Genomic DNA, 115,343 nt, shown 5'->3' with positions numbered 1-115,343 from the left:
TCACACTAGCAGTCCAAAGCCTAAGAAATCACTATTCTCCCTGCATCTATCTCCCTGCTTTGTCGCAGAAAAATCCCGGTTTCGGGACACCTTACACTGCGCCCCGACCCCGGGAAGCTTATGGAGATAGTCAGAATACGCATCACACGTGCTTTACACCCACTACGCACGCTTTGAATTACCACACACCTCAGATAATACACGCCCATAACGCAAAAAGCCCGTACATGTGATGCACGGGCACGCTTTTAAGCTTAAAGAAAAAATCCATCCCCACTGTAGAAGCCTGGAGGATGGATTTCGTGGCTCCGACCGGCGTCGATCCGGTGACCTTACGATTTTCAGTCGCACGCTCTACCAACTGAGCTACAGAGCCTTGCGTATGTACATCAGATACGCAATAACCGCGAGATGAAAACATCTACGCGGTCAAAGCGACCCCGACGGGACTTGAACCCGCGACCTCCGCCGTGACAGGGCGGCGCGCTAACCAACTGCGCTACGGGGCCTAGTCAGTAAACTGACAGGCGACAGATTCTAAAGAATCTGTACGTACCCCCAACGGGATTTGAACCCGTGCTACCGCCGTGAAAGGGCGGCGTCCTAGGCCGCTAGACGATGGGGGCCTAGTTAGATTGACTGGCTTTCAGCCGGTCGCTCGAACCTCAACTAGTCTACGACAGAAAAAAAGACGATGCAAACCCAAAATGGGGTTTCGTGCCCATTTTTCGACCTCAAAAACCTCAATAGAGGCACAGGATACACGTATATATACAGGTCAGGACATAATAGAGCCTTCTCAAAGTTTTTTAAAATTTTTTCCTGGCGGTCCCCTCCGGGCCCCGAGAACCCTATAAACAAGGCACCTTTCCGCTATAAGGCCCTAGATTCATATGGGCTAGAGAGGCGAAACTACAGCACTACATAATGGAGTACCATCTTCCCCAGGTGGGGACACTGCGTAACTCACGTAGCCGAGCGGGTGGATATTCCACGCCACCGAGCCTACATGCTCTGTATCGCCGAGTAAGTGATTCATCGGCAGCTCATATGGACACCGTTCTATACGGAAGAAGATACATTGCCAGAGGGTCACCCCCGAGTGCATTGTGTGCCGTCAGGGCGGTTTTAGGATATTTTATGACGGATATCACGCGAGCTGTGCCACATTTTGCGAAAAAGTTTTATAACAATTTGATAAACCTCAAGCGATTGACAAGGGGCTATAAAATTGCCCCCTCGAAAGGCGTCAAATCCGCTTGATTCCGGGGTAAAACCTGCCATAGAGTAGTAGATGTAGGCACTGACCTGCAGGATTCCTTCGGGAGTCCGTGAGTATGAATACCGCACAAATATCACCGAAAATGCGATTTTCAGGTCGCTTCCCCGCCGCACATATCCAACCATTGCGGGGAACGAAGGTAGTGGCGCCGGATGCTCTAACGCAATAGAGCACCTTCCGCACAGATCCGGCACCACGACGATCGGGCTCTATGAGTGAGAGGGTCCGGTGAGCACCTGAAGGATCAGAGAAATTTCCGGCACGCAGGCTCTATCAAGGCCTGTACGGCTCAAACGCCCGCCCCACCAACCAGGGAGCGGGCGTTTATTGCATGTACAGTACACTTCATCGTACATAGACCGTGCCCTTAGAGCTTCTTCAGAGACACTATATATAGGTATGGGTTGGGGGTGGTTGGTATATACCAACCACCCCCAACCCATAGGAGTCTAGAGCAGACTACTCACCGCGGGAGAATACGAACCATCTCGTCGCGATCAACCACCTTCACGCGGGCGCGAGGCTCACCTGCTGCATCCAGAGCAGCAGCACCCAGGGACTTCTCGTGCTCGTCCAGACGATGCCAAACAATTATGACAAATTGTTACAACAATAAATTGACGTACATCACTCTCAAGGGTTACCGTAGTGAATAAATGCAGAATAACCAATTCTTCGACAGGACACCAAAGAGAAATGAAAGATCTACGAAAGATTTTAGTATCAATCCTTATCATAACAGCTTTATTAAATTCAAATACCATAACACTAGATAAATACGACTCTCCTATATATACCGCAATCCAGCGCGGTGAGAATCCTCAAAATATAGGCAAAGAACTATTTATCGCCATTCACTCAGGTGTAGGATCAGAAAAATATGGACTACCACCTCTCCTTAGTAGACATCCATTATCCAGCGAAGAATCTAAAAGCTGGTATACAATCGTTCAAATATTAGATGAATATGGGTATAATTTTCAAAAATTTTTAAGCGATATAACATCTGGAGACCCATATATAGTAGAGTCTACCCTAATAGAAGGTACAAATCTTATTACAGACAAGGACAGCAAATATATTCATTCTGAACCAACGGCCTGTGGGCCTACATTCTGCATTGGTCTTCTCGTTGTAGTGGCTGTTGCTGCTGTCGTATCTACGTTAGCCGCTGGATATAATTACGCTGCCGGAGTTAATGTTGTCGTCAAAGCTCTTGTTTGGACAATTGGAGATAATTATACAACAAATACATTAAAAGAAGATAATATACGTATCATTACGGAATCATTAAGGTATATAAATGAATAAGATTATTTGTAAATTTTCAAGATTTCTATCTATTGCCATGTTTTTTATGATAATATTATCACTCATACCACGCTTAAGTGGATCAATTCCATCAAATTATTTTGATAATAATACTCAAGAAAACATAAATACCATATATCCTCAGGGCTGGTCTTTCTTCACTAAAGACGTAAGAGAAGAAATACCTTATATTTATAAAATAGATGAAGATAGGCTGATTAAACTTTTTCCTGATGCATTTACATTTGAAAATTCCTTTGGAGTTTCGCGATTGCATCGAACTGGAAATCTTGATCTCGCAATTCTGATGAAAAAAATCGATGAGGCAAAAATACAAGGGGAGCCCTGCACTATAAATCATATAGTCGCTTGTTCCTCTAATATTCCAGAATCAAACATTCTAAAATTATCCATCCAGCATGATTCTAACTTATGCGGATACATAATTATTGAGAGACGAACACCTCTCCCTTATGCATATAGGGAATTTAAGGATGACATATTAAGAACAAAAATTTGGAAACTAGAAGTAAGATGCTGAAATCAATAGAAAACAGGGCTTTATTCCTCTGGAGCAATAAATTTTTAATACCCCTAGCTAAATTATTTATTTTTGGATCGGTATTTTTAACTTTAGTTTTTAATGATACTAATACCCTATTCCATGCTCGTATTGATATAAGCGGTCAGCCCCCGCAATGCTATGGAATAAAAAATGCATCAATTTTCTGTAATATTAATCTAGAAATAGCTCGAATTATTTCAATATTTATATTGCTTTGGGCGGTTTCTGGACTGTTCCCTAGATATTCATGTATCCCTACCGCATATATAACGTGGAGTCTGTCAACGTCAATATCCGTTCTCGAGGGAGGAGACCAAGTTGCTTCCAACTTAAGTATACTATTAGTCCCATTATCTATTGCAGACAGAAGAAAGAATATATGGATAGAAGAAGCTAAAATAAATAAAATTGATAAAAATATTGCAAGCATAACATTTATAAATATTTCATTACAAGCTATCATTATATATTTTGATGCATCTATGAGTAAGATTAAACGTCCAGAATGGGCGGACGGTAGTGCAATGTACTACTGGACAAGGGATACAACGTTAGGACAAGGTGGGAGTATTGATATATTATTAAAATATATAACATATTTTCCACTAGGTACCGTAATGCTAACTTGGGGAACAATTCTATTAGAACTCCTTCTCGTCGTGGCTACGGTTGCATCTCAAAAATTTAGGCATTTTATAGCATACGTTGGGATAATTTTTCATTTATGTATACTAGCCTACTTTGGACTATTTACGTTCTCTCTAATTATGATAGGCCTAATCATAACATACCTATTATATGATAAAAGATTTGGAAAATTTCATGCAAAACGGTCACACATTTGATATAGGATGTATCCTTGTGTTCTTTGGGACGCTCTGGGTATTTACAGCCTTCTACACAACGCGTAAAGGGGCAGGTAATTTCTCATTTCTAGGTATAACAACCGTTGAAACAACCAGATCTCCCGGAGCGTGGATGGCTGCCCATTGTGCGGTTAAAAAATATTTCCTAGGTGTTGGGCTATTTATGTTTATCGCAGGATTCTTTCTACTATTTATATCATTCATATACAGAGATGATATTTATTTAGTGATAGGATGGATTCTATTCATATTGAACTTTCCCTTTATGTATTTTATATATCGCAAAGCGATCAAAAATGTTCGGAAATATATAGCTGAGTCCTGAAATATATAGGTATGGGTTGGGGGTGGTTGGTATATACCAACCACCCCCAACCCATAGGAGTCTAGAGCAGACTACTCACCGCAGGAGATACGAACCATCTCGTCGCGATCAACCACCTTCACGCGAGCGCGAGGCTCACCTGCTGCATCCAGGGCAGCAGCACCCAGGGACTTCTCGTGCTCGTCCAGACGATGCCAGCCTTCCCAGGTGGTGTAACGAATACCCTTCGAGTCCAGGTAGGCGCTAAAGCTCTGCGCGTCCGGCTCGGGGGCGGTGTACAGGTTCTCACGATCGCTCAGCAGGTGAGTGATGGTCTCCAGAGCGTCAGACTTGGTGGAGCCAATCAGACCCACCGGGCCGCGCTTAATCCAACCGGTAGCGTACAGGCCGGGAACAGCATTGCCGTCCTCGTCCACCACGCGACCCTCAACATTGGTAATAACGCCCTTCTTGGGGTCGAAACCAATCTCGGGCAGCTCGGAACCGAAGTAGCCAATAGCACGGTAGATAGCCTGCATGGGGTAATCGATGTACTCACCGGTACCCTTAATGCCGCCCTTGCCGTCCAGCTCATTGCGCTCCACGCGCAGACCGGTTACAGCGCCGTCTTCGCCCAGGATCTCCACGGGAGACTGCATAAAGTGCAGGTGCAAGCGGCGGGAAGCATGCTCAGTGCGTTCCTTCTGCTCTTCCAGCCACTTGTTCAGGGTCTTCATCATGACCTTGACCTGGTTGTCATTAGCCATTGCCTCTTCAGAGGCAGCGTCGAAGACGAAGTCCTCTTCGTAGAGCACAATGTCCACATCGCGGGAGTGCGCCAGTTCGCGCAGCTCCAGGGGGGTGAACTTCATCTGTGCCGGGCCGCGGCGGCCGAAGACGTGCACGTCGGTGACGGGGGAAACCTTCAGACCCTCGTAGACATTCTCGGGGATTTCGGTCACCAGCAGATCTTCTGCGTGCTTGGAGAGCACTCGTGCGACGTCCAGCGCCACGTTACCATTACCCAGCACAGCGATCTGCTCAGCCTTCAGCGGCCAGGTGCGCGGGTAGTCGGGGTGACCGTCGTACCAGGAGACGAAGTCGGAGGCGCCGTAGGAGCCGTCCAGGTCAATGCCGGGGATGGGCAGCTTAGCGTCTTCAATCGCGCCGGTTGCGAAAATAACGGCGTCGTAGTGCTCGCGCAGATCCGCCAGGGACAGGTCCTTGCCGTATTCAACATTGCCGAAGAAGCGGATATCGCCGCGGTCGAGCACCTTGTGCAGGGCGGTAATAATGCCCTTAATACGCGGGTGGTCGGGAGCAACGCCGTAGCGAATCAGGCCGAAGGGTGCCGGGTAGCGATCGAAAATGTCGATAGCGACGGGTACGGCGCCGGTGCGGACCTCTTCGGACTTGGTCAGCAGGTCAGCGGCGTAGATACCTGCGGGGCCCGAGCCGATAACGGCTACGCGCAGGGGACGGGGAGCTTCAGTCACCTATGTTCCTTGATCTCTAGTGCGGGTTGTCCCGCGAAAACGAAAGGTCTATCGGTGCTATTCTACCGGAGTTAGGGCATGTTAACCTGGCGTGGAGGCGTAATTCTGGGCAAATACACGGCTAGAAGCCAACTATTCGACTCTATATACAGCAGCGCCCCGGTGTTTTGCACCGGGGCACTGCTGTATACGTTTTAGAGGCTAGGGTGGCTTAGGCGTCCAGAGCCTGGAATTCAATCACCAGCTGCTCACGCTCACCAAAGCGTACCAGGTGGCGGTCGAGCACATCGGCAACACCGGCTGCCTTGTCAGCATCCTCGGCGCGCACCTCCATCACCAGGGCGCCCTCTCCCACCAGCAGGTCACCATAACCGCGGAATACGCCCTCGCGATTAAAGACCAGGCGGGTGCCGTTATCCAGCTCAACAACGCCGAGCTTGCGACCCATATGAGAGACCAGCTGCTTAATATAGCGTTCGGGACGCTCGGTGGCGACCACGGCGCGCTGGCGCACGGGCAGGGACTCTGCTGCGGGGTAGAGGGAAAGATCCAGGACGGGCGCCTGGTCTGCGTTATGTTCGTTCTGAGACATAGGTATTCGTCTTTCGTGAAGATTGCGGGCGTGGTGGCTCCTAAGAGTAAGTGTACACCACAATAGGCATGTTTTACAGGTACCTGTAGAAAATATTTCATGTCTGACTAACGCGCTCTACATCACAGCCAGCTACCCAGGCTTGAGACGCACCCTCACACTCCCATAAAATAGCCAAGTAACAAAAGCGTCGCAGGCACCGGCCCGTGACGCTTTCTGCACATTACGGGCACACACCCGCATTCACAAACACGAAAGAGTATTTACACTCATGTCTACCCCCACGCAGGACGCCACCAGCAGCCTGGATAAATACTTCCACATCACCAAGCGTGGATCCTCCGTAGCCAACGAAATCCGAGGCGGCATCGCCACCTTCTTCGCCATGAGCTACATTGTGGTCCTCAACCCCCTGATCATTGGCCTGGCACCCGATAGCAGCGGCTCCATCCTGGGCGTACCCCAGGTTGCAGCAGTCACCGCACTGGTCGCAGGTATTATGACCATCATCATGGGCGTCTGGGCCAAGCAGCCCTTCGCCATGGCAGCCGGCCTGGGCGTGAACGCCCTGCTGACCACCACCATTATCAGCACCCCCAACCTGACCTGGCCCGAAATCATGGGTCTGGTCTTCTGGGCTGGTATTCTGATGACCCTGCTGGTGCTCACCGGTTTCCGTACCGCAGTGTTTAACGCTGTTCCCGAATCCCTCAAGACCGCAATCGTGGTGGGTATCGGCTTCTTCATTGCCTTCATCGGCCTGGTCAACGCGGGTATTATCCGCCGCGTACCCGACATTGCAGGCACCACCGTACCCGTGAAGTTCGGCGTGAACGGCCACCTGCTGGGCTGGCCCACCCTGGTCTTCCTCTTCGGTCTGCTGCTGACCATCACCCTGTGGGTGCGCAATGTTCGCGGCGCGATCCTCTACTCCGTACTGGCATCCACCGCACTGGCAATCTTCCTCGAGTCCGCTCTGAAGATCGGCCCCTCCGTCTACACCAACGATGCAGGCGAAAAGGTCGCTAACCCCGTGGGTTGGTCCCTGAACGTGCCCGCATTCGGCTCTAACACCAGCGCCGCGCCGGATATGTCCCTGGTGGGCAAGATGGATCTCTTCGGCGGTTTCACCTCCATTGGTGGCCTGGCTGCAACCCTGCTGATCTTCACCATTCTGGTTTCTGCATTCTTCGACGCAATGGGCACCTCCGTGGGTCTGGCAACCGAGGCGGGCACCATTAAGGACGGCCAGATCGAGAACGTTGACCGCGTGCTGCTGGTTGACGCCCTGGGTTCCGTGGTCGGTGGCGGCAGCTCCTCCTCCTCTTCCCAGATCTTCGTGGAGTCCGCAACCGGTATTGGTGCGGGCGCTCGCACCGGTCTGGCAAATGTTGTCACCGGTGTGCTCTTCCTGCTGGCTATCTTCCTCTCCCCGCTGGTCACCGTGGTTCCCTTCGAGGCTGTGGCTCCGGCTATGGTCTTCGTGGGCTTCCTGATGATGCGCCAGGCTGTGAACATTGAGTGGGATGACTGGGCACTGGGTATTGCTTCCTTCCTGACCATTATCTTCATGCCCCTGGCATACTCCATTGCAGATGGTATTGGCGCAGGCTTCGTGTCCTACGTCTTCATCCGCCTGGTTCAGGGTCGTGCGAAGGAAGTTCACTGGCTGATGTACGTGGTTTCCGCGGCATTCCTGGTCTTCTTCGGTATGGGTCTGATTGACGGTTGGGCACACGCCTAAAGTTAGCGGCTCTATAGCGATATAGAAGGGAGGGGTTCTCACCGATATCGGTGAGAAGCCCTCCCTTTGTTTTATCTCGGGGCTATATCCCGCGTTTATCTTTTCCTCCACGATACGAACAACACGGGCAGAAAAAGATATGTCAGCCCGTACAATAGTGAGGGCTTTGCAAATGCGCGGAGCACAGATTGCGTTTATACACACAGACGAACACACAAGGGCGGGAAACCAATGGTTTCCCGCCCTTTTTCACCCGCTCTAAGCCCTCTGGGCATAGCACTGTATGCAGCAGCTCTTTAGCGGTGTATACCGTCTACGTAATACCACACACCACCGCGGTAGCTAAAGCTTGAACGCTCATGCATGGAGCCTTTAACCCTCTGCTCTTCATCAATACCCGGAATGGAGCGATAATAGGCAATAAATTCAACCGTGCCCGTGCTGCTACCCAACGCCGGGGGTGCATCCACAATATCCAGACGGTACCAGCGTAAATCCTCATCCAGTTCAAAGCCCTGTGCCTCGGGGCGGGTCTCGGGTGCCCAGGTTGCCAGAAGATACTCGGGGTTATTGAGGGCGAAAGCGCTAAAACGCGAGCGCATGAGAGCCTCCGGGGTGGGGGCGCTCAGCGTGCCCTCGGAAGCAAAGCCCGCGTGGTATATGCCGCAGCATTCGCCGTAGGTACGTCCGCTCAGGCAGGGGCAGCGGGAGGATAGATCATAGCTAGTAGTCACGCTGTCATTATATCGGGCAGAGGATTACAAAGGGTGTGGCTTGATATAGAGCGGGGTGTCGACAGATAGCAGCGCATAGACAATACCGCCCACCCCGCGATGTACGGGGTGGGCGGTATTGCAGTGAATAGCAGAGTAGAAATATGTAATTACAAGATTCTCGAGCTGCTTTTGAAGCCCCTATGCGTCTTAGCGCTGAGCCTGGATTTCCTGAGCCTTCTCGTAGGTCAGCTCATTAGCAACCAGCTTCGGAGCCTCGGAGGCGCTACGCACGCCACTGGAGGTGGTCAGCTTGGTCTGGAACTTCAGGGAGAGCATATCGTTCGAGCCGGTCAGCACGCTCAGCTTCTTATCCCCGTTCAGATCCGCCGAGACGGGCTTGGTGTCGATCACGCCATTGCCGTTGAAGTCAATGGCTTCGTGGGCGGGCTGATTCTTGTACGTCAGGCCGTACGCCTGCGGACCGAAGCCCTTGGTTTCATCCAGAGCGTTTTCGTCCAGGTTCTGGAAGGTGTAGTAGGAGTAGGTGAAGCGGCGGGTACCGTCAGCCATGGGCAGGCCGTAGAGCTGGTACTCGTAGTTCATAATGCTGAAGTAGTTCGGCTTGCAGTTCAGGCTATCGCCGCCGCCGTGGCCCAGACCCAGGTTGTGACCCAGTTCGTGGATGAAGGTGCCCACGCGGACATCGCCATTGGCGGTGGGCCACTTGGTCTTGCCCACGGTCACAATGAAGCCCTTACCGTTGCTCCAGCCCAGGCCGGAAGAAGAGGTGCTGCCGTAGTAGTCGCCCCAGATCATGTAGTGGAAGATGTTATCGCGCTTGGAATCGAAGTTGGCGTTCTTGAATTCCTGCCAGACCTTCATATTGTCGTCCAGAGCCTTGTGCTCAATCTGGTTGCCGCCGCCCAGGTTGTACTTGGCGCTTGCGCTGCCGGCGTCCAGGTGAATGTGAATACCGGAGGAGCCGTCGGGGTTGCGCAGGGGCATGGAGTTGAAGGAGTCGACAATGCGGTCCAGTTCGGCGTCGCTTGCCAGCTCACCGGGCATGTAGTCCATTTCCACAAAGACGTCCTTGTGGTAGGGGCTTGCACCCATGGCGCGCAGGTCCAGGTCGATAATGCCGTCGCCATCGGCGTCGTAACCGTTGATTTCAACGGAATTGGGAATGCCGTCCCCGTCGTAGTCGTTCAGGTTGAAGGCGTTGGCGGTCGGTGCTACCGCGAGCGAGCCGAGAATGACGGATGCGCTCAGCAGGGCAGCACGAGTACGGGTAAACCAAGTCATCTTGGTTTCCTTTCGTGAGAATCCATTAAATTGTGTGAGTGTTTGAGTGATGTGAGTGAATACGTTCACGTATTCTGTGAGTGCTGCCCAAGAAATACTGGGGCGTGTGAGTGAGAATACCCCAATTTCTCCCGGTCAGATAAATACCTGAACGCTTTCCATACTACATGAGTTTTCAACCTTAACCTATAGCTAGAAGTGTTATTCTCAGGGTAAATTTACCGGATGAAGTATATATAAACCTCTAGGCGTTGTTTAGAGTTTCTTCACTTCTAAACTATGATGCACACCATAGATATTCACCGACATAAAAGGTAATAATCCTCTAATTTTGAAGATATTACGGCGTACTTCGTGGAACAACTCTAAGCTTTGAACTAAACTTGAAGGTATTCACACAGTGTGATACTTCTTCATGAAGCCCAATGGAATAAGGAGAATCCATATGACTCCCCCAACCAAGTCCGGTATTTCTCGTCGCCGGGTGCTCACCGGGGCAGCATGGTCTGCTCCGGTCGTGGTGGCAAGTGCCGCTGTACCCGCATACGCAGCATCGCGTGAATTGGTCGTTGAATACAACACCTTCAGCCAGGCATTTGACCTGCACCCCGACCAGCCCTTCTCCACCAAGTTTGGTGCAGATAGCGTGACCGTCCCCCTGGAGAATAGCTTCGGCTCCTCCGACAACCCCAAGAGCAATGGCGGAGGTACCTACACCCCCGGCGGCTCCCTGGGTGATAACACCTTCGGCGGCGTCGGCTTCTGGCTGTCCGCTCCCCTGGCCCCCGACGGAACCTACACGGGCACCTCCACCCTGAAGGCTGGCTCGACCTTCTACGTCAGCTACACCATCGTTTTCGCTAAGGAAAGCCAAGTACGCGCACCCGAAACCTGGGGCACCACCGGTGAGGGCGGCATTATCCCGGCTTTCGAAACCCACCCGGGTATGAGCGTCACCGCTAACCCCGCTGTGAAGGCATTCAATGGCGCGGCGTACTCCTACACCTTCCTGAAGCCCACCATTAACACCACCACCTGGGATGGCGATATTAAGATCACCCTGCTGGAGGATTTGAGCGTAAGCTCCACCAACGGCAAGGCAGCCTACAACCAGCTGGTCTTTAGCCAGATTCCGGTTCTGTACTCGACCACCAGCTCCACCTACTCGCTCACCGTTGAGGTTCGCGCAGGTGACACCCCGATCGAGGTAACCCCAGCAAGCGGTTCCGCATACTCGGCAACCAGCACCAACGCTCTGGATCAGGTAGCACTGGCAGCTATTAAGCGCTAATCTCGCGCTGAAAAATCGCACGAGCGTAAATCATTGGGCGGTCAGATACTCTATGCAGTATCTGACCGCCCAATGAGTTATATACTAAGCTCTCTTATTCAGCCGCAGCATCCGAGGCGCTACCGGGGGTATTTTCGGGTGCGCGTCCCTGAGACCAGGCGCCGGTATCCACGGGAGGCGCAAAGAACAGGCACGCCACAACGCCCACTACGGACAGAGCCAGAGGCAGAATCAGCGAATCGCTCATTGCCGCGGAGAAAGGCGCATGGAGGAACTCCGGCAGCACGCCGCTCATACCGCCCTCATGACCCACGGCGGAGGTATCGGCGCTAGCAGCAGCGGCACGCGCGGGAGCGGGCAGAGCCGCAATAGCCTTTGCCACCTGATCGGTGATTGCACTGCTCATAACGGTTGCAATCGCAGCGGAGCACAGCACCGAGGCAATCTGACGGGTCTCGTTGTACACGCCCGAACCCGCACCGGTCACGCGAGGCGCTAGGTTACGGGTGGTATTAACAGCCAGCGGACCCCAAATCAGCGCATTACCCACACCCAGCACGGCAAAGGGCAGCAAGAGCATCACAATGGAGCTCTCGGGCACCATCAGCACACGCAGCCAGGCGTAACCAATGACCAGGCAGAGGAAACCACCGGCAGCGTACCACTTGGGGTCGTGCTTAGCCATCATCTTGCCCACCGCCGGCGAGAGAGCACCGGAAATAACCGCCAGAGGAATAGTCATCAGCGCTGCCTGGGTCGGGGTCATACCGCGCACCTGCTGGAAGTAAATGGTAATGGGGAACGCCATGGTAATCACGGCACCGCCCATTGCAGCAATGGCAATATTACCCACCGAGAAGTTACGATCCTTGAACAGGCTCAGGGGAATCAGCGGCTCGTTCTTATTTATTGCCTGCCAGAGGATAAAGAGGGCGAAGATAATCGCGCCGGTAATAATCAGACCCCACACGCTTACCGAAATACCGGTACCCCAGAGCGAGTCGGTAATGGTGCCCCAGGAGTAGGTCGAGCCCTCCTGAATACCGAAGACCAGCAGGAATAGGCCGGTTGCCGAGAGCGCCACGCCCAGCCAGTCAAAGCTGTGCTGCTTATGGGAGAAGGTCGGCACGAAACGCCATGACAAGAATAGACCCACAACACCCACGGGGATATTAATAAAGAAGATCCACGCCCAGCCGGGGCCATCCACCAGCACACCGCCTAGAATCGGGCCGATCAGGGAGGCAATACCCGCAACGGCGCCCCATACGCTCATTGCTACGCCGCGCTGATTCGGCGGGAACATGAGGGTAATAATGGACATGGTCTGCGGGGTCATCAGGGATGCGCCCAGACCCTGCATTACGCGGGCAGCGATGAGCATTTCAACATTCGGGGACAGACCGCACCACAGGGAGGCGAGGGTAAAGACCGCCATGCCCAGCATGTACATATTCTTCTGACCGAAACGATCACCCAGGCGGCCGGAAATCAGTAGGGGTACCGCGTATGCCAGCAGGTAGGCGCTGGTCACCCAAATAACTGCCGAGAGTGATGCGGAGAGCTGCTCCTGCATATTGGGCAGCGCCACGGTCACCACGGTGGTATCGATCATGATCATAAAGAAGCCGATAACCAGCGACCACATGGCGGGCCAGGGTTTATCCAGGCGAGGGTCTCGCGTGGATTCGGGGGTTGAAGACATGGGGTTCCTTCTTTCCGGGCAGTCTCTGCACGTATGGGTGCACTAGTGCGCGAAGTTTTCGCACAAGCATTTAATCATACGCCTATAGAGCCATAGAGAATACCTAATCTGCATGTCTATTTGAACACCCCATAGTGTGCTCTAGTCCTCAGAGCGAAACTCCTCGCGTGCCCGGCAGTAGCGGGCATACACTAGGACTATAGAGTTTCCCGAGAAATTTAAGGACAACACCATGAATATTACGATTATTGGCGGTCACGGCAAGGTCGCACTGCTGGCCACTCCCCTGCTGATTGAAGCCGGTCACAGCGTGCACTCCATTATCCGCAAAGAAAGCCAGAGCGAAGATATTCGCGCTCTGGGTGGCGCACCGGTGGTTGCCGATATTGAATCCATGAGCGTGGAAGAGATTGCCACCCTGCTTAAGGAGCTGAATACCCAGGTGCTGGTATGGTCTGCGGGTGCTGCGGGTCAGGGCGGTCCCGAGCGTACCTACGCGGTGGATCGCGACGCCGCCATTCGCTCCATGGATGCCGCCGCCGCAGCAGGTATTGAGCGCTATATTATGGTCTCTTATCTGGGCGCAGACCCGAATCACGGCATTGACCCCGATAATGGCTTCTACACCTACGCCGAGGCGAAGGCAGCCGCCGATGAACATCTGCGCGCATCCTCCCTGCGCTACACCATTCTGGGTCCGGGTGCCCTGGTAGATGGCGAAGCCGGGGGTATTGACCTGGATCTGCAGCTTGCAGTGGGTGGACTGGATGAGCTTGTCTCCCGCACCGTTGCCCGGGCAACCGTTGCCGCAGTGCTGGCAGCTGTTATTGACGATGAGAGCACCGTACACAAGGCTCTGCCCTTTATTGACGGCTCCACTCCGATTGCCCAGGCTGTGGCGAGCGCACCGGCTCAGAACCGCCTGCGCCCCTAATTCATTCGATTCGAGCTTGGGTCTCGGCGTTTTACTTCCTGTGGGACCCGCTAAAACAGCCGTTTTAGGGATAGCTAGATAGAGGCCTCGAGTGCTACGGGAAGGTATTAACCTTCCTGTAGTACTTGAGGCCTTTTCTGCCCAGAATTAGCTCATAGAGGCGTAATATATTGCGTTTATCCACAGGAGCCGGTACCTTAGATAGGGATAATTTCCGACTAGATTCGAAAATAATGGGGCATGCACACCCCGATGTAAGGACTTTTTCATATGGCAGATTTGACTCGTCGCTCTATCCTGGCAGCTAGCCCCGTGGCTCTGCTGGGTGTTATGGCAAGCGCAGAAGCGTTTGGCGAGATTCCGGCTGCCGTTGACGTTACCGACGCCTCCAATTCCGCTGTTGCAGCAGCAAACCCGGAGGGTCCGGCACTGCAGGATAGCCCCCACATCGTCAACGACCTGCCGAAGGCAGAGACTACTGTCGCTGCTCAGGAGGTAGCTCCCGCTGCTAGCTCCCAGACTCCGGTTGCTTCTAACGCACCGGCAACCAACAACGCTAAGGCGAACGCAATGATCGCTAAGGCTCGTCAGCTCATTGGTCAGCCCCTGTGGTGCAACCAGCTGGTATCCCAGGCTCTGTACGCAGCCGGTATTTCTTTTGACGGCTTCCCCGTTCAGTTCAAGTCTCTGGGTACCATTATTGATCGTAAGGATGCACAGCCCGGCGACCTGATTATTTGGGATCGTAACGGTTTCTACTGGCCCGCTGGTAGTGCGTACTCCGGCCCGCAGCAGCATATTGCTCTGTACATTGGCAATGGCCGCGCTATTCACGGCGGTTTCATGGAGAATGGCGGTGTTACCGTGAAGGAATACAGCGCCGATCTGAGCACTCCGGGTGCTTCCTCCCCGATTTACCTGCGCGTTAAGTTCTAAGACTTAGCCACTGAGCCGGGTGTGAGCTGCATGCTTGCACCCGGCTTTTTGTATGTGCTGGCACCGACCGGATAACCCCTTGCATAATCTACAGGTACCTGTTAGACTTTTATGAGTATTTTCCGCACCCTTATACTCTCCGTATCACTTCCGGGTGCATATCTCTAGACTTCACAGACTCTCTTAGCCCAAGGACAACTATGACTGAAAACCCCCAGGCATCTGCCGTAGCGACAGATAACGCGCCCGAGAACCAAACCCAAGACCCCCAGAATATTTACCTGCTCAAAGATGCCCCCATTGTTACCGCACTCATGAAGCTCGGCATCCCCATGGCGGCAGGCCTAGCCATTACCAGCATCTACAATGCCGTAAACTCCTACTTCGTGGGTCACTACGGCAGCGTGGAAGAGCTGGCGGCAACCGGCTACGGCGTGCCCATCTTCGGTGTGATTATGGCGATTGCGGGCGTCTTTGGCCTGGGCTCCTCCACTCTCGCCTCCCGACTGCTCGGTGACGGCAAGAATGAATCCATCCCCAAGGTCACCTCCTTTGCTCTGTACTCCGGCCTGATACTCGGCGTGCTGGCAGCCGGTGCCGGTATTCTGGCGGCGGACCCCATTACCCACATTATGGGTGCCACCGACGCCTCCTTTGAGCCCACCAAAACCTTTGTAATCCTCATGTTCCTGGGAGCCCCGGTAGCCATTGGCATGTTCACCCTGGAGCAGCTGGTACGCAGTGAAGGCTTCGCAACCCAGTCCATGAACGGTATTATTATCGGCACCGTGGTCAACTGCATCGCCGACGTCGTGCTGATTGCGTGGCTGGGCTGGGGTATCGCCGGCGCCGGTTGGGCAATGCTATTCGCTAATGCCGCATCCTTTATATACTTCCTACAGTTCTTGATCCGTAAGAGCCCGAACTTCTCGGCAAAGCTGAGCGATTTCACCCTCTCCAAGGCGATTATGATTCCCGTATTCGCTATTGGTGCCGCAGAGCTTTTCCAGAGCCTGAACCTGATTCTCTCCTCCCTGCTGCTCAATAACCTCGCGGCGGGCTATGGTGACGATGCGGTGGCTGCCTTCGGTCTGGCAATGCGCCTGAATATGATTCCCGAAATGCTGTGCATGGGTCTGTGCATGGGCGGTATTCCGCTCTACGCCTACTCCTACGGCGCCCGCAATATGGCACGCGTTAAGTCTGCCCTGAAGACCGCGACCATTATGTCCGTGGTGACCTCCGCCGTGGTGAGCCTGCCCGTGCTGCTTTTCCGCATTCCTCTGCTGGAACTCATGGGTGACCACCGCCTGGTGGCAACCGGTGAGAAGGTGCTGATTGCGCTCATGCTGGCTGCAGTCTTTAACGCAGTGAGCATTGTGTTTGTGGCGTGGTTCCAGGCTTCCGGTCAGGGTCTGCCCGCAACCCTGCTGACCGTGGGCATTATGCTCCTCTTCTTCCCCGCCGTGTGGTTTGGCAACCAGCTCTTTGGTTTTGAGGGTTTGGTGTGGGCGTTCCCGCTCACCCAGGTCTTTGCTTGCCTGCTCGGTGGCGTGCTCTTTATGATGACCGGTGGCGCGAAGGTTGCCCCCGAGGGTGCTAATGACGCTATTGCCGCTGATACCGTGCACTAGTCCCTAGCGCTCGCATCTGCCCCGTCTCTACACTCTAGAGGCGGGGTTTTGTGCACCGCCGGGTAGCTGTGTGTGCGCCGCGCGGGGCTCTTCCAAGCTTTCTTTCAGCTGGAGAGATTATGATAGAGATGCTAAACCCTGTTCAGTACCCTTCTGAACGGGTACACGTCACACTCAGACCGGAAAGGAGAGCCCGTGGCGACCGAACACAACGACGCCAGTGCAATCCTTGAAGCCAGCGGCATGGCAACCTCCAGCCGCAATATCTACTATTTGCGCGACGCCCCCGTTATGCGTGCAATCCTAGCCCTGGGGCTTCCCATGGCTGCCGGTCTTGCCATCACCAGCCTGTATAACGTGGTGAATTCCTATTTTGTGGGTCATTACGGCTCGGTTGCTGACCTTGCCGCGCTCATTATGGGCTACCCGGTGATTGGTACTATTACCGCTATTGCCGGTCTTTTTGGCGTGGGCGGCTCCACTCTACTGGCGCGTATGCTCGGATCGGGCGATACGTCCCGGGCGAAGGCTCTGAGTTCCTTTGTCTGCTACGCTTCCCTGGGCGCGGGGGTGCTCCTGGCAGTGCTTGGCTGTTTAGCCCTGGATCCCCTGCTGCATATGCTGGGCGCTTCTGTCGAGGCTGCGCACGCGGGTGCCCCGTCGGGCTCTACGGAGGTGTATGCAGCCACCAGTGGCTTTGTGCTGGCTCTGCTGCTGGGCGCGCCCCTCTGGTTGCTCATGTTCACCCTGGAGCAGCTGGTGCGCGGCGAGGGCTACGCCAAGCAGTCCATGTACGGGCTCATCTGGGGCGTGCTTGCCAATCTACTTGCCGACTATGTGCTGATTGTGCAGCTGCGCATGGGCGCCACCGGTAGCGCCTGGGCTATTGCGTGCGCGAATGTAGCGGCGATTATCTACTACCTGATTTTTTTGGGTAAGCACAGCCCCTATTTCTCAATCAAGCTCAGTGATTTTTCCTGCGCGGCTCAGATTGTGCGTCCGGTGCTCAGTGTGGGCGCCTCACAGCTGGCGCAGAGCATGTTTATTGTCTTCTCTACCCTGCTGCTGAATCATCTTTCGATTAAATACGGTCAGGCAGCCACGGCATCTTTCGGTGTTTCTATTCGTCTGATTATGGTTCCCCAAACCCTGTGTATGGGTATTGCCATGGGCGCCATTCCGCTCTTTGCCTATAGCTGGGGTGCCGGGAATCGTGCGCGCCTGCGCGCCTGCCTGCGCAGCGCCGTGATTTTTATTTGCGTTGCCGCCTGCGGCTTTATGGTGCCTGCTCTGGTGCTCAGCGACTGGGCTCTCTACCTTGCCGGAGGCAGTGCCCTAGCGGGGACCGCCGATATTGTCTTCACCGCCCTGGTGTGCTCCACGGTGGGTTACGGTCTGGTGGTGCTGTGGATTTCCTATTTCCAGGCATGCGCCAAAAGCCTGGCAGCTCTAGGTGCCACGGCGGCACTGGGTGTGTGCTTTGTGCTCTGCGTGCTTGCCGGGGATGCGCTCTTTGGCTTTGAGGGTCTGGCTCTGTCCTTCCCGGTGGCGCTCAGTTCCGCAGCGGCTATTGGTACTCTGCTTTTTGTGATCAGCGGCGGCACGCGTATTCCTGATACTGACGGCGTTGTGCCGGTTGAGGATGATCAGAAAGCAGATCATACATCATAGATTGCCAGATATATAGCCGAGAAATAATAGTGCCCTGTTGCCCGGAAAACCGGGGAACAGGGCACTATACCTCATAGCCTATATGCACGTGAAAGTTACTTCCACCAGCTATCGGCGGGGGTTACCGGCAGGGCGCGCTTATGGCGGCTGCGCAGATAAATAGCCTCCAGCTTATCGGCTACCGCGGGGTCAATCTCCTTACCCTCCAGGTAGTCATCAATCTGGGTGTAGCTAATGCCCAGCTCGTCCTCATCCTTACGACCCGGGGTGCCATCCAGCAGATCGGCGGTGGGTACCTTAGCCCACAGACGCTCAGAAGCACCCAGAATCTGCAGCAGCAGCTGGTTCTGGCGCTTATTCAAACCCGCCAGGGGCAGCACATCCGCACCGCCATCGCCAAACTTGGTAAAGAAACCGGTAATGGATTCCGCGGCGTGGTCAGTACCCACCACCAGCATGCGGTAGTCGCCACCAATAGCGTACTGGGCAATCATGCGAGCGCGCGCCTTCACATTGCCCTTATTGAAATCGGTCATGCTCTCGCCCAGCGCGCGAGTGTACTCTTCGTCAAAACCCTGAACGGCGTCGGCAATATTGAAGGTGACGGCACGGTCGGGTTGGATAAAGTCCAGTGCCTGCTGAGCGTCTGCTTCATCTGCCTGTACCTTATAGGGCAGGCGCACGGCAATAAATCGGGCATCGTATCCCGTTTCGCGCAGCTGCTCAACCGCCAGCTGGCACAGGCGGCCGGCAAGGGTGGAATCAATACCGCCGCTAATGCCCAGCACCAGGCCGCGGGTGCCGGTGGCGCGGATATAGTCGGCGAGGAACGCCACGCGGGAGGAGATCTCCTGCTGTGCCTGCTCGCCGGTCATGGAGGGCTTAACGCCCATTTCTTGGACAATCTGTGCCTGTAATTCACGCATGGTTTAAGTGTACGCTCTTATGCTCCTTCGGATGCCTATAGCTGTGTATTGCCCCTGAATATGGGAAATAGCCTCTAAAAAGTCAGGACTCCTTTCTAGAATTAAGACAACAACCGATGATCAGAAAGAAATGATTATGTCCTCCTATGGTTTCGATCCGGAAGCAGAAAAGAACCCTTCCGCTCAGTCGACCCCCGCACCCCAGCAGGCGCAGCCTCAGCAGCCACTTCCTCCTCAACCCGAGCAGAGCGCAGGTTTCCAGCCCGCCCCTCCGCAGGGCGGCAACCAGAACCAGCAGTACCCGGGTCCCTACTATAACCAGCAGGGTTACCAGAGCCAGCCGAATCAGCAGGCCTATGCCTCCGAATCATCCATGACCGCTATCCCCGGTTACGCACCCGAGGCAAGCGATGCACGCACTATTGCGATGCTCGGTGCCCTCTCTCCTATGCTGAGCCTTATTGCCACGATTATTATGTTCTTGGTGTACAAGGACAAGCCCGGGTATCAGCGTGCGCACACCGCCCTGGCGCGCATGCTGAACTTTAGCATTACCCTGACTTTCTGGGGTCTGGGTATTGGCGCCGTAAATATTCTGGGCGCACTTCTCGTTGGAGTAAGCCAGGGCTCCGGAGCGGGTGCTGGTATCGGCATTATCCTCATGGCTATTTCCGGTCTGGGCTTGCTTGCTATGGGCATTATGAGTCTAGTGTGTACCATTATCTCCGCGGTGAAGTTCAACTCGGGTGCGAACTACTACTTCCCCCTCAAACCCGTGAAGTTCGTGCCTGAAAGCCCCATCCCCTTTGCGGATATGACCCGTCTGAATGCTCCCGGCGCGGGCCAAGCGCAGCCGACTCAGCAGGCTTAGCTCTTTAGCCTCTACATATAAGAGCGCAGAAACGCGGCGGTTCCCATTGATTCTTCAATGGGAACCGCCGCTTTGACGTATCACCGGTTCTCTAGGGCGAATCTAGAGACTACCTAGAATCTAGGAGATACGATCCGGGAAGGTGTAGCGGTAAATGAATGCCGCCATAGCATCACGGTGAATAGCCTCAGTCGGGTGGAAGGAACCATCCGGGAAGCCGGTGGTAATCTTCCGGGACGCCAGCCACGAGATTTCCTTGTAGAACATGGCATCCTTGGGCACATCGCTAAACTGCGGGGCACCTGCCGCATCAAAGGCCGGGGAACCTGCCATGCGGTAGAAGAACGCCGCCATAGCGTCACGGTTCACCGAATCCTGCGGGCGGAAAGTACCGTCCGGGTAACCGGTGGTAATGCCCTGCGCCTTCATCCACTCAATCTCCTTGTAGAAGGGGTGGCTGGTGGGCACATCGCTAAAGGACGGGGTGCTCGGAGCCGTGAACTGCGGGGAACCAGCCATGCGGTAGAAGAACGCCGCCATCGCGCCGCGCTCCACATTCTGCAGGGGGCGGAAGGTACCGTCAGCGTAACCGGTGGTGATATGGCGATCAGCAAGCCACGAGATTTCCTTATAGAACATGTCGTTCTCAGACACGTCGGTAAAGCGCGGGGTGACCTTGGCATCCGGTGCCTTGACCGCCTGGGTCAGCACCTGAGCCTGCTCACCGCTCTTATTGTGCATGTGCAGCAGCAGAGCCTTCGCGTCGGCATCTACGGAGCTGCGGCGTACCGTCAGTTCGCCCGGTGCGTCAGAGAAGAAACCGGGGGCTGCGCTCTCGGTGCCGGTGAACCAGATACGCGGAGCGAACGGCTTGTACACAATACGGTCGGTGTGGTCGATGTCCTTACCGGGGCTCTGGTAGCTATCGCCCTGAACCATGTAGCTGATCTCGCCAGCCTTTTCAGCGGTCAGACCCAAATCAGCCAACGGCACACCCATCACGAACACATTGGTGTCCATCAGGTTGGTGTCAATATCGCCCCACACATTGTTGATGGGGTACTGCTTGAGCTGAACGTACTTCTCGCCGTCAATCTTGTAGACGGTGGTCAGCGGGTAGTCCAGACCCTTGGCACGGGAGGTATGCAGAGCATAATCGTAGGTGCCGTCATTATTGGTATCAATGTATACATAGAAGTAGATACCGGGGTTCAGGGTTTCACGCTTGCCCCAGGTGGAGATACCGAAGTAGAGGTTACCGGTGTTCGGGTCCTTACCGGCACGCTTGAGCGCCGGGGCATCCGAGGCGGCACCCACATACTGCAGGTCGGCACCCGAGTTCGAGGCAACATAGAGCGAAGAGATCGGCAGCTGATCGCTACTTGCACCCAGTTCGAAGGCACCCAGCAGCGACTTGTAGCCGCCCTGGTTCAGTTCGGTACCGCTGAGCTTAACCGTCGCCTTAGCCTTGCTACCCTCGAAAGGAATAGTGGATTCGCTCTTCATCGCCGAAACGGGCTTGGGGGCAATGTGCACGGGAACGCGCAGAGCCTCCTGGCCGTTTTCGCTAAAGAGCACACGACCCGAAGCGGAGGCAATGTACTGGCGTACCTGCTCGTCAATAATGGTCTTGCCGGTGTTGTAATCCACCGAAGACTGCTTCTTGACCATGGCCGGGTCCTGGCTCTTTTCCAGCTTAGCCGGGTCAATACTGACGGTCACTGCCACCTGCACCTTGCTGTGGGCGGGCACGGTCACCGTGGACGGCAGCGAGTAGCTAACGCCCGGGATTTCGGTGCTTGCCTTGTAGCTGGTGGTGTAGGTGTGAGCCACCGAGTCGTTATTTTCCAGGGTGATTTCACGAGCCACCTGCTGCACACCCGCATCGGGGGTGTATTCAACAGTGCCCAGAGCCAGCGACACATAGTCGGCGCGGGCGCTATTGTACGCCAGAACCTTCGTGTTCACAGCCTTCTGAGCGTTCACCATGCCGGCACCGGTGCGGTCCACAGCGTATTCGTGGCCGTCAGCGTCTGCGGTGGTGGTGGAGGCGCCGTTCATCACGGCAGCCTTAATCTGTGCCGGGGTGTACTCGGGGTGAGCCTGAGCCACCAGGGCAGCAATACCGGCCACATGCGGGCTAGCCATGGAGGTACCGGTCAGCGACACGCCGCGGTTACCCCCACCAACAGCAGCCGAAATAATTTCGGTACCCGGGGCGGCAACGTCGGGCTTAATGAACCCGTCGCTACCGTGCTGGCCGCGAGCCGAAGAGGTGTTGAGCGAGAACGGCACATCTGCCGGAACACGACCGCTACCCAGGTAGTCGGCGCTCAGCTCCAGCTTGAGGGTACCGGCCTCAATATCACCCTTGAGTTCTGCGTAGGAGTCCTTAGACAGGCGCACACCGGGGATGGTGGTGTTACCGGCAATACCCACACCGGGGTTATTGACGTTGGAGGAGAGCACCACGCCCTTAGCACCGGCTGCCTGGGCGTTATCAAAACGCACCTTGGAGCCGCAGGGGTAGTCGCCAGCCTCGTCATGCCAGTCGATGTACACCCACTTGTCCTTGATTTTCGCGGCGTCTTCAGCCGAGAATGCCTGGCAGCCGTAACGGTTTTCCTTGCTTGCCGCCACGACGGTGCCGGTCAGCTGCTCCTTGGTGGCCTTGGTGTAGTCAAAGCTCTTGGAGTAGTCGCCACCGTATTCCTTGCCGTTCTTATCGGCAGGTGCCAGCACCTTCACACGGTCCACAATCGAGGTGGAGCCGTAGGCGTTAGCTACCGAAATGGCACTGGCGGAGTTCGCGGGCGAACCGGAGTCGGAGTAGGTGTCACCTGCACCGTTGTAGCCGTTGGCGTTACCGGCGGCTGCAACGGTCAGAATGCCCTGACGTGCCAGGGTGTCTACCAGATAGGATTCGGGGTCGTCCTTGGGGGCGAATTCGCCACCCAGGGACATGTTAATAATCTGTGCGCGGTCGCTGAAGTCGCCGTCACCGTTGGGGTCGAGCACCTTATCCAGTGCCTGAAGGACCACGCCGGTGGTGCCGTAGCAGCCGAACACGCGGATGCCCACAATTTTCGCCTCGGGTGCGGTGCCGGGGCCGATTTTCATCTGACTGACCTGCTCTGCGGTGAGCTTACTGTAGTCACCGCGGAAGGTGGTGCCGTCGGCATTCACACCGTAACCTGCAGCGGTACCGGCCACGTGGGTGCCGTGGCCGCCCGCACCGTGGCCTTCAGGCTTGCAGTCCAGCGGGTTCGCGTCGGGCTTGGGGGTGCTCTTTTCAGCCACGGAGCCGTCGTAGTCGTCACCCACCAAATCCAGGCCGCCGATCAGCTTGGTGCGGTCGATCAGGCCGGAGTCGGCATCGGGCAGAGACTCGGACTTTTGAGCCTTCAGGTAGGCTTCTTCAGTGCCCGGGCCGCCGAAGTCGGCGTGAGTGTAGTCGATACCGGAGTCGAGCACCGCAATGGTCACGCCCTTACCGGTGTAGCCGGTCTGCTGCTGAGCCCAGGTTTGTACCGTTTTGGTGTCCAGGGCTGCACCGGCGTTTTGGCGGTGCTTGAGCACAATGGGGGTGATGCGTTCAATATCGTTGCGCTTGGCCAGGTTGCGGATGGATTCCGCGTCACCCTGCAGGGCTACACCGCGCATCGCGTTGTGAGTGGTGTAGAGAATCTCGGATCCGGTGTCGCGGGCTGCGGTTTGCGCCTGGGACTGCACCTGAGACTGGATCGCCTGCACCTGTGCTTGAGCACTGACAGGTTCCTGCTTACCCTGCAGCACGCCCTGCGGCTGAGTCTGGGAGTATGCGCCCTTACCCTTGAACTGCACAAAGACCGGGATGTTTCCGGTGGCAGTTTTCATGCTGTCGCTGAGCACTTCGCGGGGCTCGGCGGTGTTGGTTCGCGCACCGGAGTCGTCGTATTGGGGGGTGGTGACCGTTGCGTGCAGCGGAACGGTCGCGCCCATGGCAAGGGTTGCACCCAGTGCCATGGAGAAGCAGCTCTTGGTGAGCAGCTTCGGGTTGAACTTCGCGCTCATGTATTCTCCTTTGGATGGATGATGTGTGTGGTGAGAGGCCCAGCTTTAGACCTGCATCACATGAGTGACATCACTTAAAGGTTTTACCATCTTCAGGGAGAGATTTAAGGCAATTTCATAAAAATTTCAGTATTTGGATATATATTTCACGAGCTGGAACTTGGAGAGACATAGCTCATAAACAGCTACGTATAGCCTGAAATAGCGGTGTTTGGGTGTCCAAAATCGAGGTGACGCGCGCCATTTACCCAGGTCAACCACGAATTACCCTCGGCATTCGCGCACCCAGCGAGAGCAGCAGTCCCACAGTGCACCCACCTCAAGTTCAAGAAAAGGCTTAAGTCATATTTAAGTGCTTCACAGCCAGAACATAGACAGGCACCCTAAACTGGAATCAAGACGAGGCGCTAGAGCAACAGCGCCCACCAACCACCCGTACACCGCGCGGCTACGATAGCCCGAACACACGAAAAGAGAGACTCATGAGCCAGTACCAGCCCGGCGCACCCCTATCCCAGCCCATCCCCGCAGACGCTAAGAATATGGCGGTCGTATCCCACCTCTCCAGCCTAGGCGCCATGCTACTGACTGCGAATACCCTGAGCATTATCGCTCCGCTGATCTTCTGGTTTATCTACAAAGACAAGCCCGGCTACGGTTTTACCCGCGAGTCCACCCGCCGCGCCTTTAACTTCAATTTCAATCTCTGGCTGATTAACTCGGCGTCCATTCTGCTGACCATTATTACCCTGGGTCTTGCCAGCATTTTGGTGCCCGTTGTCCTGCTCATTACCGGCGCCATGATGCTGATCTTCCACATTCTGGGTGCTATTGCCGCCTCCCGCGGTGAAATTTACTCCTACCCCTTGACCTTCTGGGAACTCATTAAGTAACACCCGCCGCCAGCGCCCCGGTTCGAAAGTTTCACACTTTCGCGCCGGGGCGCTAGTGTTGCCCCGTGCTAGCGGGGTATCATGGTTTAAGGTATGTCCACACGCCAGGCGTGCGGGCATAGATACAGACCTAGCGCCCGGAATGAAGCGGGTACAGCAACTACAAGGAGCTTGAAATGTCAGCGATCGTGATCGTAGGCGCCCAGTGGGGCGACGAAGGCAAGGGCAAGGCAACCGACTTGCTCGGCCCCCGCGTAGACTACGTGGTCAAGCCCAATGGCGGCAATAACGCCGGCCACACCGTGGTCGTTAACGGCCAGAAGTTCGAACTGAAGCTGCTACCCGCCGGTATTCTGAGCGAAAACGCAACCCCCGTGATCGGTAACGGCGTGGTCGTCAACCCCGAAGCTCTCTTCGCCGAAATCGACGGCCTGGAAGCACGCGGCGCGGACACCTCCAAGCTGAAGATCTCCGCCAATGCGCACCTGGTAGCCCCCTACCATCAGACCATGGACAAGGTCACCGAGCGCTTTTTGGGCAAGCGCGCCATCGGCACCACCGGCCGCGGCATCGGCCCGACCTATATGGATAAGGTAGGCCGTCTGGGCATTCGCGTGCAGGATGTGCTCGACGAGTCCATTCTGCGCCAGAAGGTTGAGGGTGCCCTGCGCCAGAAGAACGAGCTGCTGGTCAAGGTCTACAACCGCCGCCATGTTGAGGTCGACGAAATCGTCGAGTACTTCATGTCCTACGCTGAGCGTCTGAAGCCCATGATCGTTGAAACCACCCAGCTGCTCAACAACGCCCTGGACGAGGGCAAGACCCTGCTGATGGAGGGCGGCCAGGCAACCTTCCTGGACGTTGACCACGGCACCTACCCCTTCGTCACCTCCTCGAACCCCACCTCCGGTGGCGCCTGCGTGGGCTCCGGCGTGGGCCCGACCCGCATCAGCCGCGTGATCGGCATTCAGAAGGCATACACCACCCGCGTGGGTGCAGGTCCCTTCCCCACCGAACTCTTTGATGAGATGGGCGAATTCCTGCGCACCACCGGTGGCGAATTCGGCGTGAACACCGGTCGCCCCCGTCGCTGCGGCTGGTATGACGCGGTCCTGGCACGCCAGGCTGTGCGCATTAACGGTTTCACCGACCTGTTCATTACCAAGCTGGATGTGCTCACCGGCCTGGAGAAAATCCCGGTCTGCGTGGCCTACGATGTGGACGGTGTACGCCACGACGAGATGCCCATGACTCAGACCGAGTTCCACCACGCCAAGCCCATTTACGAATACTTTGACGGCTGGACCGAGAACATTTCGGACGCCAAGAGCCTGGATGAGCTGCCTGAAAACGCACGCAAGTACGTTGAAAAGCTGGAGGAAATCTCCGGTTGCCGTATTTCCGCTATCGGTGTGGGCCCCGACCGCGACCAGACCATTGTGGTTCGCGATCTGATCGACTAATTTACGCCTGAATACAGGCTCATAATGCCGGGTATTCCTTCGCGAATACCCGGCATTTTTATGCTCACTCTTTGTACGAATAGGAGTCATTCGTGACCTACCTGATTGGCGCCAACTACCCCGCCCAAGGCCCGGCGCATCTGGATATTAGCTTTGAGCAGGCAGCCGACGCCTACCGCGCAGGTTCCTCCTTTGTAGCCATGGGCTACGCCCACCCGGACGCCACCGAGCTCAATAGCCTGCAGGAGCTCTTTGGTCTGCACGATCTGGCGGTGGAGGATGCCTCCCAGGGTCATCAGCGTGCCAAGCTGGAACGCTACGATGACCGCTCCTTCTTTTTGGTCGGCCGACCCGCCGTGTACCTGGACGATAGCGAAGAAGTGAAACTGGGCGAAACCCACGTCTTTATGGGCGAGAAGTACTTTGTGGCACTCACCCGCGATAGTATGCGCACCCAGGGCGAGATGCGCGATAAGCAGCAACTGGCGCTGATTCTTGCCGCACCCGATATGTCCCCGGCGCGCCTGCTGCACCGCATGGTGGACTCCATGGTAGACGGCTACGCGCCCGTGCTGGCAGGCCTGGAGCACGATAATGACCAGATTGAGGATGCGCTCTTTGCCGACGATATTAGTCTAGATCGCGATCTGGCGAAGCGTATTTACGCCTTGCTGACCCAGGTGATTGATTTTCAGCGCGCGGTCAAGCCCCTAGAGCGTATGCTGCCGCGCCTGACCGAATATATTAGCAATGGCACCATGAGCATTACTCCCTTCCCCGGCGCGGGAGCTGAGGATATTGCCACCGAGCGTACCGAGCTGCTGCGCCAATTCCGCGATGTGTACGACCACACCGTGCGCATTAAGGAAGGTCTGGAGGATCTGCGTTCCTCCCTGGAGAATGCTCTGCGCGTGCACGATACCCTGGTCGGTCAGCAGCAGAATGAGGATATGAAGCGTATTTCTGTATGGGCAGCGCTGCTGATGGTGCCGACCATTGTGGGTTCAGTGTACGGCATGAACTTTGATGATATGCCGGAGCTGCACTGGGAGTACGGCTACCCGGCGGCTCTGGGACTCATGCTGATTTCCGTGCTGATTCTGGTGGCTGTGTTTAAGCGTAAGAATTGGTTCTAGGGTAGTATCTGCCCAGAAATTGATAGTGTAGACCCCGGTATCGACAGCGGTACCGGGGTCTAGCTCTACGGGGTGAAGAATTTACCGGGCGAAATGCGCTCCGAATTTTTGTAATTACAGGTTTTTACGCGACCGGAAGTGCCGCATAGATTCCAAACCTTAGGCGGCAAGACCCACCGACTTGCGAGCAATACGCAAAGCATCGCGACGGTGGCGCGTAAGGCGATTACGCAGCTCAACGGGCAAGTCTGCTTCCTTGAGCATATCTTTGGTTAGATCAGTACCAACCATTGCCGCTTCCACCATGGACATCACTGCGTAGAGGTTCGCCCCATTGACTCCTTCGGCGCAGGAGGCACTATTACCCAGCAGGTAAAGGTCTAGATTCATGACCTCGTGAGCCCAGTGCATATGCCAGGTTTTCTTTGCGCCCGGGCGAGTGAACTGGAACCCCATATGGGTCAGCACAATGTTGGAGGCACCGTGTAGGCGACCGAATCGCAGCGCCACACGGTAGTCACCGCTGGCATCCAGAGTGGGGAACTTAATGACCAGGGCATTCTGAGCGGCAGCCTCCATATCGCGCATATTCACCGCTGCGGGGCGAAAAATACGCTCGCTGGTGCGGGAAAGCGGCGCACGCAAGAAGGTCTCGGCGTACAGCTTAGGATCGCTGAGGGTCTTCTGCACGCAGAGACGTACCCGTTCAACGTCGAAGCGCTCCATATCGACCATGCGGCCGGTGCTAAAAATCAGGTTCAGATCACCGTTGACCTGTTCGTCAGCAAAATACTTTTCCATTGCTAGTCCTTCCTTTAGGATGTGGTTGATTTCTGTATCCGCGTTCCGGGGTGGTGCCCCTCGCGATGTGTGACTACAGCCTATAGAAGGGAACAGACAGTTTAAGAAAATTTTTCTTTCACTTCTTTGGACGGGCTCAAAATAATGCCCTGACAAGCACAAAGACCCCCGATACACTCTCAGCGAGAGTAACGGAGGCCTTGAGCTTAAGGTCCTACGAGGCGCCTAGAAGCCGCGACTCATGCGCTGAGAATGCGCCGGAGCCCACAGCCCCAGAGCATTAAACACCGGCTGCTCCAGCTGGAAACCGTGACGCTCATAAAAGGCAATCGCGTGCTTATTTTCTGCAATCACCCAGGCATAGGCGACCTCTTCGGGGTAGATTGCCGATTCAAAAAGGGCGGTGCCCAGACCGGTGCCGTGGGTGCGTGCCAGAGTGTAGAGATTGCTCAGCTTGCGAGCGCCCGCGGGCGGGTCATCAATGCCTTCTTTATGTTCCCAATCGGCAACATGGCAGTGGGATAGCACGAGCCCAACCGGTTTATCCCAGTCCACCTGCCCACCCACGGCGCAGGAGAGGGACACGCTGGGTTCCCAGGAGGGGTTCTCATAGGCGAGGAAGGCGCGCGCATCGACTCGCGCGAAGTCTTCGGCGGCGCGGGCGATCATTTCTTCGCGGTTAACGCGGTGCTTGGCTCCATAACCGGGGGCAATGAGCGGATCGTAAGTTTCGCTCATGCACTCTAAGAGTAGGTCAATGTATTTCGGTGCGTCTCCCGACACCAGAGGCTCAATAATATAGCGTCCTTCGCAGATAAAACCCATGGTTTAAGTCTACGCTCCCTTGCCGATGCGTATCTTGCTATCTTGCGACTCTTCGTGCTTATTTCGGCTAACAAGATAGCCCATTATTGCTACAAAGCCCCTGTGTGTTTATCTCATTGAGATACGAGACACAGGGGCTTTGGGGATTTATAAGCTAACGGGTTTTACGCAGCAACCACAGCATATACAAACCGCCCACAGCACCGGTCGCCAAACCCACCGGGAACTGGAAAGGCTGCAGTGCATGAGAAGCAATGAAATCAGCCAGCATGAGCAAAATACCGCCCAGCAGAGCCGAATGCCACAGCGCCGCACCCGGAGTATTCCACAACCGACGTGCAATCTGCGGAGCCACCAGCGCCAAGAAACCAATCGGGCCACCAATAGAAATCGCAATAGCCACCAGAGCCACCGCACCGGCAATCAGCAGGTTCGTGGTGCGTCGAACGTTCAAACCCAAACCGGACGCCAAATCATCGCCCAACTCCAGGGTGCGCAGCTGAGCGGTCAATAGCAGCACCACGGGAATCACAGCGCACAGCACCAGCGCCGGAACAGTCACCTGATTCCAAGAAAGAGCATTGAGCGAGCCGTGCTGCCAGGTCTTTGCCGCCTCCGCACGCTCCAGGGAAGCGCGAGTAATCAAATAATCATTCACCGCAGCCAGCATTGCCGAAACAGCAATACCAATCAGCACCATCTTCTGACCCATGGAGGCACCGCCGCGCACACCCGCCAGGAGCATAACCAGCGCCGCGGTTACAAAACCACCCATAATTGCACCGGCACCCACGCCAAGACCGCTAATATTGGTGCCCGCAACCAGCATAATCATCAGCGCGCCGGTTGCCGAACCCACGGTAAAACCAATAATATCGGGCGAACCCAGGGCGTTACGGGACACCGACTGGAAAATCGAACCGGACAGGCCCAGAGCGGCACCCACCATAAAGGCAGCAATCATGCGCGGCAGGCGCTGATCGAGCACAATCATACGGTCGGTATCGCTACCGGCGCCACTAAAGAGCACCTGCAGCACGCGATCGGGGGTAATATCGTAGACACCCAGAATCAGGGTTGCCGCCGCGACCGCCAACCCTATGCCAATAACCAACAGGGTACGCCCCAGGGGGGTGCGGTAGTGTCCGGGAATAGCGGGAGGAGAGGATACGCCCGCGCGAGAAATCGTCTGTACGCTCATTATGAGCCCTGCCCTTCTGCCAGATCGTGAGCTACTGCCTTGGAACCCATCCGGCCGCGCTTGGAGCCCTTCGAACCGGAACTAATGCGCATGACCAGCAGCATGAGCACAGGGGCACCAATAAATGCGGTCACAATACCGACTTCCAGTTCGCTGGGGATAGCAATCACGCGACCGAGCACATCGGAGGCGAGCATGAGCACCGGGCCGTAGACCAGGGCCAGGGGTAGCACGCGCGCAATATCGGCGCCCACCAGCAGGCGAATCACGTGGGGAACCACCAGACCCACAAAACCGATGGGGCCGGCAATAGCGGTGGAGGCGCCGCAGAGCGCCATAATTGCCACAATCGAACCGGCACGTACCCAGGTGACGGGCACGCCCAGGCCGGCTGCGGCGTCCTCGCCCAGTGCCAGGGCACGCAGGGGGCCAATCAGTAGGAAGGATAGCAAAACACCCACGGCGATAAACGGCAGGGCGGCGTAGACCTGCTCATAGGTGCGGTTTTCCAGGGAGCCAACCACCCAGAAACGGTGGGAGTCAAAAGCCTTGGAGTTGAACATGGTAATAATGCCCGTAATGGTACCCAGGCAGGCGTTGACTGCAACACCGGTGAGTACCAGGCGAGCCGTGGAGTCCAGATTCGGTTTGGAATCCACCACGCCCATAATAAAGACCAGGGCAGCGGCGGCACCGGATCCGGCGAGCGCCAACCACATCTTTACGTTGTTATCGCTCAGGCCAAAAATGCCGGTGGAGACCACCACGGCAACAGCAGCGCCGGAGTTCACGCCGAGCAGACCGGGTTCTGCCAGGGGGTTGCGACTGAGCGCCTGCATGAGCACGCCCGCCAGTGCCAGGCCGATACCGACCAGCAGGGCGGCGGCGGTGCGGGGCATGCGCTTTGCCCAGATGAGTTTAGCTTCGAGGGTGTTGGCGTCCGGGTGCAGGAAGCCGTCCAGCGAGCGATCGAAGCTGAGCATGCGGGAGCCACTGGCTAGGGATGCAATAAGGAGCACCGCCAGCAGTACCAGGCCGATAATGAGCGCGAGTAGCCAGTATGTATTCTGACGTTTTTTGGATACGCTGGGATCTGCGCTGCTACCGGGACGGCGGCGTGCGCTCGGGGTGGCTGATTCACGATCAGCGCGAGGAAGCTGTGTGGTACTCATCTGTTTTCTGTGACTGCGTGTTGGGTATGTGCGATGCGCCGGTGGGCACACCGTTATGGGGATCCGTCGGGTGCTGATTTTTGAAAATCGGCACCTGCCGGTGATGTATCGGTGGGTATTTCCACGATTATTCGGGGTTACACCAGTAGACGAGCACTCAGTAACAGAAACTCTCAGTATATATATTCGCAATATAGCTAGACTATTATGCAATATATTAACGTCATACTTCTGCCCAAGATAGCGCTAGCCCTCATAAAAGGTTATCCTAATACAATGGCAAACACTAATATTTCCCGTAACATTACGCGCCGTTCCTTCGGCGCGCTGGCCCTGGGTTCCTTCGGCGCATTGGCTCTGGCAGCTTGCGGTTCCTCGAACTCCTCCTCTACTTCCGGTGCTTCCGCAGGCGCATCCGTTTCTTCCAAGCCCGCCCCCTCCGCTCTGCCCGGCGGCATGGGCACCACCGTTGCTGACGGCGTTTTCCCCCGTACCGTTAAGCACTTCAAGGGTGAGACCACCATTGAGTCCGAGCCCAAGAAGATTGTCGTGATCTCCACCGGTCAGGTTGATGACGTGCTGGCACTGGGGGTTGTGCCTGTTGGTGTTGCAGACGCTAAGGAAGCAGACGGTGTACCCGCATACCTCAAGACCAAGTACGCAGATAAGGCAGCTGAGCTGGACGCTATCACCAAGGTCGGTAAGCGTACCGCTCCGAGCATTGAGGCTATTACCAACCTCAAGCCCGATCTGATCCTGATCAACTCCACCGCCAAGGATGCAGCTATCTACGAGTCCCTGGGCAAGGTTGCTCCCGTTGTGGTCACCGAGGGCCAGGGTCTAAACTGGAAGCAGGACTTCCTGCTAATCGCTCACGCTATGGGCGCTGTACAGAAGGCAGAGCAGCTGCTCAAGGATTACGAGGCTTCCGCTAAGAAGCTGGGCGAGATGGCAAACGCTCAGGGCAAGACCTTCTCCTTCCTCTACGCTTCTGCTGACCGCACCCGCATCTTCGCTAAGTCCTCCTTCACCGGCTCCATCACCACCGATGCCGGCCTGGATCGCCCCGCATCCCAGCAGGTTGCTAAGACCAGCGTGGATATTAGCGCCGAGCAGCTGGATCAGGCTGATGCTGACTACCTGTTCTATGCAGTTCAGTCCGGCGATAACTCCAAGCTGACCGGCGAGGCTCTGTGGTCCACTCTGAAGGCTGTTTCCGAGAACCACGCCTACGCTGTAGACGCAGATGCGTTCTACATGAACGCAGGTATTACCGCAGCTCAGGTTGTTGTGGAAGAGATTGCTAAGGTCCTGAAGTAATACTTTTGAAGTATCTACAGGTTTTTGCTTAATAGAGCATTAAGGTGGGGCGTATATCCATACGCCCCACCCTTTGTATTACCCCTATAGTTCGTAGTGTATTCTCGCTTGCATACACGCTAGCACTCTGCATTGTGCAAATACGCGACCCTGACCCGCCGCTATGGGTATTATATTGAGACTATTTCTGAAAAGATTGGCTCATCTTTTCGTATCTTTGCACAGAATACTCATGCCTGGGTATAGCTCTTTGAAAGCACCGCTGAGCTATATCGATAGGCTGTATACGCCTTAAAACGGGATAAACCCGCATTGGGCTGTGTTGCATTCACTGGCTACACTAGAGAAGCAACACAGACAAAGAAAGGCACTTTCCGTGGCAATTAACCGTCGAACCGCACTGGCAGGCGCAGGCGCACTGGGTATTACCGCACTCCTGGCAGCATGTTCCTCCTCCAACTCCAGCTCGGCAGCGAACAAGCTCGAAGAAATCAAGAAGGCGGGCAAGATCCGTATCGGCATGGAAGGCACCTACCGCCCCTTCGGCTTCCATCAGGCAGACGGCACCCTGGCAGGTTTCGAAAAGGAACTGGGCGATTTGATCGCCAAGGACCTGGGCGTAACCGCAGAGTACATTGAAACCCCCTGGGATTCCCTGATTGCCGGCGTGGACTCCAACCGTTACGACATTGTTATTAACAATGTCTCCCCCTCCGAGGAACGCAAGAAGAAGTACGACTTCTCCGTCCCCTACCTCTACTCCGAGCCCAAGGTTGCGGTCCTGAAGACCTCCCCGCTGCAGAATGTCAGCGAGATTTCCGGCAAGACCTCCGCACAGTCCGAGACCTCTAACTTCCGCAAGATTATGGAAGACAAGGGTGCTCAGATTGTCACCATTACCGGCTTTGATGAGGCAGTGGAAATGGTGAACTCGGGTCGTGCCGATATGACCGCCAACGACTCCGTGACCTTTGCCGAGTACCAGAAGGAGCACAGCGACTCCAAGCTGCGACTGCTCGAGGGTTCCCTGGGCGCGGGCACCAATGCGGCAGTGCTCATGCCCAAGAGTCAGCAGGCCCTGGTGGACGCAGTCAACGAGTCCATTAAGAAGCACCTGGACAATGGTGATCTGAAGGCGATCTACATTAAGTACGTCAACGAGGATCTCTCCCCCAAGGCATAAGCTCTAGCGCTCCTAGAGCATGTCAGAGCTCAATCGGGCCGTCACCTTTTCACGGTGGAGGCCCGATTGCTCTATTTTCAGGTTTTCTCTCGTATCCGGGTAGTCCATAGGGGTGTATAGAGCTCCGCAATATTCTCGTCAGCACGTCACAAAAGGGTGAAAAAGCCTCGGAGCAGCTGACATATTACGTAACATTTCTCTCCGACCGCGAAATATTAAGTCATATGACACATAGAAGCGCACAAACTACCCGAGAGCCCCAAATGTGGGTAAGCTAAGCGAAGAAAGCACTCAGCCGAGTCGAAAGAAGGAATCATGGCAGGCTTCACCACCCGAGCAATCCACCTGACGGAAGATAACCAGTACGGCTCCATTCTGCCGCCCATTTTCACCACCACCACCTACGCTCAGCCCCTCGATGTAGAGGGTCCCTACGAATACCAGCGCGGTGGCAACCCCTCCCGAGAAGCCGCAGAAAAGACCATGGCGGCGCTGGAAGACGCTAAGCACGCCTACGTCTACCCCTCTGGCATGGCGGCAACCACCGCTGCACTGAACATCCTCAAGGCAGGCGAAACCGTGATTATGGGTATGCCCATCTACGGCGGCTCCTACCGTTTTGCCACCATTGAGCTGGCGCAGCGCAATGTGCAGACCCGTTTCGTCAAGGACTTCAGCACCCTCAGCGATGCTGATTTCGAGGGTAACGTGACCATGGTCTTCCTCGAGTCCCCCACCAACCCCACCCTGGAAGTGCACGATATCCAGCATGTTGCTGAAATTGCGCACCGCAACGGTGCGATCGTGGTCGTAGACAACACCTTCATGACCCCCTACCTGCAGCGTCCCCTGGAACTGGGCGCCGATATTACCGTGCAGTCCGCCACCAAGTACCTGGGCGGTCACGCAGACCTGCTCGCCGGCGTTGCCGCAACCAATAACGACCAGCTGGCAGAGCGCCTGTGGCACAACCAGATGGTCTCCGGTTCCATGCTCTCCCCCATGGATTCTTACCGCCTGCTGCAGGAGTGTAAGACCATGGCGATTCGCATTGACCGCCAGCAGGAGAACACCTACAAGATTATTGAATTCCTTCAGTCTCACCCCGCCGTTGAGCGCGTGCTCTACGCCGGTAGCGCTTCCGAAAAGGAAGCTGAGATTCACGCACGTCAGGCAAAGGGCGTGGGCGCGCTGATTTCCATGACCCTGGTTGAGGGTGCCGATCCCAAGCTCTTCCTCAAGCAGTTGCAGGTGTTCACCTTCGCGGTGAGCCTGGGCGGTATTGAATCCCTGGTATCCCTGCCGGCGCATATGGTGCTTGGCTCCTACTCGCAGGAGCACCGCGATATGTTCGGTATTGAGGATCGTCTGATTCGCCTGGCAATCGGCATTGAAGATATTGACGATCTGATTGCTGATCTCAAGCGTGGCCTGGACGCTATTAGCGAATCCTTGGCATAGCCCCATTTTTAAGCACGCCGCGAGGAACCCGACTCTGCGTTGAGAGGCTCCTCGCGGCGTGAAAACTCTCAGTATCTATATCCATCTAGCAATATAGCTAAAAGAATATATAAGGATTGCCCCATGACTATCATTACCCGACGCACCGCTCTGGCAGCAACCGGCGCCTCTGCACTGGCAGCAGCTCTGGCAGCATGCTCTTCCTCTAACTCCAGCTCGGTAGCGAACAAGCTCGAAGAAATCAAGAAAAACGGCAAGATTCGCATCGGCTTGGAGGGTGCATTCCGTCCCTTCGGCTACCATGACAAAGACGGCAAGCTCACCGGCATCGAATACGAAATTGCCGAAGCAATCGCCAAGGATCTGGGCGTGAGCGCAGAATACATCGAGACCCCCTGGGACTCTCTGATTGCCGGCGTGGAATCCAACCGCTACGATATCGCAATTAACAACATCTCCCCCACCGAGGCACGCAAGCAGAAGTACGACTTCTCCATCCCCTACGCCTACTCCGAGGCACGCGTGGCGGTTCTGGATAGCTCTCCGCTGAAGTCCGCCAGCGAAATTTCCGGTCACTCTTCCGCTCAGTCCGAAACTTCGAACTTCCGCACCCTCATGGAAGAACGCGGTGCTAAGATTATCATCGTTGCCGGATTCGACGAGTCCGTGGAAATGGTCAAGTCTGGCCGTGCCGAGATGACCGCTAACGACCTGGTGACCTTCAAGGCATACCAGCAGGAGCACCCCGACACCAAGATTCGCCTACTCGAGGGCGAAGTCGGTCCCGGCTCCGATGCCGCTATTCTGATCGCAAAGGGTCAAGATGCTCTGAAGAAGGCCATCGACGAATCCATCCAGAAGCACCTGGATAATGGTGACTTCAAGGCAATTTACGAAAAGTTTGTGGGCGTCGATCTGAGCCCCAAGAAGAAATAGCGCTAAGGAATTATGGATCGCTATCTAAACCTGTGGGCAGACTCGTTGCCGCAGCTGCTCACGGCAGCCGTGGCAACGACCATCCCGCTTACGCTCATCTCCTTCGCCCTGGCACTGCTCATTGGCACCGTGGCGGCGTCCCTGCGCGCCTCCAGCATCAAGCCCCTGGCATGGCTGGCGTGGATTTACATCTGGATCTTCCGCGGTACCCCCCTGTTGGTGCAGCTGTTCATTATTTTCTACGGTCTGCCCAGCATTGGTGTGACCCTGGATGTGTGGAACGCAGCGATTATTACCCTAAGCCTAAACACCGGTGCCTATGTTGCCGAGACGTTCCGTGCGGCGGTAGCTTCTATCCCCCGCGGCCAGTTTGAGGCGGCTGCAACGCTGAACTTCACCCGTCTGCAAACCCTGCGTCACGTGGTGATTCCTCAGGCTGTGCGCATTGCACTGCCCACCCTGGGTAATGACCTGATTGACCTGGTCAAGGGTACCTCCCTGGTCTCGGTGATTTCCCTGGTGGATCTCTTCCAGACCGGTAAGCAGATTGCTTCGCGTACCTTTGAGCCCATGGCAATGTACACCGAGGTTGCTCTGATTTACCTGGTGATTTTCACCCTGCTGAGCATCGGTCAGAGCTATTTGGAAAAGCGCAGCAACCGTCACCTAAGGAGCCGCAATGCTTAAACTGGATTCCCTGCACAAGAGCTTTGGCGATACCCAGGTGCTTAAGGATATTTCCCTGGAGATTGCAGATGGCGAAACCACTGTTATCCTCGGCCCCTCCGGTAGCGGTAAGTCCACCCTGCTGCGCTGCTTTAACCTGTTGGAGCGCCCTGAGCAGGGCGTGCTGAGCATTGAGAACGATAGCGTGGACTTCTCCTCCAAGCTCTCTGAGGATGCTATTCGCACCCTGCGCCAGCACTCGGCAATGGTGTTCCAGCAGTTTAACCTCTTCCCGCACTACACCGCAGCACAGAATGTTGCTCTGGCTCCCGTACTCAACGGCAAGCTGAGCAAGGCTCAGGCGGCGCAGAAGGCTCAGGAGCTGCTGGCTAAGGTGGGTCTTGCCGATAAGACTGACTCCTACCCGGATAACCTCTCGGGCGGTCAGCAGCAGCGCGTGGCTATTGCCCGTGCCCTAGCGGTTGAGCCGGACTATCTGCTCTTTGATGAGCCGACCAGTGCGCTGGACCCGGAACTGGAGGCAGAAGTGATTCGCGTGCTCATGGATCTGGCTGCAGAGAATCGTTCCCTGGTGATCGTGACCCATAATATGGCGTTCGCGCAGAAGGTTGCCGACCGCATTATCTTCCTGGAGGGTGGTTCCGTGCGCTATAACGGCGCTCCCGCGGGCTTCTTTGCCAGCGATGACACCCGTATTCGCCAGTTCCTGAATGTGTACGAGCTGACCGAATACCACATCTAATCGATGGCTATCTCAGGCGCCCGCCCGGTGATTAAAACACCGGGCGGGCGCCTGGTTTATGCGCAATACCTGCCCCTTAGGTGCCCCTGCCCTGCCGCGTATAACACTGGCGCGTAGGATTAAACCCATGATGATTCTTGACCCGCGCCCGGTGCCCCTGGGCGGTCTTCGCGCCATGGAGGTTCGCCGCCTGATTCCCGCCCAGCGTCGCCGTATGATTGGCGCCTGGTGTTTTATTGACCATTACGGCCCCGATAAGGTGCCCGATACCGGCGGTATGCGCGTGGTTTCGCACCCGCATATTGGTTTGCAGACCGTCTCCTGGCTTTTTACCGGTGCAATTGAGCACCGCGATTCCCTGGGTACAGTGGGGCCGGTGCTGCCGGGCGAAGTGAATCTGATGACTGCCGGGCATGGCATTAACCACAGCGAGTTTTCCACCTCCGAGACCAATATTCTGCACGGTATTCAGCTGTGGGTGGCTCTACCCGCCGAAGAGCGCGCTACCACCCCGAAGTTCGAGAATTACCGCCCGCAGGTGCTTGATTGCCGCGGTGTGAAACTGAGCGTGTTTTTAGGTTCGGCGCGTATTGACCGCCGCCGTGAGGACGGTTCGGTCTCAAGCTATAGTGACCGTTCGCCGGTGCATACTTTCAGCCCCCTGCTGGGTGCTGAGATTCGTGTGGATGATGCACAGGCCCAGAACGCTGTGATGGATCTGCACGTTGAAGAAGACTGGGAATATGGTTTTGTGGTCGATTCCGGCTCTGTCACCGTCACTACCGCCAGCGGCGAAAAGATGACCGCCGGGCGTAATCAGCTGCTTTATTTCGATTCCTGCGACCATGAGAACGCCCCGGTGCGTGTTGAGTGCACCCCGGGTACCCGCACGGTACTGCTGGGCGGTGAGCCTTTTGGTGAAGAAATTATTATGTGGTGGAATTTTGTTGGCCGCACCTATGAAGAAATCGTTCAGGCACGCCAGGATTGGCAGGATCTGATTGCCGCCGATAATTCTGCCGCACTGGTGGCTGATGGCGTGGTGGCCGGTTCGCCCGAGGCGCCACGTTTTGGTCCGGTGGTACAGATGCCGGCGGGCTACCCGCTCAATGGTGACCGCGAGGTGATTCCGGCACCGGCTCTTCCTGGTGTTGCGTTGAAGCCACGCGGGGATAAGCGTCCTGTGCCGCCGAGCGCCGATGAGCCGTTGGATACCGGTCAGGTTTTCTAAAGCGTTGACAGCACACAATACCCCCAGTATTACCAACCAGGTATATACTCGGGGTATTTTTATATGCTCTTATATCCGCTTAAAACTGGGTATACACTGCCGCTACTTCAGGTTGCTTTCCTGCTGCTTACGCACCGACTCGCGGTAGGCAAGCACCTGTTCTGCGGTCAGCACCTCCATCTGATCAGTCAGAGGCTCACCCGGGGTCCAACCCTCATTCTGTAGGCGATCCGGCTCGCGACGGAAGGTATTGAGCAGATTCGGTCGAGGCACCTTAATCGAGGCAGGGGTGGTCGGCAGCTGCCAATTGCGCCAATGCGAAAGCAAACCAAAAATAGTGCAGCTAATAACCGACACGGCAATAGCAAGGTTCGGGCGGTGCAGCACGCTCCACACCAGAGCCGTCTCAGCAGCGCCCACAAACGCCACCGTGGCGTAAAGGGAGTTGCCGCCAAAGATAGCCGGAATACGATTGACCAGCATGTCACGAATAACACCGCCGCCCACCGCAGTGGCAACACCCAAAGCAATAGCCGGCAGCCAGTGCAGACCGTTATTCAGGGACTTAATGGTGCCGGTAGCAGCCCAACACCCCATGCCCACAAAGTCGACCACCAATAGCGCCTTGGTAGCCCAACTGGAGCTCAGGTCGATCACATAGGCAACCGCCACCGCACAAATTGCACCCACCCAATAACCGTGGTCGGTCAGTGCCACGGGCAGACCGGCATTAAGCAGAATATCGCGCAGCATGCCTCCGCCCATACCGCAGGCAATGGCCAGCAGCAGAAAGCCCACAATATCGAATCGGAAGGCGCGAGCAACCGCACCGCCGAGTAAGCCGTTAGCGACCACTGCGGCAATGTCTACAACGCGGAAGAGCGTATCCGGTTCAAAGCTCATATATCCCTCCGTTATGCTCGATAATGTCATAGGAAAAGCTGCACCCTGGCCGGGGCACAGCGCCGCATGTTATCTTAGCGTGCTTGTGCGCCGGGTGCACCTTTATAACGGTGAAATAGACACCATTTTATGAACATTGTTTGTGGAAAGGATCGCGGTGGCTAAAAGTTCCCTCACGCGTGAGCAGGTTGCTCAGGCTCTTGAGCCGGTTGCCGAGCATTTTCAGGCGCAAATGCCCGGCTACAGTGTGCGCACGGCGATTAGCGGCGCGGGGGCTGTGGCTATGTATTTTGAGTCACCTCCCTTATCCCTGTACGGTGTGAATGCTGAGGGTGAGAGCGTACCGCGCCGTCTGGTGGGCACCGTGGAGAGCGCCGGTCGAGGTCTACCCGCACGTCTTGAGGACCTAAAGTTCTGTTTTATTGCAGGAATTAGCGTTGCCGAGAGGGACGAGGAATACCCCGCGATCCCGGATGGGCTGGAGCCGGGCGCCCGGTTTGATGCTGAGCCCTCCTGGGTTTCTGCAGTGCAGGCTCTGGATACTGTCCTGGGTGAGGATCGGGAGAGCCGATTGATTTCTCGCGGAGGCTATGTGCCGGGGCGCCGTGCCCTGGGATCGCGTCGTATTGCCCTGCGCAAGCATTATTTCCCCGCTAAGCCCTATTTGGGTTTGGGCACTATTGATTGGTGTGCTGGGGTTCGCAGCGTGCCGGTGCCCGCCGATAATGTGCAACATTTGGTCTCGACTCTAATTGATCTACTGCGTGATTGGGACGGACAGTTACACTCTCTGAAGGCATAGCAATACACCTATGCACAAAGGGGGCTCCCTACCGGTTGGTAGGGAGCCCCCTTTGTATACACACCACATCCGAGAGGATTTAGGATGCGCCATTGAGCATCTTCGGCGCATTTTGTTCAGCATTCTTTCGCGCCTGGCTCACGCGCTCTATGAGTGCCGGATTATCCTGCAAAAAAGTAGTCATATATACATCTAGCCCTTCTGAGATTCGTTCTTCATAACGAATCTGTTCACGGCATAGTGCATCAGCAATAGCTACTTCTTGAGCTTCAGGAGTATTGTATGTTTGCATCATAGCTACACCCGGGCCAGCAAAACTGTAGGACTTTTCCGCCATACATTGCGACCAGTCTTCATTAATTTTTCGCGACTGTTCCGATGAAACAAATGCGTTAACGTAGGGTATGAGATAGTCTTCCAAGGTCACATAGTATTCCCAAACATCTCTAGGACCAAAGAGTTCATTGAGCACTTTATCCTGACAGGGCTGAAAATCATCCGAACCATCACCGTAGAAAGCGGTGCTTTCTTCATTACTCATTTCATAGCCCGTGTCACTACCTTTAGTCTTACCCGGCAAAGTTCCATACCCGCTGCTACGAGCTGTTTCCGTACTCAGGGGCCGTGGGATCACCAAGCTACGCACTTTAACGATATGGGGGAAGTAATATTCGCTACGTGCTTCATAGCCTTTTGAGACCATGCACTCTCGAGAGGCCTTTTGGTAGCTTGTATTCACGATTTCCGGAGTACGAGTCAGCTCATTAACCTTGTCAGCTGCGCCCCGCTGACTCTGTCCTGCAGGAGAAATTGATTCACTAGAATGTAGAGTAATATTCTCTGATTGTGTAGGCTGAGGAGCAGCGCATCCTGCGACAAGACCGATTAAAATAGCCCCCCACGACACAATAGATCGGCTAATTTTATGCATCATCTAAAGTTCAATCCATGTCTCTCGAGCTACAAAATCAGCCTGATCATTAGCTCCCGTAGATTGAAGACTGGATTGACGCCATCCCGGATCCAACGATGCAGAGCTTGCAATAGAGAACAACGTGCTCAACAGAAGCGAGAAGCTCAGGATAAGGGCCTTACAGTATTTTGAAGCCATGCCTTACATTCCTTCCATACTATGCATGGTGTGAGATACAGCTAGCAACGGATTCGTTGATATAAGGCTAACCTTATCTTATTTCTAGGTCAAGGGGTTTACTATAAATTTTTTACTACACCTATCAGAATGTGTAGATATATAAAGGGGGGCTCCCTACCGGTTGGTAGGGAGCCCCCTTATCGTTATGCGCTCAATCCGTGCGGATTGAAAGCTTTAGGCAGCCAGCGCCTCAGCAATCTGAATGCCCTGAGCCACGCCAGCCATAGTAGCGGCGATGCGGATCAGGTCGTTGACCTGCTCCTTGGTTGCGCCTTCTTCGCGCAGGGTGTGCTCGTGAGCAGCCACGCAGTGCGAGCAGCCATTGACTGCCGAAACAGCCAGAGCGTACATTTCGAAGTCCAGCTTCTCCACGCCGCCATTCTTGCCAATAATCTGCATGCGCAGACCCGCACGCTGATCATCGTACTCGGGCTCAAGGAAACCGCGGGTGCGGTAGAAGACATTGTTCATGCCCATAATGGTTGCTGCACCCAGGGCCGCCTCGACAGCAGTCTCGCTCAGGTGCTGCTTCGCCTCTTCAAGGGTCTCCACCAGAACAGTATCAACCTTGGTTGCTGCGGCGGTTGCCAGCAGGGAACCCCACAGCTGCTGCTCGGTCAAAGAACCCAGGCGAGTCATCGCCGACAGGTTCAGATTCATGTCCTTCGCGTAGGAAGGCAGTGCGGAACGCAGGTTCTCGATGCTCATTTACTTGCCCATTTCCTTGAATGCGTCGATGGTAGCAGCACCCTTCTTCCAGTTGCATGCGCACAGTTCGTCAGACTGCAGTGCGTCCAGCTGGCGCAGCACTTCGTCGGTGTTGCGGCCAACAGAGTCGGCGGTCAGCGACACGGACTGAATGGTGTTGTTCGGGTCGATGATGAAGGTTGCGCGGTCTGCCACACCGTCCTTGTTCAGGATGCCCAGTGCGGACACCAGCTCGCGCTTGAGGTCGGATGCCATAACGATGGGCAGGTTCTGCAGTTCCTCGTGGGAGCGGCGCCATGCGTAGTGGGTGTACTCGTTGTCTACGGAGACACCGATGACCTGGCAGTCGCGTGCTTCGAACTCGTCAGCCAGCTTGCCGAATGCTGCGATTTCGGTGGGGCACACGAAGGTGAAGTCCTTGGGCCAGAAGAAGACAACGCGCCAGGTGTCTTCATCCAGACCCTCGGAGCTAACGGTGGTGAAGTAGTCTTCGGGCTTGTTTGCTTCTACTTCTGCCAGGTTGCCGGGGATAACGCCGGTCATTTCGTAGGCGGGGAACTGGTCGCCGATGGACAGTACTGCCATGGGTTTCTCCTTGGGTTGGTGCGCCTGTTCGTAGGAACGGACGCGGGTGGATGCAATAATCTGCATTTTCTCTTACTACTATCTTAATATGAGTAATTCATAATATGCAAGTTTGTTTGGCCTAAAACCCCCACTGCTACACTAAATCCATGCAAGCACCCGAACTCATCACCGAAGACTTCACCCTCCGAGCGCTACGCATACAGGATGCACCCGCCCTGGTGGAACTCAACACCAACCCCGAAACACAATATTTCACCACCGTGCCGGTACCCTATAGCGAAACCGACGCGCTCTGGTTTATTGATTACGCTCAGCGGGCTGCAGCGAAGGGTCAAGAATTCGTGTGGGCTATTGACTATAGCGGTGCCTACGCCGGAACCATCGCCCTGCGCCTGCCCGAAGCCAGCGCCGAATCCCCCGGCTCTACTGGTTCTCTGGGCTACGCCAGCCACCCGGATTTCCGCCGCCAAGGCATTATGAAACGTGCCGTGGCTATGGTGCTGGGCTTCGGATTCGACCCTCAGGGACTGGGTTTGGATAGCATTACATGGAGCGCTCTTGCCGATAATGAGGCATCCATTGCCCTGGCGCGTTCTGTGGGTTTTCGTGATTTTTGGGTTACCGAGCAGAGCGCCGAAGAGCGTGTTTTACCCGATGGACAAGTCGTCACTCGCAACGAGATTCACGCTCGTATGAGCCGCGCCGATTTTGCCGCCATCTGGGTATAAGCGAGTGTTTTAAAAGCTTGAGCCCCACCTCCTGAGATAGGAGGCGGGGCTCAAGCTTTTAACCCGGGCATCTACAGAATTACTCCAGTTCCACCGGGCCCATAACGCGTACTTCTTCCATATCCAGACGTTCCTGGATTACGTGCAGCACATTCATATCAATGGTGCCCGCGGCGCGCATATCGATCAGAACCTCGCGCTGACGGTTCAAAATTGCGATGCGCAGTGCCTGATCCTGCTCCAAAATGCTGGGTTCTCGGCTACCGTCGGGGCGGCGCTCCATGGAGGAGTAGGTGCCGGCGCTTTCGGAGTCATCATCCAGGTGAATGCGCTTATTGTAGTGCGTAAATTCGCTGCGCAGTGCCTCGCGCACCTCATCGCTGACCTTAATCTCGTCGGCAATTTCATCCAGGGAATTGAATGCCTCGCGCAGGGCGGTGCGGGTTGCCATGTCAATCTCACGCTCTTCGGAGTCATCCACCGGCAGGTTCGCCCACTTAATCACGGCAGGTAGCGCCAGACCCTGAACCACCATGGAGAGCATAACCACGGCAGCAACCACGAAGATAATGTATTCGCGCAGGGGCGTGCCGTAGGGTACCGAGAGTGCAACAGCCAGGGAAATACCGCCGCGCAGACCCGCTGCGGTGCTAATCAAACGACCCTTAAAAGTGGTGCGTAGCTGCTTCTGCTTCTCGCTGCGATCCAGGAATCGAATAATGCGAATCGAGATCTCCAGGAAGAGATAACGTACCGCAATAGAAACCACCCACACCAGCAGAATGGCAAAAATACCCTTATAGAAGTGGTAGCCGTGCTCGGCGGCACTTTCTTCCATAGTGCGCCAAATTTCAGGTAGCTGAACACCCACCAGAATAAAGAGCGCACCGTTGAGAGCGAAGGAAATAAAGGCCCAAATCGGCAGACCGTAGAAACGATTGACCGGGGCAATGGTTTCCGGACCGTAATAGGTCAGGTAAATTGCGGCAACCACAACCGCTACCACACCGGAGCCTTTGAAGCCTTCGGCGATCTCCAGGGACTCGGAGAGCAGGAAGGCAATAAAAGGCACGGTCACCATAAAGGCGGTGAAATACATGGGGTTATCAATGCGAGCGCGAATCTTATTGCACACCCAGCCGACCAGATAGCCAACCAGAATACCGGCGGCAAAGGAGTAGAAGAACATGCCGGTAGCACGGCCCGCGCTGAGCTCATGACCGCCCGCAACTTCCAGTGCCAGGGCGAAGACCACCAGGGTGGTGCCGTCGTTAATGAGCGCCTCACCCTTAAGGGTGGAGATAGCGGACTTGGGCAGCTTACCGTTCAGGGTCGCCACGGCGGTTGCGTCCGTGGGTGCCAGGGCAGCACCAATAATTAGTGCAGGACCCCAACCAATGGGGGTGAAGGTGACCAGCGCCCAGGCAATAGCCACGGCGGTAACAATCACCAGCAGGGTACCGGTGAGTAGAATACCGCGCAGGCGCTTGCGCATTTCACGCCAGGAGGTGCCGCGCGCCTCCCAGAAGAGCATAATGGGCAGGAAGATTTCCAGAATAACGTGGGGAGGCAGTCCCAACTCCTGCACCTCGTGCAGCTGGTGAGCGGGAATCAGACCCATAAATAGGCCCACAAAAATCAGGACAATAGCCGGGGTAACGCGAATTTTATGCGCCAGGATATTGCCCACCAAAATTGCCACGGAGACGGCAATGAGTACTTCAAGCACGGAAGGGGTTCCTTGGGTAGTGAATGTCTGTGTGCCCCGCTCTGTGTACGCTGGCGCATTCTTGGTGACAGCCGGTGATGGCGGACAATGCGGGCATGACAAAAGAGCGCTTGGGCGCTTAGTTTCAGTCTAGCACCGCATATATGCGCTGCCTAGGGAAAATACGCTGCCCGGTGTGCACTTTTGCTCATAGCCTCTTTCTGTATTCTTTGATTCGCACCCCAAACACGAGAGGAGATACGAGTCTGATAAGGTGCCAGCGCGAGTAGACATTATGAAGATTTATGACATTGGGGTGGCTTTCTGCCCTTCTCTATGAAATAGGGTGCAAAATACCCCCTGAAAATGTGTGCTCGCCCTCTATTCGTGCCACAATGGAACTATGACTGAATTGAACAACCCCGTAACCGGCTCCCCGCTCGTTAAGCGTGGCCTGGCCGATATGCTCAAGGGCGGCGTCATCATGGACGTCGTCACCCCCGAACAGGCAAAGATTGCTGAAGACGCCGGCGCTGTTGCTGTGATGGCGCTCGAGCGTGTGCCCGCAGATATTCGCGCCCAGGGTGGCGTAGCTCGTATGTCCGATCCGGATATGATCGAGGGCATTATCGACGCTGTCTCCATCCCCGTGATGGCAAAGGCACGTATCGGTCACTTCGTGGAAGCTCAGGTGCTGCAGGCTCTGGGCGTTGACTTCATCGATGAGTCCGAGGTTCTCTCCCCCGCTGACTACGTTAACCACATTGACAAGCAGCCCTTCACCGTTCCCTTCGTGTGCGGTGCTACCAACCTGGGTGAGGCTCTGCGCCGCATCACCGAGGGTGCAGCAATGATCCGCTCCAAGGGCGAGGCTGGTACCGGTGACGTTTCCGAAGCTACCAAGCACATCCGCACCATTAAGCGCCAGATTGCTGAGCTGCAGGGCCTGTACAACACCATGCCCGATGAGCTGTACGTGAAGGCTAAGGAGCTTTCGGCTCCCTACGAGCTGGTTCTGGAAGTTGCTCAGACCGGCAAGCTGCCCGTGGTCATGTTCACCGCCGGTGGTGTGGCTACCCCCGCCGACGCAGCTATGATGATGCAGCTGGGCGCTGACGGCGTGTTCGTTGGTTCCGGTATCTTCAAGTCCGGCGACCCGGTTGCTCGCGCAAAGGCTATTGTGAAGGCTACCGCTCAGTTCGAGGATCCCCAGGTTATTGCTGAGGTTTCCCGCGGTCTGGGCGAAGCTATGGTCGGTATCAACGTTGCTGATATTCCGGCTCCCCACCGCCTGGCTGAGCGCGGCTGGTAATAGCTTCTCATATATGATGCGGGGCGGGTGTGCAGTCGGTGCGCACCCGCCCTTGATCGTCTCAATAACTATGTACCTCCCCTTGTTCAGGGGATGCTCTAGGAGGATGCAATGAGTGAATCTCTGCCCGGTGCGGGTAAAACTATTGGTGTGCTGGCTCTGCAGGGCGGCGTGGCTGAGCACGCGCAGATGATGCAGGATTTGGGCGCGCAGGTTGTGCTGGTCAAAAACGCTGCACAGCTGGAAAATATTGATGCTTTGATTCTGCCCGGTGGCGAGTCCTCCACTATTGACCGTCTGACCCGTATTTTTGATCTACGCCAGCCCCTGATCGACGCTATTGCTGGCGGCCTGCCCACCCTGGGCACTTGCGCGGGCTTGATTATGCTCTCAAAGACCATTGAGGATCCGGCTCCGGGTCAGCAGAGCCTGGGCGTGCTGGATGTGTCGGTGGGTCGTAATGCCTTCGGTCCGCAGGTTGATTCGGCGCAGGTATTCCTGCCCTGGATTACTCCCGCCGGTGATGAGGTGACCATTGATACGGCCTTTATTCGTGCACCGATTGTGACCGTCCCCGGTGAAGGCGTTCAGGTGGTTGCACGCCACGAGGACAAGATTGTGGGCGTGCGCTCCGGAAAGATTATTGGCATCTCTTTCCACCCGGAGCTGACCGGTGATACTACGGTTCATGAGGAACTGCTGAGCCTGATTGACTAGTATATATAGCCTATTAGATATATAGCTGAATATAATATATGCCCGTGCGACACTCTCCTCAGAGTGCCGCACGGGCATATATATTTCGGGTTCTTTATGCCACCGAAGGCAGGCGGTAGAATGCCTCAATCATACGGGTCATATACGCCATATCCTCCACATGGCACATTTCGCGCATGGAGTGCATGGACAGCAGACCAATACCAACATCCACGGTGCGCATACCCAGGCGGGTTGCGGTAATCGGTCCAATGGTCGAGCCGCAGGGAGTGTTGTTATTGGAAACGAACTCCTGATAGGGCACCTCGGCTGCACGACATGCCGCCACAAAGACACCGGAGCCTACCGAGTCGGTGGCATAGCGCTGGTTGGCATTGATCTTCAGCAGCGGGCCGTGACCGGGCAGAGGCTGAACGTTCGGGTCGTGGTGGCTGGAGTAGTTCGGGTGCACTAGGTGACCGGCGTCGGCCGAGAGGCAGAACGAATCAGCCAGGGAACGGCGGTACTCCTCCGGGCTTTCCCCGCGAGCAGCACTGAGGCGAACCAGCACATCTTCCAGGAAGGGGCCGGCGGCACCGCTGCGGCTACCGGAGCCGATTTCCTCGTGGTCAAAGGCGGCAAGCATGGCAGTATCGTGTGCCTGCTCATCGGCATTATCGACAACATAGCGTTCCAGGGCGCACAGGCCGGCGTGAACCGAGCTGAGGTTATCCAGGCGACCGGAGGCAAAGAATTCCTCGTGCTCGCCGAAACGGCGCGGATCCTGGGAGTCTACGGTAAAGAGGTCGTAGCCGACGATATCCTCTTCAGCGATTTCTTCTCCCCCGTCGATAGTCTGACGGGTCAAATAGCCCAGCAGGCTGGAGTCCTCGGAGTTCGCACCCCAGATCGGGTACATATTGAACTGGCGATCCAAGCTCAGGTCATTGCGCTTGGTATCCAGATGAGGCGCCAGCTGAGGCACACGTGCCAGCGGACCGGTGGCTACATAGCGGTCTACCAGCTTGCCATCCTGCAATACGGTCAGGCGACCTGCAACGCGCAGCTCGCGATCCAGCAGGGAGTTTAGTAGCGCGCCGCCGTAGTTCTCCACGGCAATCTGATTCCAGTTTTTAAAAGACACGCTCGGCTGCGGCTTAATTTTCAGCGCCGGGGAGTCGGTGTGGGCGCCCAGTACACGGTAACCGCTGGCTTTTTCAGCTTTGCGGCCACCGGCCCAGGCGATGACGGCGCCGTCGCGAATGACATAGTGGCGCCCGTATGCCACCTGAGAATCCCAGGCGTCGTTTTCCTGCAGCTCGGTAAAACCGGCTGCCTGCAGGCGGCGCGCTACAGTGCGTGCTGCCAGGTAGGAGACCGGGGAGTCTTTGACGAATTGGGCTAAATCTTCAATGTTTTTAATTGCGTCTACACTCATACCTTAAGAGTACTCCTCTTGGGCTCTTTCGTGCAGAATATCCACGCTGACTGTCATATATCGGCGCTATTTAGGCCAATCATAAAAAAGCTATCGCCCGCCGGATGCGCATGCTCCGGGGGCGATAGCTCGGGGCGGTTCCCTCTCGAACCGATTTATTTGAAAATACAACCTATACGGGCTTATGTTTCACGTGAAACATGCGCTATACGGACTCAGCCACTACCTGAGGAGCCTGAATAATACGTCGGGAACCAAAGCCCGCCTTGCGCGCCCAGATGCACATAATCAGGGTATACAGAGCCTCAATGCTAAAGGTCAGGGCGAAATCCAGGAAACTCGTACCCGCCTGAGCAAAAGGATCCTGGGAGGCAATCAAACCCATAAACATAACCAGCACATTATTACCCACGTGCAGACCCACGCCCGCCTCAATACCGCCGGTGTAGTAGCAGAGGAAACCAGCCATCAGACCCATGGTCAGCACGCCCGCCTGGCCCCAGAAATCATAGTCGTGGCCGAGCATAAAAAGAACCGCGGGAATGGAAATAATAATCACCGGGTTCTTAATCCAGCGGCCCAGAATCTGCATGGCATAACCGCGGAAAGCCACCTCCTCGGCGTAGCATTGCAGCGGAACCAGGAAAATCATGAGCGCTATAAACGCAATAAAACGACCGGCATCAACCTGTTCATTAATCTGCCCAAAGCCCGCAAAAGAATCCATAGCACTGGTGATCAGATAGAACAGACCGTAGATGGTAAAGCTCAGTCCCAGGGAGCGACCCAGCAGCCCCCAGCGCATGCGACCGGTCACCGAATGCAGCAGACCCCAGGGGCGAGCACCGAAGATCCAGCGTCCCAAAATCAGCGCGGGAGATAGAGCCGCAATAGACCCAAAGCTCAAAGCCATGACCATGGGATCAATCAGGGTCTGGGTCTGAATATATGCCGTGAGTTTATCGGATTCGGTCGATAGATTCGACGCATGGTAGCTCAATGCCAGATACATAGAGAGAACAATCTGAAGCACAATGGTTGCAGCAAGGGCAAGACCGCCACCGACCAGTAGCTCCAGCAGGGGCTTGTACCATTTCACGCGGATATCGCTGCGCTCGAGCTGATCGTAGGTGTACTCACCCGGAATATCGCGTGCAGGCACTACGGGGTATAAGGGCGCCGCGGGTGCCGGGCTGGCGAAGTTCACCGCGGGATCTGCGGGCGCGCTCTGAATAGCGGAGGCTGCATTCTGCTCGTACTCAGCGTAAGGTTCGGCGCTAGGGGGCGCAGTGTGCTGCGTATTCTGCGGAGGCTCGGGTATATTCTGCGTCATGGCATCTCTTTCATTCACTGACTGGAAGAATTCGGGGCAATATATCATCACCTAATGGTTCCTACCCTAACATGTCGGCCTCAACCTGTCAGAGGTGTTCTATAGAGTGAAATACGAGTCTATTGAGCGCAATATTTCGGCACTGAGGGCATATTGCCGGCCATAAGCTGGGAGCTTGCACAATATATGGTCAGAAACCACAAAATATTGGCGTAGCTATGCGATACTTTTAGTGATAACGCAATGTACGAAAATATTGTGCGGGGATTCTTCCGGTTGAATTCTTCGCGCATGAGGAAGGCATTATGGCACTCATCTTCAACCCGCCGCCCAATTGGCCCAAGCCGCCGGAGGGTTTTGTTCCCACCAATACCTGGCGCCCCGACCCGACCTGGGGTCCCGTACCTCCCGGCTGGCAGCTGTGGATTGAAGAGCCCGAGCCGGAGCCCACTCCCGAGGTGGTTGAGGCTCCCGAGGCAGATATCCCCGAGAACCTGGGCACCCCTGAGCAGATTGCCCTTCCCGAGCAGGTAGCAACTGCTGCTGAGCCCGTTATCGAGGACATTGCAGCTCCTCAGGCGCTTGTAGAGCCCGAGTTTAATATCCCTGCTCCCGCACTGTCCGATATTCCCGCGCCGAACCTGGATTCCATTCCGGCACCGGCTGCACCCAATGCAGATATCCCGGCGCCGAACCTTGCCGATATTCCCGCGCCGGCTGCTCCGGTAGCGGATATTCCGGCCCCTGAGCTGCGCTCTATCCCGGCGCCTAGCCTTGCAGAGATTCCTGCACCGGCTGCCCCGGTAGCGGATATTCCCGCGCCCGCCGAGACTGAAATTATCGGTGCGGCTGCAGAGGCTCATGACATTATTATTGAGCCCGAGCCCCGTTTTGCCGAGGATCCTCAGGCTCCCTTCGTACCCACTGATGAGGTACCCGCTGTAGAAATCCCGGCGCCCGAGGTTCCGGTGGCCGAGGTGCCCGTTGCGGAAGTTCCCGTAGCTGAAATTCCTGCTCCGACTGCACCTGCCTTTGATATTCCGGCGCCCGCTGCCCCGGCTCCCGTTCAGGAGCCCGCTGTAGAGGCCCCGGTTGAACCCGTTATTGAGGCAGAAGAGATTCCGGCTCCGCGTACCTCCGAGGAGTTTATCCCCGGTAGCTCTCCCTTTGTGGAATTCTCTATCCCCCTGCCGGTGGATGACATTGAGATTCAGGAGCCCCTGGAGTCTGTCGAAAGCCAGAGCCCCGAGAGTGCTGAGGCTGTCGCCGCTGAGATTCCGGCTGCCGAGATTCCCGCGCCTGCAGCTGAAGAGGTTGCTGTAGACGCTCCCGCCGCTCAGGTTCCTGTCGCGGAGGTTCCTGTGGCAGAGGTTCCTGCAGCTGAGCCCATTATTGAGGTTCCCGTTGCTGAGGTACCCGCACCGCAGGCTCCGGCAGAGCCCGAGTGCATTGCCTCCGAGCCCGTAGCTTTTGAGGCTGAAGTTCCGGTCGCAGAGGCTCCTCTTGCCGAGGTTCCGGTGGCTGAGGTGCCCGTAGCGGATATTCCCCAGGCTAAGATTCCGGCAGCTCAGGCTCTCGTAGAGCCCCTCTACGTTCAGGACCAGGTTCAGGAACCCCTCACCTTTGAAGCTCCCGCAGCATTCGAGGCCCCCGCAGAACCTGCATTCTCCCAGGCGCCCTTCACCGAGGCTCCTATCGCGGAGGTTCCCGTAGCCGAAGCACCCGTTGCTTTTGAGGCGCCGGACTTCTCCGAAGAGCCGACCGTTATTGCACAGCCTGCAGCATTCGAGGCTCCCGTAGCTTTCGAGCATCCGACCGAAGCGCCCCTGGCAGAAGCACCCTTCGCTCAAGCTCCCGCTGCGGATATTCCCAGTGCAGATACTCCCTTTAACCCCGCTGCTTCTCTTGCAGCCGGCGGTGCCGCTCTGGGCGCAGCTGCTGCAACCGGTGCTGCAGCTACCCAGAAGAAGGGTTCGAAGAAGCTGCTGCTGAGCATTATTGCCGGTGTGGTGGTTCTAGCTCTGATTATTGCCGGTGCCGTGTTCTTTATGAACCGCGGCGGCAGCGGCAATGCTGAGCCCGCAGCTGAGACCTCCAGCGCCTCCAGCGCTGCAGAGAGCTCCTCTGCCTCCGCATCTGCTAGCGCAGCTGAGGCAAAGAGCGTGGAGCTGCGCCAGCCCAGCGGTGACTTCAAGGAGTACAAGGGCGACGGCTCTAAGGTCATTGATATTGAGAAGCCCAAGGGCGTGGACTCCAAGGCGATTGTGACCTATGAGTTCACCTCTTCGAAGGATTCCGGCAGCCTGTTCTCCATGCAGGGTCGTAGCGATAGTGATCAGCCCAGTAACCTGAGCGTTGCCGAGACCACCAGCAACCGCACCGCTGTGAACGGTTCGGTGTGGGCTGATATTGAGCCGAATCAGGCGAATAAGACCCGCAAGCTCAAGATTGAGGCTGAGGGTTCGTGGACTATCCGCGTGTACGATGAGTCCTCGGCTCCCAAGTACGCTAAGAATGAGAAGTTCCAGTCTAAGCAGCTGAACTACGCATTCCTGTACACCGGCGGCGCGGGCACTCTGCAGGCTACCAATGAGCGTAGCAGCGAGGGTAGCACCAGCATTATGCTTACCCGCGGTACTAAGAGCCAGCAGCGCGCTCAGGTGCTTTCGAATGCGGAGCCTAAGTTCAAGGGTTCGCTGGAGATCACCGAGTCTGAGGAGATTTACTTCCAGGTCAATACCACCGGTACTTCCACCTGGTCGCTGGATGTCCGCTAATCTCTGTCTCTAAAGACAGCGTCAAGGGGCCCGCCTGAGTTATCAGGCGGGCCCCTTGGTGTATTCGCTGGCGATTATCTAGGCTCGGATCTGCGGGCGGGTTGCCGCGTAACACCAGAGCATAGTCACGCTATACAGGCTCAGAATGGGCAGAGTCGCAATTACCAGCAGGTGGTAGGCGATATAGTCCATTCGGTCAAAGCTACCTCCCTGCAGCAGGGCGCCCATCTGAACCGGTTCAATGTATAGGGTGACACCGGCAAAAATAGTCAGCGCCCATCCGAGCTTATACAGCCAGCCCGGTAGCACGCTGAAGAAGACCGGCAGGCCGTCCAGCAGCAGGGCGACAATCAGCAGCGGGAACATGACATTGTGGTGACCCCAGCTAATGGGCGAAATGCTAATCATCAGGAAACCGGTCACGCCCACCTGAGCCAGCACCATGGAGCGGCGTTCTAGCTGGTAGAGCAGGTAGCCGACAGCGATGACGGTCAGTAGAGCTACAGCGTAGTAGCTGATGCGCAGAGTCGTATCGCGCAGACCAAGGTGCATGAGCCAGCCCTGAATGGAAATATTATCCACATAGTTAATATTTCCCACGCGGGAGGGGTCGTGAACCGCCTTGAACCAGTAGGTGTAGGCGTCCTGCGGGTTGAGCGCGAAGCCCAGGGCTACGGTGGCGCCGAAGCTTGCACCCAGGGTTGCGATGCCCTTGAAATCGCGGCGCATGAGGAAGATCAGGCCAAAGGCGAGCGGCGTGAGCTTAATGCCTCCGGCAATACCGATAAGCACGCCGCGCGGCACGCGGGTTGCCGGGCGGATAAAGTCGGCGAGCACCAGCATGAGGATTACGGCATTAATCTGTCCGAAGGTGGTGGTCCACCACCAGGGGCCGCAGAGCCAGATAATCGAGGTGAGTACCGAGATGGTCCCCCACTTGCCGAGCTTTTCTTGCAGGGGTAGTCGGCGGCCGCGGGATTGTACGTAGCCGTAGATTACCGAGGAGAACCAGTAGCAGATGGCTCCAATAATGAAGACCATCAGGTACATGGTGAGCTGTGCCCTGATGAGAGTGAAGGGAATAAAGATATAGGCGGCAAAGGGCGGGTAGGTGAAGGGGAAGTTTGCCACGCGCACATCGTAGAGGGGCACTCCCCCGCTGCGACCTATGACGGCTTCGGCACCGCTGCGGTAGACCATGAGATCGAACATGGGATGAAATGTGATGTACCAGAGTATACCCAGGGTTATCAGGGCGAGAACCACATGGGGTATTACTCTATATGCTCGTGTGCTTTGTGCTCCTTCGCGCACCATTGCACTCATGATTAATCACAACCTATCTATATAGATATATGGCTATTTATACTCCTGACAGGGTATTTTCACAAGGAAAATAGAGAAAATCTAAAGGGTCTGTACCGACTCCGAGCGAATCTGACGGGTGCAACTAGAGGCGCCCCAGAGCACAATCACCACACACCACAGGGCAAAAATCGGCAAACCACCGATCAAGACACCCGGAGCCCAGAGGTGCTCCAGATTATCCATACTGCCCCAGGTGGCGCCTCCCACGGCGCGCGGGGAAATGAACAGACCCACAGCACCAACCCAGAAGAGCACTCGGGCTAGCTTCTGCAGCCATGCGGGGAAGACCTTAAAGAAGAGGGGGAATGCATCCACTGCCAGCACAGCAATAATGATCGGCAGCCACACATTGTGGTGCGACCAGCTAATGGGAGATAGGCTCACCATGAGCATGCCCGCCACGGAAATCTCAGCCAGCACCAGCTTGCGACGATTGAGCTGATAGAGGGCTAGGGCAGCCAGCACAATAGAGAGCGCAGCCAGGGCGTAGTAGCTGTACTTGAGCAAAGATCCGGTCATACCAAAATGGGCCAGCCAACCCTGAATGGAGATATTATCCACGAAGTTAATATCGCCCACGCGTGCCGGATCCGAGACCGCGCTAAACCAGAAGGTGTGCGCCTCGGCGGGCATGAGAGCAAAGCCCAGAGCCACGGTGGCGCCAAAACTCAAACCTAGGGTCATAACGCCCTTAAAATCGCGGCGCATGAGCAGCACCAGGCCAAAGGCGAGGGGGGTCAGTTTCAGTCCACCAGCAATACCAATCAGTACACCGCGGGGCACGCGGGTTGCCGGGCGCATAAAATCAGCCAGCACCAGCAGCAAAATAATGGGGTTAATTTGACCCAGATCGAAGGTGCGCAGCCAGGGGCCCGAGAGCAGCACCAGGGCGGTGAGCAGGGCGATGGTGCCGGTGCGTCCGTACACATCTTGCTTGTAAATACGGTAGCCGCGCTTCTGCACGTGATCATAAATAAGCGCTGAGACCCACCACGCCGCCGCGCAGGTAATGGAGAGCATGATGGCATAGCCCAGCTCAAAGGGCAGGAAAGCGAAAGGTACGAACACCATTGCCGCAAAGGGCGGGTAGGTAAAGGGCAGCTGCAGCTCGCCGATGGTGACCATGGAGCGGTCGTAGAGCTCCTTAGTGAAGCCCTCATTGTCAAAAATGGTCATGGCTCCCATGCGGTAGATGCTGAAATCTAGACCGGCGAAGGGACGGAAAAGAATGTGGAAAAGGTATAGACCGACAATGGTTGCTGCCAGGATCAGCAGAGCAGGTCGAGTGCGCTGAGTGGGTGCCATAATATTCTTTCGCTCGGGTGGTTTTATTGTATCAGTGACCACATTGGCACCGTAGGTGCAGACCCCTTTTAATCGGCAATATTAAGGGTGCATCTGCAGAGTCTTCAATATGTGCCCAGACAGAGAGAGTCCGTAGAACTCACTCCTATCTTTCTGTCACAGTGAGGTTATTTGGTATATTTTGGGCAATATAATAGACAGAGAGATTAAGGAAGAAGAGGTATAGCATGAGCGAAGAGCACACTCCCCATAATTCTCAGAAGCCCGAGCAGTCAACACAGCGGGGCTCTTCTGAGGCGACTTCGCGCCCTTCGCGCCGCCTCTCCCTGAGTGCACCCTCCGATAGTTCCGCCACTAATAGTTCTTCTGCGGGCAGTTCTTCCTCGGGCGAGGTATCCGAACAGGAGCAGGCAGCTCGCGAGCGCATGATGCGCCTTGCCGGTATGATCCCGGACTCTAGCGAGCCTGATTCCGCGCAGAGCCAGGACAAGGATTCCCCGAGTGCAAAGAGAAACAGCGCTAAGGAAAACAGTGCAGAGGCTAAGCATCCCTCCCTTGCGGGCATGAACCTCATGGGTGACTCTTCTCTGCCTCTCTCCCCTTCTTCTGCCCCCGAACCGGGCCCGGGCTCTGACGGTAAGTCAGGTCTGAGCATTGGTATGCGCCCGGTGGGCGGTCCGCCCCCGGGGACTATGAATATGGCTGAGATGGCTACGCGCGCGGCGGGTCGTAATAGTTGGCATCGTCGTGCCTCTAAGCCCGTGTCTTGGTGGATGTTCGCCATCGTGGGCGTGCTGCTTTTCCAGCATTTTATTCCGCGTCAGGGCTGGCTGCTGGTGCATATGGTGACTCTGGGTTTGATGACGAACTCGATTCTGATTTGGTCTCAGCATTTCACCGAGGCTTTGCTGAAGGTCAAGCTGCCCGATAGTGCCCGCCCGGTGCAGGTTCGCCGTATTTTTATCCTCAATGGCGGTATTGTGCTGCTGATGGTGGGTATGCTCAGCGGTCTGGTTCCTCTGACTCATCTGGGTGCGCTGACGGTAGGCGTGTGCGTTGCCTGGCATGGCACGGAGCTCTTTAAGCATCTGCGTAATGCTTTGCCGTCTCGTTTTGGCCCGACGATTCGTTTTTATATTATGGCGGCGTGGATGCTGCCCCTGGGCGCTCTACTGGGTGCCCTATTGGCTCTACCCGGCCTGTCTTCGGAGTGGCATGCGCGCCTGCTCTTGGCTCATGAGGCTGTGAATGTTTTGGGCTTTGTGGGTCTCACGGTTTTTGGCACTCTGATTACGTTCTGGCCGACCACTCTGCGCACGAAGATGGTGCCGAATTCTCTGCCGCTGAATTTGCGCGGTTTGTACACCATGTGTGCGGGTATTGTGCTGCTGGTTGCCGGTGCTCTGCTGGGTATTAATCTGCTGGCTGCTGCCGGTCTGCTGGTGTATTTGGCGGGTGTGAGCCTGCCGGTGTACGTTATGGTGCGCACGGTGCTCAATAAGGCGCCTCAGGAGTTCCCGCCGATGAGTGCCGGTGCTGCTGTGTGCTGGTTTGTGGTCGGTGTTGTGTGGACTCTCATCATGGTTGCGACCACGCCTTTCCGTGATGTGGATATGAGCACGGTGACCCCGGTGTTTGTGGTGGGTTTCTTGCTGCAGATTCTGCTGGGTGCTATGAGTTTCTTGCTGCCTCAGCGTATGGGTGGCGGCCCGTCGGTGGTACGCGGTTCTAATAAGGAGTTCAGCCGTTTTGCTGCCGGTCGTGTGGCGATTGTTAATACTGCTCTGCTCTTTTATGTGGCGCCTTTCTCTTCCCCGGCTATGCGTGTTGCGGTGGCTATTGTGGGTGCTGCGGCGTTGGCGTCCTTTATTCCGTTGATGGTTCGCGGTGTGAAGGCGTCGGTTCAGGGCCGTAAGAAGCTGATGGAGGCGCGTGCTCGCGGCGAGAAGCCTAGCTTTGATGCGAAGGCTATTAGCCCGGATCCGATTCCTCATTCTCGTTTTGCTCTGATGGGTGTTTTGGCGGTGACTGCTGCCCTGGTGGTGGGTATTGCGGTTAATCCTGCGGCGGTGAATTTCAATCTGGCTGCGGGTACCCGCGCCTCGGGCGAGGAGACTCGTATCTCTATTGAGGCTAATAGTAATCTGCGTTTTAGCCCCGATACGGTGCAGGTTCCCGCCGGTAACCGCCTGGTTGTCGAGGTGAAAAATACCGATTCCATGGTGCACGATCTGACCTTCGCTAATGGTGCGCGCACCGGTTCCATTGATCCGGGCGAAACCCGCACCGTGGATGTTGGCGTGATCGGTACCGATCTTGAGGGCTGGTGCTCCATTGCCGGCCACCGCGAGCTGGGCATGCTCTTCCATGTGAAGGTCACCGGAGAGATTAGTGCCTCCGGTAGCAGCGGCCACCACGGCTCGGCGGCCGCTACAGGTAATCTGCTCACTGCCTCCAGCGCGAATATTGACCTGCATAAGGCACCCGGCGAGGGCTATGCCTACCGCGACCCGGTGCTCGCTCCCGTACCCGAGGGCGTGCAGCGTAATGGTAAGCGCGTGCATCAGGTGACCCTGGATGTTCAGGAGACTCAGCGTGAGGTGGCTCCGGGTCTGGAAATGACCGCCTGGACTTTTAATGGTGCGGTCATGGGTCCGACCCTGCACGGCAAGATTGGCGATGTTTTTGAAATTACGCTGGTCAATAATGGCACGGTGGGTCATTCGGTGGATTTCCACGCCGGTGTTGTCTCCCCGGATAATACGATGAAAACCATTAATCCGGGTGAGAAGCTCGTCTATCGTTTTGAGGCGGTTGCCTCCGGTATTTGGCTCTACCATTGCTCGACTATGCCCATGAGCCTGCACCTGTCGGCTGGTATGTTTGGTGCGGTGATTATTGACCCGCCGAATCTTGACCCGGTGGATCGTGAGTATGTGCTGGTGCAGAATGAGGTGTACCTGGTGGATACGAACCGCCGCACCGATTCGGGTGCCGTGGTGGGTGAGAATTCCATGCAGCTCATTAATGCTGGCGTGCCTTCGCTGACTATGTTTAATGGTCACGCGACCCAGTACGGCGCTGCGGGTAAGCCTCTGGTGGCTAAGACCGGTGAGCGTGTGCGTATTTGGGTGCTGGCTGCCGGCCCGTCCAAGGGCACGAGTTTCCATGTGGTGGGTGGTCAGTTCGATACGGTCTATAAGGAGGGCGGTTACACTCTGCGTGGCGGTGTCGATCCTTATGGTCGTCGTGGCGGTCATTCTCAGGCTCTGGATCTGGCCCCCGCTCAGGGTGGTTTTGTGGAGATGAGCTTTGGTGAACCGGGCTCGTACACCTTTGTGAATCATTCTTTTGCGGAGGCTGAGCGTGGCGCTGAGGGTGTTATTAAGGTAACCGCTCCGTAGCCTCCTGCAGGGTTTTCCCCTGTATATACCGCGGTTTCGCCGGGTGTTTCTCTAGGTTCTGGTTGAGCTTGAGGGGTGCACCCGGCGTTTCTTTGCGTTAGTCTTGTAGGCATGACCACCGATTCTTCCGTTTCTTCGAGTGCACCCGTGTGGCGTCGTGTTGTTGCTGGCGTGCTGGCGCATTGGCAGATTATTGCCTCCGCCGTATTGCTTTCGGGCGGCGTGGCGGGTCTTGCCGCGACCCATACGGAGCATTGCGCCCCGGATGAGCTGTTTTATGCCCCTTCACAGGTGCGTGCTGATATTGAGCAGGCTGCTCGTGTGTCGGGTTTCCGTCCGGGTTTGATTGCCGCGCAGCTTGAGGTGGAGTCAGGCTGGCGTGTAAATGCTCGTTCTTCGGCGGATGCTCAGGGTGTTGCCCAGTTTACGGAGGATACCTGGGATATGTGGGGTAATGGTGGGGATCGTCTGAATCCTCATGATGCTATTGCCGCTCAGGGGCGCTATTTGGCGTATTTGCGTGAGCGTTTGGCTCCCTATGCTCATTCTGAGGCTCAGCTGCAGGATATTATTTTTGCCGGCTATAACGCTGGACCGGGTGCTGTGGAGCAGTATGAGGGTATTCCTCCCTATGGGGAGACCCAATCGTATGTGGTGCGTATTCGCGCCTATGCGGATTCTAAGTATGCTGCCGGGTGCGTGCCGGATCCGGAGTTTACTCAGGCTCGTTTAATAACTATTCCGAGCCCTTCGTCTTCTGCGAGTGCTTCGGCAAAGCCTTCTTCGTCGGCTAGTGTTTCTTCTCGTCCGAGTGCTTCTTCTAGTGCTTCTGGACGTTCCTAAGCTACAACGTTAAAAACGTTAAAGCTGTGGGGCGGTATTGTGTAATACCGCCCCACAGCTTTATATCTATCGACTATGCAAAGATTGCACGCACTCGCGAGTAACCCGAGACGGGGTATACCGCATTAACGGTGGCGGGTTCTTTACTCTCATCAGCAATGGTGATGGATTCGGTGCCGGCGAGCAGCTCCTCGAGCAGAATACGCAGTTCCAGACGTGCCAGGGGCGCGCCGGGGCATACGTGAATACCTGCGCCGTACACCAGGTTATTGGACTGGTCGCGGTGCGGGTTGTAGCTCAGGGAGTCTTCAAACGCCTCTTCGTCGCGGTTGGCACTTGCCCAGTTAATGGTCACGCGGGAGCCGGCGGGCAGGGTACGTCCACCCAGCTCGGTCTCTTCGGTGGTGACTCGACGGTTGGTGACCAGGGTGTCTTCTAGGCGCATGATTTCTTCAACCGCCAATTCGATTTCGCGGCTGCCTTCTGCCATAGAGGCGCGCAGGCGCTGCTGCTCCTGCGGGTTGCGTGCCAAAAAGTTCACGAAGACGCCCACGCATGCAGAGACGGTGGAGAGTTCACCCACGGTCCAGTTACGGATCAGGCTCACGATTTCTTCGTCGCTCATGTGGCGGGGTTCTTCGCCCGGCAGCTGCACGGTGTCGGTGAGCAGTTCTGCGGTCACGTCGCCGGGCTTGCCTGCTGCTGCCTCGGCGCGGCGTTCGTCCAGTAGCGCGCGAATGTAGCCGTCAAATTCCAGGGCGACCTTGGCAATTTCTGCGCGGTCACGCTTGAGGGTGGCTACGCGGTTCTTTTCGATCCATTCGGTCAGGGGCTGCTCCAGGGAGGCAGGCCAGCCCATAAAGGCGTTCTGCACGCGCATGGCGTATGCCTGGCCGAAGCCGTCCATCACGTCTACTTCTTCATTGCGGGGCAGGGTGGAGATGAGTTCTCGCACGGAGTCGCGAATCACCTGCTCGAAGGGTGCCAGACGTTCGGGGGTGAAGTATTTGTCGTTGACGGCGCGGAAGGTGGTGTGTTCGGGTGCGTCCATGCCATTGGGGACGGCAATGTGGCGGGTGGAGACGATATTGGAGTAGATTTCGGGGTGTTCGAGCACGTGCTTGACGTCTGCGTTTTTAAAGACGGAGTAGCCCATGAATTCGTCGTGTGCTACGGGGCAGGTGCGGCGCATACGGTCGTATGCTGCTACCTGGTCTTGCTGAACTTCTTCGCTGCGTAGGTTCCAGTCGTTCTGTACGGTTTCGCTCATTGCTCTATTCTTATCTTCTCTATGTCTCTTGTAGCGTCTCTATAGAGGATGGTGTCTATAGTGTGTTTTTCTTCTTCTGACACTACCACTTAAGTGCGTTTTTCTCAGGTCAGGAGTTCCTGCCTGAGCCGGATGCACCTCCCATGGTTTGCGTGTACCTTCAGTATGTGCGGTGGAGGTGCCACAGTGGGTCACCGCGGTTTTTCGGTCGAAAATTATAAGTATTTCTAAAAATTTTATATAATATTTTAGGAAATTTTATCTATTAAATTTAGTTAAATTTGAACAAACTCCATTAAATAGAACAAAAAATGGCACTTTATTATACATTGAAGTAGAAAAGGGGTCCTGAATTCCACTGAGAAAGGGTGCTAGTCTTAAGTCATATTCACTAAGGATGATTTTGGAGCCAGGTCGCTTAAACATTACGATAGATTCCCCTGGGGGAACCTACCGCTAGCCACGCTAGGAGGAAAACATCATGGCTACGGTACCCAAGAAGATTCTTGCATACGCGGATTATAAAGGTCTGAGTAATCCGGGTGTATTCGATTGGATTGAGTCCATTACGTCATCCAGGATTTGCTCATAAGCAGAAGCACCTTTATAGATAGCGGGGTGTCTCGACTGACTCTATCTGTCGATACACCCTCAATAAAAAGGAATTTCAATGAAGAAGATACTGGGTTTTATATTTGTTTTTATTATTTCTACGTGTTTCTCTTGCGCTTCCCCTCCCCTGCCACGAGATACTAGCGCTAAAGCAGTTTTAGATTATAAAAATAATACAATCATTATGCCGATTAGCAACTATTTTGATTATGGCGATAAGAACTATTACTATCATGCACAATATATCTTAATGAAAAGATGTTTTGAACGTTCCGGCTCTCACTACGATGCTGAGATTTTTGATCCTGCTATTTCTGGTTCTCAAGGCCAAGGACACGGTGTATGGAATCCTGAATATACACAAAAGTATGGGTATATTGATAGGAAAACTATACGCGAAACCCACAATGATTCTTCAATCGAAGAATCGTGCCGTCCTCAAGTTGATAGGGAACTAGCAGCCATCGGAACTCTGCATTATCATATAGCAGCAACCAGAGTGGAAGGACAAGCACGCCAGGAAGCCAGCCGCATTAAAGAATGGCAGGACGCAAGAAAAGAGTGGCATGCATGCATGAAGAGCAAAAACCTCACCCCTCCTGCCAGCAATCAAAGCCAGTGGATGAGTCAAGAAGGAACTGCTTTTGGAGGCAGCAAAGAAGTTACGGATGAAGAAATTCGAGTAGCGACCATTGAAGCTAAATGCGCTCAAGAAACCGGGTCTACGCAGAAAATGATGGACATTGAAGCATCCATCCAAGCTCCGCTCATTCGTGACCATGAGGCTGATCTTAAACACGAATCAGAGCTCTACCGCGAAAATAATAAAAAATTTAAAGAATTCGTGCTCAATAATCAGTAAAAGTACACTGCTAGTATCCACATGATACGAGCAACACCAAGGGGCGGTACGGGAAAACCCGCACCGCCCCTTGGTTTATATGAGAGCTAGAGGGTGATTACTCAGCTTCGGTATCCATCTGCACATTATCGCGCATCATACGAGCCTTACGCTCAGCCATCAGACGCTTCTCATCGCCGTTGACCATAAACAGGAAAACAGCAGCAATCAGCGCGCAGGCAATCATAAAGCTAAAGGCAGCGCCCCAGCCCCAGACGTCCACAATAATACCCACACCGGTGGATGCCATGGTCGCACCCAGAGCGTAACCGAACAGACCGGTAAAGCCCGCCGCGGTACCCGCCACATGGGAGGGAGAGAGGTCAATAGCCTGCAGACCGATCAGCATCACCGGGCCGTAAATCAGGCCACCAAAGAGAGCCAGAGCGATCATAGCAACCCACAGCGGAGCATCCATGGAGTAGAGCAGAATGGTAGCCACGGTAGCCAGCAGGAAGAGAATACCCGCCGGGGAACGGCGACCCTTAAAGACATAGTCGGAAATAAAACCGCAGAGCAGGGTGCCGAAAATGCCGGAAATCTCCAGAATGGAGAAGCCCATCAGGCCGCCCTCAAGGGAGGCATGACGCACATCGTGCAGGTACTTCGGGGTCCACACCAGCACGCCGTAGCGCAGGGTGTACACAAACACATTCGCCAGCGCCAGGTTCACAATGGTGCGATTACCCAGCACGTGCTTACGCAGGGTAGTCCAGGTGGACTCAGTGCGGTCTTCCTTGGTGGATTCCACCTTATCCGGGTCATTGCGATACTCGGCGATCGGGGGCAGACCCTCAGCTTCGGGGTTATCGCGAATCAGGAACCAAGAAATAGCAGCCAGCACCAGAGAAGCAGCAGCAGGGAACCAGAATGCCACCTCCCAGCTCTTACCAAAAGCAGCAAAACCCCAGGCAACCAGGGCACCGGAAAGAGCGGCACCCACATTGTGCGCGGTATTCCAAATAGCGACCTTGCCGCCGCGCTCACCGGTGGAGAACCAGTTCACCAACACACGGCCCGAAGGCGGCCAGCCCATACCCTGGAACACGCCATTGAAGACCATAATCGCCGCCATAGTGGAGGCAATAGCAGCCGCCGCGGTACCCGCCTGGGCACCCTCACCCATATAGCCGGTGAGCGCCAGCAAAATATTGGCAATGGAGGAGAGCACCAGACCGATCGGCAGGAAGAGACGCGCATTGGAGCGGTCAGAGATCATCGCGGTCAAGAACTTGCTGAAGCCATAGGCAAGCAGCAACGAAGTAGACAGCACACCAATAGCGGTATTGCTAAAGCCGAGCTGATCGGTGAGAATCGGTGCCACCAGCGGCACATTATTGCGAATGAGATAGAAGGTCGCGTAGCCAATAAAAATACCCATGAACACCTGCAAGCGCATGTTCGGGTACTTCTGATCGACCTCAGCGTCGGGCAGACGTTTTACGGGTTCCGGGATAGCCAACCAGCCCGGGATTTTACCCTTCTTCTGTGAATCTGTGGTAGTCATGAGCCTGATAATAACAAAGGCACCCCTAAGTTACTATGTCCCGGTGACATATGTACAGGTATATAGCACCCTATCTGAGAATATGTTCATATATACCCTGCACTAATGTGCATTTGGGCACATGCTCAGCCCTTTATACCGCCACCAACAACAGAACTCCCGGCGCGCACACTCTAATAGAGCGCACACACCGGGAGCCTTATCTATCTATCCAGGACACCCCGTACGGGGCCGGTTTAGAGGGGTGCCGCACCACCACAGCACGACACTCAACGCATAAGCCTACAGGCTTGCGCGTACAGCCTTAGTAGCCGCAACCAGGTTCTGCAGAGACTGCTTGGTCTCCTCATAGTCGCGAGTCTTCAGACCGCAGTCGGGGTTGATCCACAGATCCGCAATGGTGCCGTAGTTAATAGCGGTGCGGATCAAATCCTCAACCTCAGCCTCGGAGGGAACGCGCGGGGAGTGAATATCCCACACGCCCGGGCCCAGACCCGAAACGTAGGTTTCGGGAATGTCAGCCAGCAGCTCCATGTGGGAACGTGCTGCCTCGATGCTGGTCACATCTGCGTTCAGGGCGTTGATCGAGTCAATGATTTCGTTGAACTCGGAGTAGCACAGGTGGGTGTGGATCTGGGTCTTGTCCTCAACACCGGAAGTTGCCAGGCGGAAGGAGTTCACGGACCAATCCAGGTAGTCGGCGTGTGCATCGCGGCGCAGGGGCAGCAACTCGCGCAGCGCCGGCTCATCCACCTGAATAATGCGGATACCCGCTGCTTCCAAGTCTGCGATTTCGTCAGCCAGTGCCAGAGCCACCTGGTTTGCGGTGTCGCGGCGAGGCTGGTCGTCACGCACGAAGGACCACGCCAGGATGGTCACCGGGCCGGTGAGCATGCCCTTGACGGGACGCTCGGACAGGGACTGTGCGTATGCGCTCCACGGAACGGTGAATGCGTCACCACGCAGGCCCTCACCGGTACGCTTGACGTCACCGAAGAGTACCGAGGGACGGGTGCAACGCGAGCCGTAGGACTGAACCCAACCGTGCTTGGTGGTTGCGAAACCGTCGAAGTTCTCAGCGAAGTACTGAACCATGTCGTTACGCTCAGCTTCACCGTGAACCAGGACATCCAGGTCCAGCTCTTCCTGTAGCTTGATAACCGAAGCGATTTCCTCGCGCAGGAATTCATCCAGCTGCTCCTGGCTGATCTTGCCTGCACGTGCCTCTGCACGGTGGCGGCGAATATCAGCGGTCTGGGGGAAGGAGCCGATGGTGGTGGTGGGCAGCTTGGGCAGGTTCAGATCTGCCTGTGCTTCGCGGCGTACGTCAATCACGGGGCGGTCGAAATCTTCTGCCTTCACAGCTGCTGCGCGAGCGCGGATTTCGTCATTGTGCTTGCGGGGGTCTGCGTTGAAGCGTGCCAGAGCCTCATCAGCTGCTGCCAGTTCTGCTTCAACAGCCTCTGCGCCCTCTGCCAGGCCGCGTGCCAGGGTTGCGATTTCAGCAACCTTCTGGTCTGCGAAGGACAGACCGTCCACGGGGACCTCTGCTGCATCTTCCAGGGTCACGTCGTGCGGAACGTGCTGCAGGGAGGTGGAGGAGGAGACGACCACAGCGCCGGGCAGTTCCTCGGCTGCTGCCAGGGCTGCGCGCAGATCTGCCTTCCAGATATTACGGCCGTTGATAATACCTGCAACCAGGGTGATACCTGCGGTTGCTACAGCTGCCAGTTCTGCGGGGGTGTACTTGCCGTGAACCAGGTCCAGGTGCAGTGCCTCAATACCGGTGCCAATCAGGGCGTCGAGGTTCTCGCGCAGCTCACCGTAGGGGCTGGTGACCAACAGCTTGGGGCGCTGGGTTTCCTTAGCGAGCTCGGAGTAGGTCTTACGTGCCAGTTCTGCGATTTCTGCATTATTGTCACGGTCGATGGTCAGGCCGGGCTCGTCCAGCTGGACCCATTCCACGCCGCGCTCTGCCAGTTCTGCCAGAACCTGCTTGTATGCTGCGATGAAATCATCCAGGCGGCTGATAGGCTCGAAGTCTTCTGCGGAGCCCTGCTCTGCCTTAGCGCCCAGCAGCAGGGTCAGCGGGCCGACCAGCTGGGGGCGTACCTTCACGCCGGCTGCTGCAGCGGTTTCCAGCTGCTCGACCAGCGCTTCGGTGTTGATCTTAATCTCGGTCTCTGCGCCGATTTCGGGCACCAGGTAGTGGTAGTTGGTATCGAACCACTTGGTCATTTCCAGCGGAGGCAGCTTCTCGGTACCGCGTGCCAGGGCGAAGTAACCGGGCAGATCCAGCAGGCCGCGCTCGTCCTTAGCTTCTGCCAGGCGTGCGGGCACCAGGGTAAACAGGCGGATTGCATCCAGCACCTGGTCGTAGTAGGAGAAGGTTGCGGGGATGGAGGAGTTGTCCTTGCCCAGGCCTGCTGCGCAGACACGCTCGTAGTAGGTACGCTGAATCTCTGCTGCGGTCTCCTTCAGTTCTGCCAGGGTGATCTTACCCTTCCAGAATGCTTCCTGTGCCTTCTTCAGTTCGCGGAAGCGGCCGATGCGCGGGTAACCTACGATGGTTGCTGCATCAAAAGCGACGGTGTTCGACATGGTTGTTTTCCTTTAGATAGATAGTATCGGTAGGGTCTAATGAAATGTGTGGAGCTGCGTATGGTGCAGCCGATATGAGGCGAACCGGTTTTATGCGAATTGCAGTTCTGCCAGGGGCAGGTTGAATCGGTTGCTATAGCGCGGGATGTCCAGGTGCTCAATAACATCCAGGACTGCTTCGTGTTCGTTGAAGGTGTAGAAGTGCAGTCCGGTTGCGCCGGCGTCCAGAACCGCCTTGCACTGTTCGAGTGCGTAGTCCACACCGATCTGGTGCAGTTCCTGCTTGGAGGTTGCGGTTTCCAGCTTGTATGCCAGATCGCGGGGCACCTCCAGGCCAGCGAGTTCGGTGAGCTTGAGCAGGCGCTTGAGGCTGGTGACGGGCATAATGCCGGGGACCAGGGGCATGGTCACTCCTGCCGGGCGTGCGGCGTCAACCAGTCCGCGGTATTGGTCATTGTCAAAGAAGACCTGGGTAATGGCGAAGTCCGCTCCTGCACGCTGCTTGGAGAGCAGGATTTCAATATCTTGCAGAGTGGATGCGGATTCGGGGTGCTTCTGCGGGTATGCTGCCACGCCTACGGAGACTTTTCCTGCAGCCAGGTGAGCGAAGTCTTCTCGTTCTACTCGGCGGATAAGATCCACCAGGTAGCGTGCGAAGGGCAGTTCAAGTTTCTGGGATCCGTCATCGGGAATATCACCGCGCAGAGCCAGGAATCCGCGCACGCCCAGACCCAGAATCAGACGCACGGAGCGCTCGAGTTCTGCCACGGAGTGACCTACACAGGTCAAGTGTGCCAGGGGGTTCAAGCGGGTTTCGTGGACCAGGTAGTCCAGCAGCGCGAGGGTGTTCTGTTTACGTGCTGCATCACCGGAGTAGGTGACAGAGACGTAGTCGGGGTTGGTGTGTTCCAGCTCGGAGATGGTGCGCAGCAGCGATTCGCGGCTGGCGTGGGACCTCGGCGGGTATAGCTCATAGGAGAGAGCCGGGTGAACTGTCGTCATGGTATTCCTTCGTGTCCACCCGATAGAAGTGCGACCGCCTGCGGCGGGTACGCCGAATTCTTTCGATGGTGACCGAAGGGATTCGTTCTATCGGTCCTGGCGGGAGCACCTTCATCTAGTCCCTTGTGAGGATGAGGAGGTTGCTGCGACGTCATAGAGCCAGGTCTCTCGGTCGCTCTGGATAGATAACACGATTACTATATGCCCCTCAGCTTGCAGCTGCCAAGTGATACACGAAATATTTCTTTTCATGACAAATATGTGTTTTTATGACGTGCTTGCGCGTCATAAACGGTCACGCTGTCATATTTACGTCATAAACGGGTAGAGTGGCTTTATGAAGACTATTTCCCCCGAGTACACGCGCCTGGGCTCCAGCGGCCTGGTCGTTCCGCGTGTTGGTATTGGCTGTAATAATCTGGGTCGCCCCGGAACCCCGACCCGCACCCAACAGGGCGTTAACGCTGTGGTTGCCGCTGCAGTGGAGCACGGTATTCCTTTCTTTGATATTGCCGATCTCTACGGTGCACGCCCGGGTCTTTCCGAGGAAATGTTTGGGCAGGCAATGCGCGAGCTGGCTCTGGATCGCGATGAGCTGCTCATTGTCACCAAGTTTGGTTTGCCGGTGGGTGAGCTGAACGGGCACGATTGGGGCGCTCGCGGTTCTCGCCGCTATATTAAGCGCGCGGTGGAGGGGTCTCTGCACCGTTTGGGCACCGAGTATATTGACCTGTATTTTTATCACAGCCCCGATCCCGCCACCCCTTTGGAAGAGACCCTTTCTGCTCTGGATGACCTGGTCTCTGAGGGTAAGGTGCGCTATCTGGGTCATTCGAATTTTGCCGGTTGGCAGCTGGCTCAGGCGGAGTATGTGGCGCGTGAGCTGGGCTCTGAGCGTTTTATTGCGGCGGAAAATCACTATAATCTGCTGGATCGTCGCGCGGAGCTGGAGATTCTGCCGGCGGCTTCTGCCTTTGGCTTGGGTGTTCTGCCCTATTTCCCGCTGGCTAATGGTCTGTTGACGGGTAAGTATTCGCGCGGTGTTGCTCCGCAGGGTTCGCGCCTTTCGCATTCTAAGCAGCAGGTTCTGGAGAATGCGGATTGGGATCAGCTGCAGGCTTTTGCTGATTTTTGTGCTCAGCGCGGTATTAGCCAGGTGCAGGCTGCTTTTTCGTGGTTGGCTCAGCAGCGCCCGGTGGCGAGTGTGATTGCCGGTGCGACTACCCCGGAGCAGGTGCGTGCAAATGCTGCTGCGGTGAGTGTTGTGTTTGATGAGCAGGATCTGGCGGAGTTGAATCGTATTTTCCCGGCTCCTGAAAAGATTGCCCTCTTCTAGGCTCGTATTCTGGGAATAGCGTGCGCGGTGCTATCGTTTTTATAGCGCCCGCACGCTTATTTCGCGTGCCTATACCCTGATTGAAAGAAGTTTATGACCACCACGCTCCCGGCTGTACTTACGCCGCGTAGCCGCGCGCATCTTGCGCGTATTACTCTGATTGCTACGCTCGGCGGTGTGCTTTTTGGCTACGATACGGGTGTTATTAATGGTACCCTGGGGTCGATGAGTCGTGAGCTGGGTTTGGATGCGGCATCTCAGGGTGTGGTGACCGGTTCCTTGGGTTTGGCTGCTGCGGCGGGCGCTCTGGCCGGCGGTCGTTTATCGGATGCTTACGGTCGCCGTAAAACTATTCTCGGATTATCTGTTCTGTTTATTGCGGGTGCTCTGCTCTGCGTGATTGCACCTTCTTTTGGTGTGCTGGTTGCCGGTCGTATTGTGCTGGGTCTTGCGGTGGGTGGCGCCTCCACCGTGGTTCCGGTGTATCTGGCGGAGATTGCTCCCTATGAGGTGCGCGGCTCTCTGGCGGGTCGTAATGAGCTGATGGTGGTTGCCGGTCAGCTGGCGGCTTTTATTATTAATGCGGTGATTGGTACCTGTTTGGCGGATACTCCCGGGGTGTGGCGTCTCATGTTTGCGGTGTGTGTGCTGCCGGCGGTGGGTTTGCTGCTGGGCATGATGCGCGTGCCGGAGTCCCCTCGCTGGTTGGTCTCTACGGGTCGTATTGATCAGGCGCGTCAGGTCATGGCCTCTATTCGCGATGAGCAGCGCGCGGAGCGTGAGATTGTGCAGATTCTTGAGACCGTGAACCGTGCGGATACTGAACCTGGTTTGCGTGCGGCCCTGCGCCATAGCTGGTTTTTGCCTCTGCTGGCGGTGGGTATTGCGGTTTCTGCCGGTCAGCAGCTTACGGGTATTAACGCGATTATGTATTACGGTACGAGCGTATTGGAGCAGGCTGGTTTTAGTGAGTCTGCGGCACTGATTGCCAATATTGGCCCGGGTGTTATTGGCGTGCTGGGTTCTATTCTTTCGCTGCGCCTCATGGAGCGTGTGCCGCGCCGTGTCATGGTGATTACGGGCTATTCATTGACGGCTCTATTCCATGCGCTGATTGGTGTTGCTTCTTTGGTGATTCCTGAGGATGCGCCCTATCGTCCCTTTGTGCTGCTGGCGCTTATTATTGCCTTTGTGGGTTCGATGCAGACCTGCCTGAATGTATCCACCTGGGTTATTTTGAGTGAGCTTTTCCCGTTGCGTGTGCGTGCTGCGGGTATGGGTTTTTCGGCTCTGTGTGGCTGGGGTATGAATAGTGCTGTGGGCGCTTTCTTCCCGGTGCTTTTGGCGGCTCTCGGCCTGACGGGCGCGTTCTTTGCTTTTATGGCAGTGAATATTGTGATTGCCGTGATTATGGCACGTTTCCTACCCGAGACTCGCGGAGTGTCCCTGGAGGATTTGGAGCAGCGCCTAACCCGTGCGTAACTTCTCTACCGACACTATAGTGCCCCGGCAGGAAATTGTTCTGCCGCCGGGGCTCTATCAAGTGTATGGCTATATGCGCATCTAGCCTGCTTATTGCTTCACGTCGATCGTCCACCACGGCTCTTCGAGTAGTAGGGGAATCTAAACGTTCATTTCCTTCTAGTAGGCTTGTACCCAGCGAAGTGCCTCTCGAATATTTTCAGGAATCTGTTCACCATACAGAGAGGGGGCAAAGATCGGGTCATGAAGTATCGAAACATCTTTATACTGAGTGGGCACGGATCCACCGTGAAGCACCAACCCGTACCCGCGAGCCTGTCCCGACGAATGCACGCGAATATCTTTCATCATCTGCACAGGCTGATCATCGTTATCGTAGATGGTTGATGCGTACACCAGGTGAACTATCTTGCCCCGGTGATTGTAGTGCACAGCCGCATCATAGTCGCGAATACGAGTCGCTGTATGTTCACCGGACTGCAGAATCCGCGGGGGAAGACCAAGCTCCCGAGCGAAAGCATCAGCAACATCCCGACAGAAGGCCTGCACTCGTTCATTCCCGCTCTGCTTTTCCCAAGAAACTGCCCTGTCTACACCGATACGAGCAATAGCCGTGTATTCATATTCATCCCATAGATGCTCCTGAATGAAATATAAAGCTACACCCTCTTCAGTCATGACATATTCTATACGTTCAGTATGAGGGGTTGAGCCCAACCCTATATAGAGCAAGGGCGTAAGCTCTCCCCAATAGGTTCCATTACTTAGACGGATAGGTTCAGGGCACAGGAAAGTGAATTCTGTGTTCTCAGCATAGAGCAGGCCGGCGTGCAGGTGCATGCCGTGGTAGCTATTGCTTTCTGCAGAGATAGGGAAGCGAGTATAGTGCACGATGTTTATCTCCTTATCTCCTCAGAATATTTCCCTACCCGTCCGACAAGGCTTTCAAACACAGAGTATTCTCACGCGACGTTCCCGTCAAGACCCTAGACCCTACCGAATCTCTAGACAAGTTCTAGTGATACCTTAATCAATACAATCACTTACTGCTTAGTTGCAATGATGGTACGCGCGAATTCCAAGCTCTTCCCTTTTCGCTCTTTAATCTCATTGAGCTTTACCTGATTCTTTCGAATCAGGGGCATCTGATATGATGCTTCCACATCAGCAAGTGTTTGAGCCATACCCGTTGAGACATTACACTCCGCAGCAATCGTAGCGATACGAATCTCTTCTGTCTTGTCTTCTTGGCTCATATCCGCCTGGCTTCCATCCTGGTTCGTGGTGCGGCTTCGCAGATTATCGAGCTCCTGAGTTCCCCACTTACCGTCCTGTTTATTCGGGGTTAGACCCTTATCCGAAAGACACGCCCACCACTTTTCACGAGCTTGTCGCCATTCAGGTGTTTTCTGTGCATTGTTATATGCCTCTGAGCGTAGTTTTGCGACAAAACGCCCATCTTCATTATCGTGGCTAGTTGAATCGAGGCGGTCAAAATCAGCTCTATGTTCTTTACGACATTCTGCTGCTACGGAGGATGGGATTACTGAATATGACTTATCCCAGTCAGATGATTCTTGGCTTTTATTCTGACCATACCCATATTTTTTTGCGTAGTCAGGACTCCACGCACCATAGGTGTTATACATACGCTGAGGTATAGGCTGCTGTTTCAAATCTGGGTACCCTTTTTCCCTGAGGCAAGATACTCGTAACACAGAGTACGCTTCTAGCATGACGTCTTCTTCACGCAAAGAAAAATAGTACTCATCGAGAGGGTAGATAATTTGATTACTCTCATAGTCCAGAATTGCACGAGTATTCACGTCTCGTTCAGTGAATGCAGAGCAAGACACCAATAGTAAAGAGAGAAGCAAAGATCCTGCATATCGAAATTTCATATTCTCCTCCTCGAGATGGTAGAGAGTGGTTAGATTCCTAACCAACCACTCTCCCACCAAATCTTATAGTACTTATATCAGTACCCTAGAAGATAATCCTGAACGAACTAACACGATCATTCCAGTTCTCCCACCACCGCAAATCATCATTTACAGCACCCAGATCATTGAAGCTCTCACGACTGGTCATATGGCGACCCTGACAATTGCCATCCTCCCAATATTCAACATGAGCACCATCCTGATTACGCACCGAGGAGACATTGTCATTCATCCACCCGGGAATATTGTAATCACCAGTCCACCTGTAGGAAAACGCACGGCTATGCCATTCGTAGTTAACGTTCAAGAAGGTCTGCACTTCCGCATTGGCGCTCGGCACGCCCATCAATCCTGCAGAGCACATAACAGAAAACATCAGAACCAACATGCGCAAAGTCTTCATTAAAATCATCCCCTTCTGGGATCACATGGCAGTCTGTCCTACAGAGGCACCGCTGCCTTCACCTTATCGTGGCGCCTTCCAATATTTGAAAGATTACCACAGAGACCCTTATAGACTCACTGTGCATTACATCTGTAGGTAATACATCTACTAGAGCCTCCTTGAATATTTTTAAGTATACACTCATGCCTCGAAAATTTCAGATATTTTACACTTATCTACTGTAATGTTCAATATGCATTTATTGACATATATTATGGATATTTTTAAGACTCGAATTAATTACACTATAGCAATTTAAAACACAATGTACCACCACCCAATAGACACCCGTGGGTGTTCGGTAGAGCTCTATCCGACCGCTTCCTTCTAAAAAGCTTGTACCCAGCGAAGTGCCTCACGAAGTATAAGCCTCCGAACCCTTAAGTATTAAGCGAACACAGGGCTCAAAGCCGCCCGCCGCGGCGCGAAGCGTTCTAGAATTGAGTCATGAGTACTCTTAAATCAGGCATCGTCACCGAATGGGTTGACGAGACCGTCAAGCCCGGCGATGACTTCTTCCGCCATGTCAACGGCCGCTGGCTCGACACCTACGAAATCCCCGCAGACCGCTCCAAAGACGGCGGCCTCTACACCCTGCGCGACGACGCAGAAAAGCACGTGCGTGAAATTATCGAACGCATCGCCGTAGAAGACCCCAGCAGCCGCATCGGCGCGCTCTACTCCTCCTTCATGAACACCGAAAAGATCGAGGAAGACCGCCTGGCACCGCTGGATAAAGAAGTAGCGCCGATCCTCGCCGCACCCACCCCCACCGCGCTGGCACTCACCCTGGCGCTCATGTCCCGCTCCGGCATTGCGCAGCTGATTGGCTGGTACACCAGCATTGACGCCAAGAATCCGGAGAACTACACTTTCTTCATCTCCCAGTCCGGTCTGGGTCTGCCCGATGAGGCATACTACCGCGAAGAAAAGTACGAGCAGATCTGCCAGGCATACATTGAATTCGTTGCCAAGATGTTCGCAGCCACCGGCTACGCCGAGCCCTTCGGTCTGAGCCCGGAAGAAGCAGCTCAGATTATCTTCGCCCACGAATCCGAAATCGCCTCCGCTCACTGGGATGTTGTGCGCAACCGCGACGCAGAAGCCAAGTACAACCCCTATACCCCGGCAGAACTGGAAGAAAAGTTCCCCGGATTCCCCTACGAACTCTGGCTCGCGTCCCTGGGTACCGACCCCGAAAAGCTGGGCAAGATTATTGTCTCCCAGCCCTCCTTCTTCGAGGCAGTGGGCACAATGTGGACCAACACCCCGCTGATGACCTGGAAGCTCTGGGCACTGTGGTGCGCCCTGCGCTCCCGCGCACCCTTCCTGCACGAGGAAATCTCCAGCCTGAACTTCGAGTTCTACGGCAAGACCCTCTCCGGCACCCAGGAGCAGCGCGAGCGCTGGAAGCGCGGTGTTGCAGCGGTAGAAAACGCCCTGGATCAGGAACTCGGCAAGGAATACGTTGCCGTGCATTTCCCGCCCTCCGACAAGGAGAAGATGCTCAAGCTGGTCAACCACCTGCTGCAGGCATACCGCAACTCTATCCAGACCCTGGATTGGATGACCGAAGAAACCCGCACCAAGGCACTGGAGAAGCTCTCCAAGTTCGTCACCAAGATCGGCTACCCCGATCAGTGGCGTGACTACTCCGGTCTAAGCCTGGATCCCAATGATCTCTTTGAGAATCTGCGCCGCACCGCAGCATTCGATAGCGATTTCATGATTGAGCGCAATGGCAAGCCGGTGGATAAGACCGAATGGCTCATGTCCCCGCAGACCGTCAACGCCTACTACATGCCCCCGGCGAATGAGATCGTGTTCCCCGCGGCTATTTTGCGCCCGCCCTTCTTCGACCCCGAAGCTGATGATGCGGCAAACTACGGCGGTATTGGCATGGTGATCGGTCACGAAATCGGTCACGGTTTCGACGATAAGGGCTCGCTCTACGATGGCGACGGTGCACTGAATAATTGGTGGACTGAGGAAGACCACGAAGAGTTCACCAAGCGCACCCAGAAGCTGGTGGAGCAGTACAATTCCTACACCCCGGCACAGCTGGATCCTGAGAAGTTCCATGTGAATGGTGAGCTAACTCTGGGCGAGAATATTGGTGACCTTTCGGGTCTGTCCATTGCCCTGGCAGCCTATGAGCTGGCGCTGGCGGAGGAGGGTCTGACCTTGGAAACCGCGCCGGTGCTGGATGGCAAGACCGCTCTGCAGCGTTTCTTCTGGTCTACCGCTCAGGGTTGGCGTACCAAGTCCCGCCCGCAGCACGAGGAGCTGATGATTTCGGTGGATCCGCACTCCCCCGATGAGTTCCGCGTGAACGGTATTGTGCGTAATATTGATGCCTTCTACGATGCGTTTGAGGTTGCCGAGGGCGATAAGCTCTACCTGGCTCCCGAAGATCGCGTGCGTATTTGGCAGTAGTCTCTGCGCTGAGCCAGCGCCGCACGTGCGCTAGGCTTATGCGCTGAAACTGAAGAACCCCCGACACGGTATCGTGTCGGGGGTTCTTGCTACGTATTCTATAGGAAGTCGCAGCGCGGAAGTCTTTACTGAAGTTGAGTGTTTCAGGTTATCGGTGGTAGTTAACTCAGATTATACCGACAGCCTGTCACCATCTCATAGTATCGGGATTATTATATACATCACCGATATTTCAGCATGTCAACGGCAAAATTTTTAGCCTTTCTGAATAATCCGCGCCGCCCGGGCGTGTCTCTTCCCGTGAATTTAGAGGCTGCGACCCCTGCGGCGATAGATCACCAGGGCGCTACCGATAGCCAGAATCACGGTTCCGGCGGCAACCGTTCCCAGGGGCGAGAAGCCCGTGGCGGCAAGGGCGCCGGATTGAGCCTTTGTCGCCCCGGAGGACCCGGTACCGGAAGAACCCTGAGATGATACTCCCGAATGTGTGCCCGTATCGCTCTTTTGAGCTGGCTTATTCGCTACTGCGGCACTATCTGAGGAACTAGAGGCAGGCTCGCTCTGCTTCGCACCGGGCGCGGAAGCACCGGCAGCAAGGGAGCTATCGCCCACTCGGCGCACACCCGGCAGGGCAGCCGAGGACGAATCGGACGGTGAAGCAGAAGTATCGCATGCCTTCTGACGGGCAGCAAGCGCATCGGCACCCACGGCAAAACGCAGGCTCTTCTGCTCAGTGCGCACCTCGGTACCGTTGACAAGAGTTGCGGTGTAGTACACGCGCAGCTCATAGTCGCCCGGTTCGGTAAAGACCCAATTCGCGTGGGCGTGGGTGGCGTAGTCGGCGTCAATCACGCTCTTGGATTGGGTGGAATCCAGCAGCATACTCACCCCGGTCAGCGACTGACTAAAGAGGCCAAAACGCGCACCGGCAGGCATGGAAACCGGCTCCACGTGCAGCTTCACGCCGCCGCGCAGCTGAGAGTAATCGATCAGCTCGGTACTATATCCGGGCCAGGGCAGACCGTTCGCCTGGGTTTGGGGAAGCCCATAGAAAGCGGTACCCACCGGGCCGATAAAGTCCAGTTCGGGTTCAGCCATGCGGGAGGTGCGGGTGCGACGGGCGCGCTCATCCACGCCAAGAATCACCGAGTCTACCGGGCGTACCGTGGAGTGCGGGTCAATGATTCCGCTATCGTCTTTGAGCCCAATACTCAGCTGGTTATTCTCCAGTTTTGCTTGCAGGTCAAAGTGACCGTGGGTGAGTACCGGGGGCGCTTCGCAGCGTGCCGGGGTGGGTGCCGGTGAAGTGGGCACAGGGGACGTGGCGGAGGCACTGGGTACCGGGTTTACGGGCGCCGAAGAATCACCGGGTGCCGGGGTACTGGGTACAGGTTCACTAGGCACGGGCTGGCTGGGGCTGGGCGTTGCGCTGGCGAGCGCATCCACCTTCAGCGCGCCGCTCACCCTATAGTCCATACCGGCGGCATATTCGGGCGCAACCACCAGGGACGAAGCGGATGCCTTCATCTCAGGGTGGGGTAGCACCTTGACCTCCAGGCGCAACTTCTGCAGCCAATCGTCATCCTCAAAGGAAAAACTCGCCTCACCATTGACCACGGTGCTTTCTAGTTCCAGGGAGGGGTAGGTCTGCTCATCCTTTTCATAGAATCCGCCGCGAATAAAGCCCCTGAAATTCGGGTCGGCAAAGCGAATGGTTACGCGACGTACCTTCTCTTCGCCGCTATATCCGGGCTCTTCACTCACCTGTACACTGTAGTCGGCGCTACTGAGGGTGTATTCGCCGGTGGGCAGGGCTGTATTGGCGGGCTCCAGGATCTTTTCGGGCCATGAGCCATTACCCTCGGCGCTGGAGACGCTGGCACCGATACCCGGTTCAAAGCTTAGGGGGTTGGAGATCCAGCGTGCAGCCTCACTATCGGAGGAAGCACCGCTTTCGGGGGTAAAGACGGCGGTAATGACCGAGTGTTCGCTCCCCATGAGCTCTTCCCAGTGGGCGTTACCGTTGTTCACCGGCAGATCGGTCAAAAAGTAGCCGTTATTGAACAGGGTCAGGGTGCCGCGCAGCTCGGTATTGGCTGCGCGGAAATCAATATCGCTCAGGTGCTCGTCCCCGGCATTCTCGCGCCCGGCGTGGGGTGCAATGCTCAGGGTGTATCCGGCGGCGTCCAGATTGCCCACGGGTGCGGCGTTATAGCGGTCCTGGGTGGGCACTGCATTGGGTGTTCCTTCGCCACTGATGGGGGAGGCGCCTCCCACCTGCCAGGAGAGCTGCTGGGGTTCGGATTGAATCAGGGTGCCGTCCTGGGCGCGGGCTATAGCGCGGTAGGTCACCACGTACCTGCCGGGGCGGGAGAAGGTGGTGATATTGTGCGTGTGCGCGCCCTGGGTCAGCAGCCAGGAGTGCAGCCCAATATCGGTGCTGGAGAGCATGCGGTGGGTTGCCAGGGGGTCGATTTCGCTGCTGTGGCGGAAGAGTTCCATGCGCCCCGGACCCTCTACGGAGAGGATATCGGTGACGAATACACCGTCGCGGAAGAGCTCCACGGGGATATTACTATCGGCGCCCAGTCCCGCCCAGATGGGGTCGTGGTTGCCGCGGGTCAAACCCGGTGCCATATAGAGCGTGGCGTTGGAGCCAAGGAATGCCAGGGAGGGTTTGCCGGCGGGTTGGAAGATGTACTGGGGGCTACCGTCGCGGCCGTCCCAGCCTTTACCTACCCAGTTGACGGTGGTGTTCAGGTCGAATTCTTGCACCCCGGTTTTATAGGGGTTGGCTTCGTTTTTGAGGGTGAAGGTGCCGTTGGACCAGTAGACTTTGGGGGCGTCGACGTGCCCCTTGGAGGTGACGATGCGCCCGTCGTCGGGGCCCGCGGTGGCGGGGAAGATGGGTGCCAGGCCGCCCGCTGCGAGCAGGCTCAGAGCTGCGAGGGCGCTCAGGGTTCCGCTGACCCGTCGTTGGGTGCGTGTAGGCGTGTGCATGATTACCTTTCTCTTCGGAGTTATCCTCAGCTTAGCATTAAATGCGAATAATTGTCATTAGCGCGTATTGAGAGTATAGTGATTCTCAAGAACACCTTTGATTTGCGTGTCACCGCACGCAGTACCGCACACGTACACAGTGAAAAGGAGATCCCATTGCAACGAAGCACCCGCAGCCTCAACGCCCTGAGCCTAAGCGCCCTGCTCACTCTGGCACCCATTGCCGCCCTGCCCGCACAGGCTCAGGAGAGCGCACCCGCGCCTTCGGCAAGTAGCAGTGCAGAAGCCAAAGACGCCAACGGTCACCTGATTATGAACGGCCGCTATATTGTCGCCGGAGTACATACCGAAATCGTCAACGCGCTCTGGGACTCTCAGAGTAAGAGCCTAGGCCTGAACTCGGTAGCGGATATTGACCGTGGCAGCGCGGCATTTTCGCCTGCCTCCACTGTTTTTCAACTGCCCGATGTTGAATCGGCGCGCTCGAAGGTGACCAAGCGCTACGACTTTATTGCCCCCGAGGGCACCGATATTTTCTATATTCCGGGCACGCGCGCCGAGGGACTACTATTCCCCGGCTTTGGTGCCGAGGATATTCAGCGCGGCATTTTTAAAGACGATGCCCTAAGCCTTGAGCTCATCTCATCAACCGTGCCCGAGGGTGGCCGCGCCGAGATCTTTAGCGAAACTCTGGGAGAGCAGCCGCGTCTTTTTTCCACCGCGGATTCTCTGAGTCCGTTCACCATGTACGCCGGCGGTCACTACCACGCTTCTTGGGCTTTTACCCGTGCGGGCACCTATGAGCTGAGTTTCCGCCTGAGCGCGCAGCTGCTCGACGGTACCCCGGTGTCTACCGTGCAGACCTACACCCTGGTAGTGGGCGATGTACCCGAAGGTATTTTTGAGCATATGGAGCAGCGCGCCGCCGACGCCCAAAGGCGAGAACAGAGCGCTTCCCCCTCTGTTTCCGCCGCCACCAGCGAAAGCCCCAGCGCCGCAGATACTCACACTACGAGCGCTTCCCCGAGTGACTCGAGTACTTCCGAAAGTCCCTCCCACACTCAGAGCTCCACCCTGCCGGGTGTTCGCGCGGTGGCTGCACCCGCAGAACAGAAGGGCGCCCATTCTCAGCCCGCGGGGCAGAATACTCCCGTCAAGACTGATCAGCAGAAGCCTTCGGTGCGCGGCGCCAATAGTGCGCAGGTGCCCGCAGCACCTCGCGCGCAGGCAGGTGCACATCAGCAGGCTCCCGAGAAGTGCTACCCGGTTGAGGTGCCCGTCGAAAAGGCTCAGGCGCGCGCCGATGCCCTGCCCGCGCAGGTGAGCGTGGTTCCGGTTGCTCATCGTGGCGAGGCGGTTCACGAGGGTCATTTTGATGTGGGTCCGGTCTTTTCCGGCTCTTCTGCGCGCACGGCGGTGAAGGATGATCGTTCTTCCCCGGCGCGTTTTGTGGCGCCCGAAAGCCTGGATTTTGTGCTGGGCGATGCCGCTAAACTTGCTCTGCCCTCGGGTTTTGAGGATATTGCCCCGGCCGGTACTAGCGTGCATATGATTGGAGCCACTCAACAGCCGAATGTTCCCTGGCTGGGCTGGAACACCCAGGACTCCCAGCTCATCTCCCAAGCCTCCGGGCCGATCACCATGAGCCTGAGCGATTTTAGCGGCCCGGGCTCCATGTCTGTTTTCCTCTCCGGCAACTTCGGATCCGCCGGTGAAAAGGTCTTTGATTCTACCTCGCGCGGCTCCTTTGACATTCCCCTCAATACCCACCAGCACAGCAATTGGGTATTCACCGCCGAGGGCGAATATACCGTACAGCTGACCTTCACCATTCCCCTCAAGTCCGGGGAAACGGTGAGCACCTCCGGCACCCTGCACTTTAGTGTGGGTGATACCAGCACAGCAGCTCAGCAGGATAACACCGCCCGGGATTCCGGCACACCCAAGCAGTCCAAGGGCTCCGAAGCACAGGGCTCAGAGTCCAAGCCCGGCAGCGTGGATGAAGCTACCGGAATTGTGACCAAGCCCGATGGTAGCCGCGTGCGTATTGTGGGTAAGACTGCCTCCGGTGCGGATTGTTCCCTGACCAATCAGGAGCTTACTCAGGCGCAGAAGGCGTCCGCCGAGGGTAAGCTGGCGTCCACCGGTGCGAGTATTGACCCGCTGATGGTGCTCGGTTCTTTGGCTGCGCTAATTGTGGGCGCGGGGCTACTGCGCTCCCTATATCGTTCGCGTAAGGAAAGCTAATGGGCTCATCTCGGCGCTTAGCACTCAATACGTGGAGTGCTCCAACCCGCCGTCAGGCTTTGCGCTGGGCGGCGGGTGCCGGGTTGTGCTCTCTTACCCCCGCGCTTAGCTCCTGCGCGCCCGTATCTGGCGCCGATAGGGGGCTGTCGGTGGTGGCTTCCACCCCGATTATTGCCGATTGGGTGCGTCAGGTGGTGGGCGATAGTGCGCAGGTGATTTCCCTGGTTCCTTCGGGTGCCGACCCGCATTCCTATGAACCTTCCCTGCGGGATATTCGCTCCGTGGTGTATTCATCGGCGGCTTTTACTAATGGCATGCTGCTGGAGCAGCGCAAGCTGCTATCAATGATGTCGAATAATCTGCCTCAGGGTGCTCCTCTGATTCCTCTTGCCGAGCGAGTGGAGTCTTTTGGTGGTAGGCTGCTACCCATGGTGGAGGATGCTTCCCTGGATTCCCTATGGTTGGGCCTACGGGTTGAGGGTGGTAGTGAGGGTATGCTTTTTGGCTTTTCCTCGGTGCGCGGGCCCTCTCAGCTGACGGCTTTTATTACCCAGACCTTTGGCGCCGTGGAGCTACTGGGGGACTCCCACGCTCGCGGGGTGAATGTCTCGAGTACTGGGGAAGAGCAGCTGCGCACTCAGCCCGAGCAGCCGGAACATTCTCTGGATCTTCCGGCGGCGGCGCATACTCATCTGTCCTGGAGTTTTGGTGCTGCGGGTGTGTATGAGTTGCGCCTGTGGGCGCGCGGCGAAGGTAGGAATTTGAGCACTGTTTTATATTGGGCGGTGGGTATTCCCGCCTCACGTGCGGTGCAGATAATTGCCTCTCGCAGATCCGTGCCTACCGAGCGTTTTAGGGTGCTTTCGGCAGGTCACGCAGATCTGACGGCAATCCCCGGTGAGAATCGTATTGCCTTGCGGGTGGATGCTCCTGATGATTCCCATTCTTCCGTTCCCTCGGTCGGGAATAGCACCGTGCAGTGGTGGGATCCGGAATTCACCGTGTGCGAGGTTCCTTCGCGTACCCTGCAGGATATTCCTGCCGGTGCATCATACCGCTTTTTGCGCCCCTCGGCGCAGGATTCTCGGGGACAGGTGTACCTACTGGCTCAAGCGGTTCTGGGTAAGCATGTACACGGTGAGATTGACCCGCATTTTTGGCATAGTGTGCCCAATGCGCGGGCAGCTATAGCGTGCATTGCTCAGCATATGGGGCAGGTGGATCCTCCGCGTGCTTCTCTCTACGCTCAGCGTGCCGTACAGGCCGATGAACGCTATCGGGCGTTGGATGAGTACCTGCACACCGGTTTTGATCGACTCCCGGATTCTGGGCGCCAGCTGGTGACCACTCATGATGGATACCGCTATTTGGCGCAGAATTACGGGCTAAAAATTGCTGGTTTTGTGACCGCTGTATCGGGCGCGGAGCCCAGTGTTGCGGCTCGTCAGCGCCTGCAGAAAACCATCCAAGATTTATCATTACCAGCTATATACATAGAAAAGAATATTCGTCAGCGTTCCCCGGTACTGGGTCAAATAGCCGCAGATATTGGGGTTCCTCTCATTCCCCTCTACTCCGACTCCCTGGATGAATCAGCGCCCAGCTATGAACAGATGATGCGCGCCAATATGCACGCCATTCTGGCAGCCTCGAATATACACCTGGACTAGTCGCTCGCGGCCGCCGCAGCGCAGACTATTGAAAGGATAATGATGACTTCCCACAGCTCCATTTTTAGTTCCCGCCCGACATTCACTCGCCCCCTGGTCTGCGCCCTAGCCCTCAGCCTTGCGGGGGCACCGGCAGCCGTCTCGGCTCCCGAGCCTAGCGCACCCAGTGCCTCCGCATCCTCCAGTGCGAGCGGTGAGAATAAATCGGTACAGGATCGCGCCCTGGATCAGAGCCTGGCAGCCTCCCAGCCGGTTGCCACCGAGCCCACCGAAATTAGCGCGGGGCATGTGGATATGGGGCCGCATCTGAACAATGGTCACTTTGAGCTGATGATTCACGATGACCACGGCAGCACGCCCGTGTGGCGCTCCATGGACTCCACCCTCTACCGCGGCTCCTCGGCAGCCCTTCGTACCGTACCGGAGGATAGCCGCTACTCCTTTGTGGGCGCGCCGGCAGGCTCGCAGGTGTATGTCATTCCCCAGACGGAAGCTAAGGGTGTTATTTGGCCGGGTTGGAATGCCCAGGACCCTCAGCTTGTGCCGCAGCTCAAGCGCGGAGTAACCCTAACCTTGGAGAGTGTGCAGGGGCCGGGACAATTTAGCCTCTATGTGGAGAACGGCAATTTTTCCGCCCCGCAGCTTCTCTGGTCTTCGAGCACCAAGGACCCGCAGCCCATCTGGGTGGAGAAGAACTCCCATGTGCACGCCAATTGGGTCTTTACCCAGCCGGGCGTATATCACCTAAAGATTACAGCGAGCGCGGAGCTAAACGACGGCACGACGGTCAGCGATAGCCGCGTGCTTTCTATAGTGCTGGGCGATGAAATCAGCACCGATCAGGCTTTTAACGAAGCTCATAAGGCGCGCGCTTCTATGCTCTCCTCCGCACCCTCTGCCAGTGCCTCTTCTGCTTCCTCTGCCCATAGTGCGGCAACTCAGAATTCAACAGACCAGACTGAGAAGAGCGCCGATAACGCGCTATCGGCTCCCCTGGTCATTGGCGCATGCGCGGTGCTTGCGGTACTCGGTGCCCTGGCGGTGTATCTGCGCCGTAAAAGCGTGGGCGCACAGCGTCAGGCTGCCGCTGATTTTGCCGCGTCCAAGAACCTAGGGGATAAATAATGTCTGATCCCCTGGTGTGCGAAAAGCTGAGCGTTGGCTACGGTTCTCAGGCTATTGTGCGCAATATTGATTTTCGCCTGGAGCCGGGCGAGTTCACGGCTCTCATTGGTGCCAATGGTGCCGGTAAAACTACTTTTCTGCGAACCCTACTGGGTCTTTTGCGCCCCGTTTCGGGCAGTGTGCAGATATTGGGTGCCTCCCCTCGTTCTGCGCGCGGGCGCCTGGGCTATGTGCCTCAGAAGCATCTTTTTCATTGGGATTTTCCGTTGAGTGTGCAGGATACGGTCATGACCGGCAGGCTGCCGAGTCAAGGCTGGTTTTCTCGCGCCTCGAGGCACGATTGGCGTGCGGTCTTTGAGTCCCTGGAACGCACCGATTTGATGGAATTACGCGATCGTCCCATTGCTCAGCTCTCGGGAGGTCAGCGTCAAAGGGTGCTTCTGGCGCGCGCCCTGGCGTGTTCCCCGCGCCTACTGCTGTTGGATGAGCCTTTTACGGGCGTGGATGCACCCACGCAGAGTATGCTCACCGAGCTCTATCACCAGCTATCGGGCGAGGGGGTCAGCATTGTAATGTCCACGCACGATATGCTCGCGGCGCGCACCTCCTGCAGTCGTATTGTGGGCATCCGTTCCACCCTGGCGTTGGATGGCGCGGCGCAGGATTTTTCGGTGGAGTATTTACTCTCCTGGTTGCAGTCGAAGGAGGATCAGCTGTGATTACTCCCCTGGAGTTTCTGCAGGATCTTTTCAATCCCGCTCTGGGCTTTTTGCCGCGCGCTCTGTGCGCCCTGCTGCTCTCTTCTCTGGTGACCGGTATTGTGGGTTGCCATGTGATTATGCGCGGTATGGTTTTTATTGGGGATGCGGTGGCCCATTCGGTCTTCCCCGGCCTGGCGTTGGCTTTTGTGATGGGTGGCAATTTGCTGCTGGGTGGCTTGAGTGCTGGTGTGTTGACCGCGATTTTGGTGGCTCTGTGCAGCCAGAATCAGCGTCTGCGTGAGGATTCTGTGATTGGTATTTTCTTTGCGGGGTCTTTCGCGGCGGGTATTGTGATTATCTCTTTGGCGCCGGGGTATTCAGCGTCGGTGCAGGATTTCCTTTTTGGTTCCATTGCGGGCGTCTCGGGCGATGATGTGCTTCAGGCGGCTCTGCTGTCCCTGCTGATTATTGTCTGCCTGTGGTTTTTCCATCGGCAGTTTGTGGCGGTGAGTTTGGACCGTGAGAGTGCCCGCGCTATGGGTTTGCCGGTTTTGCTGCTGGATATTGTGCTCTATGTTCTGGTGACGGTGGCTGTGGTGATTAGTTTGCAGACTCTGGGTAATGTGTTGGTGCTGGCGCTGATTGTTATTCCGGCGTCGGCTGCGCGTATTCTCTGCTCCACTTTGGGTCGTATGCTGTGGGTTTCTCCCCTTTTTGCCTGCCTGTGTTCGGTGACGGGTCTGTATCTATCGTGGGGTTATAATCTGCCCACCGGCGGCACGATTGTGTTGGTCATGGTGGCGGCTTTTATGATGCTCTGGCTCTTCTCGGCGGTGTATTCTCGCAGTGTTTCCCGTGCTGTGTAGCCTTAGGGCTACGGTGTGCGACTATCGGGTGTTCCCTGTGTAGTGTTCCCTGTGCAAGGCACCCGATAGGCGTAGTATGACCCGCTGTATCTTCGCCGTATATATTTTTACGTTAATCCGTATTCATGGGATATACAGGTTAAAAACCTATCTATGACAGCCATAAAAGACGTTTTATGCGTTTTCTGCTTTACTGGAGTTAAGACCAGCCGGTCTTGTGCATTCGGCGGCCATAAAGCAGTGGTCGCTCTCAAAGTTGAGAAGGAGATAAACGCATGAAGGCTATGGTGTATTACGGTCCGGGTCGTAAGGAGTGGACGGATGTCCCCGACCCGCAAATTCTCGAGCCCACCGATGTGATTGCCCGCGTGGATACCACCACCATTTGCGGCACCGATTTGCACATCCTCAAGGGCGATTGCCCCGAGGTTGAGTCCGGTCGTATTCTCGGTCATGAGGCAGTGGGTACCATTACCGAGGTCGGTGCAGCGGTCACCGAGCTGAAGGTGGGCGATCGCGTAATTATTCCCGCGGTTACCAATTGCGGCAAGTGCTCCTACTGCCGCGCTTCCAAGCCCTCGCACTGCCAGACCGTGGGCGGTGTCGGTTGGATTTTCGGTTATATGATTGATGGCACCCAGGCTGAGTATGTGCGCATTCCCTACGCTGAGACTTCCCTGCACTTGGTACCCGAGGGTCTGGAGGATGATGAGGTTCTCTTCCTGACCGATGCCCTGCCCACCGGTTTTGAGATGGGTATTTTGAACGGCCAGACCAAGCCGGGTGATACCGTTGCGGTCATCGGTGCGGGCCCGGTGGGTCTGGGCGCGATTATGACTGCGAACCTCTGCGGTGCCGGTCGCGTGATTACCGTGGATATGGATGAGAACCGCATGCGCAAGGCTCTGGAGCTGGGCGCTACCGATATGGTCAATGCATCCGATCCGGATTTCATTGAGAAGATTAAGGCTCTCTCCCCCGACGGTCTGGGCGTGGATGTTGCTATTGAAGCGGTGGGTGTGCCCGCAACCTTCGATACCTGTTTGAAGATCGTGCGCCCCTACGGCCATGTGGCGAATGCCGGTGTGCACGGTAAGAGCGTGGATCTGCCCATTAATACCCTCTGGATTTCCAATGTGAATATTGCGATGGGTTTGGTCAATTGCAATACCGTGGGCAATCTGCTGAATATGGTGCGCTCGGGTCGTCTGAATGCCAAGGCAATGGCAACCCACTACTTCAGCTTTGATGAGTTTGAGAAGGCCTATGATCTCTTTAGCAATGCGGCGGAGCATCAGGCAGTCAAGGTTGTTATTTCTCGCTAGTTGGCGAGGGTTCTACCTCTTACTTCCCTGAAATAACAGGTATATAGATAGCCCAATATATAACTGAATATACATAGGTCGGGGTGTGTTGAGTACTCAACACACCCCGACCTATAAGCGCTACACCGACACTCTTTAGTGCTCAGCGGGCTTAATATATGCCGGCGCCTTACGCAGCATGCGGTAGCTAACAATAGCCATTACCACCATCAGCAGGGCACTGGCGGCAGAGCTAAAGACCACGCCGGAGTCAAAGGCATGCTGGGCGGAAGAAAGCAGAGCAGCACCCGCGTCCCCTCCCTGCTCTTGAGCCACGCGGGTAGCACCACCTAAGGTTTCAATGGCATCTTCAGCCTGTTCGTGACTAAAGACCTCGGGCACCACAATCTGAGCGCGGTACACCACGGTCAGCAGACCACCGATGAGCACGGTACCGAGCACATTACCGAACTCATACGAGGTCTCGGAAATTGCACTGGCGGCACCAGCCTTGGACGCGGGCACGCTGGAGAGAATCAGGTCATTAGAAATGGTCTGAGATGAGCCCACACCGGTACCCAAAATAATAAAGGCAAGCAGCAGACCCGCATCGCTCTGACCGATCAGCAGCACCAGCACATAGGCAATAGCGTTAAGCACCAGACCGGCAGAGACCAGGGTTGCGGGGTGGAATTTATTGGCAAGCTTGACCACGTAGAGACCGGAAATAATGGTCATGGCAAGACCGGGCACCAGGAATAGACCCGCGCGCATGGGGTCCAACCCGGAGACCAGCTGCAGGTGCTGGGAGACGAAGTAGAGGAATCCAACATCCACCACCATGGAGAAGAGGTTCGCGATCAGAGCGCCACTAAAGACGGAGTTGCTAAAGAGGCGCACATCCAGCATGGGGATTTCACGCGCCAGCTGGCGGCGTACAAAGAAGTAGCCAATGATCAGGCCGATAATAATCGCGCTGGAGGTGTACACATCCACGCCCGATTCGGAAATCTGGGTCAGGCCGAAGGTCACGCTGACCATGGAGATCATAATCAGCACAATGCTCAGCGGATCAATCGGACCGGGGTTGGGATCCTTGGACTCGGGCAGCAGGAAGGGAGCCACCGCCAGGAAGAGCACCAGAATGGGCACAGCCATCAAAAAGACCGAGCCCCAGCTGAAGTTATTGAGCAGGAATCCACCCACTATCGGACCCAGGGCAGCACCACCGGAGAACATTGCCGCCCATACGGCAATGGCGGTGCGGCGTTCTGCCGGGTCCACAAAGATATTGCGGATTAGGGATAGGGTTGCGGGCATGAGCATTGCACCGAAAATACCCAGCAGGGCGCGCGCAATCACCAGGGCGAGCGCGCTGGGTGCAAAGGCCGCCAGCACGGAGACAAGAGCAAAGCCCACGCATCCAATAATGAGCATGCGGCGGCGACCCCAGCGGTCGCTCAAACTACCCATGGGCACCAGCAGGCCGGCAAGCACCAGGGAGTAGGCGTCAATAATCCACAGCTGTTCGGAGGATGAGGGTGAGAGCGCCTGGGCGATGGCGGGTACCGCGAAGGAGAGCACGGTGTTATCCACCGAGACCAGCAGTACCGGTAGCATGAGGGTGGCAAGGGCTGCCCAGCGTTTGGTTTTTTGCCCGGGGGCGTGAATGGGTAGAGCCTGGGTTACAGGTGAAGAGTTTGTCATGTTTGTGTATTGGCGCGTCGTATGTCGCTTCTGTTGCGGGGGAGAGTGCGCTAATCCGCCCACAACGCGAGGTCGCGGGGCTTATACCAAGCCCTCGATATAGTATTCCACTATAGCAAGTGGGGCGGGCGGGCTCTAATATAGAGAAGCTAGCTATTGTATCTTCTGGAGTAACAATGATTTTTATTGTGGTGAAGTTCCCCGTTAAGCCCAAGTTTGCCGATGAGTGGATTGAGCGTACCGCGTCCTTTACCGAGGCGACCCTGGCGGAGGAGGGCAATAAGTTCTTCGAGTGGTCCCGCAGCGTGAAGGATCCGAATGAGTTTGTGCTGGTGGAGGCTTTTGAGAATAACGCCGCCGAGGCTCATGTGACCAGTAAGCATTTTGCTCAGGCGATGGAAACTATGCGTCCTATGCTGCGCGAGACCCCGCGTATTATTTCTCGCGTGATTGAGGGCGAGGGCTGGGATGCTATGGGTGAGCTGCAGATTGATTAATTTGTCATTGTGACCCTATGTTTTTGGGAAACCACGGTATTTCTTCGCTTCTGCGCAAGCTAAGGGGTACCGTGGTTTCCCTTATTAGTTTCTAGGGCGCCTAGCCCCTAAAATGGGTATGTATCATGCACATTTCAACCGGCTGGAGCTAACATGAGCACCCCGTATGACCCCACCGCCGCAGAGCACCACGATGCATCGGCTGAAGCTGATCATAGTTCGGTGTCCCTGGCGGTTTCGACCGTGATTTTGGCGCTGCGTCCGAAGGAGGACGGCGAGCCTCCCGTGCTGTGGCTGCCCCTGGTGCGCCGCCTGCGTGAACCCTATAAGGGTCAGTGGGCTCTGCCCGGCGGTCCCCTGCCTTTTAATCTTTCCCTGGAACAGGCTGCCGGTTCGACCCTGAAGCGTGCGACCGGTCTGGAGCCGGGTTATTTGGAGCAGCTGTACGCATTTGGCGATGTGTACCGCACCCCGGAGTCCCGTAATTTGCGTGCCGAGGGTGCTCAGATTCCCGCACCGGGTCCCGATCATGAGCGTGTGGTCTCGGTGGTGTACTGGGCTTCTATTCCGGCGACCGAGGTTGCTAATACTCGCGTGCATGAGAATATTCGCTGGTTCCCGGTAGATGAGCTGCCGCAGCTGGCTTTTGACCACAATGAGATTGTTGAGTACGCCCTCTACCGCCTGCGCAATAAGGTGGAGTATTCGCGTATTGCTCACTCTTTCTTGGGTGAGGAGTTCACTCTGGCGCAGCTGCGCGAGGTGTACGAGGCGATTCTGGGTCGTTCTCTGGATCCGGCGAATTTCCGCCGTCAGATCGCGGCGTCGAAGTCGATTATTGATACCGGTCGTCGTGTGGAGGGCACCCGTCACCGCCCGCCGCGCCTGTACCGCTACAATGATGCGCAGGCCTATGCGGATGCTGGCCCTCTGGGTATGTACCGCGACCCTGCCTCCAGCTTCTAAGATTTCTACAGTACAGCCCGGTGCGCACTATATATGTGTGCACCGGGCTGTGCTGTACCCACTGTGTGAGGGTGTGAAAGTGCGACTAGAGCGTGAATGAAACTGTCAAAGTTTCACACTTTCAGCCCCAAACTGTCACAGTTTGGGGACAAACTTTAAGCCCCCGATAGTGTTATCGGGGGCTTAAAGGTTAAGTATCGCTATGGATTACTCGGGGATGATCAGACCCTTGGTCTGGCTGGTTGCGCGCTCGAAGCGTGCCTGCACATCCGCCCAGTTCACGATGTTCCAGAATGCCTTGACGTACTCGCCCTTAACGTTCTGGTAGTCCAGGTAGAATGCGTGCTCCCACATATCCAGCTGCAGCAGCGGGATCAGTGCCACGGAGATATTGCCCTGCTGATCGTAGAGCTGCTCAATGATCAGGCGCTTACCCACGGTGTCCCAGGCCAGGATTGCCCAGCCGGAGCCCTGAATGGTCATAGCGACCTGGGTGAAGTGCTCGCGGAATGCGTCGAAGGAGCCGAAGAACTCGTCGATTGCTGCTGCCAGCTCACCAACGGGCTTGTCGCCGCCCTCGGGGGAGAGGTTGTTCCAGAAGATGGAGTGGTTGGTGTGACCGCCCAGGTTGAATGCCAGGTCCTTGGAGAGCTTGGAGATATTGCCGTAGGCACCGGTCTCGTGTGCTTCTTCCATGGCTGCGATGGCTGCGTTTGCACCGGCAACGTATGCTGCGTGGTGCTTATCGTGGTGCAGCTCCATAATGCGTGCCGAGATGTGCGGCTCCAGTGCTGCGTAATCGTAGGGGAGGTCGGGGAGAGTGTACTTCTCTGCCATGATAGGTGCCCTTTCACTTGATAAATGGCTTCGTTTTAAGGGTACCAGCGTTTTCGGGGTAAAGCATTGCTGCTCGGGGAGTTTTTGCGAAGGATTTTTAGGTAGTTTTTTGACCCTCGGGGTGCTGTGGATGGATGTGCACAATATACACAGAAGTTTTCCACAGATGTATATAAGGCTGTGGACTTCCTTGCCCCGCCTTGATTTTCCGGGCTTTAGAGCGGAATAATCACATGCATGTAGTTTCTCCACAGTGTGGATAAGTCCTGTGGAAAACTTACTATTATGTGGACTGGCAGCGCACCCAAGCCATTGCCGCACACCCATTAAGAGCCCATGCAGAGGAAAATGTGCCCCGCAAACCCTTCACGAAGGGCGCAATCCACGTCTTTAATCCACCTGCTGTGTATGCACTTTTCCACAGCTGTGCACTATAGCGGCTTAAAATCCCGCTTCACGGCGCTCATCGCTCCCTCGCACATGGGGTGCCCCTCCAGAACGATTCTTCTCTTTTAAGTCGAAGTTTTCTGTAATTACAAGAAATTTCACCCGCTCAGACACCAGACCATACGGTCCCCCAGCCCGAATCTGTATAGTTTTCCACATTACTCATACTTCTCCACAATGTGGATAACTCCTGTGGACAACCATCGCCTCCCACCCCGGACATACTCGGGCAGATCTCCTTGAATACACAAAAGCCCCGCGAAGCTCCAGACAGTGGGGCACCTCGCGGGGTTAGAGATTCTATGCAGTTAAAGAGTAAGGACCTGCATTCTCTAGCAGGTCCTTGGAGTGAGTATGATACTTCGCAATATAGGATAAAAAGATACGGTACGGATGCAACCCAACCACGAACTACATCCGTACCGCACAATTTGTCGGTAGAGATACGAGTTACTCGTACACCGACAACAATCACCGATAAATAGAGAGTCGAACCCATTCGGTTTGAGCTTCCGGTCTCGCCCCGCGGGCTTCCTTTCGACCCCGTATGCATACAACTATACACGAGATTGAAGCTTACGCAAACCCCAAATGGTACTTTTTCTAAAATTTTCGTAAGAATTTCGTTATATTTGGATTTATCACCCTCCACAGGTTGCAAAACCCCGGTTTTTCACGGATTTTCCCCCAAAAATTTCTAAAATTTTTTCGAAACCCACCTCGATCCACCTCCCCAGCACCCAAAATCCACCCATTTTTATGACACACATCACCTAAAATACTCGTTATAGATCTTGCGGAAATCTAACGAGAGGGGCATCAGAGCGTACCAATTTTTTCTTCGACTTTCCTGGGTGTCTATCACCAAACCATCAAGTCGAGCTTTAAAGCCCCTTAAGACATCGCCTCAGGGTTGATACACGCAGGCGCGTTAATGCCCACATTTTACTTTCCAAATAAAGCTTTTCGACCCCCTCTCTAGTAAAGTAGTGAGCTGTACACATATTGCATCCACGGAAGGCACTCTCATTTCCGCTCAACCAACCACACCCGACCCTGCGCAGCAGCAGGGCGAGGAAACCACACCCTGGCTCAACTCCGAAGAACGCGAAGCCTGGCTTTTCCTTAGCTCCATTATTTTCAACCTCACCCGTCAGCTGGAGGTTCAGCTCCAAAAAGACTCCGGTCTAAGCTTTGTTGAATATATGGTTCTGGCAATGCTCTCAGAATCTCCCACCCATTCACTGACCATGACTGAGCTGGCAACCGCCACTAATACCCTGCCGGCACGCCTATCCCGCGTGGTGACCCGCCTGGAAAAGGATGACTTGGTGCGCCGCGAGCCCAGCCCCAGCGATCGCCGCGTGAGCATCTGCTTCCTACTCAAGGCGGGTCTGCAGAAGGTTCAGCAGACAGCTCCCGGGCATGTGCGCGAGGTGCGCCGTCAGATTTTCGACCACCTTACCCCAGAGCAGGTGCATTCTCTGCAGGAAATTGGTACCAGCGTGCTGGGTGATACTCCTTCCCAGGTTATTTCCATTGATAGCTTGATGCGCGGGACTTACGGTGATACCAAACGGGAGCATGCCGATTCATAAGAGCGAGCGCGAATCCTAGGATTGGGAACACCGCATAGAACAGTGAATATAGTTGTGGGCACCCAAACTAAGCTTTGGGTGCCCTCTCTTTAGCTCTAGGACAGCCCAAGGCAAAGCTTGGGCGCAACCTAAGCGGTGTTCAAGATTAGCCTTTTCTGTCTATACAAGCCGATTTTCACCCTTTAGGATAGATAACAGAACGCGACACGAGCGTGTCCCGTATAAAACTACACGCGGTGCCTACACCGCCTAACCAAGGAGAAATCCTCATGACTAAGACTTTCTACGAACTGCTGACCGAACAGATCGGCCACGAATTCACCGCATCCCACCAGTACCTGGCAATGGCTATCTGGCTGGACTCCGAGGACCTGCCCCAGCTGGCACGTCACTTCTACCGCCAGGCAATGGAAGAGCGCGGCCACGCACTGATGATGGTTCAGTACCAGCTCGACCGCGGCCACAAGGTTCAGATCCCCGCAATCGGCGCTGTGAAGAACGACTTCCAGGACGTTCAGGAAATCGTTGACATGTCCCTGGCACAGGAGAAGCTGGTGACCAGCCAGATCGAGGCTATCTTCGCAGCTGCACGCAGCGAGTCTTACCCCCTGGGTGAGCAGTTCATGCTGTGGTTCCTCAAGGAGCAGGTTGAGGAAGTTGCTTCCATGGAGACCCTGGTTACCATCGTTAAGCGCGCTAATGGCAACCTCTTCGACATCGAGAACTACGTTGCTCGCGAGCTGGATGAGAACCACGGTAGCGATGATTCCGCTCCCGCAGCTGCAGGTGAGTAATTCTTATAGTCTCTAAGACTGCACAGATATGGGCGGTCGGTGCTTTAGGTACCGACCGCCCATATTTTTATGCCTCGATCCTCCGACTCAGATGTCCACCTAGTGCACCCGCTGGCTGCTCTTCTATCCTCAGCGCTACACGCGGCGGTACACTGGAATTTAAGAGATAAGAGGATTTATGACCAACACTTCAACCCCCAACGCCCCCAATACTGTTCTCTCCCGCGGCTCCTACGCCGAATCCAAGCGCGTCACCGAAATTCTACGCAATGAGTCCGTCGGCGGTTTTATTCTGCTAGCTGCAACGGCTCTGGCTATTATTTGGGCCAATACTCCCTTTGCCGATAGCTATTTTGCTGCACGCGATGCTCTGATTCCGATTCATATCCCCGGTTTTGAGCATCTGCATATGAGCGTGGGTCATTTCGCGGCGGACGGTCTGCTGGCTGTGTTCTTCTTCCTCACCGGTTTGGAGCTGAAGAAGGAATTCGTCATTGGCGATCTGCGCTCCCCCAGCACCGCTATTGTGCCGGTGGCGGCAGCTGCCGGCGGTGTGGCGGTTCCGGCGATTATTTACGCGATTATTAATGCCTCCAATGCGAGCGCTATTCACGGTTGGGCTATTCCTACCGCGACCGATATTGCCTTTGCTGTGGCGGTTCTTGCGGGTGTAGGTACTTTCCTTCCCTCGGCTCTGCGTCTGTTTTTACTGACTCTGGCGGTGGTGGATGATCTGATTGCTATCTGCATTATTGCGATCTTCTACACCAATAATTTCCACGGTGAGTATCTGCTGCTGGCTATTATTCCTATTGCTCTTTTTGCGTGGCTGACTCACCGCTATGAGACGATGTTCCACCTGCGCACCCCCGCGGCGTGGTTTATTCTGCTGCCCCTGGGTGTGCTGACCTGGGCGCTCTTTATGGAGTCGGGTATTCACGCGACCATTGCGGGTGTGGTGCTGGGCTTCTGCGTGCCGGTGATTCACAATCAGCGTTCTGAGGCTGCCGGTTCCGAGACGGGTCTTGCCGAGGCCCTGGAGCATCGTTTCCGTCCCCTCTCCACCGGTTTCTGCGTGCCTGTCTTTGCATTCTTCTCTGCCGGCGTGACGGTGGGCGGTTTTGAGGGTCTGGGTCGTGCCCTGAGCGATTCGGTAGCTGTGGGTATTGTGCTGGCTCTCGTGCTGGGTAAGACCATTGGTATTTCGGGTACCACCTGGCTGGTGACTCGCTTTAAGGGTGCGAATCTTGACCCGGATGTTGCCTGGATTGATGTAATTGGTTTGGCGGTGACCGGCGGTATTGGTTTTACTGTCTCGCTGCTGGTTGCTGAGCTATCTTTCCCCGCCGGTTCTGCCCACACCGAGGATGCGAAGATCGCGATTCTGGTCGGTTCCATTACCGCGGCTATTTTGGGCGCTGCCCTGCTCTCTGCGCGCAATAAGCATTACCGCGCTATTGCTCTGAAGGAGAGCGTTGACGAGGATGAGAATGGCATCCCGGATGTCTTCGAATCTAAGCCTGGTGAAGGTTAATTATTCGTTACAAATATCCAAAAGTGTCCCCCGGCGGTTGCCGGGGGCATCTTTTTACCCGCACAATAGATGCTAAGTTCTTGCGGGCATTACGCCCGGTCGGAGCCACGAGCGGGCAGATCCCCGCCGGGCGCCGATAAGTCATTGCAGCCTCCTGCTTCCCGCCCACAGACCGGGAACTCTTAGGAGGCGTTGCATATTTAACGTTAGGGGCAGAGTGGATTCACTTCTTTCCGTCATTGAGGGCATCAATAGCAGCACTGCGTCGCTGACCGATGTTATTGATATTGCCCAGGGTTCCCTGTGGACCTATTTTCTGTTCTACGCCCTGATTGCGGCAGGCCTGTACATTACGATTCGCACGCGCGGTATTCAGTGGCGCGGCCTGCCTGAAATGTTCCGCACCCTGACCGATCCTGCCGGTACCGAGCGTAATGGTGAGAAGAGCATTTCCGCTTTCCGCGCCTTTACGGTTTCTGCTGCCTCCCGTGTGGGTACCGGTAATATTGCCGGCGTGGCTGTGGCTATTGCTATGGGTGGTCCGGGTGCTGTGTTCTGGATGTGGGTTGTGGCTACCGTGGGTTCTGCCTCGGCTTTTGCCGAGTCCCTGCTGGGTCAGCTCTATAAGGAGCGCGGTAAGGATTCCTATATTGGTGGTCCTGCCTACTACATGAAGCGCGGTTTGAAGGCTCGCTGGCTGGGTCTGATTTTCGTGGCGTTTATTGTGATCACGTACGGTTTTGTGTTCTGCGCTGTGCAGACCAACGCTATTGTTGAGGCTACCGCAAACTCTTTCAATATTGGCGTGACCGGCACCAACGGTATGGATTTCCGTATTCTGGTGGGCCTGGTGGTTGTGGCTCTGACCGCAGCTATTATTTTTGGCGGTATTCGCACTATTTCTTCGGTGACCGGTTGGCTGGTTCCGGTGATGGCTGTGCTGTACATTCTGCTGGGTCTACTGGTGATTGGTTTGAATATCACCAAGGTTCCCGAGATGCTGCTGATGATTTTCCAGGGTGCTTTGGGTATCAAGGAATTTGTTACCGGTGGCGCTATTGGCGCGATTGTCTGGGGTATGAAGCGAGGCCTGCTCTCCAATGAGGCGGGTATGGGTACCGCTCCCAACGCTGGTGCGACCGCTACCGTTTCTCACCCGGCAAAGCAGGGTTATGTGCAGACTCTGGGCGTGTACTTTGACACCATGATTGTCTGCACCGTGACCGCCTTTATTGTGCTGCTCTCCAACCCGGTGTACGGCGATAAGAGCCGCGGTGCGGGTCTGACTCAGGATGCTCTGGCAAGCCAGCTGGGCACCTGGGCGGTGCACTTCCTAACCATCGCGATTTTCCTCTTTGCGTTCTCTTCGGTGATCGGTAACTACTACTACGCCGAGTCCAATATTCGTTTTGTTACCGAACGCACCTGGGCGCTGGTGGCCCTGCGCGTGCTGGTGTTGGCTTTTGTGTTCTTCGGTGCGATTGCTTCGCTGGATCTGGTGTGGACCCTTGCGGATCTGCTCAATGGTGGCATGGTGATTGTGAACCTGATTGCTGTGCTGGCTATGACCGGTACCGTGGTGAAGGTCCTGAAGAATTACGAGGATCAGCGCAAGAATGGTCTGGAACCTATTTTCCAGGCATCGGATATGCCCGAGATTGAAAACCTTGCGGCGTGGGATGGCACTGATGATGTGACCACTCGCGAGTTCTGGGCTGAGCGTGATGCTGCCGCTGCTCAGCGTAAGGCAAAGGCCGCTCGCTAACTTTTCCCTCTGGTGTTGTGCCCCGTCTGCAGATTATTCTGCGGGCGGGGCACCGCTATATTCTCTGCCGTATTTTTGGGCTGTGTCCCAAGGTGCTATTCTGCACATATCCTCGCTCAACGCGGGGAAAGACTATGTCGGTGTAACTTCGGGAGTGTGGGAGAGCGCGTGGATTCTCAGCAGATTATTGGCTATGTGTATTTTTCGCTGATTATGGTCGGTGCTGCGCTGATGCTCTTTTGCGTGGCGACCATTCATCGCAGCCCGTATTTTACGGAGGTTCAGAAGCTCAAGTGGCTGCTTTTTGTGCTGATTCTGCCCTATTTTGGACCCCTGGCGTGGATACTGCGGGTACGCCGTGAGCGCGCGGAGGCGGCAGCTCGATCGACTGATTCTGGCGCCTCCGCGCACCCCACAGAAACTAAGTGATGAGAGTCACCCTTTCTCAAGTAGACACGGGGTAGAAAAGTCCGTATAGTATTACTTGTTGCCTGCGAGGTTCGAAAGAACAACGTAAGACACAAGCGCGAGTGGCGGAATAGGCAGACGCGCACGGTTCAGGTCCGTGTGCCCGTGAGGGCGTGGGGGTTCAACTCCCCCCTCGCGCACCAGATATCCCCGGTTCGAAAGAGCCGGGGATTTTTTGCATCTGCAGGCATTTACGGCGCAGTAATTATACAAATAACCTGCACACTCTCTGCGCTTTGACCTAAAATAGGATTGGCTGTATTCTCTGCGGGCTATGTACGTGGAGCACACAGCTAACACACAGATATTTTCGCTAAACTTGAGCCTTCAGACGTTCACACGTTTAGCAAACACCGAAAATATTAGAGCTACCGGGTCGTACAACAAGGAGGCGGCGTTGAGTTTCTTCAATAAGCTAGAGCAGGGTATTGGCAGCGCAGTCAATCGCGGCTTTGGCACGTTCGAAAAGGCGGATATCGCCAACCGAATTCGTACCATTATGGACGATAGTGCACATGTGGACCACACCAACCGCGCCCTCGCGCCCAATATTTACACTATTCGTTTCTCCGCTGAGGACTTCCCGCGTATTCGCGAATGGGGCAGCCCTTTCGCCTCCGAGCTGTGCGATCTGGCGGTTTCTCACGCTCGCGCCCAGGGTTACTCCCTGCTGGGTGCGGTGCGCGTGACCTTCTCGACTCTGGATACTCTTTCCGGTGGCGAGTACGAGGTCATCCCGACCTTTGAACAGTTCTCCCCCTCCTCTTCTCAACCTCACGGTGCGCCCGCTGTGCGTCCCGTGGCGCCTCCGCGTCAGGATATGCCCACCCGCATTACCAAGGACGCGGCTCCCCAGGCTCAGGTTCCCCAAGCCCAGTTGCCTCAGGCTACCCCGCAGGCTCGTCTTGCCGGCATTCAGAACCACCTGCCCTCCCACCAGGCTGCCGCAACCGGCGCCGTGCTAGAGGTAGACGGTGTTGCGCACCCGCTGAGCACTTTCCCCGTGGTCATTGGCCGCGGTAAGGAAGCGAACCTGCGTGTTGCCGATAAGGGTGTTTCCCGCCGCCACCTGCAGATTTCCTACGCTAATGGTGCTTTTGTCGCCCAGGATATGGGTTCGACCAATGGCTCTCTTCTCAATGGCTCTCCCCTGCGCGCACCCGTTGCCCTGGTGGATGGCTCGGTGCTGCATGTGGGTGGCACCCGCCTGGTCTTCCGATTGCCGGGAGGTAGTTATTAATTATGGCTTCTGAACTGACCGTCACGATTCTCCGTTTCGCGTTCCTTGCGCTCATCTGGTTCTTTGTGTTCCTGGTGGTGCGCGCGGCTCGTCGCGACTTGGGTTTGGGTAAGAATGTGCGCGCTATTGCCGTTGAGGCTCCGGCGCCGCACCGCGAAACCGTGCCTTTTGTTGCCCCCTCCCGCCCCTCTGAACTGATCATTATTGAGGGTGCGCAGGCTGGAGCTGCTATGGTGCTCGGCGATAGCCCCGTGACGATCGGTCGAGCCAATGATATTGAGGTGTCTCTGCAGGATGATTACGCCTCGACTAAGCATGCGCGCCTATTCCCTCAGGGTTCGCGCTGGTTCTTGGAGGATCTGCATTCTACTAACGGCACGTTCCTCAATGGTGAGCGGCTAACGCGAGCTACGGTGGTTGAGCCCGGTGTGCCCTTTAGGGTCGGCGGCACGACAATGCAGCTGAAGGATTAGTCGCATGAAAATAGCTTTTCGATTTACGGCGCGCTCCGATAAGGGCGGTCGCCGATCTAAAAATGATGACTCCGGTTATGGTGGTCGCTATCTTGCGGTGGTCGCTGACGGCATGGGTGGCCATGTGGGCGGCGATGTCGCCTCGGCAACCACTGTTTTGAACCTGACTCCTCTAGATCACCCCGATTTTGACGGCACCGCCAGTATTTACCTGGCGGATGAGATTCAGAGCGCCAACGCCATTATTAATGAGCTGGCGGCTAATGACGCGCGCCTGGCGGGTATGGGAACCACCTGTACCGCCCTGCTGGTGGACGGCGATCATATTGAGCTGGCGCATATTGGTGACTCCCGCGCCTACCGTCTGCGCCCTGCCGATCATGAGCACGGTTTTGAGCAGATTACCACCGACCACACCTTTGTGCAGCGCCTGCTCTCTGAGGGTCGTATTACCCCCGAAGAGGCTGAAACCCACCCGCACCGCAATGTGATTATGCGCGTGCTGGGCGATGTGGACGCTTCCCCCGAGCTTGAGCTCAAAACCCTGGATGCCCAGCTGGGCGAGCGCTGGGTGCTGGCATCTGACGGTCTGGAGGCCGTAGTCAGCAATGCTGAAATTGAGCAGGTTATGCGCTCCACCGGGGATCTGGATGTTATTGCCGATACCCTGATTGATATGACCTTGGAGCGCGGTGCTCCCGATAATGTCACCGTGGTGGCTCTGCAGGTCATTGACCGCTCCGTGCTGCCCGTGGATGAGCCCGTGGGTGAATCCTCGGTTCCGGCTGCCCCGTCGGCTCTGGCGAGCGCTGCTGGTGCCTCCGCCCTGCCCTGGACCCCGGCAGCTCTGAGCCCCGAGGGTGATTCTCTACCCGAGCGCCATTTGCGCCGTTTCCGTCGCGCCCGCGATTTGACCGGTTCCCTGCTGCACGGCAGTAAGCTCTCTGAGCAGCACCCGGTGGAGGCTGCGCGCACCTCGGCTGAGATTTTGCGCGGCGAGCTTGGCTTGCGACCACATCAACTGGTGGGTTCGGCTTCTGCTGCGACTATGACCGGTAAGATTCCGGCGGTGACTAACCGTACCTTAGAGCAGCGCGCTACCCTAGCTCAGCGCACTATTGGCGCTCAGGAGAGCCTGCCTGAGGAGCTTCAGGTGCTGGTCTCTGAGGATGAGCCGGCAATTACTCCGCGCCGCTGGCCTGTGCGTCTCTTTAGTTTTGTGCTTATCGCTGTGCTGCTCATTGGCGGTATTTGGGGTGCTCTGAAGTGGATTGAAACCCGCTACTATGTTGCCGAGTCCAATGGCTATGTGGCGATCTATAATGGCGTGTCCCAGCAACTGGGCCCGGTGCGTCTATCCCATGTGGTGGATGAGAGCGATATTCAGCTTTCTTCCCTCTCGGAGCATAACCGTACCCAGGTGCGCAATACGATTACCGCATCCAGCCTTGAGGATGCTCAGCAGATTGTCGCGCGTTTGCGTACCCACGCTAATTCCAATATTTCTAACCCCACTCCGGCGTCCCATTCTCCCGGTTCGGTAACCATTGCACCCACGGAGCCCAGTGCTTCTATTTCTCCGGGTACGATTACTGAGATTCCGGGCATTGTGGTGCCCAGTGAGTTTGCGCCCAGTGCAGAACCCAATGCGAGCGCTGGGGGTGAGGTGCGTGGCTAATTTTTCCGCTCTGACCTCCTGGATGACTCCCACGAACCCGGATGGTTCGCCCAAGGTGCGTTCCCGCCGTTTTGTTGAGCTTATTTTGCTGATTTTCGCGGTGGGTATTGGCTCTTTTGCCCTGTACCTCATTGATCCGGAGTCTGCCGCTGCCCCCGGTAGCGTGTGGATGACCGGTACCGTGGTTCTTGCCGGAGGTTCCGCGCTGATTCATGCGGTGCTCTACTTCCGCGCGCGCTATGCCGATCCTTTTATTCTGCCTCTGGTGGTGGCTCTGAATGGTATTGGTCTGGCAATGATTTTCCGTGTGGATGCCAACCTGAAGGATAAGGTGGGCAATGGTCAGCTCTTCTGGACGGGCTGTTCCATGGTGTTGTGCGCTGTCATCCTGGTGTTTTTGAAGAATCATCGTGTGCTGCGCAAGATTACGTATACCTCCTTAGCGGCATCTTTTGTGCTGCTGATTATGCCCCTGATTCCGGGTCTGGGTGTGGAGATTAACGGTGCGCGCATTTGGATTTCTCTGGCGGGTCGTACCTTCCAGCCCGGTGAAGTTGCCAAGATTACCCTGGCGATTTTCTTTGCCGGCTATTTGGCAACGCACCGCGATTTGATCCTGGCTGCGGGTAAGAAGTTTGGTCCGATTCGTCTGCCGCGTCTGCGCGATTTGGCGCCGGTATTTGTTGCCTGGGTTATTAGCCTGGGTGTGCTGGTGTTCCAGAAGGATCTAGGTTCGGCAATTCTCTTCTTCGGCCTGTTTATGGCGATGCTGTACCTGGCGACCGCGAAAATCTCCTGGCTGCTGATTGGTCTGCTGGGTGTGGGTTCCGGTGCATGGCTTGCCTATAACCATGTGGATCACGTGCACGCGCGTATTTACGCCTGGGTTCATGCCTTTGACCCGCAGGTTTATAACGCCCCCTATGGCGGTTCGGGTCAGATTCTGCAGGGTGTGTTTGGTCTTGCCTACGGCGGTCTTTTTGGTCGCGGTTGGGGCGAGGGTCGCACCTACCTGGTGCCCTACGCTAACTCGGATATGATCATTACTTCTCTGGGTGAGGAGCTCGGCCTGCTGGGTCTGGGCGCGATCCTGATGATGTACCTGCTGTTGATTTCTCGCGGTTTCCGCGCGGCGCTGGGTACTCGTGATGCCTTTGGCAAGCTGCTTTCGGCGGGCCTGTGCATGGTCATGGTTCTACAGCTCTTTGTGGTGATCGGTGGCGTTACCCGTCTGATTCCTCTGACAGGTCTGACCACTCCCTTTATGTCTGCCGGTGGTTCTTCGCTGCTGGCTAACTGGATTATTGTGGCGCTGTGGCTTTCCATTTCCCATAGTGCCCGCGCACCCCATGTGGTGAGTACTTTTGATGCTCCTTCCGGCATTGACCACGTGGATGATAGCTATGAGCCGGAGGGCGCGACCAGCGTGCTGGCGCGCATTACGGATTCTCGAGAGGGTGAACGCAATGGATAGGGCGATTCGACGCATGTGGATGTCAGCGGCCTGCGTATTCATTCTGCTCATGGGTACCCTCAGCTATATTCAGGTCTTTGACGCCGATAATCTGATGGATAATCAGTGGAATAACCGTGCGCTCTACGATAACTACGGTGCTAATCGCGGCCCGATCGTGGTGGACGGTGTGGAGATTGCCTCCTCTATTCCTTCCAATGATGAGTTCAATTATCAGCGTGTTTACTCCGGCTCCAATGCAGCCACCGCCCGTAAATATGCGGGTGTGACCGGCTACTACTCTCTCAATGGTGCAACCGGCATTGAGCAGGCAATGGATTCTGAGCTGGCGGGTACCTCCGATAAGCAGTTCTACGATCGTCTAGTGCAGATGTTCTCCGGTCATGCCGCCCGCGGCGCGAGCGTGGAACTGACCCTGGACTCTAAGTTGCAGGAGCTCTCGGCGGATCTTCTGGCAGGTCATAAGGGCGCCATTGTGGCAATGAACCCCAAGACCGGTGAGATTCTGGCGATGGCTACCTCCACCTCTTATGATCCCAATGCCTTGGCGAGCCACAATAATACGTCGGTGCTCAATGAGTACGCCGCCCTGGAGGGGGACCCCCAGCAGCCGCTGATGAACCGCGCTATTGGCGGTAATACCTACGCCCCGGGCTCCACCTTCAAGATTATTGATACGGTGGCGGCGCTGGAGTCGGGTAAGTACAACGGCCAGAGCACTCTGGATAATCCGCAGAATCTGCTGCTGCCGGGTACCAATACCTACTTGCCGAACTATGTGGGTGGTCAGTGTTCCACCCGCACCAAGGCGACCATTGAGTGGGCTCTGGCTCAGTCGTGCAATACTCCTTTTGCTCAGATTGCTATGGATTTGGGTGAGGATAAGATTGCTCAGACGGCGGCTAATTTCGGCTACGGTCAGCAGCTGAGCGTGCCCCTGACGGTTACCCCCTCGGTGTTCCCCACGGGTATGGATAAGAGCCAGTTGGCTCTGGCATCTATCGGCCAGTATGACGTGAAGACCACGCCCCTACAGGTCGCAATGATGAGCTCGGCTATTGCCAATAAGGGCGTGCAGATGAAACCGAATCTGGTGCGCTCGGTCAAGACGAGTAATTTGAGTACCATTTACGAATTTTCTCCCGAGAAGCTTCGTACCTCCACCAACCCGCAGGTTGCTGAACAGGTAAAGAATCTCATGGTAAATTCAGTAGATAATGGTATTGCCTCTCGTGTGAAGATTTCGGGTGTAAAGGTTGCCGGTAAGACCGGTACCGCCGAAATTGGCACCACGGGATTGAATAATTCATGGTTTACCGGTTTTGCCCCGGCTGATGATCCGCAGATTGCTATTGCGGTGGTCTATGAGGGCGAGAATGTGTCTGCCGGTGCACAACTTTCCACTAATGCAGGTAAGCAACTCTTTGAGGCGGTGTTGAACAAGTGAGGCCTTCAGCTGAGACCACCTTGGGCGGGCGTTATATCCTGACTGAACGTATCGCAATTGGCGGTATGGGTGAGGTCTGGAAGGCGCGCGATAAGGTTCTTGGGCGCACCGTTGCCGTCAAAATCCTGAAAGAGGAGTACACCGGCGACCCGGGCTTCTTGGAGCGTTTCCGCGCAGAGGCACGCCACACGGCGCTGCTGAACCACCCGGGCGTTGCCAATATGTTTGACTACGGTGAGGAAGACAATTCCGCCTACCTGGTCATGGAGCTTGTGCCCGGTGAGCCGCTGAGCGCCATTATTGAGCGCGAGCGCACCCTGTCCCCGGACCGCATTCTAAACATTATTGCTCAGACGGCCCGTGCCTTGGCTGCCGCTCATGCTCAGGGTCTGGTGCACCGCGATGTGAAGCCCGGTAACCTGATTATCACTCCCGATGATCGCGTGAAGGTGACCGACTTTGGTATTGCTCGCCTGGCGAATCAGGTGCCTCTGACCGCTACCGGTCAGGTGATGGGTACCGCCCAGTATTTGGCGCCCGAGCAGGCTACCGGTCAGCCGGCTACGCCTTCTTCGGATATGTACTCTTTGGGCATTATTGGCTATGAATGTCTTGCCGGCCGCCGCCCCTTTACGGGTGAGTCGCAGATTGCTATTGCTCTGGCTCAGGTGAATGATCCGCCGCCGCCGCTTCCGGAGTCTATTCCGGCTCCGGCGCGCGCGCTGGTGATGTGCCTGCTGGCGAAGGAACCGGAGCTGCGCCCTGCCGATGCGACGGCTCTTGCCGCTGCGGTGGATGCTATTCGTCGCGGGGATTTGCAGGCGGCTTATAAGGCTGTACCCACTCTGGAGCAGTTCATGCCCGGTGAGGATGCTACTCGCGTGGCTCCCGTGGTGGCTACCAGCAATGCGCCTCGCTTTGGCACCGGCGGCCGTTTTGAGCCGCGCACTACTACCTCCCCAATTCCGGTGGAGACCTCGGCAACCCCGGTGGCTGCTGAGTCTTCTTCCAAGAAGTCCGGGAATAATACCTGGGTGTGGGTTGCTGTAGTGGTGGCACTGCTTTTGGCTCTTGGTGCTCTGGTGATGATGTTCTTTAGCAATCAGCGTCAGGCAGCCCAGGAGATTGAGGCGGTTCCCTCAGCTTCGGTGAGTGCTTCCTCTTCTGCTGAGCCGAAGGCTAGCTCCAGTGCTTCTAATGCTCGCGCAGTGAATCTTTCTGCCGCCAGCTATGTGAATCGTCCGGTGGATGAGGTTGCTCAGGAGCTGGTTGCTGCCGGTTTGGTGGTGCAGAAGGTCGGTATTGAGTCGGATCAGCCCGTTAATACGGTGCTGCAGATTTCCCCTTCCGGTAGCGTGACGGTGGGAACGACGATTACGGTTCAGTATTCCACCGGTAAGCAGGTGGAGATTCCCGCGAACCTGGTGGGTCGTTCTTCGGACGAGGTCACCTCGACTATTAGCAAGCTGGGTCTGAACGTCACGATTCACTATGAGCACTCTCCCACACAGGCTCCGGGCACTGTGCTTCGCATTTCGCCTGAATCTGGAACGAAAGTTGAGATTCGTAGTAAGGTAGATGTGTATGTTGCGAATTCAAGCTCGGGTGCACCCGCTCGTGTAACCACGGTTACGGAAGAGCCGGATCCGGATGTTAGCGCCTCCGCTGCTCCCAGTGCCCCGGCACGTGCGAGCGCTGCGCCGACGGCTAGCGCGAAGGCTTCTGCCTCGGCTTCTGCCCGTTAATGTTTTAAGCTTCTACTTCTGATTTGTATTACCCAGGAGATTATATGGACCTGTTGGTTCCTGATACGGTAGACAACCGTTATAAGGTCATCGATGTCATCGGTACCGGCGCGATGGCTACCGTGTATTCTGCAGAGGATACTCGCCTCGGCCGTAAGGTCGCGGTTAAGATTCTGCGCCCGGAACAGGCCCAGGATTCTACATTCCGTGCCCGTTTTAAGCGTGAGGCGGAGGCTGTTGCTTCCCTGAACTACCCGGCGATTGTTGCCGTGTACGATACGGGTAACTACTCGCCCTCGGAGTCTTACGGTAGCGATAGCGCACAGGCGGCATCCTCCGAAGCAACCCTTCCCTATATTGTGATGGAGTTGCTGACCGGTCGTACCCTGCGTGAGGTTCTCTCCTCGGGTGGTCACCTGCCCCTGCGCGAAACTGCCGGTTATGCCCGTCAGCTGCTGGGTGCTCTGCAGTACAGCCACGACAAGGGTATTGTGCACCGCGATATTAAGCCGGCGAATATTATGGTTCTGCCGGTGACCGAAGAAGATATCGCTAAGGGTCAACCCGGTCAGATTAAGGTCATGGACTTCGGTATTTCTCGCGCCCTGGAAGAGGCTGGCGAGGCACTGACCAAGGCTAATGTGGTTATGGGTAGTGCACGCTATATGTCTCCCGAGCAGGTCAAGGGTGAAGAGGTTGATACCCGTAGCGATCTGTACTCGGCTGCTTGCGTGATTTATGAGATGATTGCTGGCCGTCCGCCTTTTGTAGCTGATTCCAATGTTGATTTGGCGGCTATGCACCTCTCGGATACTCCGGCGGCTCCCTCTTCCTTTACTCCTTTGGAGATTCCGGCTGCGGTGGATGCTGTTCTGCTCACCGCTCTGTCTAAGGATCCGGCTCAGCGCTACCAGAGTGCTGATGAGTTCGCTGCTGCCCTGGCAGAGGCGATTTCTCCCTCCAGCTCCGTTCCGGTGGATGAGGCAATGACTACCGCCTACACTGTACCGGCTGCTGTGGTGGCTGCCTCCGGTGCTGGCGATTACTCTCCCTACACTTCTTCTCTGGATTCCACCTCCGATGTTGAGGATGGCGATCTGGGTAATTTCTTCGACCCGGATGAGGACGAGGAGTACGAGGAAGAAGAGATTTACTACGAGGAAGAGCCCCGCAAGAGCGTGTGGGGTCGCTTCCTGATGGTCTCGGCTATTGTGCTGCTGGCTTTGGGCCTGGTGGGTTCGGTTCTGTACTACCAGTCCAAACTCAATGAGGTTCCTCAGGTTCAGGTGCCGACCATTAGCAATGTCTCCAAGGACGATGCTGATACTCAGCTGCGTAACCTGGGCTTCCAGCTCGAGTATAAGGAGGCTTTCTCCGATACCGTCAAGAAGGGTAATGTTCTGAGCGTTGACCCGGCTGCCGGTACCAAGATGGATAAGGGCTCCAAGATCACTGTGACTCTCTCGAAGGGTCCGCAGAGCGTGAAGCTGCCCACCGAGGATGATGTTCGCGGTCAGAGCGAGGCGTATGTCCGTAACCTGCTCAAGGAAGCCGGCCTGGTAGATGGCCGCGTGTCCACTGTGGATAGTGTGGATGTTCAGGCCGGTATGGTGGTGGGTCTCTCCCCCGATTCCGGTGAGGTTGAGGCTGGTTCTACCGTGGATATTATTCTTTCCTCCGGTAAGGTCAAGGTTCCCTCCGTGGTCGGTAAGACCCAGGATGCTGCTACCGAGGCTCTGAAGAACGCTCAGCTGCACGTGAATATTAAGTACGTGACCACCAGCAATAACCCGGCGGGTACTGTGATTTCCCAGAGCTTGGCGGCGGATACTCCGGCTGAGCAGCACACCACTGTGACCATTGAGGTGGCGAAGGCTCCCGAGCCCAGCGCTTCTCCCAGTAGCGCAGCTCCCGCGCCGACCGCTCGTGCGACCACCGCGCCGACTCAGGCTCCTGCGGCTACCGCTCGTGCGACCAGCGCTCCCAGCTCTTCGGCTCCGAACACTCCGGCTGGTGCTGCTAATCCTCCGGCAAATGGCACTGGTAACAGCACCGCTTCGTCTAGCCGCGGCTAATATCTAGATTACCTAGGCTAAAGGCTCTAGCAGCTCTTCTAAGAGCTTCTAGAGCCTTTAGCGTATAAAGAAACGTTCAATATATAAAAGGGCGTTCTAGAGGGATTTACACCCTCTAGAACGCCCTTTAGCTATACGGCTGCCTCTCTCACGGTGATTGACAGCCCGTATACGCGATAGCTTATCGGTTCCTAGGAGCCTAGCCGGTAGAACTCTAACCAATCAACGGCGAGAGCTCCTTAGCGCGAGCTGCCGCCCCTTCAAGACCGACCTCTTCAAGCCAATTGCCGAGCATCAGGTAACCGCTTTCGGTCAGGACCGACTCGGGGTGGAATTGCACGCCGTGCATGGGAGCGGTGCGGTGACGCAGACCCATAATAATGCCGTTATCGGTCACGGAGGTGACCTCCAGAGTATCGGGCAGAGAGTCCGGTTCCACCGCCAGGGAGTGGTAGCGGGTAGCGGTAAAGGGGTTGGGAACGTCCACAAAGACGGAGATGTTTTCGTGGGTGAGCACCGAGGTCTTACCGTGCATCAGTTCCGGAGCGTGGCTGACGGTTGCGCCGAATGCCTCGGCAATGGCCTGGTGCCCCAGGCACACGCCCAGCAGGGGCTTGTGCTCATCGGCAGCCCAGCGAATGGTATCAATAATGACGCCGGCTTCTGCGGGTGCGCCGGGGCCGGGAGAGATCAGTACACCATCGTGCTCTGCCGCGAGCGCGAGGGTTTCTTCCAGGCTTTTTTCGTCATTGCGAATGACGGTGGTTTCGGCGCCGAGCTGCTGCAGGTAGCCGACCAGGGTAAAGACAAAGCTGTCGTAGTTATCAATGACCAGGATGCGAGTCATAATTCTCCTCTAGGGTAGGTCTTAGCGGCTTGTGGGGCTGGCAGAGGGGCTTGAGCTACCGGGGTCAATGGTGACGTCCAGGTTAAAGGGCCCGTACTGAGCAAAATGGGGGAATACGTACTCCATGAGCGCATAGACAATCGCGGCAATGAGCAGAATGGAGATCAGAATGCGTACCCAGAGCGGACCGGGCAGGTGGCGGAAAATCCAGCCGTACATGGTGGGTTCCTTTTCTCTAGGTTACTTGGTGGTCAGGTGGGCAATGGGTTCGGGGGCACCGGCTGCTGCGGGGCGCCAGGATTCAAAGCGCGCGTGCACAATATAGCGTTCGGTATCGCCATAGCGGGGGTGGCAGGTGGTGAGCGTCATCAGGCGCTCGGTGGGTGCTACGCCGGGCTGGCCGGGAACGGGGTCAATGACATCCACGCGGTCGGGGGTGACGATTTCGTGGCTATAGACGCTGTAAATGTAGTAGCCGTCTTTGGTGCGCACATAGATTTTATCCCCGGTTTCTAGCTGGTCGATATAGTCCAGTACGGCGCCGCGGGTTTGGCGGTGGCCGGCGACGGAGAAGTTACCTACCTGGCCGGGTAGGGCGGTTTCGTCGTAGTGACCCAGGCCCAGGGTGTCGATAACATCGCTGGTGGTGTCCTGCGCCAGGGGTCGCTGGTAGTCATTGCCGAGCTTGGGGATGTAGATAATACCGAACGCCTGGCCGTGGGCGGGGTCCTCTAGGGTGCTCACGGGGTTGGCGGGGTCCCATTCAATAATTTCTTGGGGTGTTGCCTGATCGAATTCACGGCTTAGGGAGTCTACGGCTGCTGCCTGGGTGTTATTGGCGGCAATATTGGTCCACCATAGCTGCCAGGCGACAAAGAGTAGCAGGATAAGTCCGGCGGTAATGAGCAGCTCGCCCAGGATTTGAACGACCCATTGCAGGGCGCTTTTGGGGGCGGGCTGCTTCTGTGCTGCCGTGCTGGTTCGGGCCATAGCTTATCCTTTGTACCGTAGAGTCTATCTATCTTTAGTGTAGAGAACGCGAGTCAAAGATGAAATCATCCCGCGAGTCTGCAAAGATAGTTCTAACGTACATGAAAAGTTTGCCTAATACCATGCGGAGGATAGATGGCGACCACATCTGCTCGGAAAAATTCTAAGCGTAAGAAGTCTGCGGCACAGGCTCAGCGTGCCAAGGCTCGTTCTGAGGAGCTGAAGGCACGCGAGGCGCAAGCTCAGGAGGCCAAAGAGAGCCAGGAGAAGACCTCGGAGGTCAAGGATAGCTCCACCAAGGCCGAGAAGGCATCCGATTCGAAGAAGTCTGAGTCTAAGAAGGCTAAGAAAGAGCCTCTCTCTGCTGACGATGAGCGCTTTATGCGCGTGGCTCGGGAGCTGGAGAGCAGCCAGACCCTCAAGTCCCCCACCCCCCTGTGGTACAAGGTGATTATGTTTTCCCTGCTGGTGGTGGGCATTTTGTGGATTATTGTCTACTACATTACGAGCGGTCTGTACCCGGTACCGAGCATTGGTGGCGGTAATATTGGCGTGGGCGTGGGCGCACTCATGGTTAGTATGCTCATGATGACACGCTGGCGATAGCTTACTATAGCGTTGAAACGCAGGAGCCGGTATCCGAGATGATCTCGGGTACCGGCTCCTGAGTTTAATCGTGCGCTCTACGCCGATCTTTAGCGCAGGTTTCGATCCGTTAGCTTCTGCTTTCCTGTTAGTTTCTGCTCTTGGTTCTTTTGTCGTCCTGAACCTCGAGGGGATGTGCAGTGGAAAATCACCACTAGGGCCAGCAGAATAATAATTTCGCACAGGGTTTGGAGCACCACGCTCAGGCGCATAAGCTGCGCACCCGGGTAGTGACGCAAGCTAACTGCCAGCACGCTCACCACGGGGAATATAACCAGGGCATTACGAGTTGCAGCGCTCATACTCACGGCAATACTATCGCTGCGATCCAGACGCGCACTCATACGAGCCAGGGTATATGCCGCAGCTGCCGAGAGTGCCCCGTAGAGTATATAGACGGCGGCTATGGGTCCTAGATGTTCGATCTCCCGACTGTGTACCACGGGCGCTGTGTAGGCAGCGGCCATGACGAGCAGCAGCAGGCACATCAGAGGCACCATAAAGCGTTCTGCACTGGTGCTTAGAATGCGTGCTATATAGCTGGCTGTGCGCAGGGCGGCACTGGGGGTTCTGGGTGCATGGCGCAATAAATATTGCAGGGCAATGGCTGCACCGAAGGGAAGCAGGAGCACTAAGATAACGATTCCGTATCCTTCGGTCCAGCCACCAAAACCCTCTATATGAATAATTGGCAATATACCAATGTAACTATAAATACAGGTCAATATAGGTATATAGATAGCCTGAACACTCAAAAGCAGAGGTGTTAAAGCCAGCAAGGGTTGCCAAGACCCACCGGCAAGGCGCGTAAAAACCACCACATAATCAATGCAAGGAGCCAGAAGAATAATTGCCACCGCGTAGGATTCAACCCCCGCACCGGGCAGAAAAAGCACCAGCAGCACTGAGACAATCAGAGGATTAAGCACGCAATTAACGGTTAGAATAACGGGCAGAATCCGAGCCACCTCAGCAGAGAGGGAGCGGCTTGCCCGAGCGCTACTATCTACGCTAAAGAAGGGAATACCCATAAAATTAGCCCAGAGCAGCACACCCAAAACAGCCGGAACCAGCAGCTCACACCAGGCGGTACCCTCAACACCCAGTACTAGCGATAGGGCTGCACCAAGGCTTAGGGAGAGCAAATATAAAAAGCTCTGATAGCGATCCAACCAACTCATGAATTCTGCCCCGCATCGGCAGCCCGACGAATCCCATCCGTCACGCTAGCCAGCAGAGGAGAGTCAATATTCCAATGCTGCCAATATAGCTGCACCTCAAAAGGCTCCTCCACCAGAGCCACCAGCTCCCCGGAGCTCAGACCTTTCTCGCATTGCTCCCAGGGTAGTACGCCCCAGGCACACCCGGCATCCACGGCACGGGCATAATCGGGTGAGGAAGGAACATAAAGACGCGGAGCCGGAACCCGCTCAGACAAGCTAAAGTCGCTCTCCTCGGGGTTTATACGGTATTGTGCCTCCAGTAGCTGCCGTGCCCGGTGATAGCCATAATCCTGACGGTCATACTCCAGCACGGGGGCAGCATCCAGCTGTTCCAAAGACACGCGCGGGAAATCAGGAAAATGACGCTGCACAAATTCCCTCGACGCCACCACCCAATACTTCATAACGCGCAGAGGCTCCCAGCTGCAGCCTGCAATAGGGTGAGGATCAGAAGTAATCGCCCCCATCACCTCACCGCTGCGCAGCAGGGCACTGGACTGAAACTCGCCCTCGCGGCGAATCTGACAATAAATAGATTCCTCCACCGCCAGGGCGCGTACAGCCTCCATGAACCAGGTGGCAAGAGAATCCGCATTAACCGCAATAGAGATTGTGCGATGCCCTGTAGAGCCCGCCAAGGCACGCTCCAACTCCTGCTGTAGGTACTCGCTCTGGCGGGCAATACGCAGAATATTCTCCCCCGCCGCTGTCGGCTCGATGGGGTTGGTTCTGCGCAGCAGTACCTGACCGGCAATGCGCTCCATGGTTTTCACACGCTGGGAAATAGCCGGGGCGCTCACTCCGAGAATATCGGCGGCGGCCTCGAAGGTCCCGTATTCAATAATCGTGACGAATGTCTGTAGCTGGTCTGCACTCAAACGGCTCATAAGACTATTTTATGCTACTTAAAATTCTTGAAATAGATTTATGTCGGCGTGTTGGGTATGCTCAACACATGAGTATTGACACCGCACTCCTACCCATCGCACTCACCGGCTTCACCACAACACTGACCCTCATCGTCGCCATCGGCGCCCAAAATAGCTACGTCCTCAAACAGGGAATCCTAGGACGCTGGGTGACCCCCATTATTATCTTCTGCGTACTCTCCGATGTGCTCCTCATTGGGCTTGGAGTCTTCGGCTTCGGCAGTCTCATCCACGCCGCACCCTGGATCCTGGAAGTCTTCCGCTACGGAGGCAGCATCTTCCTGCTCTGGTACGGCCTCAACGCCCTATGGCGCAGCCGCAAAAGTGAAGCGCTCATTATTGACACCGCCGACAGCGGACCCCAAACACTAACCAAAGCGCTTCTTATCGCCGCAGCCATGACCTACCTCAACCCGCACGCCTATTTGGACACCACTATTCTGCTCGGATCCCTCGCCAATAACTACGGTGACCCCGGACGCTGGTACTACTACATTGGATGCTGCTTCGGATCCCTCGCCTGGTTCCTGCTGCTCGGTTATGGTTCTCGATTCCTCCGACCGATTTTCGCTAAGCCTGCCGCATGGAGAGTACTCGATATTGCAATCGGCTTGCTCATGATTTACCTGGCATACACCATTTTCACCATGCCTTCTCTATAAACACTATGGCTAGGCTGCGGCTGAGTATCTGATTTTTCACATGGGATGATACTCCGACAATCAGGTAAGAAGCACACGCTACTGGTCTCGAAAACACAACTGCCTGGGGCTCGTCCCATGAGCTTTATCTGAGTTTCATTGAGCACTTTGGTTCCGGCGCCGCGGTGGAGATTGAAACTTCGCGGGTGCTCAAACATTGCTCCGGAAGTATCACCTTTATGAGGCTAGTTCGGGTTGGTTTTTCATACTTCCTGCGCAAAACTGCGCGCCGACGCTCGTTTCTTCTCCTTGCGGCTTGTACTCGTACGTCACGTTTCCGAAGTGGTTATGGCTCCGAGTTTTTGAGGTTGGGTCGCGGTGCGAGGAAAAGACATTCCGTGCTTATGGTTGCGTTTGCGAGTTTGGAGGCGAGAGTAGAGAGACCGCTCCAGCTCAGACAATGCCACACCCCGCACTATCTGACACAGGTTTTTATTGTGTTGGTGGTGCGGGGTTTGTCATAACTCGTAAGTCGCGTGCCTCCACTCTCACCTCTATGCTTGCGTTCTGCAGAGAGCTGGGACTTATCCGTGCAGTCCTGAAGGGGGACGGCGAATAGGGTTTTCGAGTTCTCGCCTTCCGCACGCGTCTTCCGGTGTTCTTTTCCCCGACTTCGGGGTGCTAGCGTTTCTGAGGCTTCTTCCCTTTTCTTGGGTGCTCTACGTTTTCTCTCCCAATACGGCTAGACTGCGGTCACACCCCCGCATGGGATGATGCTCTTTAGATCCGGCAGGAAATCCAACCCAAGCGAACTGTAGAACGCGACTGTCTTAGCATCGTCCCATGCGCCCCGTAAATGATCATCCGCATCGAATACTACGATTATGCTCGCACGTCGCGAATAGTATTTTTTGTCGCGAGGGGTGTCTTCCTTCGCGACGAAAAATAGTATTCGCGACGTGGGGGTATTTTACATACCCGCATGGGATGAGCCTCTGACGATCGGGTAAAAAACACACGCTACTGGTCTCAACAATGCTAATGCCTGGGGATCATCCCATACGCCCATAGTGATTCACCTTGTGTTAATCCCAGCCCATGCCCAAAAACGATATATATCGACAGGTTGTGAGCGCTCTAAGTGTCTATTGAGTACTGTATTTCATGGCTCAATGAACATTATCTACGCTCACAGCCTGTCAGTAGTCGTATGGGATGAGCCTCTGACGATCAGGTAAGAAGCTCGCGCACGTGGACTGAAGAAACGCAATTACCTGGGGCTCAGCTCATCGGCTCAATTACGTGGCGCATGGGACGATGATACCGAGGGTGTAGGGTTTTTGGGTTCACCAGCCTCCCAGCCCTTACTGGGGCTAAAGAACATCATCCATGCGGGTGGTATAGTCCGCAGCCTTGCCGGATTGGATATAGACATATCCGAGTTTGAAGAAAGGAAAGAAATCTACGAAACCCTACCACCCCGAAAGTGGGTACAAGATCAGGCAACACGCGTGCAAAACGCAAGCAGCGCAGAACCCCATTCGCAGCCCCTCCTCAGGGCTGCAGGGGTAAGTCCCAGCCATCTGCAGAGCGTGAGAGATAAGAGAGAAACAGCGCGGACATCAGGGGACCCAACCATCTTTGGAACACGAGATACAGACCAAAGCCAAGCAGAAAAGAAAACCCAGCCATCTCGGGAACCGGAGCGGGCAGAGGAAAAGGTTGAGCGCTATTAGCCTGAACATTTCGCTCCAGCGAAATGATCAGGGTCGTGCGCGAACGCCTTTTCCTCGTACTGCGCCCCAGTCTCAGAAACCCAAACCCAACACCCTCTACTCTTGTCTCCAAAAAAGCAACGCAATCATAGCTCTTAATGCACCGAGCTACAGTCTCTAGAACTCGCGCACTCAATAATCCGTATCTTCGCCTCAAATAGCCGTCAGAATCTGCAATGTTTCACGTGGAACATATACACTCGATCTGGAACAGCTCATCTAGAATTGGAGTATGTCATTCCTATTAGACCGTGAAGCAGCCAACCAATCTGCTCGACGCACTGCAGCAGCTCTAGCTACTATGGGCACTCTGCATTTCCTGAAGCCAGAACCATTCGACTCTATTATTCCTCCGTCATTTCCCGGTAAGCCTCGCGCTTATACGTATCTCTCGGGTGCAGCTGAGCTGAGTATTGCAGCTATGCTTGCCTGCCCAAAGACTCGTAAGCTGGGTGCATTGAGTTCTATTGCTCTCTATGCTGCGGTGTTTCCTGCGAATGTGCAGATGGCTCATATGTGGCGTTCTAAGCCGCCTGCTATGCGTGCTCTTGCTTATGGTCGGCTGCCTCTACAGCTTCCTTTGAGCTATAAGGCGTGGAGGATGTATAAGTCTCTTTAAATACGAAAAGGGGGTGGCTCTCTATAGATGATCTATAGAGAGCCACCCCTTTTATTTTGGAGTATATCTATGCGCAGATACAAAAAAGGAGGATCCGTAAGGATCCTCCTTTGAATAAAAAACCGGCGGCGACCTACTCTCCCACACCCACAAAAGTGCAGTACC

General features: G+C 55.8%; 89 protein-coding genes, 4 tRNA genes and 1 riboswitch. Of the genes, 55 read left to right on the top strand and 38 right to left on the bottom strand.

Annotation, left to right across the window (positions count from 1 at the left end):
• Positions 1-303: 303 nt before the first annotated feature.
• The 3 genes from Q4P78_RS04805 to Q4P78_RS04795 form a co-directional block, all read right to left on the bottom strand.
• A tRNA-Phe gene (locus Q4P78_RS04805) sits at positions 304-376 on the bottom strand.
• A gap of 59 nt (positions 377-435) precedes the next feature.
• Positions 436-509: transfer RNA gene (locus Q4P78_RS04800), tRNA-Asp, on the bottom strand.
• Positions 510-553: 44 nt separating this feature from the next.
• Positions 554-626 (bottom strand) — tRNA-Glu (locus Q4P78_RS04795).
• Between the two features lie 1,352 nt (positions 627-1,978).
• Between Q4P78_RS04795 and Q4P78_RS04790 the strand changes: the two genes are divergently transcribed.
• From Q4P78_RS04790 to Q4P78_RS04780, 3 genes are read left to right on the top strand one after another with little or no spacing between them, the layout of a single operon-like run.
• Positions 1,979-2,593 carry a hypothetical protein gene (locus Q4P78_RS04790; RefSeq protein ID WP_303339217.1) on the top strand — a complete coding sequence of 205 codons (615 nt, stop codon included), beginning with the start codon at positions 1,979-1,981 and terminating at the stop codon, positions 2,591-2,593.
• Entirely contained in the window at positions 2,586-3,134 is a 549-nt protein-coding gene (locus Q4P78_RS04785; protein ID WP_303339216.1) for an SdpA family antimicrobial peptide system protein, read from the top strand. The genes Q4P78_RS04790 and Q4P78_RS04785 overlap by 8 nt, the downstream gene beginning before the upstream one ends.
• The gene (locus Q4P78_RS04780) at positions 3,128-4,003 is read left to right on the top strand and encodes a sporulation-delaying protein SdpB family protein (RefSeq protein ID WP_303339215.1); all 876 of its coding nucleotides are present in this window, start codon (positions 3,128-3,130) and stop codon (positions 4,001-4,003) included. The genes Q4P78_RS04785 and Q4P78_RS04780 overlap by 7 nt, the downstream gene beginning before the upstream one ends.
• A gap of 417 nt (positions 4,004-4,420) precedes the next feature.
• Here Q4P78_RS04780 and Q4P78_RS04775 read toward each other — a convergent pair whose 3' ends face one another.
• Positions 4,421-5,824, bottom strand: coding sequence for an FAD-dependent oxidoreductase (locus Q4P78_RS04775; protein ID WP_303339214.1), 1,404 nt, complete (start codon positions 5,822-5,824; stop codon positions 4,421-4,423).
• A gap of 211 nt (positions 5,825-6,035) precedes the next feature.
• Positions 6,036-6,416, bottom strand: coding sequence for a DUF2218 domain-containing protein (locus Q4P78_RS04770; protein ID WP_303339213.1), 381 nt, complete (start codon positions 6,414-6,416; stop codon positions 6,036-6,038).
• A 271-nt stretch (positions 6,417-6,687) separates the two neighbouring features.
• On the opposite strand from Q4P78_RS04770, the gene Q4P78_RS04765 reads away from it, so the two are divergent.
• Complete coding sequence (locus Q4P78_RS04765) at positions 6,688-8,160, top strand: NCS2 family permease (protein WP_303339212.1); 1,473 nt, start codon at positions 6,688-6,690, stop codon at positions 8,158-8,160.
• Between the two features lie 296 nt (positions 8,161-8,456).
• Here Q4P78_RS04765 and Q4P78_RS04760 read toward each other — a convergent pair whose 3' ends face one another.
• Both Q4P78_RS04760 and Q4P78_RS04755 read right to left on the bottom strand, forming a co-directional pair.
• Entirely contained in the window at positions 8,457-8,894 is a 438-nt protein-coding gene (locus Q4P78_RS04760; protein ID WP_303339211.1) for a YchJ family protein, read from the bottom strand.
• A gap of 189 nt (positions 8,895-9,083) precedes the next feature.
• A complete protein-coding gene (locus tag Q4P78_RS04755; RefSeq protein WP_303339210.1) occupies positions 9,084-10,178 on the bottom strand; it encodes a zinc-dependent metalloprotease family protein in 1,095 nt (364 codons plus the stop codon).
• A gap of 445 nt (positions 10,179-10,623) precedes the next feature.
• On the opposite strand from Q4P78_RS04755, the gene Q4P78_RS04750 reads away from it, so the two are divergent.
• Positions 10,624-11,469: a hypothetical protein gene (locus Q4P78_RS04750; protein ID WP_303339209.1), complete on the top strand. Its 846-nt coding sequence runs from the start codon at positions 10,624-10,626 to the stop codon at positions 11,467-11,469.
• Positions 11,470-11,563: 94 nt separating this feature from the next.
• Here the strand turns inward: Q4P78_RS04750 and Q4P78_RS04745 are convergent, their stop codons facing one another.
• Positions 11,564-13,174 (bottom strand): DHA2 family efflux MFS transporter permease subunit, encoded by a 1,611-nt coding sequence (locus tag Q4P78_RS04745; RefSeq protein WP_303339208.1) that lies wholly within the window; start codon positions 13,172-13,174, stop codon positions 11,564-11,566.
• A gap of 232 nt (positions 13,175-13,406) precedes the next feature.
• Here Q4P78_RS04745 and Q4P78_RS04740 point away from each other — a divergent pair, with 232 nt between their 5' ends.
• From Q4P78_RS04740 to Q4P78_RS04725, 4 genes are all read left to right on the top strand, one after another.
• Positions 13,407-14,108 (top strand): NAD(P)H-binding protein, encoded by a 702-nt coding sequence (locus Q4P78_RS04740; protein WP_303339207.1) that lies wholly within the window; start codon positions 13,407-13,409, stop codon positions 14,106-14,108.
• Positions 14,109-14,378: 270 nt separating this feature from the next.
• Positions 14,379-15,044, top strand: coding sequence for a C40 family peptidase (locus tag Q4P78_RS04735; RefSeq protein ID WP_303339206.1), 666 nt, complete (start codon positions 14,379-14,381; stop codon positions 15,042-15,044).
• 200 nt (positions 15,045-15,244) lie between these two features.
• On the top strand, positions 15,245-16,678 hold the full coding sequence (locus Q4P78_RS04730) for an MATE family efflux transporter (RefSeq protein ID WP_303339205.1): 1,434 nt from the start codon (positions 15,245-15,247) through the stop codon (positions 16,676-16,678).
• 195 nt (positions 16,679-16,873) lie between these two features.
• The gene (locus Q4P78_RS04725) at positions 16,874-18,349 is read left to right on the top strand and encodes an MATE family efflux transporter (protein WP_303339204.1); all 1,476 of its coding nucleotides are present in this window, start codon (positions 16,874-16,876) and stop codon (positions 18,347-18,349) included.
• Between the two features lie 95 nt (positions 18,350-18,444).
• On the opposite strand, the gene nadE is transcribed toward Q4P78_RS04725, so the two are convergent.
• Entirely contained in the window at positions 18,445-19,275 is an 831-nt protein-coding gene (gene nadE / locus Q4P78_RS04720) for an ammonia-dependent NAD(+) synthetase (protein ID WP_303339203.1), read from the bottom strand.
• Positions 19,276-19,411: 136 nt separating this feature from the next.
• On the opposite strand from nadE, the gene Q4P78_RS04715 reads away from it, so the two are divergent.
• Complete coding sequence (locus Q4P78_RS04715; protein ID WP_303339202.1) at positions 19,412-20,146, top strand: DUF4870 domain-containing protein; 735 nt, start codon at positions 19,412-19,414, stop codon at positions 20,144-20,146.
• Positions 20,147-20,266: 120 nt separating this feature from the next.
• Here the strand turns inward: Q4P78_RS04715 and Q4P78_RS04710 are convergent, their stop codons facing one another.
• Positions 20,267-24,199 carry a S8 family serine peptidase gene (locus tag Q4P78_RS04710; RefSeq protein WP_303339201.1) on the bottom strand — a complete coding sequence of 1,311 codons (3,933 nt, stop codon included), beginning with the start codon at positions 24,197-24,199 and terminating at the stop codon, positions 20,267-20,269.
• A 482-nt stretch (positions 24,200-24,681) separates the two neighbouring features.
• On the opposite strand from Q4P78_RS04710, the gene Q4P78_RS04705 reads away from it, so the two are divergent.
• The 3 genes from Q4P78_RS04705 (at position 24,682) to Q4P78_RS04695 (ending at position 27,691) form a co-directional block, all read left to right on the top strand.
• Positions 24,682-25,092, top strand: a complete 411-nt coding sequence (locus tag Q4P78_RS04705) for a DUF4870 domain-containing protein (RefSeq protein ID WP_303339200.1) — start codon at positions 24,682-24,684, stop codon at positions 25,090-25,092.
• Positions 25,093-25,268: 176 nt separating this feature from the next.
• Entirely contained in the window at positions 25,269-26,555 is a 1,287-nt protein-coding gene (locus Q4P78_RS04700; protein WP_303339199.1) for an adenylosuccinate synthase, read from the top strand.
• A 92-nt stretch (positions 26,556-26,647) separates the two neighbouring features.
• Entirely contained in the window at positions 26,648-27,691 is a 1,044-nt protein-coding gene (locus Q4P78_RS04695) for a magnesium and cobalt transport protein CorA (protein ID WP_303339198.1), read from the top strand.
• 159 nt (positions 27,692-27,850) lie between these two features.
• Here Q4P78_RS04695 and Q4P78_RS04690 read toward each other — a convergent pair whose 3' ends face one another.
• The 4 genes from Q4P78_RS04690 to Q4P78_RS04675 all read right to left on the bottom strand — a co-directional run bounded on the left by Q4P78_RS04690 (position 27,851) and on the right by Q4P78_RS04675 (position 31,690).
• Positions 27,851-28,492, bottom strand: a complete 642-nt coding sequence (locus Q4P78_RS04690) for a hypothetical protein (protein ID WP_303339197.1) — start codon at positions 28,490-28,492, stop codon at positions 27,851-27,853.
• 225 nt (positions 28,493-28,717) lie between these two features.
• A complete protein-coding gene (locus tag Q4P78_RS04685; RefSeq protein WP_303339196.1) occupies positions 28,718-29,317 on the bottom strand; it encodes a GNAT family N-acetyltransferase in 600 nt (199 codons plus the stop codon).
• Positions 29,318-29,471: 154 nt separating this feature from the next.
• Positions 29,472-30,518, bottom strand: coding sequence for an iron chelate uptake ABC transporter family permease subunit (locus tag Q4P78_RS04680; protein WP_303339195.1), 1,047 nt, complete (start codon positions 30,516-30,518; stop codon positions 29,472-29,474).
• Positions 30,518-31,690 carry an iron ABC transporter permease gene (locus tag Q4P78_RS04675; RefSeq protein WP_303339194.1) on the bottom strand — a complete coding sequence of 391 codons (1,173 nt, stop codon included), beginning with the start codon at positions 31,688-31,690 and terminating at the stop codon, positions 30,518-30,520. Before Q4P78_RS04675 ends, Q4P78_RS04680 begins: the two co-directional genes overlap by 1 nt.
• Positions 31,691-31,966: 276 nt before the next feature.
• Between Q4P78_RS04675 and Q4P78_RS04670 the strand changes: the two genes are divergently transcribed.
• The 7 genes from Q4P78_RS04670 (at position 31,967) to Q4P78_RS04640 (ending at position 39,250) form a co-directional block, all read left to right on the top strand.
• A complete protein-coding gene (locus Q4P78_RS04670; protein ID WP_303339193.1) occupies positions 31,967-33,010 on the top strand; it encodes an ABC transporter substrate-binding protein in 1,044 nt (347 codons plus the stop codon).
• 376 nt (positions 33,011-33,386) lie between these two features.
• The gene (locus Q4P78_RS04665; RefSeq protein ID WP_303339192.1) at positions 33,387-34,193 is read left to right on the top strand and encodes a transporter substrate-binding domain-containing protein; all 807 of its coding nucleotides are present in this window, start codon (positions 33,387-33,389) and stop codon (positions 34,191-34,193) included.
• 315 nt (positions 34,194-34,508) lie between these two features.
• Positions 34,509-35,654, top strand: a complete 1,146-nt coding sequence (locus Q4P78_RS04660) for a PLP-dependent aspartate aminotransferase family protein (RefSeq protein ID WP_303339191.1) — start codon at positions 34,509-34,511, stop codon at positions 35,652-35,654.
• Between the two features lie 123 nt (positions 35,655-35,777).
• On the top strand, positions 35,778-36,590 hold the full coding sequence (locus Q4P78_RS04655; RefSeq protein ID WP_303339190.1) for a transporter substrate-binding domain-containing protein: 813 nt from the start codon (positions 35,778-35,780) through the stop codon (positions 36,588-36,590).
• 12 nt (positions 36,591-36,602) lie between these two features.
• Positions 36,603-37,277: an amino acid ABC transporter permease gene (locus Q4P78_RS04650; RefSeq protein WP_303339189.1), complete on the top strand. Its 675-nt coding sequence runs from the start codon at positions 36,603-36,605 to the stop codon at positions 37,275-37,277.
• Entirely contained in the window at positions 37,270-38,019 is a 750-nt protein-coding gene (locus Q4P78_RS04645) for an amino acid ABC transporter ATP-binding protein (protein ID WP_303339188.1), read from the top strand. Before Q4P78_RS04650 ends, Q4P78_RS04645 begins: the two co-directional genes overlap by 8 nt.
• A gap of 127 nt (positions 38,020-38,146) precedes the next feature.
• The gene (locus Q4P78_RS04640) at positions 38,147-39,250 is read left to right on the top strand and encodes a pirin family protein (protein WP_303339187.1); all 1,104 of its coding nucleotides are present in this window, start codon (positions 38,147-38,149) and stop codon (positions 39,248-39,250) included.
• Positions 39,251-39,352: 102 nt separating this feature from the next.
• Here the strand turns inward: Q4P78_RS04640 and Q4P78_RS04635 are convergent, their stop codons facing one another.
• The gene (locus Q4P78_RS04635; protein WP_303339186.1) at positions 39,353-40,153 is read right to left on the bottom strand and encodes a trimeric intracellular cation channel family protein; all 801 of its coding nucleotides are present in this window, start codon (positions 40,151-40,153) and stop codon (positions 39,353-39,355) included.
• A gap of 157 nt (positions 40,154-40,310) precedes the next feature.
• Between Q4P78_RS04635 and Q4P78_RS04630 the strand changes: the two genes are divergently transcribed.
• Positions 40,311-40,955 (top strand): L-alanine-DL-glutamate epimerase, encoded by a 645-nt coding sequence (locus Q4P78_RS04630; protein WP_303339185.1) that lies wholly within the window; start codon positions 40,311-40,313, stop codon positions 40,953-40,955.
• Positions 40,956-41,034: 79 nt separating this feature from the next.
• On the opposite strand, the gene Q4P78_RS04625 is transcribed toward Q4P78_RS04630, so the two are convergent.
• The 3 genes from Q4P78_RS04625 to Q4P78_RS04615 form a co-directional block, all read right to left on the bottom strand.
• Positions 41,035-41,889 (bottom strand): hypothetical protein, encoded by an 855-nt coding sequence (locus Q4P78_RS04625; protein ID WP_303339184.1) that lies wholly within the window; start codon positions 41,887-41,889, stop codon positions 41,035-41,037.
• 393 nt (positions 41,890-42,282) lie between these two features.
• A complete protein-coding gene (locus Q4P78_RS04620) occupies positions 42,283-42,816 on the bottom strand; it encodes a carboxymuconolactone decarboxylase family protein (protein ID WP_303339183.1) in 534 nt (177 codons plus the stop codon).
• Positions 42,817-43,467 carry a peroxiredoxin gene (locus Q4P78_RS04615; protein WP_303339182.1) on the bottom strand — a complete coding sequence of 217 codons (651 nt, stop codon included), beginning with the start codon at positions 43,465-43,467 and terminating at the stop codon, positions 42,817-42,819. It lies immediately after the preceding gene.
• An 83-nt stretch (positions 43,468-43,550) separates the two neighbouring features.
• Between Q4P78_RS04615 and Q4P78_RS04610 the strand changes: the two genes are divergently transcribed.
• Positions 43,551-44,132 carry a GNAT family N-acetyltransferase gene (locus Q4P78_RS04610; RefSeq protein WP_303339181.1) on the top strand — a complete coding sequence of 194 codons (582 nt, stop codon included), beginning with the start codon at positions 43,551-43,553 and terminating at the stop codon, positions 44,130-44,132.
• A 79-nt stretch (positions 44,133-44,211) separates the two neighbouring features.
• Here the strand turns inward: Q4P78_RS04610 and Q4P78_RS04605 are convergent, their stop codons facing one another.
• Positions 44,212-45,861 (bottom strand): Na+/H+ antiporter, encoded by a 1,650-nt coding sequence (locus Q4P78_RS04605; protein ID WP_303339180.1) that lies wholly within the window; start codon positions 45,859-45,861, stop codon positions 44,212-44,214.
• Between the two features lie 382 nt (positions 45,862-46,243).
• Here Q4P78_RS04605 and pdxS point away from each other — a divergent pair, with 382 nt between their 5' ends.
• Both pdxS and pdxT read left to right on the top strand, forming a co-directional pair.
• A complete protein-coding gene (gene pdxS, locus Q4P78_RS04600) occupies positions 46,244-47,152 on the top strand; it encodes a pyridoxal 5'-phosphate synthase lyase subunit PdxS (RefSeq protein ID WP_303339179.1) in 909 nt (302 codons plus the stop codon).
• A 111-nt stretch (positions 47,153-47,263) separates the two neighbouring features.
• On the top strand, positions 47,264-47,869 hold the full coding sequence (gene pdxT, locus Q4P78_RS04595) for a pyridoxal 5'-phosphate synthase glutaminase subunit PdxT (RefSeq protein WP_303339178.1): 606 nt from the start codon (positions 47,264-47,266) through the stop codon (positions 47,867-47,869).
• A gap of 94 nt (positions 47,870-47,963) precedes the next feature.
• Here pdxT and Q4P78_RS04590 read toward each other — a convergent pair whose 3' ends face one another.
• Both Q4P78_RS04590 and Q4P78_RS04585 read right to left on the bottom strand, forming a co-directional pair.
• A complete protein-coding gene (locus Q4P78_RS04590) occupies positions 47,964-49,286 on the bottom strand; it encodes a M18 family aminopeptidase (RefSeq protein ID WP_303339177.1) in 1,323 nt (440 codons plus the stop codon).
• A gap of 205 nt (positions 49,287-49,491) precedes the next feature.
• On the bottom strand, positions 49,492-50,619 hold the full coding sequence (locus Q4P78_RS04585) for a CPBP family intramembrane glutamic endopeptidase (RefSeq protein WP_303339176.1): 1,128 nt from the start codon (positions 50,617-50,619) through the stop codon (positions 49,492-49,494).
• Positions 50,620-50,924: 305 nt separating this feature from the next.
• On the opposite strand from Q4P78_RS04585, the gene Q4P78_RS04580 reads away from it, so the two are divergent.
• Complete coding sequence (locus Q4P78_RS04580; RefSeq protein ID WP_303339175.1) at positions 50,925-53,396, top strand: hypothetical protein; 2,472 nt, start codon at positions 50,925-50,927, stop codon at positions 53,394-53,396.
• Between the two features lie 78 nt (positions 53,397-53,474).
• Here the strand turns inward: Q4P78_RS04580 and Q4P78_RS04575 are convergent, their stop codons facing one another.
• Entirely contained in the window at positions 53,475-54,608 is a 1,134-nt protein-coding gene (locus tag Q4P78_RS04575) for a glycosyltransferase 87 family protein (protein WP_303339174.1), read from the bottom strand.
• 195 nt (positions 54,609-54,803) lie between these two features.
• Entirely contained in the window at positions 54,804-56,069 is a 1,266-nt protein-coding gene (locus Q4P78_RS04570) for a glycosyltransferase 87 family protein (protein ID WP_303339173.1), read from the bottom strand.
• A gap of 227 nt (positions 56,070-56,296) precedes the next feature.
• Here Q4P78_RS04570 and Q4P78_RS04565 point away from each other — a divergent pair, with 227 nt between their 5' ends.
• Positions 56,297-59,473 (top strand): multicopper oxidase domain-containing protein, encoded by a 3,177-nt coding sequence (locus tag Q4P78_RS04565; protein ID WP_303339172.1) that lies wholly within the window; start codon positions 56,297-56,299, stop codon positions 59,471-59,473.
• Positions 59,474-59,584: 111 nt separating this feature from the next.
• On the top strand, positions 59,585-60,316 hold the full coding sequence (locus Q4P78_RS04560) for a lytic transglycosylase domain-containing protein (RefSeq protein ID WP_303339171.1): 732 nt from the start codon (positions 59,585-59,587) through the stop codon (positions 60,314-60,316).
• 73 nt (positions 60,317-60,389) lie between these two features.
• Here the strand turns inward: Q4P78_RS04560 and Q4P78_RS04555 are convergent, their stop codons facing one another.
• Complete coding sequence (locus Q4P78_RS04555; protein WP_303339170.1) at positions 60,390-61,586, bottom strand: cytochrome P450; 1,197 nt, start codon at positions 61,584-61,586, stop codon at positions 60,390-60,392.
• Between the two features lie 670 nt (positions 61,587-62,256).
• Here Q4P78_RS04555 and Q4P78_RS04550 point away from each other — a divergent pair.
• On the top strand, positions 62,257-63,060 hold the full coding sequence (locus tag Q4P78_RS04550; RefSeq protein ID WP_303339169.1) for a hypothetical protein: 804 nt from the start codon (positions 62,257-62,259) through the stop codon (positions 63,058-63,060).
• A 97-nt stretch (positions 63,061-63,157) separates the two neighbouring features.
• On the opposite strand, the gene Q4P78_RS04545 is transcribed toward Q4P78_RS04550, so the two are convergent.
• The 3 genes from Q4P78_RS04545 to Q4P78_RS04535 all read right to left on the bottom strand — a co-directional run bounded on the left by Q4P78_RS04545 (position 63,158) and on the right by Q4P78_RS04535 (position 68,209).
• Positions 63,158-64,606, bottom strand: a complete 1,449-nt coding sequence (locus Q4P78_RS04545) for an MFS transporter (RefSeq protein WP_303339168.1) — start codon at positions 64,604-64,606, stop codon at positions 63,158-63,160.
• Between the two features lie 282 nt (positions 64,607-64,888).
• A complete protein-coding gene (gene metE, locus Q4P78_RS04540) occupies positions 64,889-67,207 on the bottom strand; it encodes a 5-methyltetrahydropteroyltriglutamate--homocysteine S-methyltransferase (RefSeq protein WP_303339167.1) in 2,319 nt (772 codons plus the stop codon).
• 90 nt (positions 67,208-67,297) lie between these two features.
• Positions 67,298-68,209, bottom strand: coding sequence for a methylenetetrahydrofolate reductase (locus Q4P78_RS04535; protein WP_303339166.1), 912 nt, complete (start codon positions 68,207-68,209; stop codon positions 67,298-67,300).
• 84 nt (positions 68,210-68,293) lie between these two features.
• Positions 68,294-68,397, bottom strand: a riboswitch (SAM riboswitch).
• 149 nt (positions 68,398-68,546) lie between these two features.
• On the opposite strand from Q4P78_RS04535, the gene Q4P78_RS04530 reads away from it, so the two are divergent.
• Both Q4P78_RS04530 and Q4P78_RS04525 read left to right on the top strand, forming a co-directional pair.
• Positions 68,547-69,545 (top strand): aldo/keto reductase, encoded by a 999-nt coding sequence (locus tag Q4P78_RS04530; RefSeq protein WP_303339165.1) that lies wholly within the window; start codon positions 68,547-68,549, stop codon positions 69,543-69,545.
• A gap of 93 nt (positions 69,546-69,638) precedes the next feature.
• Positions 69,639-71,027, top strand: coding sequence for a sugar porter family MFS transporter (locus Q4P78_RS04525; protein ID WP_303339164.1), 1,389 nt, complete (start codon positions 69,639-69,641; stop codon positions 71,025-71,027).
• Between the two features lie 159 nt (positions 71,028-71,186).
• Here Q4P78_RS04525 and Q4P78_RS04520 read toward each other — a convergent pair whose 3' ends face one another.
• The 3 genes from Q4P78_RS04520 to Q4P78_RS04510 all read right to left on the bottom strand — a co-directional run bounded on the left by Q4P78_RS04520 (position 71,187) and on the right by Q4P78_RS04510 (position 73,346).
• Positions 71,187-71,918: a hypothetical protein gene (locus tag Q4P78_RS04520; RefSeq protein WP_303339163.1), complete on the bottom strand. Its 732-nt coding sequence runs from the start codon at positions 71,916-71,918 to the stop codon at positions 71,187-71,189.
• 152 nt (positions 71,919-72,070) lie between these two features.
• Positions 72,071-72,928 (bottom strand): hypothetical protein, encoded by an 858-nt coding sequence (locus tag Q4P78_RS04515; RefSeq protein WP_303339162.1) that lies wholly within the window; start codon positions 72,926-72,928, stop codon positions 72,071-72,073.
• Between the two features lie 85 nt (positions 72,929-73,013).
• Positions 73,014-73,346: a peptidase inhibitor family I36 protein gene (locus Q4P78_RS04510; protein WP_303339161.1), complete on the bottom strand. Its 333-nt coding sequence runs from the start codon at positions 73,344-73,346 to the stop codon at positions 73,014-73,016.
• 516 nt (positions 73,347-73,862) lie between these two features.
• On the opposite strand from Q4P78_RS04510, the gene Q4P78_RS04505 reads away from it, so the two are divergent.
• Entirely contained in the window at positions 73,863-75,851 is a 1,989-nt protein-coding gene (locus Q4P78_RS04505) for a M13 family metallopeptidase (protein ID WP_303339160.1), read from the top strand.
• 306 nt (positions 75,852-76,157) lie between these two features.
• On the opposite strand, the gene Q4P78_RS04500 is transcribed toward Q4P78_RS04505, so the two are convergent.
• The gene (locus tag Q4P78_RS04500) at positions 76,158-78,851 is read right to left on the bottom strand and encodes a choice-of-anchor M domain-containing protein (protein ID WP_303339159.1); all 2,694 of its coding nucleotides are present in this window, start codon (positions 78,849-78,851) and stop codon (positions 76,158-76,160) included.
• A 156-nt stretch (positions 78,852-79,007) separates the two neighbouring features.
• Between Q4P78_RS04500 and Q4P78_RS04495 the strand changes: the two genes are divergently transcribed.
• From Q4P78_RS04495 to Q4P78_RS04470, 6 genes are all read left to right on the top strand, one after another.
• A complete protein-coding gene (locus Q4P78_RS04495; protein ID WP_303339157.1) occupies positions 79,008-81,098 on the top strand; it encodes a TIGR03773 family transporter-associated surface protein in 2,091 nt (696 codons plus the stop codon).
• The gene (locus Q4P78_RS04490) at positions 81,098-82,768 is read left to right on the top strand and encodes an anchored repeat ABC transporter, substrate-binding protein (RefSeq protein ID WP_303339156.1); all 1,671 of its coding nucleotides are present in this window, start codon (positions 81,098-81,100) and stop codon (positions 82,766-82,768) included. Before Q4P78_RS04495 ends, Q4P78_RS04490 begins: the two co-directional genes overlap by 1 nt.
• A gap of 39 nt (positions 82,769-82,807) precedes the next feature.
• Complete coding sequence (locus Q4P78_RS04485; RefSeq protein ID WP_303339155.1) at positions 82,808-83,893, top strand: choice-of-anchor M domain-containing protein; 1,086 nt, start codon at positions 82,808-82,810, stop codon at positions 83,891-83,893.
• The gene (locus Q4P78_RS04480) at positions 83,893-84,612 is read left to right on the top strand and encodes a metal ABC transporter ATP-binding protein (protein WP_303339154.1); all 720 of its coding nucleotides are present in this window, start codon (positions 83,893-83,895) and stop codon (positions 84,610-84,612) included. Before Q4P78_RS04485 ends, Q4P78_RS04480 begins: the two co-directional genes overlap by 1 nt.
• Positions 84,609-85,460: an anchored repeat-type ABC transporter permease subunit gene (locus Q4P78_RS04475; protein WP_303339153.1), complete on the top strand. Its 852-nt coding sequence runs from the start codon at positions 84,609-84,611 to the stop codon at positions 85,458-85,460. Before Q4P78_RS04480 ends, Q4P78_RS04475 begins: the two co-directional genes overlap by 4 nt.
• A gap of 275 nt (positions 85,461-85,735) precedes the next feature.
• Positions 85,736-86,785 carry a zinc-dependent alcohol dehydrogenase family protein gene (locus Q4P78_RS04470; RefSeq protein ID WP_303339152.1) on the top strand — a complete coding sequence of 350 codons (1,050 nt, stop codon included), beginning with the start codon at positions 85,736-85,738 and terminating at the stop codon, positions 86,783-86,785.
• 135 nt (positions 86,786-86,920) lie between these two features.
• Here Q4P78_RS04470 and Q4P78_RS04465 read toward each other — a convergent pair whose 3' ends face one another.
• Positions 86,921-88,471, bottom strand: coding sequence for an MFS transporter (locus tag Q4P78_RS04465; RefSeq protein ID WP_303339151.1), 1,551 nt, complete (start codon positions 88,469-88,471; stop codon positions 86,921-86,923).
• A 176-nt stretch (positions 88,472-88,647) separates the two neighbouring features.
• Here Q4P78_RS04465 and Q4P78_RS04460 point away from each other — a divergent pair, with 176 nt between their 5' ends.
• Both Q4P78_RS04460 and Q4P78_RS04455 read left to right on the top strand, forming a co-directional pair.
• A complete protein-coding gene (locus Q4P78_RS04460) occupies positions 88,648-88,968 on the top strand; it encodes a putative quinol monooxygenase (protein WP_303339150.1) in 321 nt (106 codons plus the stop codon).
• Positions 88,969-89,121: 153 nt separating this feature from the next.
• Positions 89,122-89,934 (top strand): NUDIX domain-containing protein, encoded by an 813-nt coding sequence (locus Q4P78_RS04455; protein WP_303339149.1) that lies wholly within the window; start codon positions 89,122-89,124, stop codon positions 89,932-89,934.
• A 207-nt stretch (positions 89,935-90,141) separates the two neighbouring features.
• Here Q4P78_RS04455 and Q4P78_RS04450 read toward each other — a convergent pair whose 3' ends face one another.
• Positions 90,142-90,771: a superoxide dismutase gene (locus tag Q4P78_RS04450; RefSeq protein ID WP_303339147.1), complete on the bottom strand. Its 630-nt coding sequence runs from the start codon at positions 90,769-90,771 to the stop codon at positions 90,142-90,144.
• Between the two features lie 1,475 nt (positions 90,772-92,246).
• Here Q4P78_RS04450 and Q4P78_RS04445 point away from each other — a divergent pair.
• The 13 genes from Q4P78_RS04445 to pknB all read left to right on the top strand — a co-directional run bounded on the left by Q4P78_RS04445 (position 92,247) and on the right by pknB (position 107,509).
• A complete protein-coding gene (locus Q4P78_RS04445) occupies positions 92,247-92,816 on the top strand; it encodes a MarR family winged helix-turn-helix transcriptional regulator (RefSeq protein WP_303339294.1) in 570 nt (189 codons plus the stop codon).
• Positions 92,817-93,085: 269 nt separating this feature from the next.
• Complete coding sequence (locus Q4P78_RS04440) at positions 93,086-93,610, top strand: ferritin (protein WP_303339146.1); 525 nt, start codon at positions 93,086-93,088, stop codon at positions 93,608-93,610.
• Positions 93,611-93,788: 178 nt separating this feature from the next.
• Entirely contained in the window at positions 93,789-95,144 is a 1,356-nt protein-coding gene (gene nhaA, locus Q4P78_RS04435) for a Na+/H+ antiporter NhaA (protein ID WP_303339144.1), read from the top strand.
• A gap of 217 nt (positions 95,145-95,361) precedes the next feature.
• Positions 95,362-96,909 carry a sodium:alanine symporter family protein gene (locus Q4P78_RS04430; RefSeq protein WP_303339143.1) on the top strand — a complete coding sequence of 516 codons (1,548 nt, stop codon included), beginning with the start codon at positions 95,362-95,364 and terminating at the stop codon, positions 96,907-96,909.
• Between the two features lie 168 nt (positions 96,910-97,077).
• The gene (locus Q4P78_RS04425; RefSeq protein WP_303339141.1) at positions 97,078-97,338 is read left to right on the top strand and encodes a PLDc N-terminal domain-containing protein; all 261 of its coding nucleotides are present in this window, start codon (positions 97,078-97,080) and stop codon (positions 97,336-97,338) included.
• Between the two features lie 95 nt (positions 97,339-97,433).
• Positions 97,434-97,520, top strand: a tRNA-Leu gene (locus Q4P78_RS04420).
• 254 nt (positions 97,521-97,774) lie between these two features.
• Positions 97,775-98,617, top strand: coding sequence for a DUF3662 and FHA domain-containing protein (locus tag Q4P78_RS04415; RefSeq protein WP_303339140.1), 843 nt, complete (start codon positions 97,775-97,777; stop codon positions 98,615-98,617).
• A 2-nt stretch (positions 98,618-98,619) separates the two neighbouring features.
• Positions 98,620-99,090 (top strand): FHA domain-containing protein, encoded by a 471-nt coding sequence (locus Q4P78_RS04410; protein WP_303339138.1) that lies wholly within the window; start codon positions 98,620-98,622, stop codon positions 99,088-99,090.
• Positions 99,091-99,094: 4 nt separating this feature from the next.
• Positions 99,095-100,768 carry a PP2C family serine/threonine-protein phosphatase gene (locus Q4P78_RS04405; protein WP_303339135.1) on the top strand — a complete coding sequence of 558 codons (1,674 nt, stop codon included), beginning with the start codon at positions 99,095-99,097 and terminating at the stop codon, positions 100,766-100,768.
• A 22-nt stretch (positions 100,769-100,790) separates the two neighbouring features.
• Complete coding sequence (locus Q4P78_RS04400) at positions 100,791-102,242, top strand: FtsW/RodA/SpoVE family cell cycle protein (protein ID WP_303339293.1); 1,452 nt, start codon at positions 100,791-100,793, stop codon at positions 102,240-102,242.
• Entirely contained in the window at positions 102,235-103,689 is a 1,455-nt protein-coding gene (locus Q4P78_RS04395; protein ID WP_303339133.1) for a penicillin-binding protein 2, read from the top strand. Before Q4P78_RS04400 ends, Q4P78_RS04395 begins: the two co-directional genes overlap by 8 nt.
• Positions 103,686-105,434, top strand: a complete 1,749-nt coding sequence (locus Q4P78_RS04390; RefSeq protein WP_303339130.1) for a protein kinase — start codon at positions 103,686-103,688, stop codon at positions 105,432-105,434. Before Q4P78_RS04395 ends, Q4P78_RS04390 begins: the two co-directional genes overlap by 4 nt.
• Before the next feature lie 44 nt (positions 105,435-105,478).
• Positions 105,479-107,509, top strand: coding sequence for a Stk1 family PASTA domain-containing Ser/Thr kinase (pknB, locus tag Q4P78_RS04385; protein ID WP_303339128.1), 2,031 nt, complete (start codon positions 105,479-105,481; stop codon positions 107,507-107,509).
• Positions 107,510-107,723: 214 nt separating this feature from the next.
• Here the strand turns inward: pknB and Q4P78_RS04380 are convergent, their stop codons facing one another.
• From Q4P78_RS04380 to Q4P78_RS04370, 3 genes are read right to left on the bottom strand one after another with little or no spacing between them, the layout of a single operon-like run.
• Positions 107,724-108,356 carry an aminodeoxychorismate/anthranilate synthase component II gene (locus Q4P78_RS04380; RefSeq protein WP_303339126.1) on the bottom strand — a complete coding sequence of 211 codons (633 nt, stop codon included), beginning with the start codon at positions 108,354-108,356 and terminating at the stop codon, positions 107,724-107,726.
• 21 nt (positions 108,357-108,377) lie between these two features.
• Positions 108,378-108,575, bottom strand: coding sequence for a hypothetical protein (locus Q4P78_RS04375; RefSeq protein ID WP_303339124.1), 198 nt, complete (start codon positions 108,573-108,575; stop codon positions 108,378-108,380).
• 21 nt (positions 108,576-108,596) lie between these two features.
• Complete coding sequence (locus Q4P78_RS04370; protein ID WP_303339122.1) at positions 108,597-109,346, bottom strand: class E sortase; 750 nt, start codon at positions 109,344-109,346, stop codon at positions 108,597-108,599.
• Between the two features lie 135 nt (positions 109,347-109,481).
• Here Q4P78_RS04370 and Q4P78_RS04365 point away from each other — a divergent pair, with 135 nt between their 5' ends.
• Positions 109,482-109,952, top strand: a complete 471-nt coding sequence (locus Q4P78_RS04365; RefSeq protein WP_303339120.1) for a cell division protein CrgA — start codon at positions 109,482-109,484, stop codon at positions 109,950-109,952.
• Positions 109,953-110,041: 89 nt separating this feature from the next.
• Here Q4P78_RS04365 and Q4P78_RS04360 read toward each other — a convergent pair whose 3' ends face one another.
• Positions 110,042-111,172: a hypothetical protein gene (locus Q4P78_RS04360; protein ID WP_303339117.1), complete on the bottom strand. Its 1,131-nt coding sequence runs from the start codon at positions 111,170-111,172 to the stop codon at positions 110,042-110,044.
• Positions 111,169-112,101 (bottom strand): ArgP/LysG family DNA-binding transcriptional regulator, encoded by a 933-nt coding sequence (locus Q4P78_RS04355; RefSeq protein WP_303339115.1) that lies wholly within the window; start codon positions 112,099-112,101, stop codon positions 111,169-111,171. The genes Q4P78_RS04360 and Q4P78_RS04355 overlap by 4 nt, the downstream gene beginning before the upstream one ends.
• Before the next feature lie 68 nt (positions 112,102-112,169).
• Between Q4P78_RS04355 and Q4P78_RS04350 the strand changes: the two genes are divergently transcribed.
• Together Q4P78_RS04350 and Q4P78_RS04345 are read left to right on the top strand one after the other, a co-directional pair.
• On the top strand, positions 112,170-112,805 hold the full coding sequence (locus tag Q4P78_RS04350) for a LysE/ArgO family amino acid transporter (protein WP_303339113.1): 636 nt from the start codon (positions 112,170-112,172) through the stop codon (positions 112,803-112,805).
• Between the two features lie 1,986 nt (positions 112,806-114,791).
• Entirely contained in the window at positions 114,792-115,178 is a 387-nt protein-coding gene (locus Q4P78_RS04345; protein ID WP_303339111.1) for a hypothetical protein, read from the top strand.
• Positions 115,179-115,343 lie beyond the last annotated feature (165 nt).

This window comes from Rothia sp. (in: high G+C Gram-positive bacteria) (genome assembly GCF_030540545.1).
Taxonomy (GTDB): domain Bacteria; phylum Actinomycetota; class Actinomycetes; order Actinomycetales; family Micrococcaceae; genus Rothia.
Note: the sequence above shows the minus strand (reverse complement) of the source record. Positions and strands in the feature narration are given on the sequence as shown.

What these genes read in the sequence shown, in the direction of transcription:
- Q4P78_RS04535 (WP_303339166.1), bottom strand. Translation starts at nt 68,209, where the DNA reads ATGACGACAGTTCACCCGGCTCTCTCCTATGAGCTATACCCGCCGAGG.
- pdxT (WP_303339178.1), top strand. Translation starts at nt 47,264, where the DNA reads ATGAGTGAATCTCTGCCCGGTGCGGGTAAAACTATTGGTGTGCTGGCT.
- Q4P78_RS04515 (WP_303339162.1), bottom strand. Translation starts at nt 72,928, where the DNA reads ATGAAATTTCGATATGCAGGATCTTTGCTTCTCTCTTTACTATTGGTG.
- Q4P78_RS04765 (WP_303339212.1), top strand. Translation starts at nt 6,688, where the DNA reads ATGTCTACCCCCACGCAGGACGCCACCAGCAGCCTGGATAAATACTTC.
- Q4P78_RS04645 (WP_303339188.1), top strand. Translation starts at nt 37,270, where the DNA reads ATGCTTAAACTGGATTCCCTGCACAAGAGCTTTGGCGATACCCAGGTG.
- Q4P78_RS04735 (WP_303339206.1), top strand. Translation starts at nt 14,379, where the DNA reads ATGGCAGATTTGACTCGTCGCTCTATCCTGGCAGCTAGCCCCGTGGCT.
- Q4P78_RS04785 (WP_303339216.1), top strand. Translation starts at nt 2,586, where the DNA reads ATGAATAAGATTATTTGTAAATTTTCAAGATTTCTATCTATTGCCATG.
- Q4P78_RS04455 (WP_303339149.1), top strand. Translation starts at nt 89,122, where the DNA reads ATGAGCACCCCGTATGACCCCACCGCCGCAGAGCACCACGATGCATCG.
- Q4P78_RS04770 (WP_303339213.1), bottom strand. Translation starts at nt 6,416, where the DNA reads ATGTCTCAGAACGAACATAACGCAGACCAGGCGCCCGTCCTGGATCTT.
- Q4P78_RS04490 (WP_303339156.1), top strand. Translation starts at nt 81,098, where the DNA reads ATGGGCTCATCTCGGCGCTTAGCACTCAATACGTGGAGTGCTCCAACC.
- Q4P78_RS04615 (WP_303339182.1), bottom strand. Translation starts at nt 43,467, where the DNA reads ATGCAGATTATTGCATCCACCCGCGTCCGTTCCTACGAACAGGCGCAC.
- Q4P78_RS04625 (WP_303339184.1), bottom strand. Translation starts at nt 41,889, where the DNA reads ATGATGCATAAAATTAGCCGATCTATTGTGTCGTGGGGGGCTATTTTA.
- Q4P78_RS04555 (WP_303339170.1), bottom strand. Translation starts at nt 61,586, where the DNA reads ATGAGCGAAACCGTACAGAACGACTGGAACCTACGCAGCGAAGAAGTT.
- Q4P78_RS04395 (WP_303339133.1), top strand. Translation starts at nt 102,235, where the DNA reads ATGGATAGGGCGATTCGACGCATGTGGATGTCAGCGGCCTGCGTATTC.
- Q4P78_RS04470 (WP_303339152.1), top strand. Translation starts at nt 85,736, where the DNA reads ATGAAGGCTATGGTGTATTACGGTCCGGGTCGTAAGGAGTGGACGGAT.
- Q4P78_RS04355 (WP_303339115.1), bottom strand. Translation starts at nt 112,101, where the DNA reads ATGAGCCGTTTGAGTGCAGACCAGCTACAGACATTCGTCACGATTATT.
- Q4P78_RS04580 (WP_303339175.1), top strand. Translation starts at nt 50,925, where the DNA reads ATGGCACTCATCTTCAACCCGCCGCCCAATTGGCCCAAGCCGCCGGAG.
- Q4P78_RS04585 (WP_303339176.1), bottom strand. Translation starts at nt 50,619, where the DNA reads ATGACGCAGAATATACCCGAGCCTCCGCAGAATACGCAGCACACTGCG.
- Q4P78_RS04710 (WP_303339201.1), bottom strand. Translation starts at nt 24,199, where the DNA reads ATGAGCGCGAAGTTCAACCCGAAGCTGCTCACCAAGAGCTGCTTCTCC.
- Q4P78_RS04685 (WP_303339196.1), bottom strand. Translation starts at nt 29,317, where the DNA reads ATGGGTTTTATCTGCGAAGGACGCTATATTATTGAGCCTCTGGTGTCG.
- Q4P78_RS04740 (WP_303339207.1), top strand. Translation starts at nt 13,407, where the DNA reads ATGAATATTACGATTATTGGCGGTCACGGCAAGGTCGCACTGCTGGCC.
- Q4P78_RS04610 (WP_303339181.1), top strand. Translation starts at nt 43,551, where the DNA reads ATGCAAGCACCCGAACTCATCACCGAAGACTTCACCCTCCGAGCGCTA.
- metE (WP_303339167.1), bottom strand. Translation starts at nt 67,207, where the DNA reads ATGTCGAACACCGTCGCTTTTGATGCAGCAACCATCGTAGGTTACCCG.
- nhaA (WP_303339144.1), top strand. Translation starts at nt 93,789, where the DNA reads ATGACCAACACTTCAACCCCCAACGCCCCCAATACTGTTCTCTCCCGC.
- Q4P78_RS04345 (WP_303339111.1), top strand. Translation starts at nt 114,792, where the DNA reads ATGTCATTCCTATTAGACCGTGAAGCAGCCAACCAATCTGCTCGACGC.
- Q4P78_RS04715 (WP_303339202.1), top strand. Translation starts at nt 19,412, where the DNA reads ATGTCCTCCTATGGTTTCGATCCGGAAGCAGAAAAGAACCCTTCCGCT.
- Q4P78_RS04780 (WP_303339215.1), top strand. Translation starts at nt 3,128, where the DNA reads ATGCTGAAATCAATAGAAAACAGGGCTTTATTCCTCTGGAGCAATAAA.
- Q4P78_RS04370 (WP_303339122.1), bottom strand. Translation starts at nt 109,346, where the DNA reads ATGGCCCGAACCAGCACGGCAGCACAGAAGCAGCCCGCCCCCAAAAGC.
- Q4P78_RS04465 (WP_303339151.1), bottom strand. Translation starts at nt 88,471, where the DNA reads ATGACAAACTCTTCACCTGTAACCCAGGCTCTACCCATTCACGCCCCC.
- Q4P78_RS04575 (WP_303339174.1), bottom strand. Translation starts at nt 54,608, where the DNA reads ATGTTCGATCTCATGGTCTACCGCAGCGGTGCCGAAGCCGTCATAGGT.
- Q4P78_RS04640 (WP_303339187.1), top strand. Translation starts at nt 38,147, where the DNA reads ATGATGATTCTTGACCCGCGCCCGGTGCCCCTGGGCGGTCTTCGCGCC.
- Q4P78_RS04700 (WP_303339199.1), top strand. Translation starts at nt 25,269, where the DNA reads ATGTCAGCGATCGTGATCGTAGGCGCCCAGTGGGGCGACGAAGGCAAG.
- Q4P78_RS04670 (WP_303339193.1), top strand. Translation starts at nt 31,967, where the DNA reads ATGGCAAACACTAATATTTCCCGTAACATTACGCGCCGTTCCTTCGGC.
- Q4P78_RS04675 (WP_303339194.1), bottom strand. Translation starts at nt 31,690, where the DNA reads ATGAGTACCACACAGCTTCCTCGCGCTGATCGTGAATCAGCCACCCCG.
- Q4P78_RS04350 (WP_303339113.1), top strand. Translation starts at nt 112,170, where the DNA reads ATGAGTATTGACACCGCACTCCTACCCATCGCACTCACCGGCTTCACC.
- Q4P78_RS04405 (WP_303339135.1), top strand. Translation starts at nt 99,095, where the DNA reads ATGAAAATAGCTTTTCGATTTACGGCGCGCTCCGATAAGGGCGGTCGC.
- Q4P78_RS04485 (WP_303339155.1), top strand. Translation starts at nt 82,808, where the DNA reads ATGATGACTTCCCACAGCTCCATTTTTAGTTCCCGCCCGACATTCACT.
- Q4P78_RS04510 (WP_303339161.1), bottom strand. Translation starts at nt 73,346, where the DNA reads ATGTTTTCTGTTATGTGCTCTGCAGGATTGATGGGCGTGCCGAGCGCC.
- Q4P78_RS04400 (WP_303339293.1), top strand. Translation starts at nt 100,791, where the DNA reads ATGACTCCCACGAACCCGGATGGTTCGCCCAAGGTGCGTTCCCGCCGT.
- Q4P78_RS04590 (WP_303339177.1), bottom strand. Translation starts at nt 49,286, where the DNA reads ATGAGTGTAGACGCAATTAAAAACATTGAAGATTTAGCCCAATTCGTC.
- Q4P78_RS04380 (WP_303339126.1), bottom strand. Translation starts at nt 108,356, where the DNA reads ATGACTCGCATCCTGGTCATTGATAACTACGACAGCTTTGTCTTTACC.
- Q4P78_RS04375 (WP_303339124.1), bottom strand. Translation starts at nt 108,575, where the DNA reads ATGTACGGCTGGATTTTCCGCCACCTGCCCGGTCCGCTCTGGGTACGC.
- Q4P78_RS04505 (WP_303339160.1), top strand. Translation starts at nt 73,863, where the DNA reads ATGAGTACTCTTAAATCAGGCATCGTCACCGAATGGGTTGACGAGACC.
- Q4P78_RS04750 (WP_303339209.1), top strand. Translation starts at nt 10,624, where the DNA reads ATGACTCCCCCAACCAAGTCCGGTATTTCTCGTCGCCGGGTGCTCACC.
- Q4P78_RS04545 (WP_303339168.1), bottom strand. Translation starts at nt 64,606, where the DNA reads ATGACTACCACAGATTCACAGAAGAAGGGTAAAATCCCGGGCTGGTTG.
- Q4P78_RS04620 (WP_303339183.1), bottom strand. Translation starts at nt 42,816, where the DNA reads ATGAGCATCGAGAACCTGCGTTCCGCACTGCCTTCCTACGCGAAGGAC.
- Q4P78_RS04730 (WP_303339205.1), top strand. Translation starts at nt 15,245, where the DNA reads ATGACTGAAAACCCCCAGGCATCTGCCGTAGCGACAGATAACGCGCCC.
- Q4P78_RS04565 (WP_303339172.1), top strand. Translation starts at nt 56,297, where the DNA reads ATGAGCGAAGAGCACACTCCCCATAATTCTCAGAAGCCCGAGCAGTCA.
- pknB (WP_303339128.1), top strand. Translation starts at nt 105,479, where the DNA reads ATGGACCTGTTGGTTCCTGATACGGTAGACAACCGTTATAAGGTCATC.
- Q4P78_RS04360 (WP_303339117.1), bottom strand. Translation starts at nt 111,172, where the DNA reads ATGAGTTGGTTGGATCGCTATCAGAGCTTTTTATATTTGCTCTCCCTA.
- Q4P78_RS04550 (WP_303339169.1), top strand. Translation starts at nt 62,257, where the DNA reads ATGAAGAAGATACTGGGTTTTATATTTGTTTTTATTATTTCTACGTGT.
- pdxS (WP_303339179.1), top strand. Translation starts at nt 46,244, where the DNA reads ATGACTGAATTGAACAACCCCGTAACCGGCTCCCCGCTCGTTAAGCGT.
- Q4P78_RS04755 (WP_303339210.1), bottom strand. Translation starts at nt 10,178, where the DNA reads ATGACTTGGTTTACCCGTACTCGTGCTGCCCTGCTGAGCGCATCCGTC.
- Q4P78_RS04655 (WP_303339190.1), top strand. Translation starts at nt 35,778, where the DNA reads ATGACTATCATTACCCGACGCACCGCTCTGGCAGCAACCGGCGCCTCT.
- Q4P78_RS04440 (WP_303339146.1), top strand. Translation starts at nt 93,086, where the DNA reads ATGACTAAGACTTTCTACGAACTGCTGACCGAACAGATCGGCCACGAA.
- Q4P78_RS04690 (WP_303339197.1), bottom strand. Translation starts at nt 28,492, where the DNA reads ATGGAAAAGTATTTTGCTGACGAACAGGTCAACGGTGATCTGAACCTG.
- nadE (WP_303339203.1), bottom strand. Translation starts at nt 19,275, where the DNA reads ATGCGTGAATTACAGGCACAGATTGTCCAAGAAATGGGCGTTAAGCCC.
- Q4P78_RS04635 (WP_303339186.1), bottom strand. Translation starts at nt 40,153, where the DNA reads ATGAGCTTTGAACCGGATACGCTCTTCCGCGTTGTAGACATTGCCGCA.
- Q4P78_RS04790 (WP_303339217.1), top strand. Translation starts at nt 1,979, where the DNA reads ATGAAAGATCTACGAAAGATTTTAGTATCAATCCTTATCATAACAGCT.
- Q4P78_RS04480 (WP_303339154.1), top strand. Translation starts at nt 83,893, where the DNA reads ATGTCTGATCCCCTGGTGTGCGAAAAGCTGAGCGTTGGCTACGGTTCT.
- Q4P78_RS04365 (WP_303339120.1), top strand. Translation starts at nt 109,482, where the DNA reads ATGGCGACCACATCTGCTCGGAAAAATTCTAAGCGTAAGAAGTCTGCG.
- Q4P78_RS04650 (WP_303339189.1), top strand. Translation starts at nt 36,603, where the DNA reads ATGGATCGCTATCTAAACCTGTGGGCAGACTCGTTGCCGCAGCTGCTC.
- Q4P78_RS04660 (WP_303339191.1), top strand. Translation starts at nt 34,509, where the DNA reads ATGGCAGGCTTCACCACCCGAGCAATCCACCTGACGGAAGATAACCAG.
- Q4P78_RS04680 (WP_303339195.1), bottom strand. Translation starts at nt 30,518, where the DNA reads ATGAGCGTACAGACGATTTCTCGCGCGGGCGTATCCTCTCCTCCCGCT.
- Q4P78_RS04705 (WP_303339200.1), top strand. Translation starts at nt 24,682, where the DNA reads ATGAGCCAGTACCAGCCCGGCGCACCCCTATCCCAGCCCATCCCCGCA.
- Q4P78_RS04450 (WP_303339147.1), bottom strand. Translation starts at nt 90,771, where the DNA reads ATGGCAGAGAAGTACACTCTCCCCGACCTCCCCTACGATTACGCAGCA.
- Q4P78_RS04525 (WP_303339164.1), top strand. Translation starts at nt 69,639, where the DNA reads ATGACCACCACGCTCCCGGCTGTACTTACGCCGCGTAGCCGCGCGCAT.
- Q4P78_RS04530 (WP_303339165.1), top strand. Translation starts at nt 68,547, where the DNA reads ATGAAGACTATTTCCCCCGAGTACACGCGCCTGGGCTCCAGCGGCCTG.
- Q4P78_RS04560 (WP_303339171.1), top strand. Translation starts at nt 59,585, where the DNA reads ATGACCACCGATTCTTCCGTTTCTTCGAGTGCACCCGTGTGGCGTCGT.
- Q4P78_RS04460 (WP_303339150.1), top strand. Translation starts at nt 88,648, where the DNA reads ATGATTTTTATTGTGGTGAAGTTCCCCGTTAAGCCCAAGTTTGCCGAT.
- Q4P78_RS04745 (WP_303339208.1), bottom strand. Translation starts at nt 13,174, where the DNA reads ATGTCTTCAACCCCCGAATCCACGCGAGACCCTCGCCTGGATAAACCC.
- Q4P78_RS04410 (WP_303339138.1), top strand. Translation starts at nt 98,620, where the DNA reads ATGGCTTCTGAACTGACCGTCACGATTCTCCGTTTCGCGTTCCTTGCG.
- Q4P78_RS04570 (WP_303339173.1), bottom strand. Translation starts at nt 56,069, where the DNA reads ATGGCACCCACTCAGCGCACTCGACCTGCTCTGCTGATCCTGGCAGCA.
- Q4P78_RS04500 (WP_303339159.1), bottom strand. Translation starts at nt 78,851, where the DNA reads ATGCACACGCCTACACGCACCCAACGACGGGTCAGCGGAACCCTGAGC.